The 114,233-nt window shown below is 66.2% G+C and carries 109 protein-coding genes and 3 pseudogenes (1 of these 112 only partly in view); 62 read left to right on the forward strand and 50 right to left on the reverse strand.

Annotated features, from left to right (window positions below):
- Positions 1-174 precede the first annotated feature (174 nt).
- The 6 genes from N825_RS09975 to N825_RS10000 all read left to right on the forward strand — a co-directional run bounded on the left by N825_RS09975 (position 175) and on the right by N825_RS10000 (position 9,095).
- On the forward strand, positions 175-357 hold the full coding sequence (locus N825_RS09975; RefSeq protein ID WP_037450559.1) for a hypothetical protein: 183 nt from the start codon (positions 175-177) through the stop codon (positions 355-357).
- 464 nt (positions 358-821) lie between these two features.
- Positions 822-2,408, forward strand: coding sequence for an ATP-binding protein (locus N825_RS09980; RefSeq protein ID WP_037450966.1), 1,587 nt, complete (start codon positions 822-824; stop codon positions 2,406-2,408).
- Between the two features lie 150 nt (positions 2,409-2,558).
- Entirely contained in the window at positions 2,559-3,254 is a 696-nt protein-coding gene (locus tag N825_RS09985) for a hydrolase (RefSeq protein ID WP_037450969.1), read from the forward strand.
- A 154-nt stretch (positions 3,255-3,408) separates the two neighbouring features.
- Entirely contained in the window at positions 3,409-4,836 is a 1,428-nt protein-coding gene (locus N825_RS09990; RefSeq protein ID WP_051511899.1) for an alginate export family protein, read from the forward strand.
- 170 nt (positions 4,837-5,006) lie between these two features.
- Positions 5,007-6,788, forward strand: a complete 1,782-nt coding sequence (locus tag N825_RS09995; RefSeq protein WP_037450562.1) for an L-lactate permease — start codon at positions 5,007-5,009, stop codon at positions 6,786-6,788.
- Between the two features lie 192 nt (positions 6,789-6,980).
- Entirely contained in the window at positions 6,981-9,095 is a 2,115-nt protein-coding gene (locus N825_RS10000) for a methyl-accepting chemotaxis protein (protein WP_051511901.1), read from the forward strand.
- A gap of 29 nt (positions 9,096-9,124) precedes the next feature.
- Here the strand turns inward: N825_RS10000 and N825_RS10005 are convergent, their stop codons facing one another.
- Positions 9,125-10,024: a LysR family transcriptional regulator gene (locus N825_RS10005; protein WP_037450570.1), complete on the reverse strand. Its 900-nt coding sequence runs from the start codon at positions 10,022-10,024 to the stop codon at positions 9,125-9,127.
- 150 nt (positions 10,025-10,174) lie between these two features.
- Between N825_RS10005 and N825_RS10010 the strand changes: the two genes are divergently transcribed.
- Genes N825_RS10010 through N825_RS10050 form a run of 9 tightly spaced genes read left to right on the forward strand, consistent with a single transcriptional unit; the run spans position 10,175 to position 17,260 of the window.
- Complete coding sequence (locus N825_RS10010) at positions 10,175-11,152, forward strand: ABC transporter substrate-binding protein (RefSeq protein ID WP_037450976.1); 978 nt, start codon at positions 10,175-10,177, stop codon at positions 11,150-11,152.
- Positions 11,149-12,000, forward strand: coding sequence for an ABC transporter permease (locus N825_RS10015; protein ID WP_245613068.1), 852 nt, complete (start codon positions 11,149-11,151; stop codon positions 11,998-12,000). Before N825_RS10010 ends, N825_RS10015 begins: the two co-directional genes overlap by 4 nt.
- Positions 12,001-12,008: 8 nt before the next feature.
- Positions 12,009-12,797, forward strand: a complete 789-nt coding sequence (locus N825_RS10020; RefSeq protein ID WP_037450573.1) for an ABC transporter ATP-binding protein — start codon at positions 12,009-12,011, stop codon at positions 12,795-12,797.
- Entirely contained in the window at positions 12,794-13,552 is a 759-nt protein-coding gene (locus N825_RS10025; RefSeq protein WP_037450578.1) for an SDR family NAD(P)-dependent oxidoreductase, read from the forward strand. Before N825_RS10020 ends, N825_RS10025 begins: the two co-directional genes overlap by 4 nt.
- On the forward strand, positions 13,546-14,253 hold the full coding sequence (locus N825_RS10030) for an SDR family NAD(P)-dependent oxidoreductase (protein ID WP_037450581.1): 708 nt from the start codon (positions 13,546-13,548) through the stop codon (positions 14,251-14,253). The genes N825_RS10025 and N825_RS10030 overlap by 7 nt, the downstream gene beginning before the upstream one ends.
- Before the next feature lie 29 nt (positions 14,254-14,282).
- Complete coding sequence (locus N825_RS10035; protein WP_037450584.1) at positions 14,283-15,056, forward strand: creatininase; 774 nt, start codon at positions 14,283-14,285, stop codon at positions 15,054-15,056.
- A gap of 8 nt (positions 15,057-15,064) precedes the next feature.
- Positions 15,065-16,018 carry an agmatinase gene (gene speB, locus N825_RS10040; RefSeq protein ID WP_037450979.1) on the forward strand — a complete coding sequence of 318 codons (954 nt, stop codon included), beginning with the start codon at positions 15,065-15,067 and terminating at the stop codon, positions 16,016-16,018.
- A 5-nt stretch (positions 16,019-16,023) separates the two neighbouring features.
- On the forward strand, positions 16,024-16,635 hold the full coding sequence (locus tag N825_RS10045; protein ID WP_037450587.1) for a DUF1989 domain-containing protein: 612 nt from the start codon (positions 16,024-16,026) through the stop codon (positions 16,633-16,635).
- 22 nt (positions 16,636-16,657) lie between these two features.
- Positions 16,658-17,260 (forward strand): DUF1349 domain-containing protein, encoded by a 603-nt coding sequence (locus tag N825_RS10050; protein ID WP_037450590.1) that lies wholly within the window; start codon positions 16,658-16,660, stop codon positions 17,258-17,260.
- Here the strand turns inward: N825_RS10050 and N825_RS10055 are convergent.
- Together N825_RS10055 and N825_RS10060 are read right to left on the reverse strand one after the other, a co-directional pair.
- Positions 17,238-18,656, reverse strand: a complete 1,419-nt coding sequence (locus N825_RS10055; RefSeq protein WP_051511903.1) for a methyl-accepting chemotaxis protein — start codon at positions 18,654-18,656, stop codon at positions 17,238-17,240. The two genes, N825_RS10050 and N825_RS10055, sit on opposite strands and share 23 nt — an antisense overlap.
- A 141-nt stretch (positions 18,657-18,797) precedes the next feature.
- On the reverse strand, positions 18,798-19,511 hold the full coding sequence (locus tag N825_RS10060) for a GntR family transcriptional regulator (RefSeq protein WP_037450593.1): 714 nt from the start codon (positions 19,509-19,511) through the stop codon (positions 18,798-18,800).
- Between the two features lie 179 nt (positions 19,512-19,690).
- Between N825_RS10060 and N825_RS10065 the strand changes: the two genes are divergently transcribed.
- The 7 genes from N825_RS10065 to N825_RS10090 all read left to right on the forward strand — a co-directional run bounded on the left by N825_RS10065 (position 19,691) and on the right by N825_RS10090 (position 27,788).
- Positions 19,691-20,722, forward strand: coding sequence for a TRAP transporter substrate-binding protein (locus N825_RS10065; protein ID WP_037450596.1), 1,032 nt, complete (start codon positions 19,691-19,693; stop codon positions 20,720-20,722).
- 5 nt (positions 20,723-20,727) lie between these two features.
- Entirely contained in the window at positions 20,728-22,629 is a 1,902-nt protein-coding gene (locus N825_RS10070; protein ID WP_084164612.1) for a TRAP transporter large permease, read from the forward strand.
- 64 nt (positions 22,630-22,693) lie between these two features.
- The gene (locus N825_RS10075; RefSeq protein ID WP_037450599.1) at positions 22,694-24,421 is read left to right on the forward strand and encodes a thiamine pyrophosphate-binding protein; all 1,728 of its coding nucleotides are present in this window, start codon (positions 22,694-22,696) and stop codon (positions 24,419-24,421) included.
- A 54-nt stretch (positions 24,422-24,475) separates the two neighbouring features.
- Positions 24,476-26,044: a class I adenylate-forming enzyme family protein gene (locus tag N825_RS10080; RefSeq protein ID WP_037450601.1), complete on the forward strand. Its 1,569-nt coding sequence runs from the start codon at positions 24,476-24,478 to the stop codon at positions 26,042-26,044.
- A gap of 146 nt (positions 26,045-26,190) precedes the next feature.
- The gene (locus tag N825_RS37520) at positions 26,191-26,478 is read left to right on the forward strand and encodes a helix-turn-helix domain-containing protein (protein ID WP_245613069.1); all 288 of its coding nucleotides are present in this window, start codon (positions 26,191-26,193) and stop codon (positions 26,476-26,478) included.
- Positions 26,475-26,696 (forward strand): HipA N-terminal domain-containing protein, encoded by a 222-nt coding sequence (locus N825_RS38785; protein ID WP_157619083.1) that lies wholly within the window; start codon positions 26,475-26,477, stop codon positions 26,694-26,696. The genes N825_RS37520 and N825_RS38785 overlap by 4 nt, the downstream gene beginning before the upstream one ends.
- Positions 26,697-26,834: 138 nt before the next feature.
- The gene (locus N825_RS10090; protein ID WP_157619084.1) at positions 26,835-27,788 is read left to right on the forward strand and encodes a HipA domain-containing protein; all 954 of its coding nucleotides are present in this window, start codon (positions 26,835-26,837) and stop codon (positions 27,786-27,788) included.
- 170 nt (positions 27,789-27,958) lie between these two features.
- On the opposite strand, the gene N825_RS10095 is transcribed toward N825_RS10090, so the two are convergent.
- The 3 genes from N825_RS10095 to N825_RS10105 are packed head-to-tail and all read right to left on the reverse strand — an operon-like array spanning position 27,959 to position 30,963.
- Positions 27,959-28,426 (reverse strand): hypothetical protein, encoded by a 468-nt coding sequence (locus N825_RS10095; protein WP_157619085.1) that lies wholly within the window; start codon positions 28,424-28,426, stop codon positions 27,959-27,961.
- Between the two features lie 26 nt (positions 28,427-28,452).
- Positions 28,453-30,261: a PQQ-dependent dehydrogenase, methanol/ethanol family gene (locus N825_RS10100; RefSeq protein WP_037450607.1), complete on the reverse strand. Its 1,809-nt coding sequence runs from the start codon at positions 30,259-30,261 to the stop codon at positions 28,453-28,455.
- Between the two features lie 42 nt (positions 30,262-30,303).
- Positions 30,304-30,963 (reverse strand): QcrA and Rieske domain-containing protein, encoded by a 660-nt coding sequence (locus N825_RS10105; protein ID WP_063833722.1) that lies wholly within the window; start codon positions 30,961-30,963, stop codon positions 30,304-30,306.
- A 233-nt stretch (positions 30,964-31,196) separates the two neighbouring features.
- Here N825_RS10105 and N825_RS10110 point away from each other — a divergent pair, with 233 nt between their 5' ends.
- From N825_RS10110 to N825_RS10115, 3 genes and pseudogenes are all read left to right on the forward strand, one after another.
- Complete coding sequence (locus N825_RS10110) at positions 31,197-31,910, forward strand: GntR family transcriptional regulator (RefSeq protein ID WP_037450610.1); 714 nt, start codon at positions 31,197-31,199, stop codon at positions 31,908-31,910.
- Between the two features lie 66 nt (positions 31,911-31,976).
- Positions 31,977-32,261, forward strand: a complete 285-nt coding sequence (locus tag N825_RS38790) for a hypothetical protein (protein ID WP_157619086.1) — start codon at positions 31,977-31,979, stop codon at positions 32,259-32,261.
- Between the two features lie 32 nt (positions 32,262-32,293).
- A pseudogene (locus tag N825_RS10115) lies at positions 32,294-32,896 on the forward strand (IS6 family transposase); the annotation flags it as partial.
- Between the two features lie 244 nt (positions 32,897-33,140).
- On the opposite strand, the gene N825_RS10120 reads toward N825_RS10115, so the two are convergent.
- From N825_RS10120 to N825_RS10165, 10 genes are all read right to left on the reverse strand, one after another.
- Complete coding sequence (locus N825_RS10120) at positions 33,141-34,133, reverse strand: hypothetical protein (RefSeq protein ID WP_037450616.1); 993 nt, start codon at positions 34,131-34,133, stop codon at positions 33,141-33,143.
- Positions 34,130-34,891 carry a bestrophin-like domain gene (locus N825_RS10125; protein WP_037450619.1) on the reverse strand — a complete coding sequence of 254 codons (762 nt, stop codon included), beginning with the start codon at positions 34,889-34,891 and terminating at the stop codon, positions 34,130-34,132. Before N825_RS10125 ends, N825_RS10120 begins: the two co-directional genes overlap by 4 nt.
- Positions 34,892-34,895: 4 nt before the next feature.
- Positions 34,896-35,645, reverse strand: a complete 750-nt coding sequence (locus N825_RS39720; RefSeq protein WP_037450621.1) for a bestrophin-like domain — start codon at positions 35,643-35,645, stop codon at positions 34,896-34,898.
- Positions 35,642-36,415, reverse strand: coding sequence for a hypothetical protein (locus N825_RS39725; protein ID WP_198038263.1), 774 nt, complete (start codon positions 36,413-36,415; stop codon positions 35,642-35,644). The genes N825_RS39720 and N825_RS39725 overlap by 4 nt, the downstream gene beginning before the upstream one ends.
- 7 nt (positions 36,416-36,422) lie before the next feature.
- On the reverse strand, positions 36,423-36,995 hold the full coding sequence (locus tag N825_RS10140) for a hypothetical protein (RefSeq protein WP_037450625.1): 573 nt from the start codon (positions 36,993-36,995) through the stop codon (positions 36,423-36,425).
- Entirely contained in the window at positions 36,995-37,423 is a 429-nt protein-coding gene (locus tag N825_RS10145) for a hypothetical protein (protein ID WP_037450627.1), read from the reverse strand. Before N825_RS10145 ends, N825_RS10140 begins: the two co-directional genes overlap by 1 nt.
- A gap of 73 nt (positions 37,424-37,496) precedes the next feature.
- On the reverse strand, positions 37,497-38,462 hold the full coding sequence (locus N825_RS10150; protein ID WP_037450630.1) for a hypothetical protein: 966 nt from the start codon (positions 38,460-38,462) through the stop codon (positions 37,497-37,499).
- Entirely contained in the window at positions 38,462-39,517 is a 1,056-nt protein-coding gene (locus N825_RS10155; RefSeq protein ID WP_037450633.1) for a tetratricopeptide repeat protein, read from the reverse strand. The genes N825_RS10150 and N825_RS10155 overlap by 1 nt, the downstream gene beginning before the upstream one ends.
- 256 nt (positions 39,518-39,773) lie before the next feature.
- On the reverse strand, positions 39,774-40,229 hold the full coding sequence (locus N825_RS10160) for a hypothetical protein (protein ID WP_037450638.1): 456 nt from the start codon (positions 40,227-40,229) through the stop codon (positions 39,774-39,776).
- 37 nt (positions 40,230-40,266) lie between these two features.
- Complete coding sequence (locus N825_RS10165; RefSeq protein WP_157619087.1) at positions 40,267-41,379, reverse strand: hypothetical protein; 1,113 nt, start codon at positions 41,377-41,379, stop codon at positions 40,267-40,269.
- Between the two features lie 655 nt (positions 41,380-42,034).
- Between N825_RS10165 and N825_RS10170 the strand changes: the two genes are divergently transcribed.
- From N825_RS10170 to N825_RS10180, 3 genes are read left to right on the forward strand one after another with little or no spacing between them, the layout of a single operon-like run.
- Positions 42,035-43,003, forward strand: coding sequence for a hypothetical protein (locus N825_RS10170; protein WP_037450643.1), 969 nt, complete (start codon positions 42,035-42,037; stop codon positions 43,001-43,003).
- Positions 43,003-43,662: an SH3 domain-containing protein gene (locus N825_RS10175; RefSeq protein ID WP_157619088.1), complete on the forward strand. Its 660-nt coding sequence runs from the start codon at positions 43,003-43,005 to the stop codon at positions 43,660-43,662. Before N825_RS10170 ends, N825_RS10175 begins: the two co-directional genes overlap by 1 nt.
- Before the next feature lie 6 nt (positions 43,663-43,668).
- Positions 43,669-44,265, forward strand: coding sequence for a hypothetical protein (locus N825_RS10180; RefSeq protein ID WP_037450649.1), 597 nt, complete (start codon positions 43,669-43,671; stop codon positions 44,263-44,265).
- 46 nt (positions 44,266-44,311) lie between these two features.
- Here N825_RS10180 and N825_RS10185 read toward each other — a convergent pair whose 3' ends face one another.
- Positions 44,312-44,755, reverse strand: coding sequence for a DUF6524 family protein (locus tag N825_RS10185; RefSeq protein WP_157619089.1), 444 nt, complete (start codon positions 44,753-44,755; stop codon positions 44,312-44,314).
- Between the two features lie 98 nt (positions 44,756-44,853).
- On the opposite strand from N825_RS10185, the gene N825_RS10190 reads away from it, so the two are divergent.
- Complete coding sequence (locus N825_RS10190) at positions 44,854-45,222, forward strand: hypothetical protein (RefSeq protein ID WP_198038264.1); 369 nt, start codon at positions 44,854-44,856, stop codon at positions 45,220-45,222.
- Between the two features lie 37 nt (positions 45,223-45,259).
- On the opposite strand, the gene N825_RS10195 is transcribed toward N825_RS10190, so the two are convergent.
- Both N825_RS10195 and N825_RS36370 read right to left on the reverse strand, forming a co-directional pair.
- Positions 45,260-45,670, reverse strand: coding sequence for a DUF6524 family protein (locus tag N825_RS10195; protein WP_037450658.1), 411 nt, complete (start codon positions 45,668-45,670; stop codon positions 45,260-45,262).
- A 16-nt stretch (positions 45,671-45,686) separates the two neighbouring features.
- Positions 45,687-46,544 carry an MlaA family lipoprotein gene (locus N825_RS36370; RefSeq protein ID WP_051511906.1) on the reverse strand — a complete coding sequence of 286 codons (858 nt, stop codon included), beginning with the start codon at positions 46,542-46,544 and terminating at the stop codon, positions 45,687-45,689.
- A gap of 235 nt (positions 46,545-46,779) precedes the next feature.
- On the opposite strand from N825_RS36370, the gene N825_RS10205 reads away from it, so the two are divergent.
- The 7 genes and pseudogenes from N825_RS10205 to N825_RS40990 all read left to right on the forward strand — a co-directional run bounded on the left by N825_RS10205 (position 46,780) and on the right by N825_RS40990 (position 53,388).
- Positions 46,780-47,844: a PstS family phosphate ABC transporter substrate-binding protein gene (locus N825_RS10205; protein WP_157619091.1), complete on the forward strand. Its 1,065-nt coding sequence runs from the start codon at positions 46,780-46,782 to the stop codon at positions 47,842-47,844.
- An 81-nt stretch (positions 47,845-47,925) separates the two neighbouring features.
- Positions 47,926-48,723, forward strand: a complete 798-nt coding sequence (locus N825_RS10210; RefSeq protein WP_157619092.1) for a hypothetical protein — start codon at positions 47,926-47,928, stop codon at positions 48,721-48,723.
- Entirely contained in the window at positions 48,720-50,921 is a 2,202-nt protein-coding gene (locus N825_RS10215; protein WP_037450665.1) for an MFS transporter, read from the forward strand. The genes N825_RS10210 and N825_RS10215 overlap by 4 nt, the downstream gene beginning before the upstream one ends.
- Positions 50,918-51,742, forward strand: coding sequence for a formyltransferase family protein (locus tag N825_RS10220; protein ID WP_037450668.1), 825 nt, complete (start codon positions 50,918-50,920; stop codon positions 51,740-51,742). The genes N825_RS10215 and N825_RS10220 overlap by 4 nt, the downstream gene beginning before the upstream one ends.
- A gap of 1 nt (position 51,743) precedes the next feature.
- On the forward strand, positions 51,744-52,820 hold the full coding sequence (locus N825_RS10225) for an ABC transporter substrate binding protein (RefSeq protein ID WP_037450670.1): 1,077 nt from the start codon (positions 51,744-51,746) through the stop codon (positions 52,818-52,820).
- Positions 52,821-52,988: 168 nt separating this feature from the next.
- Positions 52,989-53,138: pseudogene (locus N825_RS40985) on the forward strand (IS5/IS1182 family transposase); the annotation flags it as partial.
- 109 nt (positions 53,139-53,247) lie between these two features.
- Positions 53,248-53,388, forward strand: a complete 141-nt coding sequence (locus N825_RS40990; protein WP_157619093.1) for a hypothetical protein — start codon at positions 53,248-53,250, stop codon at positions 53,386-53,388.
- Between the two features lie 131 nt (positions 53,389-53,519).
- On the opposite strand, the gene N825_RS10235 is transcribed toward N825_RS40990, so the two are convergent.
- The 5 genes from N825_RS10235 to N825_RS10255 all read right to left on the reverse strand — a co-directional run bounded on the left by N825_RS10235 (position 53,520) and on the right by N825_RS10255 (position 59,568).
- Positions 53,520-54,872, reverse strand: coding sequence for an HlyD family type I secretion periplasmic adaptor subunit (locus N825_RS10235; RefSeq protein WP_051511908.1), 1,353 nt, complete (start codon positions 54,870-54,872; stop codon positions 53,520-53,522).
- A 4-nt stretch (positions 54,873-54,876) separates the two neighbouring features.
- Positions 54,877-56,637: a type I secretion system permease/ATPase gene (locus N825_RS10240; protein WP_037450998.1), complete on the reverse strand. Its 1,761-nt coding sequence runs from the start codon at positions 56,635-56,637 to the stop codon at positions 54,877-54,879.
- Between the two features lie 62 nt (positions 56,638-56,699).
- Complete coding sequence (locus N825_RS38800; RefSeq protein ID WP_037450675.1) at positions 56,700-58,082, reverse strand: calcium-binding protein; 1,383 nt, start codon at positions 58,080-58,082, stop codon at positions 56,700-56,702.
- Positions 58,083-58,258: 176 nt separating this feature from the next.
- Positions 58,259-58,981, reverse strand: coding sequence for an anti-sigma factor (locus N825_RS10250; protein ID WP_037450681.1), 723 nt, complete (start codon positions 58,979-58,981; stop codon positions 58,259-58,261).
- Positions 58,978-59,568: a sigma-70 family RNA polymerase sigma factor gene (locus tag N825_RS10255; RefSeq protein ID WP_051511912.1), complete on the reverse strand. Its 591-nt coding sequence runs from the start codon at positions 59,566-59,568 to the stop codon at positions 58,978-58,980. Before N825_RS10255 ends, N825_RS10250 begins: the two co-directional genes overlap by 4 nt.
- A gap of 101 nt (positions 59,569-59,669) precedes the next feature.
- On the opposite strand from N825_RS10255, the pseudogene N825_RS40305 reads away from it, so the two are divergent.
- Positions 59,670-59,780: pseudogene (locus N825_RS40305) on the forward strand (IS6 family transposase); the annotation flags it as partial.
- 329 nt (positions 59,781-60,109) lie between these two features.
- Here the strand turns inward: N825_RS40305 and N825_RS10260 are convergent.
- The 3 genes from N825_RS10260 to N825_RS10270 form a co-directional block, all read right to left on the reverse strand.
- Positions 60,110-61,696 (reverse strand): transposase, encoded by a 1,587-nt coding sequence (locus tag N825_RS10260; RefSeq protein ID WP_157619094.1) that lies wholly within the window; start codon positions 61,694-61,696, stop codon positions 60,110-60,112.
- Positions 61,678-61,845 (reverse strand): transposase, encoded by a 168-nt coding sequence (locus tag N825_RS40995; protein WP_157619111.1) that lies wholly within the window; start codon positions 61,843-61,845, stop codon positions 61,678-61,680. The genes N825_RS10260 and N825_RS40995 overlap by 19 nt, the downstream gene beginning before the upstream one ends.
- A gap of 186 nt (positions 61,846-62,031) precedes the next feature.
- Positions 62,032-63,186 carry an acyltransferase family protein gene (locus tag N825_RS10270; protein ID WP_198038265.1) on the reverse strand — a complete coding sequence of 385 codons (1,155 nt, stop codon included), beginning with the start codon at positions 63,184-63,186 and terminating at the stop codon, positions 62,032-62,034.
- 418 nt (positions 63,187-63,604) lie between these two features.
- On the opposite strand from N825_RS10270, the gene N825_RS10275 reads away from it, so the two are divergent.
- The 4 genes from N825_RS10275 to N825_RS10290 all read left to right on the forward strand — a co-directional run bounded on the left by N825_RS10275 (position 63,605) and on the right by N825_RS10290 (position 68,591).
- Complete coding sequence (locus N825_RS10275; RefSeq protein ID WP_051511914.1) at positions 63,605-65,038, forward strand: bifunctional enoyl-CoA hydratase/phosphate acetyltransferase; 1,434 nt, start codon at positions 63,605-63,607, stop codon at positions 65,036-65,038.
- A 49-nt stretch (positions 65,039-65,087) separates the two neighbouring features.
- Entirely contained in the window at positions 65,088-65,897 is an 810-nt protein-coding gene (gene fabI, locus N825_RS10280) for an enoyl-ACP reductase FabI (protein WP_037450685.1), read from the forward strand.
- An 88-nt stretch (positions 65,898-65,985) separates the two neighbouring features.
- Entirely contained in the window at positions 65,986-67,797 is a 1,812-nt protein-coding gene (locus N825_RS10285) for a PHA/PHB synthase family protein (RefSeq protein ID WP_037451006.1), read from the forward strand.
- Positions 67,798-67,934: 137 nt separating this feature from the next.
- A complete protein-coding gene (locus tag N825_RS10290) occupies positions 67,935-68,591 on the forward strand; it encodes a GntR family transcriptional regulator (protein ID WP_281174361.1) in 657 nt (218 codons plus the stop codon).
- On the opposite strand, the gene N825_RS10295 is transcribed toward N825_RS10290, so the two are convergent.
- Positions 68,588-70,069, reverse strand: coding sequence for an amidase (locus tag N825_RS10295; RefSeq protein ID WP_157619095.1), 1,482 nt, complete (start codon positions 70,067-70,069; stop codon positions 68,588-68,590). The genes N825_RS10290 and N825_RS10295 overlap by 4 nt on opposite strands.
- Before the next feature lie 205 nt (positions 70,070-70,274).
- Here N825_RS10295 and N825_RS10300 point away from each other — a divergent pair, with 205 nt between their 5' ends.
- From N825_RS10300 to N825_RS10320, 5 genes are all read left to right on the forward strand, one after another.
- A complete protein-coding gene (locus tag N825_RS10300; protein ID WP_037450689.1) occupies positions 70,275-71,336 on the forward strand; it encodes an ABC transporter substrate-binding protein in 1,062 nt (353 codons plus the stop codon).
- A gap of 25 nt (positions 71,337-71,361) precedes the next feature.
- Positions 71,362-72,273: an ABC transporter permease gene (locus N825_RS10305; RefSeq protein WP_051511918.1), complete on the forward strand. Its 912-nt coding sequence runs from the start codon at positions 71,362-71,364 to the stop codon at positions 72,271-72,273.
- Positions 72,266-73,087, forward strand: coding sequence for an ABC transporter ATP-binding protein (locus N825_RS10310; protein ID WP_051511921.1), 822 nt, complete (start codon positions 72,266-72,268; stop codon positions 73,085-73,087). The genes N825_RS10305 and N825_RS10310 overlap by 8 nt, the downstream gene beginning before the upstream one ends.
- A gap of 79 nt (positions 73,088-73,166) precedes the next feature.
- The gene (locus tag N825_RS10315) at positions 73,167-73,922 is read left to right on the forward strand and encodes an aspartate/glutamate racemase family protein (RefSeq protein ID WP_051511923.1); all 756 of its coding nucleotides are present in this window, start codon (positions 73,167-73,169) and stop codon (positions 73,920-73,922) included.
- Entirely contained in the window at positions 73,919-74,440 is a 522-nt protein-coding gene (locus N825_RS10320; protein ID WP_245613072.1) for a nucleoside deaminase, read from the forward strand. The genes N825_RS10315 and N825_RS10320 overlap by 4 nt, the downstream gene beginning before the upstream one ends.
- 66 nt (positions 74,441-74,506) lie before the next feature.
- On the opposite strand, the gene N825_RS10325 is transcribed toward N825_RS10320, so the two are convergent.
- The 9 genes from N825_RS10325 to ytfQ all read right to left on the reverse strand — a co-directional run bounded on the left by N825_RS10325 (position 74,507) and on the right by ytfQ (position 85,089).
- Positions 74,507-75,448, reverse strand: coding sequence for a Gfo/Idh/MocA family protein (locus N825_RS10325; protein WP_245613073.1), 942 nt, complete (start codon positions 75,446-75,448; stop codon positions 74,507-74,509).
- A 2-nt stretch (positions 75,449-75,450) separates the two neighbouring features.
- Positions 75,451-77,028, reverse strand: a complete 1,578-nt coding sequence (locus N825_RS10330) for an aldehyde dehydrogenase (NADP(+)) (protein ID WP_037450694.1) — start codon at positions 77,026-77,028, stop codon at positions 75,451-75,453.
- Between the two features lie 70 nt (positions 77,029-77,098).
- The gene (locus N825_RS10335; RefSeq protein ID WP_037450696.1) at positions 77,099-78,031 is read right to left on the reverse strand and encodes a dihydrodipicolinate synthase family protein; all 933 of its coding nucleotides are present in this window, start codon (positions 78,029-78,031) and stop codon (positions 77,099-77,101) included.
- A gap of 20 nt (positions 78,032-78,051) precedes the next feature.
- Positions 78,052-79,785 carry an IlvD/Edd family dehydratase gene (locus N825_RS10340; protein WP_084164617.1) on the reverse strand — a complete coding sequence of 578 codons (1,734 nt, stop codon included), beginning with the start codon at positions 79,783-79,785 and terminating at the stop codon, positions 78,052-78,054.
- A gap of 15 nt (positions 79,786-79,800) precedes the next feature.
- Positions 79,801-80,523: a FadR/GntR family transcriptional regulator gene (locus tag N825_RS10345; RefSeq protein WP_037450699.1), complete on the reverse strand. Its 723-nt coding sequence runs from the start codon at positions 80,521-80,523 to the stop codon at positions 79,801-79,803.
- The gene (gene yjfF, locus N825_RS10350; protein ID WP_037450702.1) at positions 80,520-81,503 is read right to left on the reverse strand and encodes a galactofuranose ABC transporter, permease protein YjfF; all 984 of its coding nucleotides are present in this window, start codon (positions 81,501-81,503) and stop codon (positions 80,520-80,522) included. The genes N825_RS10345 and yjfF overlap by 4 nt, the downstream gene beginning before the upstream one ends.
- Positions 81,500-82,483 (reverse strand): ABC transporter permease, encoded by a 984-nt coding sequence (locus N825_RS10355; RefSeq protein ID WP_037451025.1) that lies wholly within the window; start codon positions 82,481-82,483, stop codon positions 81,500-81,502. Before N825_RS10355 ends, yjfF begins: the two co-directional genes overlap by 4 nt.
- Positions 82,484-82,497: 14 nt before the next feature.
- On the reverse strand, positions 82,498-84,030 hold the full coding sequence (locus tag N825_RS10360) for a sugar ABC transporter ATP-binding protein (RefSeq protein WP_037450705.1): 1,533 nt from the start codon (positions 84,028-84,030) through the stop codon (positions 82,498-82,500).
- Positions 84,031-84,123: 93 nt separating this feature from the next.
- Complete coding sequence (ytfQ, locus tag N825_RS10365; RefSeq protein ID WP_037450712.1) at positions 84,124-85,089, reverse strand: galactofuranose ABC transporter, galactofuranose-binding protein YtfQ; 966 nt, start codon at positions 85,087-85,089, stop codon at positions 84,124-84,126.
- Positions 85,090-85,374: 285 nt separating this feature from the next.
- On the opposite strand from ytfQ, the gene N825_RS10370 reads away from it, so the two are divergent.
- From N825_RS10370 to N825_RS10390, 5 genes are all read left to right on the forward strand, one after another.
- Positions 85,375-86,928, forward strand: coding sequence for a sensor histidine kinase (locus N825_RS10370; RefSeq protein WP_051511926.1), 1,554 nt, complete (start codon positions 85,375-85,377; stop codon positions 86,926-86,928).
- Entirely contained in the window at positions 86,928-87,356 is a 429-nt protein-coding gene (locus tag N825_RS10375) for a response regulator (RefSeq protein ID WP_037450714.1), read from the forward strand. The genes N825_RS10370 and N825_RS10375 overlap by 1 nt, the downstream gene beginning before the upstream one ends.
- The gene (locus tag N825_RS10380) at positions 87,356-88,402 is read left to right on the forward strand and encodes a sensor histidine kinase (protein WP_245613074.1); all 1,047 of its coding nucleotides are present in this window, start codon (positions 87,356-87,358) and stop codon (positions 88,400-88,402) included. Before N825_RS10375 ends, N825_RS10380 begins: the two co-directional genes overlap by 1 nt.
- A gap of 129 nt (positions 88,403-88,531) precedes the next feature.
- On the forward strand, positions 88,532-88,780 hold the full coding sequence (locus N825_RS10385) for a CopG family ribbon-helix-helix protein (protein WP_037451035.1): 249 nt from the start codon (positions 88,532-88,534) through the stop codon (positions 88,778-88,780).
- Positions 88,777-89,061, forward strand: a complete 285-nt coding sequence (locus tag N825_RS10390) for a type II toxin-antitoxin system RelE/ParE family toxin (RefSeq protein WP_037450717.1) — start codon at positions 88,777-88,779, stop codon at positions 89,059-89,061. The genes N825_RS10385 and N825_RS10390 overlap by 4 nt, the downstream gene beginning before the upstream one ends.
- 10 nt (positions 89,062-89,071) lie before the next feature.
- On the opposite strand, the gene N825_RS10395 is transcribed toward N825_RS10390, so the two are convergent.
- A complete protein-coding gene (locus N825_RS10395) occupies positions 89,072-89,440 on the reverse strand; it encodes a hypothetical protein (protein ID WP_037450720.1) in 369 nt (122 codons plus the stop codon).
- 276 nt (positions 89,441-89,716) lie between these two features.
- On the opposite strand from N825_RS10395, the gene N825_RS10400 reads away from it, so the two are divergent.
- The 8 genes from N825_RS10400 to N825_RS36375 are packed head-to-tail and all read left to right on the forward strand — an operon-like array spanning position 89,717 to position 97,671.
- On the forward strand, positions 89,717-90,904 hold the full coding sequence (locus N825_RS10400; protein WP_037450722.1) for a carbohydrate kinase family protein: 1,188 nt from the start codon (positions 89,717-89,719) through the stop codon (positions 90,902-90,904).
- Positions 90,905-90,906: 2 nt separating this feature from the next.
- Positions 90,907-91,659 carry an ATP-binding cassette domain-containing protein gene (locus N825_RS10405; RefSeq protein WP_037450725.1) on the forward strand — a complete coding sequence of 251 codons (753 nt, stop codon included), beginning with the start codon at positions 90,907-90,909 and terminating at the stop codon, positions 91,657-91,659.
- A gap of 59 nt (positions 91,660-91,718) precedes the next feature.
- A complete protein-coding gene (locus N825_RS10410) occupies positions 91,719-92,714 on the forward strand; it encodes an autoinducer 2 ABC transporter substrate-binding protein (RefSeq protein ID WP_037451038.1) in 996 nt (331 codons plus the stop codon).
- A gap of 40 nt (positions 92,715-92,754) precedes the next feature.
- A complete protein-coding gene (locus N825_RS10415; protein WP_051511928.1) occupies positions 92,755-93,735 on the forward strand; it encodes an ABC transporter permease in 981 nt (326 codons plus the stop codon).
- A 1-nt stretch (position 93,736) separates the two neighbouring features.
- Complete coding sequence (locus N825_RS10420; RefSeq protein WP_051511931.1) at positions 93,737-94,729, forward strand: ABC transporter permease; 993 nt, start codon at positions 93,737-93,739, stop codon at positions 94,727-94,729.
- The gene (locus tag N825_RS10425; RefSeq protein WP_037450729.1) at positions 94,729-95,670 is read left to right on the forward strand and encodes a carbohydrate kinase family protein; all 942 of its coding nucleotides are present in this window, start codon (positions 94,729-94,731) and stop codon (positions 95,668-95,670) included. The genes N825_RS10420 and N825_RS10425 overlap by 1 nt, the downstream gene beginning before the upstream one ends.
- Positions 95,663-96,655: an eIF2B alpha/beta/delta subunit family protein gene (locus N825_RS10430; RefSeq protein WP_037450731.1), complete on the forward strand. Its 993-nt coding sequence runs from the start codon at positions 95,663-95,665 to the stop codon at positions 96,653-96,655. Before N825_RS10425 ends, N825_RS10430 begins: the two co-directional genes overlap by 8 nt.
- Entirely contained in the window at positions 96,652-97,671 is a 1,020-nt protein-coding gene (locus N825_RS36375) for an SIS domain-containing protein (RefSeq protein ID WP_051511933.1), read from the forward strand. Before N825_RS10430 ends, N825_RS36375 begins: the two co-directional genes overlap by 4 nt.
- A 123-nt stretch (positions 97,672-97,794) precedes the next feature.
- On the opposite strand, the gene N825_RS10440 is transcribed toward N825_RS36375, so the two are convergent.
- The 4 genes from N825_RS10440 to N825_RS10455 all read right to left on the reverse strand — a co-directional run bounded on the left by N825_RS10440 (position 97,795) and on the right by N825_RS10455 (position 102,174).
- On the reverse strand, positions 97,795-98,682 hold the full coding sequence (locus N825_RS10440; protein WP_084164619.1) for a ParB/RepB/Spo0J family partition protein: 888 nt from the start codon (positions 98,680-98,682) through the stop codon (positions 97,795-97,797).
- Complete coding sequence (locus N825_RS10445; protein WP_037450736.1) at positions 98,669-99,676, reverse strand: AAA family ATPase; 1,008 nt, start codon at positions 99,674-99,676, stop codon at positions 98,669-98,671. Before N825_RS10445 ends, N825_RS10440 begins: the two co-directional genes overlap by 14 nt.
- Positions 99,677-99,826: 150 nt before the next feature.
- Positions 99,827-101,056 carry a winged helix-turn-helix domain-containing protein gene (locus N825_RS10450; protein ID WP_084164620.1) on the reverse strand — a complete coding sequence of 410 codons (1,230 nt, stop codon included), beginning with the start codon at positions 101,054-101,056 and terminating at the stop codon, positions 99,827-99,829.
- A 20-nt stretch (positions 101,057-101,076) separates the two neighbouring features.
- Complete coding sequence (locus N825_RS10455; RefSeq protein ID WP_037450738.1) at positions 101,077-102,174, reverse strand: hypothetical protein; 1,098 nt, start codon at positions 102,172-102,174, stop codon at positions 101,077-101,079.
- A gap of 889 nt (positions 102,175-103,063) precedes the next feature.
- Here N825_RS10455 and N825_RS10460 point away from each other — a divergent pair.
- Both N825_RS10460 and N825_RS10465 read left to right on the forward strand, forming a co-directional pair.
- Positions 103,064-103,963 carry a helix-turn-helix domain-containing protein gene (locus N825_RS10460; RefSeq protein WP_084164621.1) on the forward strand — a complete coding sequence of 300 codons (900 nt, stop codon included), beginning with the start codon at positions 103,064-103,066 and terminating at the stop codon, positions 103,961-103,963.
- Complete coding sequence (locus tag N825_RS10465) at positions 103,908-104,402, forward strand: hypothetical protein (RefSeq protein WP_037450740.1); 495 nt, start codon at positions 103,908-103,910, stop codon at positions 104,400-104,402. Before N825_RS10460 ends, N825_RS10465 begins: the two co-directional genes overlap by 56 nt.
- Here N825_RS10465 and N825_RS10470 read toward each other — a convergent pair.
- The 3 genes from N825_RS10470 to N825_RS10480 all read right to left on the reverse strand — a co-directional run bounded on the left by N825_RS10470 (position 104,366) and on the right by N825_RS10480 (position 107,324).
- Entirely contained in the window at positions 104,366-106,066 is a 1,701-nt protein-coding gene (locus N825_RS10470; RefSeq protein ID WP_037450742.1) for an IlvD/Edd family dehydratase, read from the reverse strand. The genes N825_RS10465 and N825_RS10470 overlap by 37 nt on opposite strands.
- Before the next feature lie 107 nt (positions 106,067-106,173).
- Positions 106,174-106,863, reverse strand: coding sequence for a class I SAM-dependent methyltransferase (locus N825_RS10475; protein WP_037450745.1), 690 nt, complete (start codon positions 106,861-106,863; stop codon positions 106,174-106,176).
- Entirely contained in the window at positions 106,860-107,324 is a 465-nt protein-coding gene (locus N825_RS10480) for an Rrf2 family transcriptional regulator (RefSeq protein WP_037450748.1), read from the reverse strand. The genes N825_RS10475 and N825_RS10480 overlap by 4 nt, the downstream gene beginning before the upstream one ends.
- A 166-nt stretch (positions 107,325-107,490) precedes the next feature.
- On the opposite strand from N825_RS10480, the gene N825_RS38810 reads away from it, so the two are divergent.
- A complete protein-coding gene (locus N825_RS38810; RefSeq protein ID WP_157619096.1) occupies positions 107,491-107,736 on the forward strand; it encodes a CopG family transcriptional regulator in 246 nt (81 codons plus the stop codon).
- A gap of 304 nt (positions 107,737-108,040) precedes the next feature.
- Here N825_RS38810 and N825_RS10485 read toward each other — a convergent pair whose 3' ends face one another.
- The 5 genes in view from N825_RS10485 to glnT are tightly spaced (at most 22 nt apart) and all read right to left on the reverse strand, a layout consistent with a single transcriptional unit that may run on beyond the window.
- Positions 108,041-108,574 carry a sarcosine oxidase subunit gamma gene (locus N825_RS10485; RefSeq protein ID WP_037450751.1) on the reverse strand — a complete coding sequence of 178 codons (534 nt, stop codon included), beginning with the start codon at positions 108,572-108,574 and terminating at the stop codon, positions 108,041-108,043.
- A complete protein-coding gene (locus N825_RS10490) occupies positions 108,567-111,518 on the reverse strand; it encodes a sarcosine oxidase subunit alpha family protein (RefSeq protein ID WP_037450754.1) in 2,952 nt (983 codons plus the stop codon). Before N825_RS10490 ends, N825_RS10485 begins: the two co-directional genes overlap by 8 nt.
- Positions 111,515-111,760, reverse strand: coding sequence for a sarcosine oxidase subunit delta (locus N825_RS10495; RefSeq protein ID WP_037450757.1), 246 nt, complete (start codon positions 111,758-111,760; stop codon positions 111,515-111,517). The genes N825_RS10490 and N825_RS10495 overlap by 4 nt, the downstream gene beginning before the upstream one ends.
- Position 111,761: 1 nt before the next feature.
- Complete coding sequence (locus tag N825_RS10500; protein WP_037450760.1) at positions 111,762-113,024, reverse strand: sarcosine oxidase subunit beta family protein; 1,263 nt, start codon at positions 113,022-113,024, stop codon at positions 111,762-111,764.
- Between the two features lie 22 nt (positions 113,025-113,046).
- On the reverse strand, positions 113,047-114,233 hold the 3' portion of the coding sequence (gene glnT / locus N825_RS10505) for a type III glutamate--ammonia ligase (RefSeq protein ID WP_037450762.1). The gene runs 115 nt beyond the window's last position; 1,187 of the gene's 1,302 nt are visible here — the last part of the coding sequence; its start codon lies off the right edge, out of view; its stop codon occupies positions 113,047-113,049.

The raw sequence follows: 114,233 nt of genomic DNA on the forward strand, positions 1-114,233 counted from the left end.
TCCAGATCAATCGACCGAAGTGCCAATGCATTGGGTCAATCTTGTGGCGATCTCCGCCATGGCATCCATGGTGTAGCAGGCGAACCCCCAGCATGTCCCATCCCGCCGTTCCTGATGTTTCCCGGTTTCCGATCCCGCCCATGGCTTGGTTGGTCCTGTCACCGTATTTTCGGGATGATCACCTTCCAAGTCCAACCAGACTATCGCTCGACCATCGGGACGGCGGCCGCTCAGGCCGAGGACGCGAGCCGTTTCCTCGGCGAGGAGATCGCGAACCATCTCGCCTGGGCCGCATCCTCGATGGAGACGCTTGGCCTGCTCGCCGTCAAACTCCCCCCGTCGCTGAAGATCCCATGAGCCAGCGGCTCTTGGGTTCTGTCAGATCTCAGGGCAGCTTGCCGGGAGAGGCGTTGACGGATAGGTTGCCGGGCCCTTTTCGAGCGATCAAGAGAGCCGGCAGGGGCGAACAGTGCAGGGCTTTCGGCGCTGGTAGGCATCAGCCTGGCACTTGCTCCACATTCCCCGAAAATTGACAAAACCGAAAAATCGTCACCGGCCCTGAAAACGGGCTTCGCCCAGCTAGGGTCATGAAATTCGTACCTTGCCCTTGCGGTCCGGTTCTCAGGGTCCTTGGCCTCTGAAAAATGGTTCTAGAGCATGAAAAAGGGTCCTGATGGAAGTTTCACGTTAACAAGGGCTTCATTGGATTTTCGCGGCTGGGTGATTGATCGCGATCGACAGAGTCCTCGAACCGTTGAACATCGGGCCGAACGGGACGTTCGCTGGCCATCACCCGGCACATGAGGAACGTGAAGGCGATCATGGGAGCTTCGGACACCTATCCATTCCTGCTCTCGACAGCATCGCCAACCCGCAACCAGCGGAGGTTCGCGCTCTGCGTGCTGGCGGTGCTGGTCGGTGCCCTGCTGGTCACGGCGCCCTTCGCCCGGATCCAGTTCAGCGACACCGAGATCCTGGTACCGGCCTACGCGTCCGCCGTCCTGATCATCGAACTGATCACCTCGGTCATGCTGCTGGCGTTGTTCTCGGTCCAGAACTCGCGGGCGGTGCTCGTCCTCGCGATCGGCTATCTGTTCTCGGGGCTGATGGTGGTCCCTTGGGCGCTGACGTTTCCGGGAGCGTTTACGGCGTTCGGCCTGGATGCCGGGATGCAGGCCACCGCCTCCATCGCCGCGCTGAGGCGCCTGGGTTTTCCGGTCTTCGTGCTCGCCTACGCCTTGCTGGATGATCGCGACGCCCAAGCGCCAAGGTTCGACAACTCGGTGCGCCGGACCATCCTGGGGAGCGTCGCTGGCGTGATCGCCGCGGCCTGCGGCCTCACCTGGCTGATCACGACCAGCGAGGAGATCCTACCGCGCTTCATGACCAACATGATCGTGCCGACCGACTTGTGGCGGCTTGTCCCGGTGACCGCGGTGGTCTTGTACATCGCGGGCCTCGTGGCACTGTGGCGTCGGCGGCGATCGGTGCTCGACCTGTGGCTGATGGTGGTGCTCTTCACGCTGCTGGTCGAACTCATGCTGCTGTCCTTCGCGGGCGCCGGCATCCGTCTGAACCTGGGATGGTGGGCCGGCCGGTTCTATGGCTTGGTCTGCACCAGCATTGTCCTGCTCGTCCTGCTGTCGGAAACGGTGACCCTCTACGCCCGCCTCGCCCGCTCGATCCTGGCGGAACGGCGCGCGCGCGAGACGCGGCTGACGACGATGGAGGCCATGTCCGCCTCGATCGCGCACGAGATCAACCAACCCCTGGCGAGCATGGTCACGAACGCGGACGCCGCGTTGCGCTGGCTGGGACGGGAGAGCCCGGATATCGCCGAGGCGAAAGCCGCCCTGACCTATATCGTGAGCGACGGCCACCGCGCCGGGAGCCTGATCAAGAGCATCGGAGCGATGTTCAAGAAGGGCGCGCAGGAACGCGTCGCCACCGACTTGAACCTGCTGATCGACGAGGTGCTGAGGCGCGGCCAAGGCGAGGCGCGCTTCGGCCGCGTGACGATCGAGACCGACTTGGACGAGGGACTGCCGCTGGTCACCTGCAACCCGGTCCAGCTTCAGCAGGTCGTCTCGAACCTGGTCTCCAACGCGATCGACGCGATGGAGACCGTCACCAAGCGGCCGCGGATCCTGTGCGTCACATCCAGGTTGCGCGAGACGGGAGACATCCTGGTTTCGGTGGCCGATACCGGAACCGGCATCGATCCGACGCACAAGGACAGGATCTTCGATCCGTTCTTCACGACGAAGCCGGATGGCATGGGCATGGGGCTGATGTGCTGCCTGTCGATCGTCGAGTCCAACGGCGGCCGGCTTTGGGTTTCGCACAATGTCCCCCACGGCGCGATCTTCCACTTCACGCTGCCGTCCCACGACGATCCCATCGCCTGAAAATCGAGGTTCGGCAACCATAGGCCCTAGCCGCCCGACACCACAGTATGATTGCCCCCATCCGCCAACCCGGCCCATCCTGCGCCCCGCCAGACCAGGAACTTCGCGACGGGAACCCAGCCCGGCGCCGGGACGAACATGGAGGAAATCATGACCAACAAACCCGAGCTTCTGACCCCCGACAACTGTCAGATCATCTTCATCGACCATCAGCCGCAGATGGCCTTCGGCGTGCAGTCGATCGATCGCCAAGTCCTGAAGAACAACACCGTGGCGTTGGCCAAGGCGGCGAAGGTCTTCAACATCCCGGTGACGATCACCACCGTGGAGACCGAGAGCTTCTCGGGGCACACATATCCCGAACTGCTGGCGGTCTTCCCCGACCAGCCGCTTCTGGAGCGCACCTCGATGAACTCGTGGGACGACCAGAAGGTCCGGGACTCGCTGGCCCGCAACGGCCAGAAGAAGGTCGTCGTCTCCGGTCTGTGGACGGAGGTCTGCAACAACGGCTTCGCGTTCTCGGCCATGGCCGAGGGCGGCTACGAGATCTTCATGGTCGCCGACGCCTCCGGCGGAACCTCGAAGGAGGCCCATGACTATTCGATGCTGCGCATGATCCAGGCTGGCGTGGCTCCGGTGACGTGGCAGCAGGTCATGCTGGAGTGGCAGCGCGACTGGGCGCGGCGCGGCACCTATGACGCCGTGATGGCCATCGTCAAGGAGCACTCCGGCGCCTATGGCATGGGCGTCGACTACGCCTACACCATGGTCCACAAGGCTCCGGAGCGGGTGAAGCACGGGCCGGTGCAGGAACCGGTCGCCGCCAACAAGTTGGCCGCCGAGTAAGGCGCCAAGTAATCCGGCGCGGAACCGGTCCGGCCGTCGATCCCGAGGCATCGTTTCCGGGATGAGGCGCCGGACCGGCCTTCGTTGGTGGATCCGCCTCTCCTTCCCTTCCCTTGGCTCACTCCCGGGGCCCGTTGATCAGCGTGGGCTCGCCATGAAGGCCTATCTCGTCACCCTCGCCGTGGGGCTGCTCGCCGGTGCCATCTTGGGTCCGCTGAACGCGCGGTCGCCGGCCCTGGCCGAAACCGTTCACGATGCCGGGGCGGAGCGGCCCGCGATGAAATCGCACCGCTTCGACGAGGACTGGCGCGTCCTGTGCGACCCCGCCAATCGGACCCAGTTCCTGGATCCCCTGAAATGTATCCCGATGGGTGCCGATGGCTTCGCCAAGCTGACGCTGGGCGGCGAGCTGCGCGAGCGGTTCGAGATCGTCGCCAATCCGGGTTTCGGCCTGGATCAATCGTCCGATCACGTCTTCCTCCATCGGGCGCTGCTCCATGGCGACCTCCACTTGGGCGACAACGCCCGTGCCTTCGTCCAGGTGGGCGCCTTTCAGCAAAACGGGCGCGAGGGTGATCGTTCGCCCACCGATGTCGACCGGCTCGACCTGACCCAAGCCTTCATCGACCTTGGCGTGGCGACACCCGGAGATGGTCGTCTCACTCTGCGCGGCGGCCGCCAGGAAATGAGCTTCGGCGCTTCACGGCTGGTCTCCGTGCGGGAAAGTCCGAACGTGCGCCGGAGCTTCGACGGCGGGCGTGTCTTCTGGACCGGCGGCGGCTATCGGGTCGATGTCTTCAACGCCCGTCCGATCACGTTGGACCAAGGCGATTTCGATGACCGCGTCAACAACGGCGAAACGCTTTGGGGGGTTTATGGCACCGGTCCCGTGCCGGGCATATCCGGTCTCAAGGCGGATCTCTACCATCTGGGTTTCGAGCGCGAGAACGCCCGTTTCCAAAACAGCACCGCCGACGAGAAGCGCCAGTCGTCTGGACTGCGCCTGTTCGGTGAGCGGGGCGGCTTCGACTGGGATGTCGAGGCGGTATACCAGTTCGGCGATTTCGGCCAGCGTGATATCCGCGCCTGGACCGTCGCCTCGGATGTCGGGTTCACCCTCGACTGGATCGGGATGCTGCCCCGCCTGGGCCTGAAGGCCGACATCGCCAGCGGTGACCCGGACCCTGGGGATGGAAGGTTGGGCACCTTCAACGCGCTGTATCCCAAGTTCCCCTATTTCTCCGAAGCCAACCTGATAGCCCCCGCCAATGTCATCGATCTACAGCCGAGCGTGCGGTTTCAGCCGACCCCCGGGCTGGAGGTCGAGCTGGCCTGGAACGCGCTGTGGCGGCAGACGACCGACGACGCGATCTACGAGCCCCCACTCGCCGCGATAGCCGGCACGGCGGGGCGGGGATCCCGCTTCATCGGCCATCAGGCGATCCTCGGCCTGGAATGGCGGGCCACACCCAACATCAGCGTCGCCAGCCAGTATGTCCATTTCACCCCCGGCGGGACGCTCGAGGACGTCGGTGGGGACGATGTCGATTTCCTCTTCGCCTCGGTGGCCTTCAAGTTCTGACACCAGGCGTCATCACCTGGCATGGACCACCAATCCAGTCGATCACCGAAGTTTCATCGCAACCCCCGCGAACAAAATGCCGTCCCGCGGCTGTATCGACGCGCCCGAGCCACATATAGGGCGCCGATCGAAAGAAGCTTAAAAAGCAACGGGGAGCGCGGGGAAGCCTTATGGCCCAAAGTCTGCTGTTCATACTGGCGTTGATGCCGATCGTCATTGTCTTCGTATTGCTGGTGGCGCTTCGTCTATCAGCCAAGCTGACCATGGCCGTCGCCTACGCCACGACCGCCCTCATCGCCCTGGCACTGTGGGGCACCCCCATCGAAACCGTGATGGGAGCGTCGGTCAACGGTCTGGTGACGGCGGCCAACGTCCTGTTCATCGTGTTCGGCGCCATCCTGCTGCTGTACACGCTCGAGGAAAGTGGTGCCATCAGCCGCATCCGGCAGGGGTTCACGTCGATCTCGCCGGACCGGCGCGTCCAGGCGATCCTGATCGCCTGGCTGTTCGGCTCCCTGGTCGAGGGCGCCTCCGGCTTCGGCACGCCGGCCGCCATCGCCGCCCCCTTGCTGGTCGCCATCGGCTTTCCGGCCATGGCGGCCGTCCTCGCGGCCCTGATCATCCAGAGCACGCCGGTCTCGTTCGGCGCGGTCGGAACGCCGATCCTGCTCGGCGTCAATACCGGTCTGGCGAACCAGGAACTGGTCGAGAGCACCATCGCGCCGATGGCGTTTGGCGACTATCTGGTCCACATCGCCGTCAACGTCGCCATGGTCCACGCGCTGGTCGGTTTCCTGATCCCGCTGATCATGGTCGCGATGATCACCCGATTCTTCGGCCCGAACCGCAGCTTCGCCGAGGGGTTCGCCGCCTGGAAGTTCGCGCTGTTCGCCGGCATCGCCTTCACCGTGCCCTACTTTCTGGTCGCCGCCGTGTTCGGGCCGGAATTCCCGTCGCTGATCGGCGCCATGATCGGCCTCGCGATCGTCATTCCCGCCGCCCGGCGCGGGCTGTTCCTGCCGCGTGAGGTCTTCGATTTCGGACCCAGGAAGAACTGGGATGGCCGCTGGATCGGAACCCTGGAACAGTCACAGCAATCGGTCGAGCATGAACGGCCGATGTCGCTCGCCAAGGCTTGGACGCCCTATCTCCTGGTGGCCCTGCTCCTGATCGCGACGCGCGTGATCACCCCGCTCAAGGCTTTCCTGACCTCCCCCGAGATGACCCTGAGCCTGACCAACCTGTTCGGTTCCGGCATCTCCGCCTCGTCGCAGCCGCTCTACCTGCCTGGAACGGTGTTCGTCCTGGTGTCGCTGTTCGCCTACTTCTTCCAGGGCATGGGAAAGGGCGGCAGCTATCGCGCGGTCTGGAAGCTGTCGGGCGGCACGATGATCAAGGCCGCGCCGGCCCTGCTGCTGGCCGTTCCGATGGTCCAAGTCTTCATCAACTCCGCCTCGACCGACCACCTCAGCATGCCTCTCGTGCTGGCTGGTGGCGTGTCGGCCGTGTCGGGCGAGTTCTGGCCCCTGGTCTCGCCGACCGTTGGCGCGCTCGGCGCCTTCATCGCCGGTTCGAACACGGTGAGCAACATGATGTTCTCGCTGTTCCAGTTCTCGACGGCGGTGAACATCGGCTTGGCCTCCGCGGGTGCCGCCCTGGTGGTGACCTTGCAGGCGGTGGGCGGTGCCGCCGGCAACATGATCTGCGTCCACAATGTCGTGGCCGCCTCCGCGACCGTCGGACTGGTCAACCGCGAGGGCGACCTGATCCGGATGGCGTTGCTGCCGATGATCTACTACGTGGTCCAGGCTGGTCTGCTCGGGATGGCGCTGATCGCCGGTGGCCTGAACCTCTGGTGGATCGCCGCTGTGCTTTGGCCGCTGGGATGCCTGCTGGCGATGCGCAACTCCCCCAGTGGCAAGCCATTGGTGGCCGTCCCGTCCGCGCGGTGAACTTGGCTGCGTAAAGGGGGATTCCGCCAAGCTGGATTTCGAGCCAGCTTGGCGGCGGCGCAGCGGTGATCCGCCGTTAAATCAGCGAAGCGCGACAGGTTAGTTAGTCTGATTTCCAATCATTAGGAACAAATTAATCGGCATATTCCAGTATGGGCGAATTTGGCGGTTCGCATCATCAAGGATTAACCCATGTCGCCCCACCTGCCAGCCCCCTCCAGGCGCCGGTCGATCAGCATCGGCGCATCCCTCAATCTCATCGTCGCCACGCTTTGCCTGATCCTGTTCGGTATCCTCGGCACCGCCGTCGTCGACGCCTATATGCGGCAGGCCGCGGCGGAGCGGACGTCGGAGATCGCCCGCGCCGGACGCGACGTGTTCACGGCGCTCCAAAATGTTCGGGTCGAGCGCGGCGGATTCCGACTGGCCCTTGAAGGCAAGGAGCGGGCCACGGGTGACCAGATGGCAGCCCTCGCGGACGCCAGAAGCAAATCGGGTCCGGCACTCGATGCCGTCATCTCGGGTTGCGCCAGCATTGGCTGCACGGCGGGCGACGAGATCGCCGAACTGGAACGGCGGCGTGACAAGCTCGCCGCGATCCGGGTGGAGGGCGATCAGGCGGCTGTGAAACTGATCACGGAGCGTCGCGAGAGTTTCTCCAAGGAGGTCATCGCCGCGGTCACCGCGCTGATCGACCAATTGGAACTGGTCTCCGCGCTACTGACCACGGAGCTTCGTCAGGTCGACGCCTTCACCGCGGAACAGGCTTCCGTCAAGGACGCGGCCTATCTGGCGCGCGACGCCGCCGGCTTGATTAGATATCCCATCACCGCCAGCATCCGCGACAAGACGATCACTCCCGAGAACCGCGCCAAGATCGCGGAACTCCAGGGCAAGGTCCAGGTCGGTTGGAAGCTGGTCACGGACATCCTCTCCCGTCCCGGCGCGCCCGAGACCATCGTCGCGGCCATGAGGAACGCGGACGCCGTCCACTTCGGCACGACAACCAAGCAGAGCCTCGATATCCAGAAGGCCATCGTGGAAGGCAGGGAGCCACCCGTCGACGCCATTGAATTCAGCCGGTCGATCGATGCCAGCACGACCAGTCTCGTCGCCATCTGCGAACGGGCTCTGGATGCCATCGTCTCGCACGCCGATGAGAAGTCGGCGGCGGCGCACCAAAAGCTGATCTTCCAGGCGATCGTGCTGCTGATCGCGATCGGCATCGGCGCCGCGGCCCTCGCGGTGATCAGCAAGCGGGTCGTCCGGCCGATCGATGGCATGACCGACGCCATGCTGCGGGTCGCCGAGGGCGATCTTTCGGGTCAGGTGCCCTATCTCGACCGCGGCGACGAGATCGGCCGGCTGGCGGGCGCCCTTGGGACCTTCAAGCGGAACGCGGAAGCGACCTTGCTCCTGGAGGCCGAACAGCGCGAGGAGCGCGCCCGCAAGGAAGCTCGCCATCGCGACATGGAGGCTTCGGTGGCGGAATTCGGCTCGACCGTCTCCGGCGCGCTGAAGGGGTTCCACGCGTCCGCCGAGCAGATGCGCCAGTCGTCGGAAGCCTTGTCGGAGGTGGCCGACTCCTCGAAGTCCCGCGCCATGGTCGTCGCCGGCGCGTCGGAGGAGACCTCGGCCAACGTGCAGACGGTGGCCGCCGCGACCGAGCAGCTGGCGGCGTCGATCTCCGAGATCGGGCGGCAGGTGTCGCACGCCGCGTCGCGCGCCCGCAGCGCCGTGGACGAGGCGAACCAGACCACCGCGACGGTGAACGATCTGGCCGACGCCGCGCAGAAGATCGGCGCCGTCATCGGCCTGATCCAGCAGATCGCCAACCAGACCAACCTGCTGGCGCTCAACGCCACGATCGAGGCGGCGCGGGCCGGCGAAGCCGGCAAGGGCTTCACCATCGTGGCGCAGGAGGTCAAGAACCTCGCGGGCCAGACGGGCAAGGCGACCGAGGACATCGCGGCGCAGATCGCCCACATCCAGGCTTCCACCAAACTGACGGTGGCGGCCATCACCGGGATCGCCGCCACCGTCGAGGAGATCGACCAGACCTCCGCCGCCATCGCCTCGGCGGTCGAGCAGCAGGCTTCCGCCACCCGCGAGATCACCCGCAACACCAACGAGGCCGCCCGCGGCACCCAGGAGGTCTCGTCCAACGTGCAGGGCGTGACCGAGAACGCGACCCGCACCGGCGATGCCGCCGGAGAGGTCCAAGCGGCTGCCGTCGATCTGCGGCGGCAGGCCACCGTACTCGGGACGGAGATCGACGGCTTCCTGACCAAGATACGGGCGGCGTGACCGTCCACCGCGGCAAGTGGCGGGGCGGTTTACCCCGCCGCCTGCCGCTTGACCTCGCGGACGAAGGCTTGCACCACGGGCCGCCGCGCGTCGGCGGTCCGGGTGGCGACGAAATGGGTGGAGCTGAAGCTGTAGGTCTTCGGCATCAAGGCGCGCATCAGCCCGCGCCTGACCCAGTCCCCGCCGATATGGCAGGGCAGGAAGCCGATGAAACGCCCGGACAGCACCATCATGACCTGCGCCTCCATGTGCTTGACGGTGCCGCAGGGGCGCGGGTGGTTGGCGCGGTAGAGGTCGTCGAAATGCAGGTAGCCGCGCACCGCGAAGGGTGCTTCCTCGATCGCCGCGCGGTCGATGGCGTCGTCCGGCACGCCGAATAGGGGATGTGAGCCACCGCAGTAGAGCGCGTGGGGCTCTCGGTAGATCGGGATATAGGTGAGGCCCGGCACCTTCTGCGACATGGGGCCGACCACCACGTCGCGGGTGCCGTCGGCGACGGCGGTCTCCAACTCCGCCGGGATTCCCAGCAGCAGGTCGATGAAGACATCGGGCGCGTATTCGCAGTAGCGACTCAAGGCGCCGTGGATGCCCAGCTCCGGCGAGGTCGCGACGCCATCGACGATGCCGATACGCAATTGACCCATCAGTTTGACCCGGTCGCGGCCAATGCGCGACTGGAACGCGTCGATCTCTACGAACAGGCGCTTGGCGGCGTCATAGGTCGCCTCGCCGAATTCGGTCAGGCGGAAACCCCGGCGTCCCCGCTCGCACAGCGGTGCGCCCAGCTTCCGTTCCAGCGCCGACAGATGCGTGCTGAGGGTGGATTGCGACAGGTTCAGCAGGATCTGGGCATCGGCGAAGCCACCGGCGTCCGCGAGGGTCACGAAGACGCGCAGCAACCGCAGGTCTATGTTGTCGAGGCGTCTCATGGTCCCGGTTTCCCACCACGTTAATACATTGATGATTTTCGATGTAACCGTCTATTAAACGAGATTTTTCTCGATGTGAAGCTGGGTGATGATCCTTCCAGCGCAGTCTTGGCCAGCGCAGTCTTGGAAAGAGGGTCACCGATGTTCCGCATGAGCCGAATCGCCGCCGTCGTCTGCCTGCTCGGAACCGTCTCGGCGCCAGTCCTGGCCGCCGACACCATCCGGGTGCTGTCGCCCACTTGGCCCGGCTTCGCGCCGGTCTTCGTCGCCTCCGACAAAGGATATTTCAAGGAACTGGGCCTGACGGTCGACATGAAGTTCGAGGACGACCGGGCCAACGTGATGGCCGCCATGGCGCGCGGCGACATCGATGTCGACATGCGGACCGTCGGCGAACACCAGGGACGTCCCCGCGACGAGAGCACGCCCGGCATCATCATCGGCACGATCGACAAGTCGGTTGGCGGTGACGGTGTGATCGCCGATGGCTCGATCGGGTCGGTGGCCGACCTGCGCGGCAAGAAGATCGCGGTTGAGCCCAACATCCCGGCGCGCCTGCTGCTGCAACTGGCCTTGAAGAAGCAGGGGATGACGCTGGACGATCTGTCGATCCTGGAGATCGCGACGGCCGACACGGCCGCCGTCTTCGCCGACACCTCGGTAGCGGCGGTCGGCACCTATCAGCCGTTCCTGTCGCAAGCGATCACGATTTCCCCGGCGCGGAAGGGCAAGGTGCTGCTGTCGTCGGTCGATAGCGAGATCATCATCGACGTGATCACCGCCCGTCAGGACGATCTCAAGAAGAACCCGAAGAAGTACCAGAACTTTCTGACCGGTATCTATAAGGCGGTCGAGCTGTTCAAGACCAACCCGGCCGAGTTCATCAAGCTGGCGGCCCCGCACTACAACTTGAGCGAGGATGAGGTCAAGGAGATCATCGACACCAGCCTGGCCTACACCACGCTCGCCGAAGCCAAGGACCTGATCGGCACCGACGGCAAGCCGGGCCGCCTGTACGGCATCTTCGACACCGTGATGCAGCTCAACCTGGAGAACGGCGCCGCCGACACCAAGCTGACCGCCGCCAGCCAGATCGACGCCTCGGCGCTGTCCCAGGTCTCCCCGTGACCCAGGAAGTGGCCGGGCGGGTGGTGACGGGCCGAGTGGTGACGACCCGGCGGGCGGTGAACCGGAACCAGCCCTCGATCTGGGCGTTCCGGGGCGCGCTGTCGCGGCGGGCGCAGATCGGCATCGGCGTCGGGACCAGCGTAGCCCTGCTGCTGATCTGGGAGGCGGTCGCCCGGTCGGGCTTGGTCAACACGACCTTCCTGCCCTCCCCCACCACCGTGCTCGGCGCGCTCCTGACGATGATCCAGAAGCAGAGCCTGCTGTGGCACGCGGGCGTCTCGACGCTCCGGGTGTGGATCGCCTTCACGCTGGCCGCCGTCATGGCGATCCCGATCGGCATCATGATGAGCAGCTACCGCGTGGTCGGCGCGGCGCTGGAGCCGATCATCGACTTCATCCGCTACCTGCCGGTCCCGGCGCTGGTGCCGCTGTCGATCATCTGGTTCGGCGTCGGCGAGAACACCAAGCTGTACCTGCTGTGGCTCGGCACCTTCTTCCAATTGGTGCTGCTGGTCGCCGACGACATGCGCCGGGTGCCGCAGGAATACATCGAGATCGCCCATACCCTGGGCGCGAACACGCGACAGACACTGCGCGACGTGGCGTTCCGCGCGATGCTGCCGGGGCTGGTCGACAACCTGCGGATCACGCTGGGCTGGTGCTGGACCTATCTGATCATCGCCGAGATCGTCGCGGCGGACAGTGGCATCGGCTTCGTCATCTGGACCGCCCGGCGCTACATGAAGACGCCGGAGGTGATGGCCGGCGTGGTCGTGATCGGCGTGATCGGGCTGGTCACCGACCAGTTGCTCCGCGCCCTGCACCGCCGCGCCTTCCGCTATCTGTGAGCGATTAGATGACACAGGCATACCTGGAGTTCCACGGCGTCACCAAGCGATTCGGCGATCTCGACGTGGTCGCCCAGCCCTTCGACATCGCCGTGGCGCGGAACGAGTTCGTCGTCTTCCTGGGGCCGTCGGGCTGCGGAAAGACCACGCTGATGCGGATGATCGGCGGTCTGGACACGCCGTCGGGCGGCGAGATCAGCCTGGAGGGCACGCCGGTTGGCGGTCCGGACCACCGGCGCGGCATGGTCTTCCAATCCTATTCGTCGTTCCCGTGGCTGACCGTCGCCGAGAACGTCCTGTTCGGGATGCGCTATCGAAAGGACCTGACCGAGCGCGAGAAGCTGGCCCGGCGCGACCACTACCTGGACTTGGTCGGGCTGTACGAGTTCTCCAACGCCTATCCCAACAAGGTGTCCGGCGGCATGCGGCAGCGGGTCGCCATCGCCCGGACCCTGGCGGCGGGCTCGGACGTGATGCTGATGGACGAGCCATTCGGGGCGCTGGACGCGCAGCGCCGCGAAAAACTCCAGGTGGAGTTGCGCGCGATCCAGCGGCGCGACGCCAAGACCATCGTCTTCGTCACCCACGACGTCGAGGAGGCGGTGTTCCTGGCGGACCGGGTCATCGTGTTCTCCAAGCGGCCGGCGCGGATCATGGCGGACATCGACATCACGGAACGCCTGGGTGCGGAGCGTCCGCTGGACCTCCGCGACACCCCCGAGTTCTTTCAACTGCGCACCGCGGTGCTGCGCCTGCTGCGTGAAGCCGCCGGAGATGAGGCCGGAGACGAGAAATGACACCGATCGATCTTGCCGGCCGAACCGTGCTGATCACCGGCGCCAGCCGGGGCATCGGCTTCGGCGTGGCGGAGGCCTTCGCCAAGACGGGCGCCGTTCTCCACATCGCGGCGGAGAACGAGGGCATCCATCAGGCGGCGGCCGATCTCGGCGCCACCGCCCACCAAGTGGATGTGACGCGCGGCGATCAGGTGGAGGCCATGGCCGCCGCGATCGGCGCGGTCGACGTGCTGATCAACAACGCCGGGCTGGAGCTGATGACGCCGCTGGACGACACCGGCCCCGAGAACGAGGCGGCGTTCCGGCGGATCATCGAGATCAACATCCTGGGCACTTTCCTGGTGACGCGGGCGGTGACGCCGCGGATGCCGCCGGGAAGCGCCATCATCAACACGGCGTCCAGCTGGGGCCGGGTCGCGGAACCCCTGTTCTCCGCCTATGTCGCGTCCAAGCACGCCGTGATCGGGCTGACCAAGACATGGGCCAAGGAGCTTGGCCCCAGCGGCATCCGGGTCAACTCGGTCTGTCCCGGCTGGGTCCGGACGGAGGCGTCGATGCGTTCGCTGGGGCGCATGGCGGAACGGGTCGGGCGGCCCGAGCGGGAGTTGCTGGACGGGATCATCGCCGGACAGGCCTTGCCCGGCCTGATGGAGCCGTCCGACATGGCGGGGCCTTATTTGTTTCTCGCCTCGGGGTTGGCCGCCAACGTCACCGGCCAGAGCCTTGGGGCCGATCGGGGAGAAGTGCCATGGTGACGACTTTGAATGGGCTCAGGGCGCTGGTCACCGGAGCCGCAAGCGGCATCGGCTTCGCCGCATGCGAGGCTTTGCGCGATGCCGGCGCCGTGGTGATCGGGCTGGACCGCGCACCGGCGGCGGACGACTTCAACCGGGTGGTCGCCGACGTCACCGACGAGACGCAGGTGATCGCCGCGGTGGCCTTGGCGGCCGAGCGGCTGGGCGGTCTAGACCTGCTGGTCAACTGCGCCGGCATCGAGATCGAGGCGCCGATCCGGTCGATCGACATCGCCGACATGGACCGCATGTACGCGGTCAACATCCGAGGCCCCATCCTGGTGGCGCGGGAATGCCTGAAGGCCATGAAGCCGGGCGCCCGCATCATCAACATCGCGTCGGAACTGGCCTATCTCGGCCGCCAGCAAGCCTCGGGCTATTGCGCCACCAAGGGGGCGATCCTGTCGCTGACGCGGTCCTGGGCGCGGGAACTGGCGCCGGACATCCTCGTCAACGCGGTGGCTCCCGGCCCGATCGACACGCCGCTGCTGGGCTTCGACCGCATGACCGAGGCGCAAAAGGCGCTGGAGACCGCCAACCCGATGGGCCGCGTCGGCCGCCCGGAGGAGGTCGCCGCCGCGATCGTCTTCCTGGCCTCCCCCGGCGCCAGCTTCATCACCGGACAATGCCTGAGCGTCGATGGCGGCGCGGCCATGCACTGAGAATACAACTACTGGGAGGAATCCGATCCATGGTCGAAAGCGTCTTCATGGCCGAGCTGACTTGGCCGGAGTTCGCCGACAAGGTCAAGGAGGGCGTCATCGTCTTCCTGCCGCTGGGCACCACCGAGCAGCACGGCCCCCACATGGCGATGAACGTCGATGTCGTGCTGCCGACCGGCGTCTGCGAGCGGGTCGCCCGCGCGGTTGGCGGCATCGTCGCGCCGACCATCCCCTATGGCTACAAGTCGCAGCCGCGCTCCGGCGGCGGCGAGGGGTTTCCCGGCACCACCAGCCTGGACGCCAACACCTTCTCGCTGGTGGTCCGCGACATCATCCGCAGCCTGGGCACCGATGGTGTCCGCAAGGTCGTGGTGGTCAACGGGCATTTCGAGAACTGCTGGCCCTCGGTCGAGGGCGTCGATCTGGCGATGCGCGAGTTGCGGCGCGACGGCGTCACCGACATGAAGGTGATGCGCCTGGAATACTGGGATTTCGTCGGCCGCGACACGCTGGACCAGCTGTTTCCCGATGGTTTCCCCGGCACCGAGCTGGAACACGCCAGCCTGCTGGAAACCTCGCTGATGCTGTTGCTGCGGCCGGATCTGGTGGATATGGACAAGGTGCCGGACGACGGCCCGGCCAAGTTCCCGACCTATGACCTGTACCCGGTGCCCGACGGCTTCGGTCCCGCGTCCGGCGTCCTCGCCCGTGCGCAGGGCTCCAGCGCCGAGAAGGGCCGACTTCTGATGGACGACCATGTCGAGCGGATCGCAAGCGCCGTCCGAGCCGAATTCGGAGTTTGAAGGACATCATGAGCGAAAAGCATTTCAAGCCGCTGGATTCCGCCGCCGTGCCGCGGTTCGGCGGGCTGCCGACCTTCATGCGGCTGCCGGTGGCGACGCCGGACCAAGTCGATATCGCCTTGATCGGCGTCCCGTTCGACGGCGGCACGACCAACCGGCCCGGCCCCCGCCATGGTCCGCGCGAGGTTCGCAACCAGTCAAGCATGGTTCGCCCTGTCCATCACGTGACGGGAATCTCGCCCTACGACCTCGTTCGGGTGGGAGACTGCGGCGACAGTCCGGTCAACCCGCTCGACCTGATGGAGAGCCTGGAGCTGATCTCCGGTTACTTCAAAGGCGTGCGAGAGGCTGGCGCCATTCCGCTGACGGTCGGCGGCGACCATCTGATCACGCTGCCGGTGCTGCGCGGCCTGGTCAATGAAGGTCCAGTCGGGCTGATCCATTTCGATGCCCATTCCGACACTTACGACAGCTTCTTCGGCAACCGCTACAACCATGGCACCCCCTTCCGCCGCGCGGTCGAGGAAGGGTTGCTCGATCCCAAGCGGATGGTCCAGATCGGGCTGCGGGGCGCCATCTCGGACGCCGCCAATTATGATTTCGCCCGCGCCAACGGCATCCGCCTGATCTTCATCGAGGAATTCGAGGAGCGCGGCCCGAGGGAGGTCATGGCCGAGGCGCGCGCCATCGCCGGCGACCTGCCGACCTACGTGTCGTTCGACATCGACATCCTGGACCCATCGATAGCGCCCGGCACCGGCACGCCGGAGATCGGCGGCGTCACGACGCGCGAGGCCCAGACCATGCTGCGGCTGCTGCGCGGGCTGGATATCGTCGGCGCCGACGTGGTCGAGGTGTCGCCGCCGTTCGACCCCACGGGCGCCACGGCGCTGACCGCCGCCACCATCATGTTCGAACTGCTCTGCGTCATGGCCGACGGCATTCACCAGAAGGGGAGCTGACCCACATGTCCACCGAACCGCTCGTCACGATCCCCGCCCGCAAGGGCAAGGCGGCCCATGTCGCCAAGGGGCAATTGGTCAAGGTCGTCAACACCCATGGCGAACAGGTGGTCGACACCTGGGCCTTCAACCGCGACGACATGACGGAGTTCATGTCGAACGAGCATACCCGCGCCCACATGCTCAAGATCATTCCCAAACCGGGCGACGTCCTGCTGACCAACCATCGCCGCCCGATCCTGACACTGCTGGAGGACACCTCGGGCGGCATCCACGACATGCTGATCGCCGCCTGCGACCGATACCGCTACGAGTTGCTGGGCTGCGAGGGCCATCATGACAACTGCACCGATAATCTGGCGGCGGGTCTGGCCGAGCTGAACCTGACGCCGCCCGAGACGCCGAGCCCGCTGAACCTGTTCATGAACATCCCCGTCGCCGCCGACGACACCCTGTCGTTCGAGGCGCCGCCTGACCCGGTCAAGGGCGGCCATGTCGTGCTGCGCGCCGAGATGGATCTGGTGATCGCGTTCTCCGCCTGCCCGCAGGATATCCTGCCGATCAACGGCACGGCGTGCGCTCCGACCGAGGCGCATTTCATGGTATACGATGGCTGAACGACACGCGGAGGAGCGGGGTATGCCCATGCTGATCGACGAACGTTTCACCGGCCCTGGCCTGTCGCCCGACCTATCGTGGACCGATGAACCCGAGGGCTGGACGCTGACGCCCGACGGCTTGGTCGTCTCGCCCGCCATGGGCACGGATTTCTGGCAGCGTACCCATTACGGCTTCCAGGTCGATCAAGGTCCTTGCCTGCTCGCCCCGGTGAGCGGCGACTTCACCCTGGAGACGGAGGTCGCGTTCGAGCCGGTGCACCAATACGATCAGGCTGGCCTGATGGTCCGCCTGTTCCCCGACTGCTGGCTTAAGACCTCGGTGGAGTTCGAGCCGGACGGACCGTCCCGCTTGGGCGTCGTCGTCACCAATCAGGGCTGGTCGGACTGGTCGACGCAGGACTTCGACGGCGACCACATCGCGTTGCGGGTCGAGCGCGTGGGCGGGGATTACGGCGTCCACGCCAGGATCGGCGACGGCTGGACGCAGATCCGGATCTGCCATTTGATGGCGGACGACGGCGCACGCCCAGTCCACGTCGGGATCTACGCCTGCTCGCCCAAAGGCGACGGTTACCGCGCCACCTTCCGCCGCCTCGTCCTCACGGCTGATACGCGATCCTGAGCCCGCCCCAGTGGCGGCCCTTGACCACGATGGGGGCCGAGACATCCTTCATCAGTTCGTAGGTGCCGCCCATGTCACGGCGATAGGCTTGCAGCAGGAAGGGTTCCCGGTTGCGGCCGGCGGCCAGTCCGACGCGGTCGTTGAACATGCGGCGGTTCCGACTGTGCGCCGCGTTCCACTGGGTGTGGCCCGGCCGTTGCGGATGGTGGTACTTGCTGTTGTGGGTCGGGAAATAGCCGTTGCGGTCGATGACGTTGCAGAAGACCACCCGGTTCGACAAGGCGAGCGCCTTGTCCAGGGGTGCCATCAGCAGTCGGTCGGCCGCGTCGCTGAACCGGGTGACGCATTGCTGGGGCGAGGTGCCCGGCACCGGCACGTAGGTCTCGTCGAACAGGTCGCCCAGGGTCAGCGTCCCGGCGTCGATCGCCGCCTCCAGGATGCCGGTCACCATGGCCGCGTTCTCCCGCGCGGCCCGGATAAAGGGCGTGTCGACCGTTTCCACATCAAGCTTTGTGGACAGGCCGATCAGCTTCTCGCTGGCGGCCAGCAAGCCGTTCAGCCGGTCGCGGGCGTGGTTGAGATTGTCGCTGGACTGGGTGACGCCGGCCGACAGGCCGACGATGCGCTGTTCGACCGTCGATATGCTCATCCCGATGGCACCGGCCGCCTCCTCGATGCGGTCCTGCTGGTTATCCACATCGTCGATCGCGTCGGCCAGGGTCCCCATCAGCTCGCCGATGCGGTTGGCGTCGTTGCCGACCGCGGTCGCCTTCGAGGCGGCCTGGGTGCCCCGCGCCGCCAGCGCCTTGACCTGCTCCGTCAGATAGCGGAGCGTCGCGTCGATCTCCTGCGTCGCCTGGGCGGTCTTGCCGGCCAGCACCTTGACCTCGTGGGCCACGACCGCGAAGCCGCGGCCGGCCTCTCCCGCGCGCGCCGCCTCGATGGTCGCGTTGAGCGCCAGCAGGTTGGTCTGCTTGGCGATGCCGCTGATCTCGTTCGCCACCTTGCCGACGCGGCCCAGCGCCTCGGTCAGGTCGCCGGACTGTTTCTCGATCGCCGTCACGTCCCCTGTCAACACATGCAGGCCGGCCAGCGCGTTATCCACTTGGCCGCGGCTTTGCGCCACCTGGTCCTGGGCCTTGGCGGTCACCGCGCGGGCCGCCGCGGCGGCGGCGGAGACGTGCCCCGTCCCGGCCGCCATCGTGGCGGCGTCGCCGCGCAGCTCGTCCAGGATGGAGACCTGATGGGAAAACCGGCCGCTGACATCATCGACGTGCCCGGCGACATCGGCGAACGCCACGCCGAGATCGCCGATCTCGCGCGCCAATTCCGCGACCACGGTTTCGGCTCCCGCGGTCAAAGTGCCGGCAGGCACCAGACTTGATCTGTCCGCCATGGGTCTCTCTCCCGAGATCACTTCTTGCCGAGCGCGCTCCAGCCAGCACTCACATCGCTTCATTTCTATCTAAATTTATTAAGGTCCGATGAGTCGCGGCGCCCAACTTTGGCGCTATGCCGAACAGCCAGGACAAGCTCGTCAGCGTTCCGCCCGTTTCAGGGATCGGCTCCGCTGATCCGCCATGGCGGTTTCCTGGTGAGCTTGCAGACGCGACACGAAGATCTTGGCGGCCCGCGAGATGTGCAGGCGCGCCATCGGCTCCACCTTGTCGGCCTCGCCCGCGATGATGGCGTCCAGGATGGCCTCATGCTCGTCCCATATGCTGCCGGGGATCTTCTCGTCGTCGCGCAGGACCTCGCCCATCACGCGGCGCAGGTAGTGCCAATAGGGGTTCGTCGTGCCCCCGATCAGCGGGTTTCCCGAGAGCTCGTACAAGAAACAGTGGAACGCCCGATCGGCCGCGATCTGCTTGACGACATTGGCTGTCTCCACCGCCTCCCGGCCGGTGGCGATCAGGGCCGGCCCCTCCAGCCGCGCCCGCTCGGAACCAAGCTCCGCCGCCTTGCGGCACGACAGCCCCTCCAGCACGGCCCGCACCTCGTAGAGGTCTCGGATGAAATCGACGTCCAGCGGAGAGACCACCAAGCCGCGGCGCGGCGCGTCGCGGACGAGCCCGTGATTGCGCAGCAGAAGCAGCGCCTGCTGCACCGGCTGGCGCGAGACGCCATAAACCTCGGCCAACTCGTCCTGGATCAGCCGCGAGTTCGGCGGGAGCTTCCCTTCCGTGATCTCCGACAGGATCGCCTCGTAGACCTGCTCGACGAGGCTGGATTGGGGAGTGATTATGCGCATTCGATCCTCATCGGGCTGTACCAAGACGCAGTTTACCGCATCACCAAAAACAAACCTATTGCATGGCTCCAGGATTCGAATACTGTATTCGAACTCTGAATGCAAAATCCACATACGAAGCGGTCGATGGCGTCCCTGGAAGGGGAGGCACGAAAAAGGCCCAGAGGGAGGAAACGAACATGACCAAAGTCGATCGGCGCGCTTTTCTGAAAGCCTCCGCCGGCGCCATCGCGGCGGCTGGCGTCACCGCGGGCTTGGCACCCCGGATCGCCCATGCCCAGGCTGGCGGATTCAAGTTCAAGCTCGGCACCGACCTGCCGGTGGCGCACCCCGTCAATGTCCGACTGCGCGAGGCGATCGAGGCGATATCCGCCGAGACCAATGGCGCCGTCACCATCACCCTGTTCCCGAACAACCAGCTCGGCAGCGATTCGGACATGATGTCCCAGATCCGCTCCGGCGCGCTGGAACTGGCGACCTTCCCCGGGACCGTACTGTCGACCCTGATCCCCTCGACATCGGTGACGGGGCTGGGTTTCGCCTTCACCAGCTATGACAAGGTGTGGGCGGCGATGGACGGCGATGTCGGAAACTACATCCGGCGCAACATCGAGAAGGTCAACCTGCACGCCTTCGACAAGGTCTGGGACAACGGTTTCCGCCAGATCACCACCGGCACCCGCCCGATCGAAACCCCGGATGATCTGAGGAACCTGAAGATCCGGGTCCCGGTGGTGCCGCTCTGGGTCTCGATGTTCACGGCTTTCGGCGCCTCCCCCGTCAGCATCCCGCTGAGCGACGCCTATTCGTCCCTTCAGACCAGGATCGCGGACGCGCAGGAAAATCCGTTGGTGCTGATCGACTTCGCCAAGTTCTACGAGGTCCAGAAATATTGCTCTCTCACCAACCACGCCTGGGATGGCTTCTGGATGCTCGCCAGCGGCAGGATCTGGCGCGGCGTGCCGTCGGAAATCCAGCAGGTCATGGCGAAGCATTTGAACGCCGCCGCCCTGAAGGAGCGTGACGATGTGGTCAAGGCGACCGTCGATCTGCAAAAAGGGCTGGAGGCGAAAGGTCTGGTCTTCAACAAGGTCGATGTCGACGCCTTCCAGAAGGCCCTGCGCGCCACCGGCTTCTATGGACAGTGGAAGGAGAAGTTCGGCGCCGAGGCTTGGGCGCTGGTCCAGAACTACGCCGGCGACATCGGGTGAGACCCATGAACACCGTTGACAAGGTCCTTGTCCCGGCGGGGCCGTCCGAAAACACTCCCACCCGTGGCGGTTCCGCGATGACGGAAGCCGTGCGGGGGACCAGCCGGGCGCTTGGCTGGATCATCGAGCGCGTGGCGGCACTGCTCATCGTGGCCGAAATCGCGGTGCTGTTCGCGGGCGTGATCTGCCGCTATGTCCTGCACCGTCCGCTGATCTGGACCGACGAATTGGCGTCGATCCTGTTCCTGTGGCTGGCCAGCCTGGGAGCCGTCGTCGCCTTCCGGCGCGGCGAGCACATGCGGATGACGGCGCTGGTCGCGATGGCGTCGCCCCGCGTCCGCGAATTCCTGAATGTCGCCGCCATCTCGGCGGCTTTGGCCTTCCTGCTGTTCGTCGTGGAGCCGTCGTTCGAATACGCGGCGGAGGAGGCTTTCATCACGACGCCGGCGCTGGAGCTGTCCAACGCGTGGCGGGCGAGCGCCCTGCCCTGCGGGCTGTCGCTGATGGCCCTGTTCGCGGTCCTCCGTTTGATCGAGGTCGGCGACTGGCGTCTGGTCGGCGCCGCCATGGCCACCGTCGCGGGGATGATCGCCGGGTTCGTCCTGATCGAGCCGTTCCTGGCCACGCTTGGCAACCTCAACCTGCTGGTCTTCTTCGTCGGCGTGACGGCGGTGACCGTCTTCGCCGGCGTCCCGATCGCCTTCTCCTTCGGTCTGGCGACCTATGGCTTCCTGGCGCTGACGACCACCCTGCCGGTCATCGTCCTGATCGGCAGGATGGACGAGGGCATGTCGCACCTGATCCTGCTGTCGATCCCCCTGTTCGTCTTCCTGGGGCTGCTGATCGAGATGACCGGCATGGCGCGCGCCATGGTCGCCTTCCTCGCCAGCCTGCTTGGACACGTGCGCGGCGGCCTGTCCTATGTGCTGGTCGGCGCCATGTACCTGGTGTCCGGCATCTCCGGATCGAAGGCCGCCGACATGGCGGCCGTGGCGCCCGTCCTGTTCCCGGAGATGACCGAGCGCGGCGCCAAGCCCGGCGATCTCGTGGCCCTGCTATCGGCGACGGGAGCGCAGACCGAGACCATCCCGCCCAGCATCGTCCTGATCACCGTGGGTTCGGTCACCGGCGTCTCGATCTCGGCCCTCTTCACCGGCGGTCTGCTGCCGGGGCTGGTGCTCGCCGTCACCTTGTGCGCCGTGGTCTGGTACCGCTACCGCAAGGAGGATCTTTCCCACGTACGGCGGGCGACGGGTGGCGAGATCGCGCGCGGCTTGGTGGTGGCGCTGCCGGCCTTGGCCCTGCCCTTCGTGATCCGCGCCGCCGTGGTCGAGGGCGTCGCCACCGCGACCGAGGTTTCCACGCTTGGCATCGCGTATTCCATCGTTGTCGGGCTGTTGTTCTATCGGCGCTTCGATTGGGGCCGCCTGTTGCCGATGCTGGTGGAGACGGCGGCCCTGTCCGGCGCCATCCTGCTGATCATCGGGACCGCGACCGGCATGGCGTGGTCGCTGACGCAGTCCGGCTTCTCCACCACGCTGGCCGCCGCGATGACGAGCCTGCCGGGCGGCGCCGCCGGCTTCCTCGCGGTATCGATCGTCGCCTTCGTGATCCTGGGCAGCGTGCTGGAGGGCATTCCGGCGATCGTCCTGTTCGGACCGCTGCTGTTCCCGATCGCGCGGGAGATCGGCGTGCACGAGGTGCATTACGCGATGGTCGTCATCCTCGCGATGGGCATCGGCCTGTTCGCTCCGCCATTCGGTGTCGGCTACTACGCGGCCTGCGCGATCGGGCGGGTCAATCCCGACGAGGGTATGAGACCGATCCTGGGTTACATGGGCGGGCTCCTCGTCGGGCTGATCATCGTCGCCGCCATACCATGGATCTCGATCGGCTTCCTTGGATGACGCGACGCTCAAGACATGAAACCCCGCCCGCCATCGTGCGGGTTCGGACTGGGAGGAAATACAAATGACCCAAGACAGCCAAACCGCCGACCGGAGCTGCGCCGCCTGGATCGCCAAGTTCCTGCACGCGCGCGGCATCGACAGGATCTTCGGCCTGCAGGGCGGTCACATCCAACCCGTCTGGGACCACGCGGCGCGCCTGGGCATCCGCATCATCGACGTGCGGGACGAGGGCGCCGCCGTCCACATGGCCCACGCCCACGCGGAACTGACCGGCACGCTGGGCGTCGTCATGGTCACGGCGGGACCCGGCGTCACCAACACCGTCACCGCCGTGGCGAACGCGTCGCTGGCCCGCGTTCCCCTGCTGATCCTGGGCGGCTGCCCGCCGCGTCCGCAGGTCAACATGGGCCCCCTCCAGGACATCCCGCATGTCGAGATCCTGAAGCCGGTCACCCGGACAGCCCGGACCGCGCGCGTCGCCGAGCAGGTCATCCGCGAATTGGACGAGGCGGTGGCCCGCGCGATGGGTGACCTGGGCGAGCCGGGTCCAGCCTATATCGAGATTCCGACCGACGTGCTGCGCGTCGAGGTGCCTCCGGCCCTCGTGCTCGACGATTGGCTCGGCGCGAAGCCGAAGCGGGAGATTTCCCCAGATCCCGCCGCGGTCGAGGCGGCGGTCCAGGCGATCTGGTCGGCGCGCCGCCCGCTGGTGATCACGGGGCGCGGGGCGCGGGGCGCCGGCGCCGAACTGACACGCCTGCTCGACGCCAGCGGCGCCGTCTATCTGGACACGCAGGAGAGCCGTGGCCTGGTGCCGCCGGAGCACCCGTCCGTGGTGGGCGCCACCCGCGCCGCCGCCATGGCGCAAGCGGATCTGGTGGTCCTGGTCGGCCGCAAGCTCGATTATCAGCTTGGCTATGGGTCGCCCGCCGTCTTCCCGAACGCCCGCTTCGTCCGCATCGCCGACACCGCCGGCGAATTGATCGACAACCGCCGGGGCGAGCCGGAACTGCTGGCGAGCCCCAGGCTGGCGCTGGACGCGATCACACGGGCGGCGGGCAACCGCACCCCCGAAGCCGACCGCGTCTGGACCGAAGGGCTTCGCCGCAAGCATGTCGAGCGGACGGGCGCCGCCGGACGGTCTCCCGCCACGGGGGCCGACGGCAAGATCCATCCGGTCCGGATCTTCGAGGCCATCGCCGAAATCGCCGACCCGGACCACATCGCCATCGCGGATGGCGGCGACATCCTGAGCTTCGCCCGCATCGGCCTGACGGCTGGCACATACATGGACTCCGGGGTGTTCGGCTGCCTTGGCGTCGGCGTGCCCTTCGCGGTCGCGGCGGCGCTGGCGTTCCCGGACCGGCAGGTAATCTCGATCAACGGCGACGGCTCGTTCGGCTTCAACGCGATGGAGGTCGACACCGCCGTCCGCCATGGCGCCAAGGCGGTCTTCATCGTCTCCAACAACGCGGCCTGGAACATCGAGCGCCATGACCAGGAGGTCAACTATGGTGGTCGTGTCGTCGGGACCACGCTCCGCCATTCCGATTACGCGGCGATGGGAAGGGCGCTGGGCGCCTTCGGCGAACGGGTCGAGAACGCCGACGACCTGCCGTCCGCCCTGCGTCGGGCGCTGGAAAACGCGCCGGCCGTGCTCGACGTCGTCACGTCCCAGTCGGTGGCGTCGTCGGACGCCAACAAGGGCCTGGGCTTCGTTCCGGATTACCAGCCCCTGACGGCCTGGGACGACGCCGAGAGGAAGCGGCGCGGAACGGCGGGAGCGTGACGCCATGTCCCTGTTTTCAAGACCAACGTTTCATCCAATGAGGAGACGACAGCGATGAGCGCTCCGCTCACCATCGGGCGGATGCTCACCGCCCATGCCCGCCTGAAGCCCCACCGGATCGGCGCGCGCGACCTCGAGCGCGCCCTGACCTTCAAGGAATGGAACGATCGGGCCAACAAGCTGGCCAACGCCCTGCTTGGGCTTGGCCTGCGGAAAGGCGACCGGGTCGCCGTGCTCGCCTACAACTGCGTCGAATGGGCCGAGATCTACGGCGCCGCGGCCAAATCCGGCATCGTGGCGGTGCCGATCAATTTCCGGCTGGTCGGCCCCGAGATCCGCTACATCGTCGAGGACGCCGACGCGTCCGCCCTGATCGTCCAGGACGTCCTCGCCCATGAGATCGAGGCGATCCGCGATGGGTTGTCGATCCCCGCCGGCAACTTCGTCCATTTCGGACAAGCGGCCGCTCCCGCCGGCTATCGCGGCTACGAGGACCTGATCGCCGCCGCCAGCGACGCCGAGCCTTCCGATCAACCTGGACCGGACGACGCCTGGACCCTGATGTACACGTCGGGGACGACCGGCAATCCCAAGGGCGCCATCCGCGGCCACCGGGGCATGTCGATGCTGGCCCTGATGACGGAGGTGGAATTGGGCATCCACGGGCGTGACGACGCCCTGCTGGTGATGCCCATGTGCCATGCCAACTCGCTCAATTTCTTCAGCGCGTTCGTCTATGTCGGCGCCACCATCACGATCTTCTCGCGGAAGAGCTTCGACCCGGAGCTTTGCCTGAGGATCTTCGGCGAGATGGGCGCCACCTTCACGTCGCTGGTGCCGACGCATTACGGCATGATGCTGGAAGTCCCCACCTCGCAGCGGGAGCGTTTCCGCTTCGACCGGGTCGACAAATTGATGATCTCGTCGGCCCCGGCCCGGGCGGAGACCAAGCGAGCGGTCATGGAGATGTTCCCGAACTCCGGCCTGTTCGAGCTTTATGGCTCGACCGAGGCCGGCTGGGTGACGATGCTTCATCCCCACGAACAGTTCGACAAGCTGGGAACGGTCGGGCGCGAGGTGGTCGGCTCCGCGCCGATCCTGCTGCTGGACGACGACGGCAATGAGGTGCCGGACGGTCAGCCGGGCGAGCTGTTCTCCTGTGGCCCCTATAGCTTCGATGGCTATTGGAGGCAGCCGGAGAAGACCCGCGAGGCGTTCCGGGGCGATTACTGCACGGTCGGCGACGTGGCGCTGCGCGACGAGGACGGCTATATCCGGCTGATCGACCGCAAGAAGAACATCATCATCACGGGCGGCGAGAACGTCTATCCGACCGAGATCGAGGCGGTGTTGGCCGGTCATCCCAGCTTGCGGGATGTCGCGGTGATCGGCCTGCCCGACCTGAAATGGGGCGAGCGGGTCCATGCCGTCGTGGTTCCCCGGGACGGCGCCACGATCGACCCCGGCGCGCTGATCGACTGGTGCAAACCCCACCTCGCCGGCTACAAGCGCCCGCGCTCCGTCATGATCGCGGCGGCCGACGACCTGCCGCGCACGGCGACCGGCAAGGTCCAGCACCGCCTGCTCCGGCAGCGGATCATCGACAAGGGCGAGGGTGGCTGAACGGCGCACGCGCCGGGCTTCCCGAGCGGGAAGTTCCAGGCCCCCACTCTTCCGAACTGAGCTATTTCTTCCCGCTCGGTAAGACACGCACTTGATCCAAGCAGTGCGAGGCATTGTCTTCCCGAGCGGGAAGAAAGGGGCATGTCGTGGAGTTCATTGACACGCCGGGCCGCTTCGGCGGCCTCGTCCGCTCGCGCCGACAGGCTCTTGGAATGACCCAGCGAGACCTCGCGCTGGCGGTTAACGTCGGCGAGTGGTTCATCGTCGATCTGGAAAGCGGCAAGCCGACGTGCCAGCTCGGCAAGGCCCTTAGCGTCGCCAGGAGCGTCGGTATCCGGCTGACCGACGCTGCCCTCATTCCGTCCGCCGACACGCCGCCCGACGTCCCTGGGAACACCTACCCCGACCTCCCCGACCTTGGAGACGGCGGGTGAGCACGCTTCCGATACACTACGAGCATCTCGTGATCGGCGAGATCACGCTATCCAAGGAAGGGCCATCCTTCGCTTACGACCCCCGGTGGCCGCACACGCGGGGAGCATTCCCTGTGTCGCTCGGGATGCCGCTCGGCGGGGGTCCCTTCGGTTCGGAGAGCCTGACACCATGGTTGGCCAACCTGCTGCCCGAGGACGCCAACCTGCTCACCGTGTGACGGAACTTTGGCGTCTCGCCGCGGGACGTCATCGGCCTCCTGGAGCGGATCGGCCGCGATACGGCGGGGGCGCTGACCACCGGACGGCCCCGCGTTGGCGAAGCCCCCGGCTACCGCCCGATCAACGGCGAGGCCGAGTTGGAGCGGATCATCGAGGAGCTGCCAGCGAAGCCCTTCCTGGCGGGAGAGGACGGCGTGTCGATGTCGCTGGCCGGCGCCCAGGAGAAGCTGCCCGTCGCACTGCTGCCGGACGGACGGATGGGAATTCCAATCAACGGGGCGCCGTCCACCCACATCCTGAAACCCGACGTCCGCCGACGGCTATGGGGCAGCGTGCAGAACGAAGCTCTCTGCATGACGCTGGCCGACCGCTGCGGCCTGAAGACCGCAGGGGTGACAACGGGCAGGGCCGGAGAGCGGAGCTACCTGCTGGTGACCCGCTACGACCGGGTGCGGCGGGACGGGCGTTGGCTGCGCGTCCACCAAGAGGACTTCTGCCAAACCCTGGGCAAGCCGCCCGCGGCGAAGTACGAGCGAAACCGCTCGGGAGTGAGAGGGCCGAGGCTGGCGGACATGTTCCGGGTGGTGAACGACCACCTGACGGCGGCCGACCGCATGCGGCTGCTTGATGCCGTCGTCTTCAACGTGCTGATCTGCAACACCGACGCCCATGCCAAAAATTACAGCGACCTCCTGACGGGACGGAGCGCCTCCCTGGCCCCGCTTTACGACCTCATGTGCGCGGCGGCGTGGGAGAATGTCACGAAGAACCTGTCGCAAACGATCGCCGGCAAGAATCGCGGAGACCACGTCAAGGGTCGCCACTGGCGGCGCATGGCCGATGAGTGCGGTTTCAATCGCACGATGATCTTGCGGCGGATCGAGATGGTCGCGGAACGGGTCCGGCGGGAACTGTCGGAAGCGGTCGGGGCTGTCAGGGCGATGCCGGGCGGCGATCACCCGCTGCTGGGGGAGTTCGCCGCGGCGATCGAGGCCCGCTGCCGGACCGTCGTCCTGAACCTGGCCCACGTCGAGGCGGATATCGCGAACGACGAACCGGAGGGACCCGAGCCGCCCTCGTATGTCTTCTAGCATCTCGCGGAGCTCGCGGATTTGTCGGACAGCAACGGCGACCTCTTCCCAAGTAGCGAAGACCTGGGTAAGGATCGCCGGCGCCCGCTTGGTCGCCTAATCACGGATCAAGGCTGCGCTCAAGCCCTGTCGCGCTCAGACGCAGATGAAGTTAACGCCGCGACAAGCTCTCAGTCGTCGTTTCTGGGCACGGGGTTGACCAGGGCGATACGGTAGACGTCCTGCTCCTTGCCGATCAGGAACACATCGGTCGGCGGGATACCCGACTCTCCCGGCGGCTCATCGAAAATCACCCGCAGCCGGTGGGAGACCGCCATGTTCGCCTTCTGCGTGCCGCGGCTTTCAGCCTCCTTCAAGCCATCGACCGGAAAGGGTTCGAGGCCGATGGATCGGATCGGACGGCCGAAGGTGGTGCGGATCTGATAGCTGACGACGCGCTTCCGGATCTTCCGCGCGTCCTTCCAGTTGACCAGATCCTCGAACACCGCCATGTCGCGGTCGGCGATCGCCTGGGTGACGGTCGCGATCAACTCATCAGGGGTTTTCGGCAGATCCCGCGCCAGGGCTGGCGTCCCGAGGGACGCCAGGGCGAGGGTGCCGAAAATCAGCGGGCCAAACTTGGCGAGCTTTGGTCTCATGAAGTTGGGCATCCCCCGCTCTCCCATCACTGCGCCGCGGCTTGCTGCTTGGTCTGGTCCTTGCCGAGGGCGAAGACCCAGATCACGCCACCCTGCGTCATCTTGGGCGGACGGCGGTTTTCCGGCAGCAGGGTGGAGATGCCGCCCATCATGCGCTCGGCGTCGACGCCCCAGCCGGCCTGGACGGCGATGTATTGGACACCATCGACCATGTAGGTGCTCGGCACGCCGGTGACGCCGGAGTTGAGGCGGGTCTCCCAAACCACCTTGCCGCTCTTGGCGTCGAAGGCGCGGAACTTCCGGTCGCTGGTGCCACCACCGAACACCAGATCACCACCGGTGGTCAGGAGCGGGCCCCAGTTGGCGCTATCCTGGAAGGTGTGCGTCCAGGCCTTCTTGCCGGTCTTCAGGTCCCACGCCTGGACCTCGCCGATATCGACCGGCTTGGAGGCGTCGACACCATCACGGAAGCGGAGGCTGGACAGGATCTCGTCGATCGTCACGCCGACATACATCTCGCCAGGCGCGCGGCCAGTGATGGGAACGCCGCCCAACTCGGAGCACAGGTTATCGTTGGCGGGAATGTAGAGCATCCCGGTCTTCGGGTTGTAGGCCTCCGGCGGCCAGTCCTTGCCACCCCACAAGCCGGGGCAGAAGGCCAGTTTCTTGTTGGTGCCGGGGACCTTGGTCGGATCATAGCTGGGGCGCCCGGTCTTGGGATCGAGGCCGGTGAACACGTTCTGATTGACGTAGGGCTTGCCCTCGATAAAGCCGATCTTGCCATCCTCATGACGCTCCAGCGTCCAGAGATAGCCATTGCGTCCGGCGTGAACCAGGGCCGGGATAGTCTTACCACCGCGCTCGACATCCACCAGGATCGGGGCCGAAACCTCGTCCCAGTCCCAGGCGTCGTTCCAGTGGTATTGGTGATGCCCCTTGATGGCGCCGGTGTCGACGTCGAGGGCGAGAGCCGAGGTCGCGTAGAGGTTGTCGCCGGGGCGGGTGTCCGGCATCCAGGGGCCACCGTTGCCGGTGCCGAAATACGCAACGTTGTTCTTGGGATCGTAGTTGCCCTGGATCCACACGGGTGCTCCGCCGGTCTTCCAGGCGTCACCCTTCCAAGTCTCGAAACCAGGCTCACCGGGGCCTGGCACCGTGTAGGTCTTCCAGGCCTCCTGGCCGGTTTCGGCGTCGACCGCGGTGATGAAGCCGCGGATGCCGAACTCGCCGCCGGACACGCCGACCATCACCTTGCCCTTCGCGATCAGCGGCGACAGGGTCATGTAATAACCGTCGCTCCAATCCGCGATGCACTTCTCCCAGACCTGCTCGCCGGTCTTGGCGCTGAGCGCCACGACGCAAGCGTCCAAGGTGGCGAGGTAGACCTTGTCGCCGTACAGGCCGACGCCCCGATTGGTTGGGTGCAGCTGGACCAGCTCCTCGGGCAGCTCGCGCTTGTAGGTCCAGAGCTGATCTCCGGTCTTGGCGTCGAGCGCCACCACCTGATTGCCCGGCGTGCTGACGAACATCACGCCGTTGTTGACGATCGGAGGCGCTTGGTGGCCTTCCAGCTTGCCGGTGGAATAGCTCCACATCGGCGTCAGGCGGCCGATATTGGCGCTGGTGATCTGGTCGAGCGGGCTATAGCCCCAGCCCTTGTAGTTGCCGCGGTATTGCAGCCAGTTCTCCGGTTCCGGATTGGCCAGCCGCTCGTCGGTGACCGGCTTGTAGTCCTTGACCTGCGCCGATCCCGCGTGCGGCGCCACAGTGACGCCCAGGCAGGCGAGCGCCAGCACGGGAAGCCAACGGCCCCCCCGTTTCCTCAACCTCGACATCGTTTCTCTCCAAAGTATTATTGTTGCTTGTTTGGCGTAACCTCAGGTCTGGGCGGCCGGACCTACCTTGGCCGTGAAAGCGTCGGCCACCGTCAGCATGCCGTCGGCGTCCACCGCCAGCGGCAGGATCGGCAGACGCTTCCGCGCGGGTCCTCCCAGTACTTTACCGCCTTCGCCAACGCTGAACAGCGATCCGTGGCACGGACAGGCCAGCATGGCGTCCTCGGGTATCCAGCCTGTCACCGCGCAGGCCTGATGGGTGCAGACGGCGGAGAAGGCGACGACGCCCTCCACCGATTTGGCGAGGGTGGACTCGTCGAACTTGTCCGGTTCGGCCCGGACGACGAGCACCTTGTTGAAACGAGTGCCCGACCGGGTGGTCTTGGTCTCGGCGTCGACCGGCCACGCGCTGATCATGGCGCCGCCCGCCGTCAGCATGTCCAGCGTCACCACCTTGCCCTCGTGGTCCCCGGCGTCGGCCACTACCAGCCAGTCGCCCTTCTTCGGCCGCTCGGCGGCGGGGGCCGGAAGGCCGGCGAACGCCTCGGTCGAGGATCCCAGACAGCAAGCCGCGACGGCGGCCGACCCAAGCGCCAGAAGCTGGCGGCGGTCCATACCCCCGCATGCGGCGCTGACTGGCGACGTGTCGGACAAGGTCTCGGCGGCTGAGCCGCTCTCGATCCGGTTTGCGGGATCGGGCATGTTTCCTCTCTGTATTATTTTAGCTTTTTTCTCGCCTATACCCTTTTAGATTAGGCCGTGATCACCTATCTCCGAATACGGTATTCCGAATTCGGACCCGCTTCAAGATAGCTAAAGACTTTAGCAAAGAAAAATATGAGGATTTACTTGCTGCAGTGCCGCATTTAGTTTCGTTTGAGACTGTTTGGAATAGAGCCAAGTTTCGCATATCCGGTAGCCAGTTCGAGGATCCCATGCCGCCGCTCACCCCCCAGCCCCGTTTGGTGGAACAGGTCTATCAAGCGATCCTCGCCGAGATAACGGAAGGGAAGCTGCCGCCGAACTCACGGCTGATCCAGGACGAGTTGGCCGAGGCCTATGGCGTGTCGCGCCAGCCGGTGCAGCAGGCGCTCCTGCTCCTCCGCAGCCACGGTCTCGTCAACGACGCGCCGAAGCGCGGTCTGGTCGTGGCGGCGCTTGACGAGGAGCACGCGGGCAACCTGTACCAGATCCGCGCCGTGCTGGAAGGTCTGGCCTGCCGTCTGGCGGCGGAGGGAGGAGCCCGCCGCGCCCGGGCCGACGGTCCCGCCATCATCGCGGAGGGGTGGAGGGCGGTGGAGAGCGGATCGGTGGCGAGTCAGATCGAGATGGATACCCAATTCCACCGGTTCCTGTACGAGCTTTCGGACAATCACCTGATCGCCGACACGACAAAGCCGCATTGGGACTATTTGCGCCGCGTGATGGGCGAGGTGCTGCGCCAGGGCGACAGCGTTCCGGGGTCTCTGTGGGACGAGCACGCCGGCATCCTCGACGCCATCGGACAGGGCGACGCGGACGAGGCTGAGACGCGGGCCCGCTGTCACATCACGCGCGCCGCCGATATCTTCGTGGCCAGATTGCGGGAGCAGCGGGAGGCCGCCCGGATCCTGGACGAACCAAAGTCCCATCGGCGACTTGCGCGCTGAGGACCAGTTCGCGAACAGGGCCCGCCCGCGGGTGACGGAGGGGGTTCCATCCCGAGGTCAATGCCCATGAAGGCGGAACATCAAGCTACCCGAGGTCCGCCACGTAAAGCGGTGGTTGCGGTGACAGCGCGGCGGAAGGAATGGCAAGGCGGCAATTCACCATTCGATCACGATGCCGACCGATTTTCGCAGGAACATCAGTACCTCCTGGGCTTCCGAATCTCCCACCCATTAAAGCCTATCGTCGAAGATCAAGTGGATTCATCTCCCATCAATCTCGCCCTTACAACCTTGGCATCCGTGCACCAAACCGGCATCAAGCGCCTCGTCACTGAGGAAGTCTGTGCCTGACATCCACAAACAGCTTCTCAGAGCGGTAACATTTTCCCTTGAGCCTGCGGATGGTCGAAGAGATGCTGGCGCCGCGCGGCATCGTTGTCAGCCATGAAACGGTGCGGCGGTGGGGCCTCAGGTTCGGTAGGGAGATCGCCAACCGCATTCGCGACCGGTGCTTGGCGCGGGGCGACAAGTGGCACATGGATGACGTCGTCCTCACCATCGCCGGCCGGAAGCATTACCTGTGGCGCGCCGCCGACCAGGAGGGCTTCGCGCTCGACGTGCTGGTCCAGAGCCGGCGCGACAGGAAGGCGGCCAAGCGCCTGCTCCGCAAGCTCCTGAAAAGGCGGGGCCACGCCACACGTGTCATGGTCACCGACAAGCTGAAATCCAACACGGCGGCGAAGAAGGACCTGAAGCTCGGCGGCGAGCACCGCCAGCACAAGGGCCTGAACAACCGGGCGGAGAACTCGCATCAACCGACCAGACGACGGGAGCGCCAGATGAAGCGCTTCAAGTCACCCCGGCATGCCCAGCGCTTCCTGTTCATTCACGATCCGACCCCTAACCTCTTCCACTTTCCCCGCAACCAACTCACCGCCGCCGACTACCGCGCCGCCCGCACACAGGCTTTCGGGAACTGGGCCGAGACCGCTGGCGCTCGGCTGGCCGCGTGATCACAGACCAGATCCGCGCCCACGTCCGCAAGCCGCCCCACTGCGGTCAGACGCCGATCAAGTTGACGGCGCCTTTCAAATTGGTCAGGGCCATTCCGGCGGCACAAGCCTACATCGGACCCGAAGGACAGAGGCTGCCCGCTGGTAAAATGATCTTTGGAAGTGTGAAAACGTGGGGGTCCACCATCTTGTCGCGGAGGTTCGGCGAACGGGTCCGCTACCCGCCCAATGACAGGCGGTTCCGGCGGATCTTTGCGCCGACCTCGTCGATCCAGGCGACCAGGGCCAAGTTCAGCGTCTCGCTGACGTGTTCCCGTGAGTCCTGGAGGACGGTGCGGACTTCCCGCTCGAAGCCTTGGCGGTTGACGACGACATCCAACTGGGCGAGCACCAGGTCCACGATGGTGAAGATGGACTTGGCGGCGATGACGACGAAAACCGGCCCGCCGATCAGGGCGACCGGGATTCCGTAGCTTCCCAGGAAGGCGACCACCGCCGAGGCGGAGACGCTCAACGACGCGGTGGTCGTCATGATCGGCCGCGTCACGCGCGCGGCGACCGCGTCGAACTTGCGGCCCGCCTCGTAGGCCAGGGGTGGGATGATCGTCCGGGCGATAGGCGCTGGCGGGAGGCCGGCGCAAAGGTCGGGTTTGGCGTTCGGGTCGTTCTGCTGATTCAGCCCGGCGAGCGCTTCGCGGTTCAGTTCGAAGCACAGCTTGTCGATCCTGCGGTCGGTGACGCGCAGCACCGCCGCCGTCGCGGCCTCGAGATCGAGACGGGCGAGGTCGGGTTGCAGACGCGCGTCGTAAGCGTCGATCACGGCCGTCAGCAAACGGTTCTCCACCAGGGTCTGGACCTGAAGGAAATCTCCCGTCACCACCGACGAGATCCCGACCGCGATCGCCTTGGAGATCAGGATGTAGCTGGTCCACCAGTCGAACACCCAATCGACGTAGTGGTCCGCCCGGCCTTCCAATTCGGCGTGGACTGGCGCCGTCTCCAATTCCAAGTCACGGAGCGCCGCCGCTCGGATCGCGCCCAACGAGCGCGACAGCAGCAAGTCGATGTCTCCCAGCGAAGCCGTCCCTGGCGCGCCCCCGGTGCTGGCGGTCTCGGTGTTGGCGACCCCGGCGTTGGCTGGGTCGACGGCGCCAAGCAGGGCGGCCACGATCATCAAGCGCCGCGCCGCGCCCCCGAGGCGGTTCCTCATCCCCATCTCAGGACATCCTCGATGGTGCGTGGAAAGATGCCCATTTCGCCCGACCAGGGATGGTTCATCAGGATCGCGAGATAGGCGATGGTGATGGCCGACAGGGACATCATCGTCGATAGCAACGCCTGCACGATCAGCGACGGGCCGATCACCAGCGACGCGAACACGATGGTCGTGACGGTCGCGAAGGCGACGCCCAGCCACGCGTAGCCCATCAGGGGATCGGGGATGCCGCGGACCAGCCGCTTCGAACGAACCTCGACCAGTTCCCCGAGGCTTTGCCCGGTTCCGGGCGATATGGTCGGAGGGGCCGCCGCGAACGCCAGCAACAGGTCGTCGAAGGCGCCCTGGGTCGCCAGATCCGCCTTGCCCCTGGCGAGGGCCGGCGTCTCGCGTTCGACCACCATCCTGGCGTATCGTTCGACGGTCGCCGCAAGACCATCGGGGTCCGTCCGCAGGGCTGTCAGGTGCAGGCCGGTGAGCAGACGGCCTTCCTGGTCCAGCAGCGTGCGGAGGTCGTATTGCAGGATCGCGCCATGGACCAGCACGAAGACCAGCAGCCCGGAGAATATCTGACCCAGCACTTCCAGCTTCAGGCCGGTGAGTGTCGTGTCACGCTCATCCGGGCCGATCAGGAAGGTCGAGATCATCGTGCCGACCAAACCGCAGAGGGCGCTTCCCACGACCACCCAGGTTCCCCCGGCCGACAGGGGCTGTTCGGCGATCCATCGCGCCAGATCGGCGAAGATGTCCATGATGTCAGAGCCCCGGCAAGGCGAGGAAGTGGACCGGGTCGAGCGCCGCCGTCCCGGTGAAAGGGTTTCCCATCAGCCAGCCCAGGTGAAGCATCTGCGCCGTCGTCATGGAAAGCATCACGGTGGTCACCGCGTGGATGAACACCGATGTCGGTCCCAAGGCCCAGTTGAAGGCGATCGCGACCAAGGCCAGGGCGACGACCGCCGTCCACAGCATCTTGTCGAACGCGTTGCCGGCCGCGACATCGATCCGTTGATTGCGCGCCGCCACGGCGGATACCGCCAATTGGCTTCCCATTTCCGTCGCCACCCGCGACGAGGAGGCCACCGGCGCGCCGTGGAACGCGCGGAGCACCCTATCGAAGTGTTGGGCGGCGCTGGGACTCCGCGCGCCATGCGCCATCTCGCGCCACTCGTCGGCGGCGACCGCCTCGCCATAGGCCTTCACGGCGGCCGAGATCGAGCCATCGCCGTCCATTCCGCTGGCGGTGGCGACCAGGACCAGCGCGCGGAGCGCCGAGGTCTCCTGCGCGATGGACGCGGCCGCGCTATCCCGGGTGTCGTTGGCCTGAACCAGGACGAAAGCGGCGAAGCCCGCGAACACTTGGGCGAAGTACATGTACTTGAAGCCGCCGCCGGGATTGTTGCCGGCGAGTTCGGCGTCGGTCAGATAATAGCGGATGACGATCAGCCCCGACATCGCCCATACGACCGCGCCAGCCATCCACAGGATGAATTCGGTGCCCAGGGTCATCGGATTCCCGCGTCGGCACCGGGTGGGAATACCGCCAAGCCGGTCAGGGAAGCCGGGATCGCGACCGTCGTGGTCGGGAGGACCATCACCAGGGCCACCGTCGCGGCGATGGCTATCCCGGAGGCGTGCAGTCCATTGAACACGGCGTCGCTGATATGGGTGCTGGTGCGAATGGTGGCCCCCAGCAGCAGGGCCAATCCCAGCGGGGCGATCACGAGGCCCGGCGGCAGCGGCAGGGCGTATCTGTCGATCGCGGACAAACGCGCTTGGCGGGAGGCGTGCAGCAGCCGGGACAGCGTGTCCAGCGTGGATCGCGTCTGAGGACTGCCGACACCACGCTCCACGATATCCCGGCAGATCGCCACAACCAGATCGAGCGAGGCGGCCGCGGCACCGGAGGTCTTTCCATCGGTCTCGAACGTGACCACATCGGCGGCGTAGGCGCCGATCGCGCGGTCCAGCATGCCCGCCTCGTCGGCAGGCAGGCCCGATAGCGCGGACCGGACACCGCCGAGATAGGCGCTCTCCTCGCGGTAGGCGTGCTCCAGCGCGTTGCCGGCGATCCAGCCGAAGCTGAGCGTCGCGGCGATCATGCCGATGAACACCTGTTCCAACCAGCCGAAAGCGGCACCGCTCTGAGCCTCGGAGAAGAGAGGAGCCGGGTTGCCAAGGACTTGCCGCGCCATCAGCACGATGCCACCCCAGACAACGAAGGCCGTCGCGCCGATCAGGGGAACCCCGGCGGCGAGCAGCCATGGCGTGAATTTCAAGCCGGCCTCACCGACCATAGGCCAGCCTCGGACCCGGTGGAGCCGAGGCCGGTGGATCCTTTTTCTCCAGCCGCTCGGGACGCGGCGCCAGACGGAAGGTGGCGCTGGGTATGGGCGACAACGCGATATCCACTCCGACGGCCTCGAACCGGGGGTCTTCCGACGCTTCCAGCAGCGCGGTCACGACGCGTCTCGACAGGGTCGCCGTCAAGCTGTCGTCGGCGGCCGCCCACTCGTCCAGCCGTTGGCCGATCCAGGTTTGATCCTCCTCGGACAATTCGAGGACGCGTTCCAGGTGGACCTTCACCCGCGGTGGGATGCCGGCTTCGGTCTCCACCTCGGCGATCCGGTAGCCGCAATCGGCGATGAGGCTCCAGAAGGTTCCAGCCTCGGGGGACACCGAGTCCAGCGCCTCGGTCGGCGATGGCGGCAGCACCAGCTCGATGAACCGGTCGATCAGCTTGCCGAAGGGCGGCAACCCGGCACCATCGTCGGCGTGGGCGGGGCCGCTGGCGAAGGCGCAGCTCGCGGCGCAGGCGAACGCGGCGACCAGGGCACGGCGGCGGATCGGCGAGGACATCACGTGTCGGCCTTGATGCGGTTGTACCAGCGCTTGCTGCCCAGAGCCGATCTCTTGGCGGTCAACGCCATCTTGTCCATCAGCGACTTGACCCGCTTCTCGGCGCGTGCCTTATCCTTCGGGCGTCCGGTCAACGCGGCGTAGGTCGTCACCGCCTCGTCGAAGCGCTTGCGGGGGACCTTGCCCTTCGGGGTGCTGTTCAAGAACGCCTGGACCAGTTCGACGGCCTTGCTTTCAAGCACGATACCCTGTTCCCGGGCGGCTTGACGGATCGCGCCGTGCGCCTCGTCGGGATCGAGATCGAGATCCACCACGGCGGTGCGCAACGCCTCACGCTCGCGCTCGGCGGTCAGCAAGGCTCCGTCATCGGCGAAGAACGGCACCATGGACTTGAATTTTCGGCGTTGTTCGCTGGGTGAATCGGCCATCGACGGGTCCTGTGATTTCCTGGGGCTGGTCAAGCCGGATGGTGGCGTGCCGGAACGGGGCGTGATGAAGGGTTCAAGGATCGTCGAACCAGCCGGGAACGAGCCCCTGGGCGGCTTGCCCGGCCTTGACGCGGACGTTGCCGATCAGGTCGGTGACATCTTCGACCGAGTGCCGCCAGATGCCGGACATCCGGTCCAGCAGCGACCGCGGTTCGCCCGACAGGCGCTTCGCGGAGGCGGCGGTGGCGATCGCCTCGGATATACCGGGCGCCGCCGCGTCGGAGACCGCGATGCCGAGATCCGTGCACAGGGCGGCGTCCGACAGTTCCGGATCACCGCCCTTGGCGTCCTCGACGGTCAGCCGCCGGCGCTGATAGCCAAGATCCACCGCGGCGGCGGACCGCCACAGCGAGTCGTCGTTGACCGGGATGATCCGCGCCAGCCCATCGATCACGGCATTGGTGACGATGTCGCCGGGAACGATCTCCAGGCTCGACAGCAGCACCGCCGAGACCTGCTGGTTGAGCAACCGCGCCACCGCCCGCATGCCACCCCGCGTTTCGGTCCTGACCTGGGACAGGGCCGGGTGCGCGGCCGAAAGGACGGCCCAACTGCCGGCGGTGAGCGAGCCGGCGGCGCCGATGTCGATCGCCCCGCCCTCCGCCGTCGCCGAGGAAGCCAGCACCGCCGTGGCTCCATCCCGCCGACCCAGGGGAACCAGCATCACGAAGCAGGCGCGCCTGAGCGGAAAGAACTCCAGGTCGGCGATCGCGGGTGAACGCCGCGCCGCCATCCGGAAGGTGTCGCCGTGCAACAGGGCCGCGGCCACCTCCCCGCGTTCCAGTGCCGCGAGCGGATCGGATCCCGCCACCGGCTTCTCCACGATCATCGACGTGCCGGGGGGCAGGACGCCGGGTACCGCGGCGGCGATCGCCTCCACGATGGAACCCGGCGGTCCCCCACCCAGCAGCGTGATGGACGCCGCGGCTGGAGTCGACCAAGTGGCCAGCACGGCGGCCGTCAACAAGCGGACAGACATCAGGTCTGCCTCGGTTTCATCGCTTTCTCCAGATCGCCGCTGATCGACCGGTCCGTGGGAGCCAGCCTCAGGGCGTGGCGGAGAGCGGAGGAGGCTTCGTCGGTCCGGCCGGCCGCCATCAGCAGGCGACCCAGACGGGCGTGGAGGTTCGCGCTGTCTGGCGACATCTCGGTCGCGATCGACAGCTCCGTGATGGCGTCGTCGCGCCTGCCCAGAGCCTCGTAGGACGTCGCCCGCTCTTCCCGGATCAGGACCGCGTTGGGCTCGATCCGAGCGGCCACGGCCAACATGTCGAGCGCCTCGATGGGCCGCTCCAACCGATTGAGCGACTGGCCGATGTTGAGGTAGGGAAGCGAAAGGGTTGGATCGATCTCGATCGCCCGACCGAAGATGTTGATCGCCTCCTCGTACTTCTTCTGCAGGAACAGGGTGCGGCCCCAGAGATTATAGATCAGCGGCTGCTCCGTGGCGGGCATCGCCGCGAAGCAATACTCGATCATCTCCAAGGTCTTGGCGAAGTCCGTGGATCCACCCTTCTGTTCGGTCGAGCGTACATACAAGGCGGCGATGTACGGATCGACGGCCTTGACGGTTTCGAAGCCGGCCTGCCTCAGCAATGCCGGAACCTCGGCGCGCGTCCCCGTGAACTGGTTGGCGCGCACCTTGCCGGCCCGATCGGTGATCCGGATGCGCAGCATGACGTGGTCGTCATCGATATCGTACAGCTCGCCGGAAATCGTCATCTTGACGACGCCGACATACTTCCGGGCGGCGTTGACCAGCACCTGGATCTCGAAATACTCGCCGATCTCGGCGAGCGATTCATCCTTGTCCTCGTTACCGAGGTCGATGCTGCGAAGTCGGGAACCGGCACCCATGCGGACCGCGCGGATCTCGTCGGTCAACTGTCGGGTCAGGACGCGCGGGCTATACCCCTGCTCCTGCGCCCATTTCGGCGCGGAGATCGGGTCGAACACGACACTGTCGTACCCGGTGTAAAGTCCAAGCCCGAAGATGGACATGATCGCGATTAGAGGAAACGTAATGAAGTCCATGCTGCCACCTGATCAGATCTGGTCTTGATCGACTTGGGAAAAGCGGATCACGTTCAGTGCGCGGTCGATTCGAGGTTAACCGCGAAGAAGTAAATATTTTGGTATATGCCGCGCCGATGATGGTCGTATGCCAGCGATCGGATACGGCATATCCCTCGAAGTGATCCACCGTCCAGGAACAGGGAGCCGCCGATAACGCGGTCCGTCACCCTCAAGGGTACTGGCGCGTCACTGACGGCGAAGCTGGTTCAGGCCATCACGGCATCACGCGGTACGCCACGGCGGTCGACAGCTTGCCGGACTTGACCGGCGCAACCGTTTCTGGCGAGGTCAGCCAATCGGCGACCAGCGCGCCGACGAGTGAGCTGGATACCGCGTAGACCCGGCTGATGGCGACGGCCCCCTCGCTCGCCGACAGGGCGCCGGTCGCGGCGCCGGCGCTGCCGATCAGGGGAAGAGCCGATAGTCCGCCCGTCGCCAGATTGAAGGCGACGACGCCACCCAGCGCGCCCAAGCCGATCGCGAGGAGGCGGCCATCCGGCTTGGCCGCCTCGTGCGACGGCGTGTTGAGCCGGGGCAACGGAGAGGGAATGGGGCTCTCCAGCGATGGGCCCGCCGACGGTGGATTGACTGGGTCGATCGCTTGCGCCAGCGCCGGCTGGGCGAGGCTGACCGCGAGGATAAGGGCTGCGGTGAACGCGCGTGTTTTCATGTCATCGTTCCTTGGGCCGGTTGTGGAGGGGAGTTCATCACTCGACCACGGGATCGAGCGTGAGGGAGAGGAGGGCCGCGGTGGCGTCATCGACCGCGAGACGGGCGTTCGCCTCGATGAGCCAGCGCCGGGCGACGATGCTGGCGGGAGCTCCCATGCGGGAGATCAACTCGACGGCGCCCTTGAGGTCGCTTTCGGCGAGGCGTCGGGCGGCGGCTTCCAACGTTTGCTGTTCCGGCGAGGCCGTTTGAGGCGCTTCGGCCCCGGCGGCGGCCGCCACCGATTCCAGCCAGGACCCGAGACGATCGCCGATGCCTCGCTGGGTGGTGGCGGCGACGGCGGTGAGGATGCGCGGAGCCACCAAAGAACTGTAGCTCTCGCGCAATTCGCCGAAGGTGGCGACGCCCGTGCCCGCGCTTTGGCCGAGTACCGCCACCGTTTCCGCGAACGCGGGATTGCCGGCGCTGAGGCGCCGGATCACATCCATCTCCCGCTCGAACGGGCGGGAGGTCTGGAGCTTGGCGCCAAGCTGCTGGACGGCCAGCGCCATCCGCGTCGTCCTGGCGCGCGCCGCGTCGGTGCGCCGCAGTTCCTCGAACGCCGTGGCGGTTTCGGACTGGACGGCCAGCGCGGCGGCGTCGAGCTTGCCCGTCAAAGCCGACAGATCGGCTTGGGCGGCCGCGAGTTGCGATCGGCTGGCCGCGAGATCGGCTTCCAGCGCCGAGACGCGCCTTTCATGATCGGCCGCCGCCGTGGCCAGGCTGGCCTGTAGGGCGGCGCCCCGTTCGTTGATCTGATCGAGCGAGGCGGTCGCGTTGAGACGGGCTTCGCCCGCGTCGAGTCGTGTCGCGAAGGCGTCGATCCGGGCGGTGATATCCCCAAGCCGGGTGCCGATCGCCGGTTCCGCGCGCTCAAGCCGCTCGATGCGCAGCGCCGCGACATTGACGTTGCCGCCGACCGCCTCGATGGCGTCGATCCTTCCCGCGACACCGTCGAGGCGACGGTCCAACGCATCGGCGCGCGCCGCCAACTCCGCCACGCCACCGTCGCCGAGCAGGAAGGCGTAACGGGGAGGCACATCGACGTGGCGCTCTATCCACGGCTTGATGGTGGGGCCACCCAAGGCGATCAGGGAGACGCAAAACGCCAAGCTGGAGATCGCCAGAGGAGCCTTGCCCGCGCGCCTCGGCGGAGGCGACCTACGTGGTCCGGCATCGTCCGCACCGGGGTGCCTTATGGGGAAATCCCACTCCGGAGTTGTGCCGCGTCCCGCCTCGCCGGTCTCCCGCGACGCGCCAATCGAACTTCGTCCAAGCGACTCGGGAGCCGACCCGGTATCCGGTACGGCGGAATTGGCCACCATTGGTGACTCGGCGTGTCCGGCGGCTGCCCCGATCACATCATCAGGTGGCGCGCCGACACGCGGCCGCTCAATGGTATCACCTGATATGTTTTGGCTCGAATTCGTCATCAAATCCTCGGCTGGCGGCCAAAACGGCTCTGCGAAACCATCTGGAAGATACTATCTATAATTATTTTGAATTACACCATACGAATAAATCCTTTACCTTGGCGGGAAGATGGTCTCTGACGACGATAAAAATCGGCTCGACACACAGTGCGAAACTATCTGTCGGAGAAGGACATTGGAAAGTTCGCGAAGGGTTTCGCCACCTTTCAGGAACGGGGCATGTTCTGGAATGAAGCTTTCGGCTCAAGGCCGCCTTACTCCGATAGGGGCCTGATCCGCACCGGTTTGACGATCGCCATGACTGCGAATCGACTTGAAACCCATGGAGAGAGCGATGACGACTGAAGCCAATGACACCGCGGCCAATGACTCCGCGACCAATGACACGGTGGCCCATGACACCGTTTCGCCAAACGACAAGGGCCGATCGGAGATGATGGTCGCCCCGCCGGCGCGGTCGGGCGGCGGCGGGGCGACCGTCGCGGTTTTCCTTTCGCTGCTGGCACTCACGGCGTCGGTCGGCTCGACCGGCTGGATCCTGTTGCGCCACCAGCCGGCGGTTCGAACCGCCGCCGAATCGGTCGTGGCGCTCGCTGGGGAGGTGAAGGCCACGACATCGGCGTCGCGGGACACGACGGATGTGGTCGGAAAGCTCGGCGCCGCGGTCACGCAGCTGCGGTCCGACCTAGCCGCCAGCATCCAGCCTTCCAGCCAAGTCGGCGCGCTGGAGAAGCGGATAACCTTGATCGAGGCTGGCCTGGGCGCGCTGGCCCGAGTCGCGGCCGCCGACATGGCGAGCAGGTCCTTGGCGGTCGCGGCGGCGGGTTCGACCGTCCCGCCGAACGAGATCGGCCGCTTGGTCACGCTGGCGTCGAGCATACCGGAAACCGCCGCCGCCGCTGGCGAGCTTGGCAAGGCCACGGCGGGCGCCGCCATCTCCCGCCAAGGCTTGAAAACAGACCTGAGTCGTATCGCGGGCCAGATCGAGGAGGCCTCGGCGCCGGAAGCGCGGGACGCCGTCCGTACGGTCAGGACGTTCCTCAACCGCACCGTCAACGATGTCGGCGAAACCCTCGGCTTGCCGCTCAACCAGCAGAGCCCCGCCGCGATGCTCCGCGACGCCTATCGCTCGATCGATTCCGATCTGGCGACCGCCATCCGGATCGCGATGACAAGCGACCAGCACGCGCAACCGGCGGTGGCCGACTGGATAGTTCGCGCCAAGTCACGGCTGGCTTTCGAACAGAACGTGCGGAGGCTGACAGACTTGCTGGCGGCCGAGCGCCAGGTGGACAAGACCTGATGCGCGGGGGTCGTATCCGCGGCTTGGCACTCGTGGCCTTGACCTTGGCGCCGGGCATGGCGTTGGCGGCTCCGACCTCGACCGATGCCGGCGCGGCGTCTCCACCGGTCGCGGAGGCGTCGCGGATACGGCTGTCGGCGGGGGCGCCCAGCGTTCGCGCCGAACGCCGGATCAATGTTCGAGCCGAGCCATCCACATCGGCGCCGGTGGTCGTCACAGTGCCACCTGGGACCGTGCTCGACTCGCCGGGGATCGTGGTTGGCCGCCCCTGGATCGCCGTGGCCCGGGATGGCCGCTTGTTCGGCTATGTCGCCGCCGGGCTGGTCGCTCCCGTGCCATCTCCCGTGCCGCCCAGCCAGGAGGGACCCGCCACGCCGCCAGAACCAGGCGGAGCGGTGGGCGGCGGATCCGTCGAGTCAATCGAGGATCGCTTCCGCGCGGTGGATCGCGCCCTGAGCAGTCTGCGCGGCGATCTGGATCGTCAGGTGGCTCTCGCGCGCGAGGGCTTCGAGCGGACCGACCGACTGTTGTCCAGCATTCAGGCTCGGTTGCCGGACCCCGACGAGGCTCCGGTCGTCATGCTGCGGCCACCCCCAACACGCCTGGACATCGCGATCGGAAGCGTTCGCGGCATGATCAGTCGTCTGATTGGCGATTGACCGGCGATGATCGAGCGTTTTCCCATCGTCTTGCCGGCCCTTTTCGCGCTGGCCGCCCTGCTTCTGCCAATCGCCGTGCTGAGCATCTCGGCCGGGGTGACGCATCTCGTGGCACCCCAGGTCTTCTTCCGCATCCCGGCGCTCGCCGCCTTGCCGAAGCTGGGCGGCTTCGTGCTGGGCATCGGTGCGCTCTACCATCGGGACGAGGCGTGGGTCTACGATCCGACCCTGCTGTTCGAGGATGGCAGCTTCTGGAACATGTCGGCGCTTCAGTTCCTGGCAGCGCGCGCCGATCCGGTGGGCTATCGGCTGGGCGAACTGTCGATCGGAGCCTTCATCGGCTTGCCCGATCCCCTGCTGGACACTATGACGCTCGGCTCGGCCACCCTGGTGGTGATCGCCGGTGCCGTTGCGCTGACAACGATCCGCGGGATGGAACTGGCCAGAGTGTTGCTGGCGATCCCCGTCGTGGTCTTCTCGACGGCGTTCCTGACGGTCTATCTGGTCTCGCTCTTCCTTTGGTCGGCCAACGCTCTTAACTTTTGGGTATTCTTGCTCGCGGCCGCTATCTACCAAAAGCGGCGCTACGCTTCGCACCACTGAGGCGACACGGTCGCGGCTCGCGAAATTTGGCAAGAAGGAGGATGTGTCACCGGCTCTTATAACCGGAGATGTAGCGTTTCTGGCTTTGGCCGGTCAGGCGGGTCACGAACGACGCCCAGGCGATGCCGCCGGTCGCCAGTAGTCCGACCGAAAATGGCAACCACCAGGACAGGACCATCATCCGGTCGTCCGCCGGTGCCGCTTCACCAACCATCCAGGTCAGCACCGCCACGATCGCCAAAGCCACGGCGACGCCGCCTCGGCCCAGGGCCGCCAAGGTGGTCAGGACGCCCCAACCGGCCACCACGACCGCCAAGACCAGGACCGCGATCTTGACGGCCAGGCTCCAGCCATCGTCGACCATGAGCCAGCCGATCAGCGAATAACCCGAGGGGTTCCAGGTCGCCAGCGTCCCCGCCTCGACCACGAGCAGGCGAACGAGCAGACCTCTCCAATCGATGCTGGCGTGCCGATGGGCGCCCCCACTCACGATGCGCCTACCCAATCGTTCGAATGGGGTTGATGCCATTCGCGCCGCATGGGGTTATGATCGGCGACGGCACGGTGGCACGAAGCGCGGGTGTGGCGTTGCATAGACATGAAGAGACCATCATGGTCGCGCGCGGCTTCGGCGGGCACCTCGAACTCGAAGGCAATCGCCTGCGCATCCTGCGCGGCGGATGGTTCGGCTATCTGGTCACCCTGTTCGGTCTCGAGGGCGGTTTCGTCGAGAGGACGGTCCGGATCGACCAGATCTCCAGCATCGAGCTGGACGTTCCGATGCTGTTCTTCCGGTACATCCGATTCTCGTATCCAGGCAGCCCGGCGATGACCGGCAACAACATCGCCGACATGCTGGCCGAGAACGCCGTCATCATGAGCCTGGTCGACAACCGGCCATTCTTCCGGATCGTCGAGCGGATCGAGGAACTGATGGATCATGACCTGCCGCCCTGACCCGTACCAGCCTGGACCATCACCAGCCGACCGGTGATCACCTGAGCGTGACATCGTTCGAATCGACTTGGCCGGTGACGCGCAAGGTCAGGTTGGACCATGAGACACCCAGTGCCAGAATGCTGGCGAAGGCGAACAGGACGATCGTAAGGTAGGCACCCTGCGAAAGATCACGGAGCAATCCGAGGTCGATCAGGGTCCAAGTCGCGGCGATGAGCAGGCCCGCCATCGCGACGATGCCGCGCACGCCCAGTGACCGGACGGTCGCGAGCAGGAATGTCGCGACCACGCAGCCGAGCAGGATACCGGCCAAGATCTTCAGCGACCACGGCTGGTCGTCCCGCCGCAGCAGCCAATGCACATACGAGTAGCCCGAGGGATTGAAGGTGCCGAACACGATGAACATGGATATCAGCCAGCGGACGATTACGCCTGGATAACTGAACATCGTGCCTTCCTTTCCTTTACTGCGCGAACAGCCGCGACTCGACCGTCAGGCGCTCGCCGCAGGATAGGGATTGAAGCTGCGCGAAGACGCTGCGCTCCGCCGCGTAGGAATCGAGGGCCTGCTGGTCGAGGGATCGCAGGTCGTTCCGCACCGCGATGTATTGCATGGTGACGTCGGCGATCCGGTAGGGAATCAAGTAAGCGCCGAGCACCGCGTATTGCGCCATGATCGTCAGGACCCTGCCGGTCAGATCCCGCGCGGACGATGGCCCCAGGATGGGCAGCACCACATAGGGACCAGGGCCGACGCCATAGTGGCAGAAGACCTCGTCGATCGTCGCCTTGCGGGCCTCCATCCCGTGGCGGGCGGCCTCGTCATAGACGCCGCCCAAACCCACCGTCGTGTTGATGGCGAACCGCGCTGCCGTCGTTTCCGCCGCTCCCCAATCGCCCTTGAGCACATGCCCGGCGAGCCAAACCGGCTCCCTGAGGTTCGAGAAGACGTTCGACACCCCTTGGCGCACCGGAGCGGAGGTGGCTTCCACATAGGCTTCCGACACCGGCTCCAGCACCAACCGGCGGACCTGCTGGTTGAACAGGTGGGCGAAACGGTTGACCTCCTCCGCCGGATCCCCGATCGTTTCGTCGGCGGCGGACTGATCGTCCATCACCGTCAAGGTAGCCGGCGTCGGTGTCCCGCTGGATGATGGGCTGGTCCAGTCGCGGTCCCCGGCGCTCATCCGGCCCAACGCCATGGCCTCTTCGAAGTCACGGTCATCCAGGAAGCGTCCGGCTTGGCTTTCCGCCATGCCGGCCACCAGCAGAAAAGCCGCCGCGACGATGGCACGCGCGCCCTGCTTGCATAACTGCCGCACGCTTCCTCCAAAGTAATGTGTAAAGACTTTAAAACCATAACCTTTAAAAATTTACCCACCAAGCACCTCGGACATTCCGGCGGCCCGATATTCCGAAGCGTTTCCAATCACGCGAACGAGCTTCCGTCGGTCGTATGGCGAACTTTCCGCCAAATCTTCGGCATAGAGTCGGAATAAACCTTAATTTTAACTATTTTGACCTCATAAGGCCAGGCGGCTTCAAGAGGAGCGAGCCATGACCTTCGAAACAAGATCGACCCACGCGAAATCGGCCCGAAGACTGGCGATGCTGGCGGTCGCGACCTGGCTGCTTGGTGTGGCGCCCTTCACCGCCCCAGCGCGGGCATCGAGCGAAAAGCCCCGTGAAGTGATCACCATCGCCACCTCCGGCCAAACCGCCGTCGTCTCGGACGCCATCGCAGCGGCTTTCGCGGCCCGATTCGAGGCGCCGATCCCCCGTGTGACGGAAACACCGACCCGATCGGCCTTCGACGAATTCTGCAGCGCGGTGAACGCCGGTCCGGATGTCGTGGTCGCCGGCCGTCGCATGTCGCATGCCGAACTCGGGCGATGCCGCCGGGCCGAGGCCGGGGATATCGTTGAAATTCCGATCGGCTATGAAGTCGCCGTTTTCGTCACGCGGCGGGATGGCCCGGCGCTCGACCTCACCCCTGATCAACTCTTCGATCTGGTGGCGGCGAACGGCTCCCGGCCAGCCCGCTGGGCTGACGCGGGCGTCGCGGAGTTCGGTGAGGACGTCCGTGTCCTGATGCCGCCGCCCGACGATCCCGCGTTCGACATCATCCGCGAGCGCATCCTGATCATGGCCTGCCGCGATCGGCCCGGGATCCGCGACATGCGGGACGCGGCCAGCCGGACCACCGCCTGTGGCTCGATCCGCGACGATGCCGGCATCGTCTCCGAACTCGATCAACGCCAGATCACGCGGACCCTGGGGCGCGGAGCGGTCGGACTGGTCGGCAACTCCGTCTTCCAACATGACAACGCCAATCTCCAACCAGTCCTGATCGACGGCGAGCGGCCAACGATCCTGGGCGTGGTGTCCGGCAGCTATCCCGCGGCCCGCCCGCTCTTCGTCTATGCCAAGGCCGATCGGATGCGGAACGGCCGCGGCCGGGGCAAGGTCAGGGGCTTGCGCGACTTGGCCGAATTCATCGCCGGCGATGAGATCATTGGTCCCCAAGGGGTCCTGGGACGCCTTGGACTGATCATGGCGCCGGCCGAGCGGAGGGTCGTGACGCGGATGCGGACGATGGCCCTGGTGCCTTTCAATCGATAAAGATCGAAAGGTTTAACCTCTTCGGTGCAATTATCGAAATATTCGACTCAACCTGAGTTCAAGACAGCGGTGGAGGTATCGTTGCGTCTGGCATTACGGGTCACTGGCAGCATCGGGCTCATTCTCGCCCTGTCGATCGCGACCTCCGTCATCGTCAGCCGCCATGCGTTCGTGCGCATCCTGCTGGACCTGACGGAGTCGCGGCTCTTCGCCTTGGCCGACGATCTGGGCGACGTGTTCGAATCGACGGTGCGGCTGGGCCTGCCCTTGGGGCAGATCGGCAATAGCGCCGAGATTCTGGGTTCGACCCTGCCGCTCGACCCGCAGATCGTGGCGCTCGCGGTGGTTGGCCCCGAGGGCGAGGTGCTTCACCAAGCCGGTGGAGGGCTGGATTGGGCCGCTGCCGCCGAGACGCGGGGGGCCGCCACGACGAAGAAGGGAAATCCGCACCATGTCGTCGATACCGGGGAGATGCTGATCGTCTGGACCGGCATCCATGATCCGCTGGGGAAGATAACCGGATATGTCGGAATCGCGGCATCCAGCGCCTACCGGAACACGCTGGTCCATGACAGCTTCGGCGAGGTGCTGATCCTGTCGGCGAGCGTGCTGGCGTTCGCGATCCTGGCGACGGGAGCCGGAGCCGTCGTCGCCTGCCATGGGCTATCACTCGTCCTGCGCCGGATTGGCCAGATGATCGAATTCCCGGATGAGACGGTCCCGAACGATGCCTTGGGCGGAATCGGCGCCGCGGCGCTGGGCAAGCTGGAACGGGTGAACGCCGACCTCAACGCGATCGAGGTGGATATCGCCGCCGCCGGCGCCGCGGCAGGCCACCTTGCCGGCGCTCCGACCACCGTCATGGCCGGTGCTCGATGACCGCCTCGGAAACCATGATCGGCTCGAAGGCGTTGGCGGCCCCCGGTTCGCTCGACGCGGTCGACGCCGCGGCGGGAGGCGAGGTCACCAGCTTGCTGCGGGCATCCCGCGGCCGGGTGGTGATCCTCTGCGTCGCCGTGCTGCTGATCGCGACCGTTGTGGCGGGCGTCGCCGCCTTGCGCGTCTATGAGCGGGTGCTGGGACCGGAACTGCTGCAAAACGCCCGGATCGCGGCCGCCACGATCGACGCGACGGCCACTCAGGCGATGGATCTCGGCTTGGAGCCACGCGATTTCGTCGGCATGGAGGAATTCATGGCCGACTCCCTGGCACTCCATCGAGGCCTGCTCTACGCGGCGGTGCTGGACGACGGCTGGAATGTCATCTCGGCGACGCCGGGAACCCGGCCCGACGTGATGCCCGCCCGGCCAGACGGACTCGACTGCGCCGCCGATCCGATCGTGGTCGCGACGCCGGTCCAGGGGATCGTCGTGCCGCTGTGCCCCAAGACCGGCGATGGAGGAACGGCGAGCTCGCGCGGCACGGTGGCCGCGGCGATCCTGGTCGCCAACGATCCAGCCTTCGTCCACGCGCAGTTCGAGGCTTTGGTGCTCGATGTCGCGACCGCCTTGCTGATCGGTCTGCTCTTGGCGTTCGAGATCCTGCTGGTCCTGATCATGCGCAGGATCGCCGAACCCCTGAACCTGCTGATCGACCAACTGTCACGGGTGGCGCATGGCGATATCAGCGCCTCGGTGAGGCTGCCCGGCGCCGATGAGGTGTCCAAGGCGCTGGCGTCGATGGACCGGGCTGTCGCGTCGATCCACGACCGCGTCGCCGACCTGACGCGCAGGGTGGCCGAAATCGGTGACGCGGACGCTCGCCAGCGTCTCGCGAAACGGCTTGCGGACCTCCTCGGACGGTTCGCGATCCATCCCGACGGTGTTCGGATGCTCAAGTCCATCTCACCGTGGGATGTCCGGCTGCCGCTCGTGCTATTCGTCCTGGCGGATGAGATGCAGAAGGCCTTCCTGCCGGTGTTCAGCCGCAGCCTCGCGGAACCGGCGTTCGGGCTTTCCGCGGAAACCATCTCCGCCATGCCCCTGACCGTCTACATGGCGGTGATAGCGCTCGCCACCCCGTCCTGCGGCCGTCTGGCCGACCGGTACGGCGCGCGTCGGATGATGATCCTGGGGCTGGCGCCGGCCATCGCCGGCTATGTCCTGTGCGCCCTGGCCCGGGATTCGGCATGGCTGATCGGCGGACGGGGTCTCACCGCCTTGGGCTACGCCATCATCACCATCGCGTGCCAGAGCCACATCATCGCGGCGGCGGGCGAGGCCAAGCGGTCGCTCGCCGTGACGATCTTCATCGGCGCGCTGATGACGGCCAGCATCTGCGGCACGGCGGTCGGCGGCATCGTCGCCGATCGTGTCGGGCCCAACGTGGCCTTCGCGGCGTCGGCGGCCATCGCGGCTCTTTCCGGACTGATCGCATGGCGCATGGTGCCGCCGTCCGATGTCCATCCGGTCACCCGGAAATCGAGTCTCCTCGCCGCGATGCGCGACATGCTGGTCAATCCGGCTTTCCTGGTTTTCCTCCTGCTGGCGGCGATCCCATCCAAGGTCGCGCTGACGGGCATCCTGTTTTACCTGGTTCCCCTGCGGCTTTCCGAGATCGGGGCGGGACAGGCGGATATCGCGCGTGTCCTGATCATCTACTCCTTCATCAACATAGCGGCGGGGCCGATGGCCGCCCGCTTCGCGGATCGTCGGAACGCCCACTTCGCGCTGATGGTGCTGGGCGGCGTCCTGTCCGGCGCGGGCGCCTGGGCTTTGGGCAAGACGGACGAGACCCACCTGATCCTGCTGATCGTGGCGAGCCTGGGACTGGGCCACGCGCTCTGCGTGGCGTCGGGCGTGGCCTTCGCCACCAAGGTTTGCCAGCGGGAAGCGGAGCGCCATGGCAAGACCACCATGCTCGGCGTGCTGCGCATGATGGAACGCATCGGCAGCGTGGTCGGGCCGGCGGCGGCGGCCGCCATCGCGGTGTCGATCGGATTTGGCCCCGCGATCGGTGCGATCGGCGCCTTCGTGGTCATCGCGTCCCTGGGCCATGGGGCCATCGCCCTGGTGTTTCCGGTGCTGCGGGGCGAACACCGGGAGCCGCGTGAAATCCAGCCTGGGAGGGCGCGATGAAGATCCTCGTCTGCACGAAGCGCGATTTGACGTCGATGGTGGCGATGAACGTCCTGCTACCCGCCTTGCGCGGGCACGAGGTTCACGTGATGCTGGCGGAGCGGACCCGGCCGATCGAGGAGTCTACCCCCGAGCTGGCGCAGGTCAAGTTCGTCGAACGGGATTTCCCGATCGGCGTGGTCGAGCCGCTGGTCGACCTGCTGGTCGCGTCGCACCAGATCGACCACGCCGATCTGCTGACATTCCCGCGGCTGGCGGCGCGTGGGGTGGGGATGGATGTCATCAGGTCATCCGACGATCCGATCTTCGCCGCCACCGTCGAGCGGATGAGGCCGGATATCCTGCTGTCGATCCGCTACAGCTTCCAGATCCCGCCGGGACTGCCGGGAATGCCGAACCTCGCCTTCAACATGCATCCCGGCGCGCTGCCGCGGCTCGCAGGTCTATTCCCGCATTTCCACGCCATGCTCCAGGGTGATCGGTCCTTCGTGGTGACGATCCATCGCATGGTGCCGGAACTGGACGCGGGCTCGATCGTGATGGCGCGCGAGGTGCCGGTCGACACCGCCGTCTCGGCTCACATGGCCAACATCGACCTGCACCGGGTCGGCGCCGCCAGGATGGCCGACTTGGTGGACCGGATCCACACCGGGAGGTTGGTCGAGGAATGGGAGCCGGGCGTGTTGCCGAACAAGCTCTGTTATTACCCGAACCGCCAGGAACTCGACGCTTTCGCGGCGCGGGGATTGAAGCTGGTGGACATGGCGGCGTTTAGGGACCTGATCACCACGTTCATCCCCAAGCCCATGTTGGTGATGTGAGATGATCAAGAGTTCTTCAACCACCCTGACCACAGCGGTGGCGGCGACTTCGGTCGCGAAGATCCTGATGGCGGCGTTCCTGACGATAGCCAGTCCAACATCGGCCTGCGCGGATGAGCCAACCCAGGCAGCCACCGCCAACTCGCCCAAGCGAGTCGCGATGTTGCTATGGCGCGGCTGCGAGGAGTTGTGCGAGGGCTTCAAAAGTTGGTTCGAGCGGCACCACCGTGCGGTCGAGTTCGAGACGATGGACGCGGGGCAGGATCGCCATCGCCTGGCGGTCTTGGTCGATGAGGTCAGGGGCGGGCATTGGGATCTGGTGTTGACTTGGGGAACGACGGTGTCGGTGGCGGCGCTCGGCACGCTCGCGGCCCCTGGCGCACCCCTTGGCGCTCCGGCGGTCTTCGCGAACGTGACCGATCCGATCGGATCGGGGCTTGCCACAGGTCCCTTGGGGTCTGGCCGTCCGGGTATCGCGGGATCCTTGAGCGTGGTGCCCGACGATGTGCAGATCAACGCCATCCGCCGGTATCGTCCGATGCGGCGCCTCGGTGTCGCCTTCAACGCGGACGAGGCCAACGCCGTCGATACCGTCAAGCGCCTGCGGGCGCTCGCGGGGCCGATGGCGTTCGACTTGGTGGAGGTGCGGTTTCCCACCGACGAGGCGGGCCGTCCCGACCCCGCCGCGATCCCGGACGTGATCGGTCAGTTGGCGGCGGCTCGGGTTGACTTCGTCTACATCGGATCGAGTTCGTTCCTGCTGTCCCACGTGGTGGCGTTCACCGAGGCGGCGGTCGCGGCCGGATTGCCGGTCGCCGCTGCCGGTGAGGTTCCGATCCGCCAGGGCACCGGGCTGCTCGGCGTCGTCAGCCCCAACTTCGTCGTCGGTCTGCTGGCGGGCAGTCAAGCCGAGAAGATCCTGTTCAACGGCATTCGCGCCGAGGATCTGCCAGTCGCCAGCCTGAAAGACTACGCCTACCTGATCAACATCGACACGGCAAAGCGCCTGCGGTTGCCGCCCCCCATGACCCTGCTGCGCAACGCCGTGATCGTGACCAAGGATGGGCGTACCCGTTGAACCCCCTCGCATCCCGCTGCGGACGGAGCGGCCCTGGGGGATCCGAACATCGGTGACCGAGTTTGCGGTTGTATATCGACCAAGGACCTTGGCGCGAAAATAACCATGGAGCCGTCGCGTTGGCAGGCGGGTCGGTATGGAGGTCGTCCGCTGAACCCAAGGGCGCTGATGCCGTACAAGGCGAATGAACCGCGTCGTCACAGGATCCCGAAGGCGCGCTAGAAGATCGACAATGGGGCGGAGTACGACGCGGCGTTGCGCCAGCGGGGCAGCCTGACTGTCTGGATGACGCCTGAGGCGAACGGTCGGCGGGGCCGGAAACGCCCCGACCCAGCGCGACTGACACATCGAGATGATCGGGGAGCGTGGTCGGCTGGGGTGGCGGCAAGCGGTCAACTATGGAAAACGCTCTTTGGCGGAGGTGGCGATGTTCCGGTACGGGAAGGTGATCGGTCGCGGCCTCCATGCCCGCACTCCGCCCACACGGAGGACCGAGGCCAATGTCGCCTGCAAAGTCATCAACATCATGACTGGCTCCGGCATGCCGGTGTCCCGCCAGGTCGCCTGACCGTGGCGGGAAAGCGCGAAATCCGCCCACCACCTCATTTCCGCACCAAAGTCCAACAACGTCGCTCCATTGCGAAGCCATGAGAGCAGTGACCTTTGAGGTCGACGATTCTCTTGAAGATGCCAACATGATCACTGTTCCCGGAAAGCCCGTCTGAAGCTGTCGGTCAAGGGCTGGACGAGGTAGGTCCAGAAGGTGTGGTCTCCAGTGTGGATGATGGTTTCGACCGGCATGCCGGGCGTCAACCCGATCCCCTCCAGGCCGGCCAATTGCCGAGCGTCGGCCTCGACACGCGCCATGTAATAGGGTTCGCCGGTACGCTCGTCGTGCCGGACATCCGCTGAGACCTGGACGACCCGGCCATCGATGTGCGGCGTCGTCCGGCTCTTGAACGCGGAAAGCACCAGCTTGGCGGTCAGGCCGTCGTGCACGACATCGATATCGGTCGGGCTGAGGCGTGCCTCCACCATCAGCCTTTCGTCGCTCGGCACGATATCCAGGATCTCGTTGCCCGGGGGAACCACCCCGCCAAGGGTATGGTAGCGCAGATCGAGGACGGTGCCGGCTTGGGGCGCCAGGACTTCACGCCGTCCCAGCTTGACACCGGCCTCGGCAAGCCGCTCCTCGACCTGGGCCAGCTGGGTTTCGACCTCGCGCAGTTCCAGCGCGGCCCTCTCGACACGGGTGCGGCGGGCATTGAGGATTTCCATCCGGGCGCCAGCGATCGTCTCCCTCGACTGCGCGATGCGGCCGGCATAGTCCCCCTGCTGACCGGTGAGATAGGCGGCGTTTCTTTCCAGTGCCAGCAGGCGCGGCTTGCGCTCCAGCCCCTTCTCCACCAGGACCCTGACGGAAGCGACCTCCTCCTCGATCAGCGCAAGCTGGTCGACGCCCGCTTTCACCTGGGCGTTGAAGGCCTCGATTTGGGCGTTCAACTGAGCGATTCGCTGGAGCAGGACATCGGTTTCACCTTGGAGCGCTTCACGTCCGCTGGCGAAGATACGTTGCTGGCCACGAACGATCTCACCGACCTTGCCGCTGGACATTCCTTCGCGCAGGAACTCCGGAAACGGTATGTCGTCATGGCCGTCGCGTTCGGCGATCAGCCTCGCCTGCTGTGCCGCCAGGGCGTTCCGCTGGGCCTTGAGCAGGTCGTTCAGGGCTTTCGCCTCGAGATCGTCCAGCCTGAGCAGGACCTGACCCGCCGTGACGCGGTCGCCTTCGCGGACCAGCAGCTCGGCGATGATGCCGCCTTCCAGGTGCTGCACCGTCTTGCGCTCTGTCTCGACCCGGACGATGCCGGGAGCCATGGCGGCGCTCGACAGCGGGGCTAGAGCGGCCCAGGCGCCGAACCCGCCGAGGCACAGCACGATCGCCGTGGCCCCGGTCCGGAACAGGGACCCGACGGCGGGCCGGTCCGGGATGCCGAAGGGGTCGGACGGCTGGCCCGGCCGAGGATCGACACGTCTCGTGATGGCGTTCATGTTCTTACTCCGCCGGCGTTGGCGTTGCGGCTTGGGCAATGGCGGAACGCGAACCGGCCGCCACTTGCGCCCGCGTCGGCGATCCGGCCACCACCGGCTGGACATTGCGCCGGGTCAGCCGGTCCATGACTTCGGCGCGCGGGCCGAACATCTCGACCTGTCCCGCCACCAGCACGAGGACCTTGGTGACCTCTTGCAGCAGGCTGGGCCGGTGCCCGATCACGACGACGGTCGAGCCACCGGCCTTCAGGGCCGCGATGGCCCGGTTCAGGGCTTCCTCGCCTTCGGCGTCGAGGCTTGCATTGGGTTCGTCCAGGATGACCAGCCGGGGACGGCCGAACACCGCCCGGGCGAGTGCGATGCGCTGGCGCTGGCCGCCCGACAGCCGGACCCCGGCCTCGCCGATCTCCGTGTCGTAGCCCTTATCCAGCTTCAGGATCATGTCGTGGCAATTGGCCATGCGCGCCGCCGCGACGACATCCGCCGGGTCCGCTTCCTCCAAACGGGCGATGTTCTCCCGGATCGTGCCGGAGAACAGTTCGACGTCCTGGGGCAGATATCCGACATGCCGTCCGAGGTCGGATTTCGGCCAGGAGAAGATGTCGGCGCCGTCAAGCCTGACGATGCCGGTCCGCGGGCTCCTGACGCCGACCAGCAGCCGGGCCAGGGAGGATTTGCCGGCGGCGGAAGGACCGATGATGCAGAGCGCCTCGCCCGGATCGGCCTTGAAGGAGACCCCCTTCAGGATCGGCGGCTTCCCCGGAAGCCCGAAACAGACGCCCTCCACCGAAAGCCGCCCTTCCGGCGCCGGCAGGGGCATGGCTTCCGCCCTCAGCGGCGGCAGCGCCAGGAATGCGGCCAGACGCTCATAGGCCTCGCGGGCCTGGATCATTTGCTTCCAGGTTCCGATCGCCTGCTCGACCGGAGCCAGGGCGCGCCCCATGATGATCGAGCCGGCAATCATGGCGCCGCCGCTGACTTCCTGCCGGATCACCAGCCAGGCGCCGACGCCTAGGATCGCCGTCTGCACGAAGAGCCGGACGAACTTGGCGGCGCCTTGGATGGCGGCGGCCCGGTCGTTCGCGAGGGATTGCAGGGAAAGCGCCCCATGGCTCAATCCGGCCCAGCGCCGCAGGACGCCGTCCGTCAGGCCCATGGCGTCGACCACCTCGGCATTGCGCAGGGCGCCGTCCACCGTGCGCATGCTCTGGGTCGCGGACCGGTTCGCTTCCTGGAGCGGTCGTCTGGCCGCGAGGTCGCTGACCAGAGCGAGCAGGAACAGGATCACGGCACCGGCCAGCGCCACGTGCCCCATCAGCGGGTGCAGCAGATAGACGACGGCGAGATAGACCGGGACCCAGGGAACATCGAACAGCGTGGCGATGCCGGAGCCGAGGAACGTGCGGACGGCACCGAGATCCCGAAGGCTTTCGCCCTGATAGTCGCGCTGGCTGAGACTGGCGTCGAGCGCCCGGCGGAAGGCGAACGGGCCGACACGCCTTTCCAGCCAGGTGGAGACCCGATCAAGCATGCGGCTGCGCAGCGTGTCGAGCAGACTGAGAAGCAGCAGCGCCAGGGCGGCGATGATCGTCAGGTACAAAAGGGTTTCGACGCTTCCCGAGGACAGGACGCGGTCGTAGACCTGAAGCATGTAGACGGACGAGGTCAGCATCAGGACGTTCAGCACGGCGCTGAACAGCATCACTCCCGTCAAGGCGCGCCGGCACCGACTGAGGGCATCGGACAGAACATTATCTTGCGACACGGCGTTCCTCTTCCCAAAAAAGGAAGGTCCGTCCGCCGGCATACGGCGGACGGACCAAGACCTTAACCGAAGAAGTAGTCGGTCTGGACCGGTGCTCCGGCGTTCACCAGGGTGACTTGGAAGTCGTAGGCGCTGTCGCCGTTGGAATCGACGCCGATCACGGTGTCGGCGCCCATCGAGGTGCTTTGGACATCGTCGAAACCGATCCCGTAGGCGCTGAGGTCGATCGTGTCGGTGCCCGAAACGAAATCGAGAATGGTGTCGTCGCCAGCGTCGCCGCTGAACACGAACACATCCTCGCCGGCGCCGCCGATGAACGAGTCGTCGCCCTCGCGGCCGTTCAGCCGGTCGTTGCCGGCGCCGCCGACCAGGAAGTCGTCACCGAGGCCGCCGGTCAGGTGGTCGTCACCCATGCCGGCGTTGATGTAGTAGGACTGCTCCTTACCGCTGTTGTCGAATTTGTCGTTCCCCTTGGTGCCGAGCGTGACGACGTCGAACTGGTCTCCGCGCTGTACGCCACTGACCAGATCGCGGACGTCGAAGGTCGCACCCAGCGTCATGCCGACGAAGCTGATGCCTTCGTCGTCGAAACGGCTGACCCCGCCGGTGAGGTTGCCCGCGGCATCCTCGGCCTGCAACCGCACCGCGAGCCCGCCGTCCTGATTGGCCATCGTGTCGCTGTCACGCGCGCCGCCGTTGCCGACTTCACTGCTCGTGAAGGTCAGCCGGACCTGGGGAGCGGCAGGGGACATGACGTTGACGGTATCGGAACCCCTGCCGAGGTCGACCGTGTCGACGCCATCGGTGGCGACGTTGAAGATGGCCAGGTCATCGCCCTTGCCGCCGATGATGGTGTCGTCGCCGGCGCCGCCGATGAAGGAGTCGTCGCCCTCACGCCCGTCCAGGCGGTCGTTGCCGGCCCCCCCGACCAGGAAGTCGTCGGCGCGGCCGCCGGTCACGTGATCGTGCCCCATGCCGGCATTGATGTAATAGGCCTTGTGGGAACCGCTCTCGTTGAACTTGTCGTTGCCCTTGGTCCCGAGCCTGACCACGTCGAAATCGTTGCCGCGCTCCACGCCGCTGACCAAGTCGCGGACGTCGAAGGTGAACTTGCCCTTGCCGACGAAGCTGATGCCTTCGTCGTCGAAACGGCTGACCGGTCCGACAAGGTCTCCCGACTTGTTTTCAGCCTGTGCCCGGACCGCCAGGCCGCCGTCCTGATTGGGCATCGTATCGCTGTCGCGCGAACTGCCGTTGCCGACTTCGCTGCTCGTGAAGGTCAGCCGGACTTCAGGGACGCCGCGTCCCGCACCGATCGAAACCGTGTCGTTACCGTCGCCCAGATCGCGCTGGACCGCTTTGTCGCGGGAGATGTCGAAGCGAAAATGGTCGTCCTTATCGTGACCCCACCCTGGGCGGCCGCCCTGATGACCGTAATTCGTCATGTTGAAATCTCCTGTTCGATGCGAGCGGCCGATAGGGCCGCCGCGGATGATCGAAGGTGCGATCCCAAAGGACCCACATCTTGACTACCCGGCGGACGCACGAACGGATGCAGAGGCGGACCAACTTTTTTTAACCAATCTTTTCGTCGTCGGAGCCGTCGCCGTGAAGGGACGGATCAGAATGTTTCCGCCGCGTTTCCCTTATACAGGATCGGCCCCGTGGGAAGTCCCGTGGGCGATCCGCCCGCCGGCTCCAGCGTGATCTCGAAGAACTGGTCGCTGGCGGGCGACGGCAGGTCGGACAGGTTCAAGCGCATCGACCGGGCTTGAGAGAGCAGGCCAATGGAGACGGGGGCGCTTTGCGGGGTCGGCAGGGTCCAGACCTGGAAGACCCGTTCCGCCGGTATCGCGAACTCCTGCAATGGGACCAGCTTGACTTCCTGATTCTCATAAATCTGGATAAGAGCACCGGGACGCCTGTCGTCGGCCAGCAGTACGGCCACGTAAAGGGGCTCCGCCGGCCACGTCGCGACGGCGGTGACCAGCCCGACGACGAGCAGCAGTGACGCCGCCAGCCCTCCCATCGCGCAGCGCTTCCAGAAGTTCTGGTTCGCCGCCGCTTTGGGGGCATGACCGGGTACGGCCGCCTCGGTGCGGATATCGTCCGCCCCATCCAGCGATTGCTCGATGCGCTTCCAGAGCGCGTCGTCCGCCTTCTCCGGTGCCGCCGTCCGGTCCAGGGCGCCCAGCCGCTGGCGCCATGCCTCGACATCGCGCGCGAAAGTCGGATCCTCCGCCACAAGGCGCTCCGCACGCTCGAGCGCGTCGCCTTCCAGGGTCCCCATGGCGAACTCGGCCGCCAGCAGATCCCGCTCTTCGGACTCGATCCGCCCGCTCATCCCAGACACTCTCTCAAGGCAAGCAGGCTGCGCCGGATCCAGGCTTTGGCGGTACCAATCGGAACCCCCAGGCGGCCCGCCAGTTCGGCATGCGTGAAGCCATGGACATAGGAGAGCACCACGGACTGCCGCCGCGTTGGGCTGAGCGTCTCCAGGCAGCGGCGCAGGGACGTGCTATGGGAAAGTTGCGAGATCACGGAATCCGGATCGACCACGGCGGCATCGGCCAATAGTGTCTCCATATCGCTCACGGTGTCGGAACGCGCTTCGAGACGCGCCGCCGTGATCGCCCGATTGCGTACGATCATGTACATCCAGGCGCGGCCCGATCCGGCTGCCGGGTTGAACGATCCGGCATGCCGCCAGATCCTGACGAAGGCGTCGTGCACGACATCTTCGGGAAGAGCCGTATTGCGAAGGATGCGGCGCGCGACTCCCAGCATCGCGGGAGCTTCCGCTTCGTACAGGTCACGCAAACCCGACCGGTCCCCGCGGGCGCAGCGCACCAAAGCGGCCTCCACGTCGATGCCGCCGCTGGCGGAAGCCTTGCTACCCTCCGCGTCCAACTGAGCGCCTTCCTGAATCATTCCACCCGACAAGTCACAACCTAGATAGCATTCGACACTTCGCCATACCGAGATATTTTTCGTCCTGAGCGCGGCATCGTCACCGCCTCCCAGTCGAAGTCATCAGTCACGCCGTTTGGCTGTACCTCACGTTCCGTCTCAGCTTCCGGGATGTCGAGCTGATGCTGGCGGAGCGGGGCGTGGTAGTCTCCTACGAAACGATCCGGCGCTGGTGTCGGAAGTGCGTCCGGATAACGGCATGAAGTCCGACTTACGGACCGCTGACGTCTTCGCATGGCCAATCCAAGTTAACGTGACGATACCCTCAAGCCTTTCCGCGCGCCGGCAGGATGAGGGACCGCGTATCGAAGATCGCCTTGGCGACGGCCACCACCACCAAGGCGCAAAGCGCGTGCTCGACCTCGGACGGCCCAACTCCGTCGGCGCCGCCTGAGGATCAACGAACCAGGGAGAAATCCATACTCGACGGCCTCCATGCACCAGAGCCTCGCCGCGAGCCTTCCGCTTAACCTCAGTGTCTCACCTTAAGCCGTCATGCCCCTTAATCGACCTCCGGCTGTAGCTGGCGCACCAGGGTGCCGCCCGTCTCGATGATCGTTTTCATGCGCTCCTCCAGTCGGGTCATCTCGGCCATGGCACCTTTCAGGTTTTCAGTGTCGTCCCCAACGGCGGCAAGGCTTTCGAAGACCTTCTCCGACGTCGCCAGTTGCGTCTCGGCATGTCCGATCACCGCGCGCAGCGCCTCAAGCAATTCGCCTGCCTGCGGAAGTTCGCCCGCCTGCGCGAGCTTGTCGTCCAGCGCCTGAACCGACGTGCGAATCGCTTTGAACCAATCGTTCGAGAGGCGAGGCTCGCGCTTGGCGGCCATCATCGCGTCCCGCTCCAGCCGCCGCACGCCTGTCACCACACGGTCGATCTGGCCGCGCAGATCGCCTTGGACGGTGACGATATCATCATTCACCGCCACGACGCGCAGCAGGACTTGATTGAGTTCGGCGATCAGACGATTGATGCGATCAAGAAAAATGTTCAGATCACGCGCCAACGCGCCAAATTTATCCGCCGTCCGGATCTCCGCCCGCTGATCCAGCGCACTGTAAGCCTTCGAAAGATTGCTGACCACGGAGCGCAATCGCAAAAGCGGCTCCATCCGAACACGCAAGATCAAAAACAGAAGCACTGAATGCAACAATATCTTGGCGAGAGCAAAGCCCGCCGCGAGGCGAACTTCTTCAAACCAGATCGCGAAATCGCGTTCCAGATAATTGCGGACGATGACAGTGCCCAGGACATCGCCGACCTGCGCCTCGGTATGGCACGACAAGCAGAAGGTTTCGGCCGTGATCCGCACCGCCGCCTTCTTGAATTCGCCTTCAGGCCAGGATTCCGGAATGCCGGCCGGAACAAAGTCAAACCCGTTCTTGATGGAGCGGATGGTAACATCAGAGGGAACGATTGCGACGGCGTAGCCCAGTTCCATCCAATTCTTTTGCAAGATCGGATACATGGTGCGAGCGGCGACTGGCCCGCCTTCGTTCCGCATGATCGAACGGACGTTTTCGGCTAGATCATCGGCGACAACCTGCGCCTCTGACGCCCCGTTCACGCTGTAGTTGTAGAAGACGCCCACAGCTTTGAACGTGAACTCGAGCATCGTGACAGCCAGCAGAACAAGGAAGAAATCCTTGATCATGTGGACAAGGAAGGATCTGTCGAATCTTCCTATCGACGAGCTGTCGGTATCGAGCATCAATTGGTTCTCCCGCGCTTTCGATGCACACGGATTGCGGGTAGAGAATGAGTGAGTATACTCAGTAGACGACTTCACTGCCAACGTGATCTTTATCCTTGTACAGTACCGAATTCGGTTCTGTCGCAAAGTTTGCGGCGGCTCGTTGACCTGGTCGAGCAACGCGCCGAGTTCGGCGGCGGCATCGACCTCCTTGCTGGTCAAGGTCGAGGCGACGATCTTGCCGGTATTGGTATCGATGCCCAAGCGCGGCTTGCGCCAAGCCCGGCGTGGCTGGGTTCCATGCTTCTCGATCAGCCATTCGCCCGGCCCGCTTAGCTTCACCCCGGTGCTGTCGACCAGCAGGCGAACCGGTTCGCTCACCGCCTGGGGAGCCACCGCCAGGGTCCTGGCCCACCGGCTCTGGCCCACCGGCTCTGGGTCGGATGGTCCGGCGTCGGAAGATCCAGCTCCATCCGCTCGAACAGCGAGCCGACCAATCCCTCAGTCCGCCGCGGCGGCTGGTGAAATACTGTCCTGAGGATCAGTGATGTCTCAGTGGCTCTGGTTCAGGCTGTCCCACAGGGTGGGGCTGACCCGCTGGTACCGAGCGGGATTCCACCTACCGGCGAACGACATTCAAGATGCGATGACGTGGCGTCGTATGTCTCCGACTGGTCCTTCACCGGCTCGTAGGCGATTGGGCTTTGGTGATCTTGGAGTGGGCCTGTTCCTCAGAGAGCCGGCTGCGGAGCCTCGATCCGGGGCCGGGCGATGCGAAGGTTGTTGAACAGCCTCTGCCCTGGCAGCTCGATCAGGCGATAGGTGAACCAGGAGACGATGACGACGGCGGCGAGGTAGGGAAGGATGAAGGTGTCCGTCGCCCATAGCCCCCCGGCCGACACCACGACCGATTCGTCCGGCAGCGTGACTTTGACCGGCCAGCCCGTCGTCTTCTCCAGGGCGCCCGCCAGCTTCAGCAGCATCTCGATCAGGAAGCCATGCATCATGTAGATCGAGAACGACAGCTCGCCCAACAGCCGGAAAGGCCGGGTCGAGAGCAATCCCGTGAAGATCCCGTCGCCCGAGGCGAAGACGTGGACCACGACACCGAACAGCAGGGGTGCCGTGACGGAGAGAGGGGTCTGGCCAACTTTGGCGATGAACAGGCCGACCAGCGTCAGGCAGGCGGCTTCGATCCACGACCCGTACTTCGGAACGCCACCGGATTGGCGGGCTTGGCGCTGGTGCAGCAGATAGACCAGATGCCCGACCGTGAAGCCGAACACACAGCGCGCGAGGCCGAAATCCATGGCTGCGTTCATGTATTTGGGCGAGAGGGTCAGCAGCACGGCGGCACAGACAGCCGACAGGACCACGAGCACCACCGCGCGCCGCGACCCGAAGGCGATGGTCACCAGGGCGAACAGGCCATAGACGATGAACTCCGCGCTGATCGACCAGCTCGGCCCGTTCCATGAGGCGGGGACATCGTGGATGCCCGTGGCGTGGATCAGGAAGATGTTGGTGAACAGGGTTTCGATCGAGGTCGCGCCGGTGAAAGGCGCGTGCTGGGCGCCGCCGAGATGACCCGCCAGCAGGTATTTCGCCAGTTCGAGCGCCACGAACAATGACAGCGCGAAGATGTGCAGCGGCCAGACCCGGCCGATCCGCCGCACCATGAACCGTCCGGCCGACCGCCAGTCCCCCAGCTTGCCGCCGTAGGCGTGCGTGATGACGAAACCGCTGAGCACGAAGAAAAAATCAACAAACAGATAGCTGTCACGAACAAACGGCAGCATGTATTGATGACCAAGAAATGGAAAATGCATCAATGCGACCAGTATGGCGCAAACACCGCGCCAACTGTCCAAAGTATGAAAACGCACTACCGCCTCCAGTGACCAAGCTCTAGGATTTTTGGGTCAAACCGACAGCCTGATGTTTATATCATGAAGCATGTATGTAAATTTCAATTCGGAGTTCACTTGGCGTTATGCCGAAATCGCCATCAGGCAACTTGGTTGCAGCCTCCTTCGCGCCCGGCTGGCTCGACGCGTGTCCCGACCGGTAAAGCAACGGTTCACCGTGGAATGGCGGAATATTGATCTGGATCAATAATGCGGCTGAGTCTCGATTGACACCCGAAAGCTTAACCTGGAATTTACGCTGCACTGCAATATGGTGTGCGGCGCGAAAAGCGCTGGATCTGAAGTCAAGAGAGCGTCGGTTTTTTGGACCGTGACGATGCCTGGGCTTCGTCGCGACCTGGAGACATGCTCGAAGTCAGGAAATGGGATTGCCATCATGGATACCTTCCAGTCGAAAATCTCCGTCCCAGCCGCCGCAGGGGAAGTTTCGGACATCGTCGAGAACGTGACCTACGACGAGATCGCGATCGGAAGGTCGGCCGCACTCTCCCGCATGCTCAGCCTCTCGGACATCGAGTTGTTCGCCCGGGTATCGGGCGACACCAACCCCGCCCACCTCGACACCGAATACGCCGCCGGAACGATGTTCAAGGGCGTAATCGGCCATGGCATCTGGTCGGCGTCGATCGTCAGCGCCGTGCTCGGCACCAGCCTGCCCGGTCCGGGCACCATCTATCTCAGCCAGGACCTCAAGTTCCGCCGGCCGGTGCGGCCCGGCGACATGATCACGGCGACCGTCACCGCCAAGGAGAAGCGCGACGACAAGAAGATCGTCGTGTTCGGCTGCGAGGTCACCAACCAAGCCGGCGAGGTCGTGCTGAGCGGCGACGCCACCGTCATCGCCCCCTCGCACAGGATCTCGCGGCCCCGCGTCCACCTGCACGAGTTCCGGCTGTTCGACCACGCTGGACATGAGGCCCTACTGGCGAAGTGCCAGGGGTTGGAGCCGATCAGCGCCGCGGTCGTGTTCCCGACCGACGAGGTCTCGCTGCGCGGTGCCGTCGAGGCGGCGGCCGCCGGCCTGATCAAGCCCCTGCTGGTGGGACCCGAGACGGTGATCCGGGCGCTCGCCGAGCGGCATGGGCTGGACCTGGGCGCCGCCACCATCGTTCCCGCCGAGAACGACATCGCGGCCGCCATCCGCGCGGTGGCATTGGTCCGCGATGGCCAGGCCGAAGCCCTGATGAAGGGCAACCTGCACACCGACATCCTGCTGGCCGAGGTGGTGCGGCGCGAATCCGGGCTCCGCACGGGCCGCCGCGTCAGCCACGTCTTCGTCATGCAGGTTCCCGGCCGTCTCAGCCCCCTGCTGGTCACCGATGCCGCCGTGCTGATGTACCCGACCCTGGACGAGAAGGTCGACATCGCCCAGAACGCCATCGACCTCGCCCATGTCCTGGGCATCGACGTGCCACGCGTCGCGGTGCTGTCCGCCGTGGAGACGGTGAGTTCCAAGATCCCCAGCACGATCGACGCCGCGGCGTTGACGGTGATGGCGGCGCGCGGCCAGATCCGGGGCGCCATCGTCGACGGTCCGCTGGCCTTCGACAACGCGGTCGATCCCGAGGCGGCGCGGGTCAAGGGCATCAAGAGCGAGGTCGCGGGCCGCGCCGACATCCTGCTGGTGCCCAACTTCGAGGCCGGCAACATGGTCGCCAAGGAGTTGTCCAAGATCGCCCAGGCGGATGGCGCCGGCATCGTCATGGGCGCGCGCTGCCCGATCATCCTGACCAGCAGGTCCGACGACGAGCGCACCCGTGTCGCTTCCTGCGCCGTCGCCGTCCTGGTGGCGCACGCCCGCAAGGCGTGACCGGAACATTCCCCACCCCACGAAGCATTTCGCCAGAAGGAATTTACCAGTGACCGACGCGACCAACACGGCCCTCCGGCCCTCCCTCTCCTTCGACCTCGCCGGTAAGCGCGGCCTCGTGGTCGGCATCGCCAACGCCAGCAGCATCGCCTATGGCTGCGCCAAGGCCTATCGCGACCTGGGCGCAGAACTGGCGGTGACCTACCTGAACCCCAAGTCCGAGCGCTTCGTCCGCCCGCTGGCCGAGGAACTGGGCGCTCCGATCATCATGCCCTGCGATGTCACGACCGAGAACGAACTGGAAGCGGTCTACGCCGAGATCGACCGCGTCTGGGGCAAGCTCGACTTCATCCTGCACGCCATCGCCTTCGCCCCGATGCGGGACCTGCACGGCCGGGTGATCGACTGCTCGCGCGAGGGCTTCATGACCGCGATGGACGTGTCCTGCCACTCCTTCGTCCGCATGGCGAAGCTGGCCGAACCGTTGATGGAGAAGGCCGGCGGCGGCAGCATGCAGACCGTCTCCTACTTCGGCGCCGAGAAGGTGGTCGAGCACTACAACATCATGGGTCCGGTCAAGGCGGCGCTGGAAAGCCTGACGCGCTATCTCGCCGCCGAGCTGGGCCCCAAGGGCATCCGCGTCAACACGCTGAGCCCCGGCCCCCTGGCGACGCGCGCCGCGTCGGGCATCGATCATTTCGACGACCTGATGGCGAAGGCGACCGAACGAGCACCAACCCATCACCTGACCACGATCGACGAGGTCGGCGCCTATTCCGCCTTCCTGGCGACCGACGCAGCCAAGTCGGTCACGGGCCAGCTCGTCTACATCGACGGCGGCTACAACATCATCGGCTGATCGGCGCCACGACAGGCCGAACGGAGCACGGTTCGCGGCCAGTCACGACGTGGCTGGCCGCGAACCTCAACACATTTGAGTACGGATGATGACACAGCAAGGCGATTTTCCCGAAGTCCACTTTCCCGACGCCGCCGCCATGTCGGAGGCTTTCGGCCATATCGCCGAGCATGGCGGGCACATCCTGGCGGAGGCGGTCAACAACGCCGCGTCCCACGCGTCGGCGGCGCCGGCCGACCCCCTGCACATCGCCGATGTCGCCATGGCGGCGGCGCGCACCGTGATGGCCAATCCGTTCCGGCTGGCCTCCGCCCAAACCGACCTGTGGTTCGATTGCGCGAAGCTGTGGCGGAACGCGGCGCGCCGGGCGATGGGGGCGACGCCGCTGCCGGTCATCCTGCCGGACCAAGGCGACCGCCGCTTCTCCAACCCGGATTGGACGGAAGTCCTGGCGCTCGACAGCGTCAAGCAGATGTATCTCCTGTGGTCCCGCTTCCTGACCCAGGTCATCGGCGACGCCGATAACCTGGAGCCGCACATGGCCCACAAGGTCCAGTTCCACACCCGGCAGATGATCGACGCGGCGGCCCCGACCAACAATCCCCTGACCAATCCCGAGGTGCTGCGCGCCACGCTGGAAAGCGGCGGGCTCAATCTGGTCAAGGGCCTGCGGCACCTGATGGAGGACATGGACCGGGGGCACGGCAAGATCTCCCCCAGGATGACCGACTTCGACGCCTTCAAGGTCGGCCAGAACATCGCGACGACCCCGGGCAAGGTCGTCTACCAGAACGAGCTGATGCAACTGGTCCAATACACCCCGACCACCGCGACGGTCTCCAAGCGGCCGCTGCTGATCGTGCCGCCGTGGATCAACAAGTTCTACATCCTGGACCTCCGCGAGAAGAACAGCTTCATCAAGTGGGCGGTCGACCAGGGCCACACCGTCTTCGTGATCTCGTGGATCAATCCGGACGAGCGCCATGCCGCCAAGACGTTCGAGAACTACATGCTCGAAGGTCCGCTCGACGCGCTCGCGCGGATCGAGAAGGCGACCGGCGAGACCTCCGTCAACGCCATCGGCTATTGCCTGGGCGGCACACTGCTCGCCTCCACACTGGCGTATCTGAGCGTCAAGGACGGCGGCAAGGACAAGGACCGGATCGCGTCGGCCACGTTCTTCACGACCATGACCGACTTCTCCGATGTCGGCGAGATGTCGGTGTTCATCGACGAGGAACAGATCGCCGGCATCGAGGCCTCGATGGCCGAGAAGGGCTATCTCGACGGCTCCGCCATGGCGGCCTCGTTCAACATGCTGCGTGCCAACGACCTGATTTGGTCGTTCGTGGTCAACAACTACCTGCTCGGCAAGGACCCGCACGCCTTCGACCTGTTGTACTGGAACAGCGACAACACGCGGATGCCGGCCGCGATGCACAGCTTCTACCTGCGCAACATGTACCTGAACAACCTGCTGGCGAAGCCGGACGCCCTGACCCTGGCGGGGGAAAAGATCGACCTGCGCCGGATCGAGACGCCCAGCTTCTTCCTGTCCGCCCGCGAGGACCACATCGCCCCGTGGAAATCGACCTACGCGGCGACCCAGACCTTCGCCGGCCCGGTCAAGTTCGTGCTGTCCGCCTCGGGCCACATCGCCGGCGTCATCAACCCGCCCAGCGCCAACAAATACTGCTACTGGACCGGCGCCGACCTGCCCGCCGAGCCGGATGGCTGGCTGGCGGCCGCCCAGCGCGCGGAAGGCTCCTGGTGGCCAGAATGGAACCGCTGGGTGGGCGAGCGCTCCGACGGCGAGGTTCCGGCGCGCCAGCCCGGTGCCGGCGGCCTGCCGGCGCTCGAGGAGGCTCCCGGCTCTTATGTGGCGCGCCGGGCCGGCTGATTTGTGTTCGCCTGGATATGTTGTAAAAGACTTATCCAGGCTCAAACAGCACACGTCGAGGCGCAAGGGTGAATGTTCAAGCGGTTCGGGGACGCCCCAAGCTGAAATCAGGGCACGAAAGGGGCTCCCGCGTCATTCTGCGGGGAACACTATACGGCGCGCTCGTCTCGCAAATTCGGTCGATGATCCAAGAAGGGGAACTCGCTCCGGGGGAGCAGATCGTCGAAACCGGCCTATGCGAGACGTTCGGCGTCTCGCGCACCCCCATGCGGGAAGCCTTGAAGGTGCTGGCGTCCGAGGGACTGGTCGAACTGCGTCCGCGCCGAACTCCGATCGTGGCGCCGGTGGATCCGGACGAGATCGCGGCGATCTTCGAAGTCATGGAAGGACTTGAGGCCTTGGCGGGGCGCAGGGCCGCGGAGAACGCCTCTCCGGCGGACATCGCCGAACTGGAGGGGATGCATGCCGCCATGGTCGCGCAGCACGACCGCGGCGACCGGGCCGATTACGCCATCCGCAACCGCGAGATCCATGCCCGCGTCGTCGAACTCGCGGGCAACCCCGTTCTCAAGACGACCTATGCCAATCTGAGCGCCAAGATCCACCGGGCCCGCGCCACGACGAATTACGATGCCGTCAGATGGGTCGAGTCGGTTCAGGAGCATGAACGGATCATGGGGGCGTTCCGCTCCGGCACCCCGCGGGATGTCGCCGACGCCTTGGTCGATCATACCCGCCGAACCGGAGTGTCGGTCATCGCGACATTGCTGCGCGTGCGCGACCGGCCGGCCTAGCCACCGCTTCGCGCGGCGGACCGGACCAGTTCGGCGGCTCGCTCCGTGATGTCGGCCAACGCCTCGAGCGCCCGCTCGTCGGAAACCTCGATGGCCGGATCCGGCGGCGGTGGCGGTGCCGCGGCCGCTTCGAGGTCGGGCCATCGGCACCGGTCATCGAGGCCGCTCTCCAGGGCATGTCCGGCGCGCAGCACGAGGGCGTCCGTGAAGGGATGCCCCGCGATCTGCAATCCCACGGGCAGGCCGGCGCCATCGAAGCCGAGGCGGATCGACAAGGCGGGATAGCCGGTGACGTTCCAAGGTCTGGTCAGCGACGGATGGCCCCCATGGGAATCGAAACCGCCCAGCACGGGTGCCGTGACCCGGGTGGTCGGCATGACGACGAGGTCGAGGGATGCCATGGCCTCCGCGACCCGCAGGATCAGGATCTCCCGCACGCGTTCGGCGGCCCTGTGGTCGTTCGCGGAGACGCGTCCGCCAACGAGAAGACGTCTCAACGTCAGCGGGTCGTAGAGGCTGGAGGAGGCGGTCAGATGGGTGCGGTGCAGCGCGAAACCTTCGACCGACGCCAGCACCGTGCAGACCGCGCTGAACAAGCCGAGCTTTGGCAGGCGGACCCGGGTGACGACGGCGCCCCGCTGGGTCAGCAGGGCCGCGGCCCGGTCGACCCCGCCCGCGATGGCTTCGTCGAGGTGGAGTTGATCCTCATGGTCGAGATCAACGACCGCGATCCGCAGGCCCGCCACACCCTGGTCGATCGTTTTCGAAAAACAGGCATCGCGCTCCTTCCCGGCCATGACGTCCAGCATGACGGCACAGTCCCGGCTGTCCCGCGCCATCGGACCGACATGGTCGAGACTGTGGGAAGCCGCCATGACGCCCGAGACGTCGACCAGTCCGTAAGTCGGCTTCAAACCGGCGATACCGCACCAGGACGCGGGTTCCCGGATCGAACCACCGGTGTCGGAACCGGTGGCACCCAGGCAGAACCCGGCCGCGACGGCCGCGGCGGAACCGCTCGACGACCCCCCCGGATCCCGCCCAAGGTCCCAAGGGTTGCGGGTCGGCGGCCATGGCGACGTGAATGACGTTCCACCCATGCCGCATTCCCAAGCGGCCAGCTTGCCCAGAATGACGGCACCCGAGGACCGCAGGCGCGCAACCGACAGGGCGTCCCGCTCCGGCCTGCGGTCTTCGAACAGCAGGGAGCATCCGGTCGTCGGCATGTCGGCCGTATCGAACAAGTCCTTGAGACCCAGGGGGATGCCGGACAATGCCCCACCGGTCGCGGCCGCCGCCTCGATCCGCCGCGCGGCCGCCAACGCTCCGGCTGGATCCAAGTGAACGAAGCTCCGTACCCGACCGTCGAAACGCGAGATACGGTCCAGCATTTCCTGGACCAACGCCGTCGGGGAGAGCGCGCCGGAGCGGATCGCCTGGAGGGCGCGCGAGATGCCGAGGGACGCCGGTTCGGTCATGATCACTCCTGCTGCACCGCATGAACTGCCCTGATTCCTATCAGGACGCCGCCTAAATTTCGAGCTACCCGGCTACAATTTACGCTCATTAACTTCTTGTAAAAAAAGGATTTTTTTTTTTATAATGCAATATGCAGGATGTCGCAACGACATGCCTGTGGCGCGCACGGCCAATCGTGCTGCATCTTTACGATCGGAGAGGCACATGTGTGATTTGCTCAACCGTGGTCTCGGCGCCACCGCGTTCAAAGGGATGGCGGACCGTCGCACGTTTCTTCGCGCCGCCGGCGCCGCGACGCTGACCCTCGCCGTTCCTCCGGGCCTGATCGGCGGAACCGCCCTCGCGGCGGGAACCGAGATCACGGCCACCCATGGAGCGGGTTTCTGCAATCTCAATTTGTTCCTCTCCCATGTGCTGAATACCGTCAAGGAAGAGGGCGTCGACCTCAAGCTGATCACGACCCCGACCTTCGCCGACGAGATCACGATGATCGGAGCGGGACAGATCGACGTCGGGATCATGCCTTACACGACCTTCCTCGCCCTCTACGATTCCGGGGTTCCCGTCAAGATCGTGGGCGGCGGCGGCGTCGGGGGTGTCGGTATCGTGGCGCAGCCCGGCATCACGAAGCCGGAGGATTTCAAGGGCAAGACGATCGGTACCTTCCAGCTCGATACGCTGGAGATCATGGCCTATGACTGGTTCAAGAAGCAGGGGGTCAACTACAAGGACCTGACGATCCGCTATTTCGACACGACTCCTGAATCGGCCCAGGCCTTCATGTCGGGCGCGGTCGATATCCTGACGACGATCGAACCCTATGGCACGATCATCCTCAAGGACAAGCCCGGCGCCACGATGCTGTCGAACGGCAGCGACATCTATGGAACGCCCTTCTACTCCGACTGCATCCTCGGCATCCGGGCCGGCCTGATCGACGAGAACCCGAAGGCGATCAAGGCCCTGATCAAGGGCATGATGGAAGCGCAGCTGGTCGCCGAGCAGGATCCGGAGGGAACGCTGAACAAGCTGCTGGGCTCCTACTACAAGACCGACATGGAGCGCGGAAAACTCGCGATGTCGAAGCAGCCGTCCGTGATCGACGCGCGAAGCCAGACCCAGTTCATCCTGGATCGCGGCCAATCCCTGATGGAGATGGGCTACATCAAGCGGAAGCCCGACGCCTCGGTGCTCGACTGGAGCTTCCTCGAGGCGGTGATCGCGGAGAATCCCGAGACCTTCTCGAAGCTGAAGTACAAGTCCTGATCCGATCCACGAAAGGATCGCCGCAATGTCGATCTCGACCTTGGAAACGGTCGGAAGGCGGGGTGCGACCACGAGGCCGCGCGCGCTCGGCGCGCGGATCCGCCCCATCATCGCCCGGATAGGGTGGACCCTGTTCTCCCTGGGCTTCTTCGCCGGAATATGGGAACTCGCCTGGGCGCTGGGGTGGACCAACCCCCGGCTGGTTCCGCCGCCGCACATCTTTCTGGGCAACATCCTGGAACAGGCCCAGTTCTTCAGCCCCACCCTGCGCTGGCAGGTCGGCGTCGGTGTGGCGGAACAGCCCGACCCCTTCATGGCCGTCCTGACGACGGTTCTCGCGACCGTCGGACGGGTCGCGTCCGGACTGGCGCTGGCCACCGCCCTGTCGATCACCCTGGGCTTGGCCATCCGGCGCTTCCTGTTCGTCGAGCGCCTGTTCCTTCCGACCATCTCCTTCCTGGCACCCGTCTCCCCGATCGCCTGGCTGCCGATCGCCATCTTCCTGTTTGGCATCGGCAATCCGCCGGCGATCTTCATGGTGTTCATCGCCCTGTTCTTCACCATGACCCTCGCGACCATCGCCGAGATCGACGCGGTGGACCGGAACCTCGTCAACGCCGCGCGCACCATGGGAGCGACGCGGGCCCAGATCTACTGGCGCGTCATCCTGCCGGCCGTGGCGCCCGGCCTGCTCGTGGTGCTGCGCATGAACATGTTCGCCGCCTGGATGGTCGTCCTACTCGCCGAGGCGACCGGCGTCGGATCGGGTCTTGGCCAGATCATCATGCTGGCGCGCAACACCTTCAACCCCTCGCTCGTCTTCTTCACCATCACGCTGATCGGCATCCTTGGATTCACCTCCGATTGGCTTCTCCGCTGGTTGCAGAGGCGGTTCCTGTTCTGGGCACCCCGCGAAACGGGAGGCCGGGATGTCTGACTTGGCGAACAGCACGGCCACGATATCACGGGAGTCCGCGATCACCTGTCGTGGTGTCGGCAAGGTCTGGCTCCCCGATACCCCACGCGCCTATGAAGCGCTGCGCGGCATCGACCTCGATGTCAAGCCGGGAGAGTTCGTCGTCCTGCTTGGCCCCTCGGGGTGCGGCAAGAGCACCTTGCTGTTCCTGATCGCGGGGCTGGAATCGCCCACCGAGGGCGAGATCCGGTCGTTCGAAAAACCCGTGACGGAGCCGGCGCCGGAAAGGGCGTTGATCTTCCAGCAGGCCGCCCTCTTTCCGTGGCTCACCGTCGGCCAGAACGTCGCCTTCGGCCTATCGCTCGGCGGCGTGCCGGCGGCGGAGCGTAAACAGGCCGCCCGCGACGCCCTGCAACGGGTGGGTCTCGCCGAGGCGGCCACCAAGCGGCCGACCGAACTCTCCGGCGGCATGCGGCAGCGCGTCGCCGTCGCCCGCGCGCTGGCCATGCGTCCCAAGGTCCTGCTGATGGATGAACCCTTCGCGGCGCTCGATGTCCAGACGCGGGCGAAGATGCAGGACTTCCTGCTCGACGTCTGGCGCGACAGCACGGCATCCGTGCTGTTCGTGACCCACCACATCGACGAGGCGGTGGCCCTGGCGGATCGGGTCGTCGTGTTCACCGCCCGTCCCGGCCGGATCAAGACCATCGTGCCGATCACGCTGCCGCGCCCGCGCGATCCCTTCTCGCCCGAATGCGCGGCCTTGCGGATCGCGCTGACGGACTTGCTGAAGGCCGAGGTCGATGCCGCCTTCGCCGAACAGGAAGGGCTGTGAGGCGGGATGTCCCGCCACGACCGCGGCACCCATCGCCCGCCAGGACTTGGCAGCCAATGAAACGGAAAAACGGGCAATCATGCGCCTTCTGATCGTCAACTCGAACACGTCAGCCGCGGTCACGGAAATCGTGGCGCTCTCGGCCAAGCGCTTCGCTTCGGCCGACACGGACCTGGATTTCGCGACCGGGTTGTTCGGGGCCCGCGTCATCGCGAGCCGGACCGAGAACACCATCGCCGGCCACGCGACGCTCGATCTCGTCGCGCGTCACGCTGATGGCTGCGATGGCGTCATGATCGCGGTTTCCTACGATTCCGGCCTGCGGGCGGCGCGCGAGCTCCTGGATGTTCCTGTGCTGGCCCTGACCGAGGCGTCGTTGCTCGCCGCCCTGACGCTCGGCACCCGGATCGGCCTGGTGATCTGGGGTCAGGGTGCCACCGCCGTCTACATGGAACTCATCGACACCTATGGGCTTGGCGGCCGTATCTGCGGAACGCGCCGGGTCGATTGCCCGGTACCCGAAACCCCCACGCTGCGGATGGCGATGGACGATGCCGTGATCGCCGCCGGCCAAGATCTGATCGACCACGCCGATGCCGAGGTGATCGTCCTGATGGGGGCCGTCTTGTCGGGACGGTCCCTGGACCTCCAGGACCGGCTTCCCGTTCCTGTCCTGGATGGCATGCGGTGCGGGATACCACTTCTGGAGGCCATGGTCAGGATCGGGGCCAAGCCGGCGGTCAGCGGCAGCTATGCCATACCCGGAGGCCGCGCCAGCGAGGGCCTGTCGCCCGAACTCGGTGAACGGCTGAAACGAACACGACGAGGGGAATGACGCTCATGTACCAGGACCACTTCATGCGGCACGCGATCACCTTGGCGCGCCGGGCGCTCACCGAACCCGGAACCGAACCTTTCGGCGCCGTCATCGTCAAGGATGACGTGATCGTAGGCGAAGGACTGAACCGCTCGCTCGCCCATTTCGATCCGACCTCGCATGGCGAGGTCGAGGCGATCCGCGACGCGTGCCAAAAGCTGCGAAGCGTCGATCTGACAGGCTGCGATCTCTATACCTCCTGCGAACCCTGCGCCCTCTGCGTGGCCGCCATGAAGATCGCCGGCATTAGGACGCTCTATTACGCCACGTCGCTCGATCAGGCCGGTAAGGTCCTCGACGGCTTGGATCCCCGACGGCGGCATCCCATCGACGTCGATGCCGTGCGCCGCGCCGCCGGCGCCACGTTGGCGGCAGGCGAGATGCCATCGAGCCAAGCGATGCCGGAGGAAGCGACCGAAGTCCTCATCGAGTGGGTATCGCGACCTTGGACCTCGCCGGATCCAGCGGTTCGGTGATCGCCGACCCGACCGAGCGCCCGACCGAGCGGTTGGGGCCGGGAAAGGGCCGCTGGATCGCGACCATCAATCGTCGAACGGCTCGACGACGTCGCGCCGGCCGATCATGAAGGCGTCCGCGACATGGACGAGCGGCGTCAGGTCGACATCCGAGGCGCCCTGCCCGACCAGTTCGACGAACCGCTGGTAGAGAGCGGGATACTCCGCCTCGACCTCGTCGACCATCGGTTGGCCGTCGTGGAACAACTTGGCGCCGCCCGACGACAGCGTCAGCGTTCCCTTGCTGGTCTCGACCCGAATGTCCCAGGTCTGATCACCGGTCTGGCGGAAGTCGAACTCGGCCCGGATGAGCACGCCGGTCTCATCGGTGAAATCGAGGTTGGCCGCGATCGGGGCGGCGCGGTTGGATGGGAAAGCCAAGTCCGCGCGGGTGAGGAACACGGGACGCGGCATGATCCGGGTCAGGATCGACAGCGCGTTGATGCCGGGATCGAACACGCCGAGCCCACCCGGTTCCCAGATCCAGCCCTGGCCCGGATGCCAGACCCGGACATCCTCCTTCCAGTCGATTCTGACCGAGCGGATGTCGCACCCGGCGAGGAAGGCCCTCGCCGGCTCGACCGCCGGGGCGTGGCGCGAGTGCCACGTCGCGTACAAGGTCTTGCCGGTCAGCCTGCTGGCGGCGATCAGCGGGGCGATCTCGCTGACCGTGGCGCCCGGCGGCTTTTCCAGCAGGACGTGCTTGCCAGCCCGGAGAGCCGCCAAGGCCTGCGCCTGACGCACCTGCGGCGGGGTGCAGAGCGCCACCGCCTCGATCTCCGGCGCTTGGCTCAGAAGTTCCTCCAGCGTCGTGAAATGCGCGACGCCTTCCAGTTCGGCGTTCCGGCTGGCGATGGCCGCGAGTTCGATGCCCGGCGTCGCGGCGATGGCCGCGACGTGCTGGTCCCGGGCGATCTTGCCGAACCCGACGATCGCCAAACGTATTGGAGCCAAGCGGGGCGCAGCCATGGTCAGGCTCCCGTCATGGGCCGGCCGTCGACCAGACGGGGCAGCCCCAGCGGATTGGCCTGCTTGACCGGGTCGGGCAGCAGGTCGTCCGGCAGGTCCTGATAGCAGATCGGCCGCAGGAAGCGCTGGATCGCGAGCGTGCCGACCGAGGTGCCGCGCGGATCGGAGGTCGCCGGGAACGGACCGCCATGGACCATGGCGTGGCTGACCTCCACTCCGGTAGGCCAGCCATTGGCGAGGATGCGTCCGGCACGTTCCTCGAGAAGGGGCATCAAGTCGCGGGCGAGGGAATGATCACCGGCGTCCAGGTGCAGCGTCGCGGTCAGCTGACCCTCCAGCCCCCGCGCGACCTCGAGCATTTGAGCCGCGTCGGCGCAGCGCACGATCAGCGAGGACGCGCCGAACACCTCCTTGGACAGCGCGGGATCCGCCAGGAACGCGGAGGCGTCCGTCACGAACAGCGCCGCCCCGCAGGCGTTGGCGCCCTCCCCCACGATGCCGCGCGCCAGTGACGTCACCCCGGCATTGCCCTCCAACTCGGCGACGCCCTTGCCATAGGCGGCGTGGATGCCGGGTGTCAGCATGGTGGTGGCGGGGGCCTTCTCCACCGCGGCGCTCGCGGCGGCGATGAAGCGGTCCAGCGCTGGGCCGGCGATGCCGATGACGAGGCCGGGATTGGTGCAGAACTGGCCGGCGCCCAGGGTGAGCGAGCCGACGAAGGCGGCACCCAGCGCGTCGCCCCGCGCCTCTAGTGCCGCGGGGAGCAGGAACACCGGGTTGATGCTGCTCATCTCGGCGTGGACCGGGATCGGGACCGGCCGGGCGGCGGCGATCCGCATCAGGGCGAGCCCGCCGGCGCGTGAGCCGGTGAACCCCACCGACATGATGCGCGGATCGGCGACCAACGCGCCGCCAAGCTCGTTGGTCGTGCCGGTCAGCAGGGAAAACACGCCCTCGGGCAATCCCGCTTCCACGACCGCCGCGCGGATGGCGCGGCCGACCATCTCCGAGGTGCCGGGATGGGCGGGGTGGCCCTTGACCACGACGGGACAGCCGGCGGCGAGCGCCGACGCCGTGTCGCCGCCAGCGACGGAGAAGGCCAAGGGGAAATTGCTGGCGCCGAACACCGCGACCGGCCCGACACCGATATGGCGCAGCCGCAGGTCGGCTCGCGGCATCGGCTTCCGATCCGGCAGGGCCGGATCGAGCCGCGGCTCGTCGGCGCCACCGGCGCGCACCCAGTTGGCGAACAGCCGCAACTGGCCCGTGGTCCGGGCGCGCTCCCCGACGAGGCGGGGCAGCGGCAAGCCGGATTCGCGGGAGGCCCGCTCGACCAACTCATCGCCCAACGCCTCGATCTTGGCGGCGATGCCGTCGAGGAAGGCCGCGCGGACTTCCGGCGAGGTCTCGCGGTAGATCGGAAACGCCTCGGCGGCGAGCTTCGCCGCCCGCTCGACATGGGCGGGCGACGCCTCCGCGAAAGCCGGTTCCAGCGTCTTCCCAACCGAGGGGTCGACGGCTTGGAAGACTGGGCTGGCGGTGACGTCTTGGCTCCCGATGAGCACTTCACCCGTAATCATATCACTCTCCAAGTCAATGCGTTCATACCCGTCAACACCATCACCCGTACCCTTGTCACTCGCCCCAGGGTCATTTGCCCCAGCGAAGCACCAGGGGATCGAGCCGGCGCGCGATCTCGATCAGGCCGGCGCGGGTGGCCGGATGCAGGGCCGGCAAGGGATGGCGCAAGGTCTCATGGGCGATCACGCCGCCCTCCTTCATGAGCGCCTTGCACGCGGCGAGGCCGCATTGGCGGTTCTCGTAGTTGATCAGCGGCAGCCAGCGCTGGTAGGCGTCGGCCGCCTCCTCGCGCCGGCCCGCGAAGTAAGGGTCGATGATCTGGCGAATCCCGTCCGGGTAGCCGCCGCCGGTCATGGCGCCGGTCGCCCCGGCGTCGAGATCGGCCATCAGCGTGATCGCCTCCTCGCCGTCCCACGGACCCACGATCGCGTCGCCGCCGGCCTCGATCAAGCCACGCAGCTTGGCGGCGGCTTGCGGAACCTCGATCTTGAAATAGGCGAGGTTGCCGATCTCACGCGCCATGCGGGCGAGGAAGGGGACGGACAGCGGCGTGCCGGCGACCGGGGCGTCCTGCACCATGATCGGGATCGTGATGGCGTCCGAGACGACGCGGTAGAACTCATAAATCGACGCCTCGGGCACGCGGAACGTGGCACCATGGTAGGGCGGCATGATCATGACCATCGCCGCGCCGCGCTCCTGCGCCCGGCGAGACCGCTCGGCGCATACCGCCGAGGAGAAGTGCGTGGTGGTGACGATGATCGGCACGCGGCCCGCGACGTGGTCGAGCACGGCGTCGATCACAGTGTCGCGCTCCTCGTCGGTCAGCACGAACTGCTCGGAGAAATTGGCCAGGATGCAGATGCCGTCGGATCCGGCGTCGATCATGAAATCGATCGCCCGCTTTTGGCCTTCGAGGTCGAGGGCGCCGGACGCGTCGAACACGGTCGGCGCGACGGGGAAGACACCCTTGTGAACCGGGTGGTCGAACTGTTTGGTCATTTTTATTCAGCCTCGACGCATCAGTGGTTATCGCGGGGCACGGGCGAACCGGAGCGCCCCACCAGGAAGTCGAAATCCGCGCCGCGGTCGGCTTGCAGCACGTGGTCGATATAGAGCCGGGCGTAGCCGCGGGTCGCGTGCGGTTCCGGCGGGGTCCAGGCGGCACGCCGCGCCGCCAGCTCGGCGTCGTCGACATGCAGGTGCAGCGACCGCGCCGGAACGTCGAGCGTGATCATGTCGCCATTCCGCACCAATGCCAGCGGCCCGCCGGCCGTGGCCTCGGGTGCTACGTGCAGCACCACCGTGCCATAGGCGGTGCCGGACATGCGGGCATCGGAGATGCGGATCATGTCGCGGACACCCTGGCGCAGCAGCTTGGCCGGCAGCGGCATGTTGCCGACCTCCGCCATGCCCGGATAGCCCTTGGGACCGCAGTTCTTCAGCACCATGACGCACGAGGCGTCGATGTCGAGATCCTCGTCGTCGACGGCGTGGTGCATCTCCTCGACCGATTCGAACACGACCGCCCGCCCCGTGTGCCGCATCAGCTCGGGCGAGGCGGCGGACGGCTTGATCACGGCGCCGTCGGGCGCCAGGTTGCCGGTCAGGATGGCCATTCCGGACTCGGGCTTGAAGGGTGCTTCGAACGGGGTGATGACCTCGCGGTTCCAGCACGGCGCCTCGCCGACATTCTCCCAGAGGGTCTGGCCGTTGACCGTCATCGCGTCCTTGTGGAGCAGACCGCGCTCGCCCAGCGCCCGCAGCACCGCGGGCAAGCCACCGGCGTAGTAGAAGTCCTCCATCAGGAACCGCCCGGATGGCATCAAGTCGACCAGACAGTGGATGTCGCGCCCGAGCCGGTCGAAGTCGTCCAGGGTCAGGTCGATCCCGACACGGCCGGCGAGCGCCAGCAGGTGGACCACGGCGTTGGTCGACCCCCCGATCGCGGCCAGCGTCCGGATGGCGTTCTCGAAGGCTTGGCGGGTCAGGATGTCGGACGGCTTGACGTCCTGGCGCGCCAGTTCGACGATGCGCCGGCCGGACATGCGGGCGAGCAGGTTGCGCCGGGCGTCGGCGGCGGGGATGGCCGCGTTGCCGGGAAGCCCGAGGCCAAGCGCCTCGACCATCGACGCCATGGTCGAGGCGGTGCCCATGGTCATGCAGCTGCCGGCCGAGCGGTTCATGCCGGCCTCGGCCTCGTGGAACTCCTCCAGGGTGATCTCGCCGGCGCGCAGCTGTTCGCTCATCGAGATGATGTTGGTTCCGGACCCGATGATCTCGCCGCGATACACGCCGCGCAGCTGCGGTCCGCCGGACACGCCGATCGCCGGCAGGTCGGCCGACGCCGCCCCCATCAGAAGGGCCGGGGTGGTCTTGTCGCAGCCCATCAGCAGCACGACGCCATCGAGCGGATGGGCGCGGATCGCCTCCTCGACATCCATCGAGGCCAGGTTGCGGAACAGCATCGCGGTCGGGCGCATCGTCACCTCGCCCAGCGATGAGACCGGGAATTCGAGGGGAAAGCCGCCGGCGTCGAGGACGCCGTAGCGGACATGCTCCGCGATGGTGCGGAAATGCGCGTTGCAAGGCGTCAGTTCCGACCAGGTGTTGCAGATGCCGATGACCGGCCGGCCATCGAACTGGTCGTGGGGGATGCCGCTGTTCTTCAGGAACGAGCGGTAATAGAAGCCCATCTTGTCCTGGCGGCCGAACCAGGCTTGGCTGCGCATCGTCTTCTTGGGATCTTGGTCCACTTTGTTCTCCGTTCCTCAGCCGATAGCGCCATGACGGCGCAGACCGTTGAAGATCACATGGGTCATGGCGGCCGAGGCGGCTTCGCCGTCGCGGTCCTCGATGGCGTCGACGATCTGCTCGTGGGACAGGATCACGATGTCCCGCTCGCGCTCCGCGATCGGGGCGCTCAACAGGAAGGATGCCCGAAGCGCCGCTTCGATGACACCGCCGATGGAGCGCATGAAGGGGTTGCCGGACGCGTTGGCGACGCCGATGTGCAGGCTCAGGTCGCCATCGGCGAAGGCCCCGCTGTCCGACTCCTCCCGTCGCATCATCGCGATGCTCGCCCGCAGGTGTTCGATGTCCGCGGCTGTCCGCCGCTCCGCCGCCAGCGCGGCCGCCCGCGGCTCGACGGCGAGACGTATCTCGGCGAGGTCGCGGAGGAACAGCTTGTCGATGCCGGCGTCCAGGTGCCAGGCCAGCACATCGACATCGAACATGTTCCAGGCGCCGCGCTCGCGCACCACGGTGCCGACCCGCGCCTTGGTGCTCAGCAGGCCCTTGGCCACCAAGGTCTTGACGCTCTCGCGCAGGACCGGCCGCGACACGCCGAAGATCCGAGTCAACTCGGCGTCGCCGGGAAGCTTGGTCCCTTCCGGATAGCGGCCGGCGATGATGTCGACGCCGATGCTGCGCGCGACCTCGGCGTGGTTGGAATGCGAGCGTCCGGTGGGGATGACGACCAGCTGCGCGCTCACGACGGCACCACTCCCGCGACGCGGCGCGGCGGTCGCCTGGCGAGGACGACCAGAAGCTGCTGGAAGGCGATGAAGGCGAACAGCAGCACCCCCGTCGCGATCTTGGTCCACCAGCTCGACAGCGAACCGTCGAACGTGATGTAGGTCTGGATCAATCCCTGGATCAGCACGCCGACGAAGGTGCCGAAGACGAAGCCGTAGCCGCCTGTCAGCATGGTGCCGCCGATGACGACGGCCGCTATCGTATCCAACTCGACGCCGACCGCCGAGAGCGAGTACCCGGCCGAGGTGTAGAAGGTGAAGACGATGCCCGACAGGCCGGCCAGCACGCTGGACAGCATGTAGATGCGGATCGTGGTGGCGCCGACCCGGACACCCATCAGCGCGGTCGAGGCGCGGCTGCCGCCCAGCGCGTAGACGTTGGTGCCGAACCGCGTGAAGTGCAGCAGCACGCCGCCCGCGACGAAGACGGCGAGCATCATCAGCGCGATGATGGTGAGCCGGCCGCCGCCCGGCAGGCGGATCGCGTAGCCGGCGATGTCGGAATAGAGCGGCGCGTTGATCGCGATCGATTCCGTCGACATCAGGAAGCTGGCGCCGCGGGCGAGGAACAGGCCCGCCAGGGTCACGATGAAGGGCGGCAGGTCGAAATACTGGATCGCCGCCCCCATGGCGGCGCCGAACGCCGCGCAGATGACCAGGACCAGGGCGAAGGCGACCAGCGGCGGAACGTCATGCCGCTCGATCGCCAGGGCGAGGAAGACGGTGGTGAAGCCGATCACCGAGCCGACCGAGAGATCGATGCCGCCGGAGATGATGACGAAGGTCATGCCGACCGCGACGATGCCGAGGAACGCGTTGTCGGTCAGCAGGTTGGCGACCACCCGCGTCGAGGCGAAGTTCGGATACTGCAGGGAGCAGATGATGAACCCGACGAGGAACACCGCCGTGGTGACGAGGACGGGAAGCAGGCGGTTCATTTGCGGGCTCCGGACAGGAGGATGGCGAGGCCGGAGAAGCGCGGCGACTGCATCAGCAGGACCACCAGCACCACCACCGCCTTGACGACCAGATTGAACTCCGGCGGGTAACCTGACAATAGGATGCCGGTATTCATGGCCTGGATGATCAGCGCGCCAAGCACGGCGAGGACGACGCTGAAGCGCCCGCCGAACAGCGAGGTGCCGCCGATCACCACCGCCAGGATGGCGTCGAGCTCCAACCACAGGCCGGAATTGTTGGCGTCGGCGCCGAGGATGTCCGCCGCCGCGACGATGCCGGCGAGCGCCGAGCAGAAGCCGCACCAGACATAGACCGCCATCGTCATCACTCGGGTGCCGACACCGGCCAAGGCACTCGCCCGGGCGTTGCCGCCGGTCGCCTCGATCATGAGGCCAAGCGCGGTCCGGCGCACCAGCAGGATCGTCAGGACCAGCACGGTGAAGGTGATGGCGACCGGGGCGGGCACGCCCAGCACCGAGCCGCCGCCGAACCAGGCCAGATCGGGCGACGTGAAGGTGACGATGCGCCCTTCGGTGATGAGCTGGGCGATGCCGCGTCCCGCCACCATCAGGATCAGCGTCGCGATGATCGGCTGGATGCCCAGGACGGCGACCAGCAGGCCGTTCCACAGCCCGCACAGCAGACCGGCGCCGAGCGCCGCCGCGATGACCACCGGCAGCGGCTGGGTATCGGCCAGGGTGGCGGCGATCGCGCCGCATATCGCCATGACCGCGCCGACCGAGAGATCGATGCCGCGCGTGGCGATGACCAGGACCATGCCGATGGCGAGCAGGGCCACCGGCGCGCCGCGGTTGAAGACGTCGATCAGGCTGCCGAACAAGCGGCCATCCTGGAACCGGATGTCGAAGAATTGCGCCGAGACCATCCAGTTGACGGCGAGGATGGCCAGGAACGCGAGGACTTGCGGAACGCCGGAGCGTGGCAGGCGAAGCGCCATGATGGACATGTCCCTCACGCGGCTTGCGGCGTGTCGGCCGCGATGGCGGCGAGGATCGTCGGTTCGTTGACCGCGTCGCCCTCCAGGCACGCCACATGCGCCCGGTCGCGCAGCACGATGACCCGGTCGGCGTAGGCCACGATCTCCTCCAATTCGGAGGACACCACCAGCAGCGCCATCCCGTCGGCGCAGAGCTGGCGGATCAGGCGGATGATCTCGGCATGGGCGCCGACATCGATGCCGCGGGTCGGCTCGTCCAGGATGAGCAGGCGCGGCTCGGTGGCGAGCCAGCGGGCGAGCAGCGCCTTCTGCTGGTTGCCGCCGGAGAGCAGCCCGATCGGGCGTTCGGGGTCGGGCGGGCGGATGTCGAGCAGGCGGATGAACTTGTTGGCGATCTCGTCCTGTTCGCGGCGCGACAGTGGCCGCATCACGCCGCGCCGGGCTTGGAGCGCCAGGACGATGTTCTCGCGCACGGTCAGATCGGCGACGATGCCCTCCGTCTTGCGCTCCTCCGGGCAGTAGCCCAAGCCGTGGCCGACCGCCTCGCTCGGGGACGATATGCTGGCGGGCTTGCCCGCGATGGTCACCGTTCCCTGATCCGCCTTCTCCACCCCGAACACCAGGCGAGTCGTCTCGGTGCGGCCGGACCCCAGCAGCCCGGCCAAGCCGACGACCTCGCCGCCGCGCACCGTCAGGTCGAACGGGGCGACATAGCCGGACTTGCCGAAGTTCTCGAACACCGCGTAGGGCTCGGACATCGCCGTCGGCGACACGGCTTCCCGATGCGTCGCGGTCGCCTCGACCAGTTCACGGCCCAGCATCATGCGGACCAGGTCCATGCGCGGCAGCTCTGCCGTCAGCCGCTCGTCGACCAGCCGGCCATTCCGCAGCACTGTGATCCGGTCGGTGACGGCATAGACCTGATCGAGGAAATGGGTGACGAACACGATGCCGATACCGCGCGCGGCGAGCTTGCGCATCACCGTGAATAGGATCTCGACCTCGTTGGCGTCCAGGCTCGCCGTGGGTTCGTCGAGGATCAGCACGCGGGCCGACATGTCGACCGCGCGGGCGATGGCGGTGAGGTGGCGCACCGCGACGGAATAACTGTCGAGCGGGGCCGTGACGTCGATATCCAGGCCGAAATCCCGCAGCAGCAGGCGCGCCCGGCGGCGCGTCTCGCCTTCGCGCACGAAACCGAACCGGGTCGGTTGGCGTCCCAGGAACAGGTTCTGCGCCACGGACAGGTTGGGCAGCAGGCTGACCTCCTGGTAGACCGTGGCGATGCCCGCCGTCGCCGCCTCCTCGGCCGAGTGCGGCGCGATCGGGGAGCCATCGAGCGACACGGTGCCGGCATCGCGCCGCAGGACGCCGGTGATCGTCTTGATCAGCGTCGACTTGCCGGCGCCGTTCTCGCCCAGCAGGGCGTGGATCTCGCCGGCGCGCAGCGTCAGGTCGACGCCGTCGAGGGCGCGGATGCCGGCGAAACTCTTCGTCAGCCCACGAACCTCGAGCAGCGGCGTGTTTGAGGATACGCCTTCGGACATGGATCGAGCACTCCCGCCGGTGGCGCGCCGGCGTTCCGCGAAAACAAGGTCACGGAGGGGCCGCGCCCGGCCCCCCGGCTTCGACGGGAAACCTCAGTACCCGAGGCCCTTCTTGCTTTCGTAGATCTTCTGCGGATCGTCGGCCGACGTGTAGAGCTTGGATTCGGTCTGGATCCACTTCGGCGGAACAGTGCCCTTGTCCTTGTAGGCGACGACGGCGTCGAAGGCCGGGCCCGCCATGTTCGGGGTCAGTTCGACCGTGGCGTTGGCCTCGCCGGCGGCGATCGCCTTGAAGATGTCCGGCACCGCGTCGATCGAAACCGTGAGGACGTCGGTGCCCGGCTTCAGGCCGGCTTCCTTCATCGCCTGGATGGCGCCGACCATCATGTCGTCGTTGTGGGCGTAGACGGCGCAAATGTTCTTGCCGCCACCTTCGGCCTTGATGAAGCTCTCCATCACCTCCTTGCCCTTGGCGCGGGTGAAGTCGCCGGTCTGGCTGCGCACCAGCTTGATGTTGGAGTGGCTGGCGATGGCGGTGTCGAAGCCCTTCTTGCGGTTGGTGGCGACGCTGGCGCCGACCGTGCCCTGAAGCTCGACGACGGCGCAGGGCTTGTCGCCGACGGTCTTGGCCAGCCATTCGCCAGCGACGGCACCCTCGTGCACGCTGTCCGAGGTGACGGCGGTCAGATACAGATCCTTGCCCGAGGCGTCGATGTCGCGGTCGAGCAGCACGACCGGGATCTTGGACTCCTTGGCCTCCTTCAACACCTGATCCCAGCCGGTGGCGACCACGGGGGCGAGGAAGATCGCGTCCACGCCCTGGGCGATGAAGGACCGGATCGCCTTGATCTGGTTCTCCTGCTTCTGCTGGGCATCGGCGATCTTGAACGTGATGTCGCGCTTCTTGGCTTCGGCCTTGGAGACCGAGGTTTCGGCCGCGCGCCAGCCCGACTCCGAGCCGATTTGCGAAAAGCCGATGGTGAGGTCGGCCGCCTGGGCTCCGAGGGTCGAGGCGAGTGTCGATACGACCGTGGCGGCGAGAAGGGCTTTGAACTTCATGTGGCGTTTCCCCCAGAGGATCCAAACCGCGGCGCTTCTCCGAGCGCGGGGCGGCGACACGCCATCTATGGCACATCGCGAGACGGATGAATAGTCAAACAGTATGACTATTAGATTTTTGTGGAGGTATGTCGGGAGAGCCGCGGTCCCGATCGCCGACATGGGTGCCGTCCCGCTCGTCCGGACAATTCCCTTTCGCCTTCGAAGCTTTCCGCCTAGTTTCCCGACGCGATCGGCGCCGCGCCGGCGTTTGTGGCCTTTCGCGCCAATTTTTTGGAATGGTCGATGGATAGGGAAGCGAACGAGACCGGACCCCGCGCGCCGCGGGAATTCCGGCGTTTCTGGAGATCCTTCTCGAACGGTCGCCTGTTCAAGCTCGGCGGCAGGCGGGGTGAACTCACCTGGGGATTCGTCCTGCTCCTGCTGATCGGCACCGCCTCGGTCCTGCTGGTGTTCGCGAATCGGGAGTATGGCTCGCTGGTCACCCACACGCTGGAGGTCAGGTCGCGGGCCTTCCAACTCCTGACCCTGGTACAAGACGTGGAGACGGGCCAGCGGAGCTATCTGCTGACGGGCAACCCCTCCTACCTCGAACGCTATCGCGAGGGTGCGCGGGCTTCGCTGGAAAATCTCGCCCGACTACAGGAAACGACGACGGACAACCAGCAACAGCAGAACGAGATCGCGGTCCTGCGGCGGACCCTGGAGTCCCGGCTGGACATCGCCGCCCGCACCATCGATCTCTATCAGACCGGTAACGCCGACGGCGCCATGGAACTCGTCAGGACGGAGCGGGGCCGAGTTCTGATGGACGGCATCCGCGCGTCGATCGACCGGATCCAGGCCGAGGAACAGCGCTTGCTGAAGCGTCGCGAGGCGACCGCCGAGACCTATGGCCTCCTGCTGCTGATCGCCACGCTGAGCGGCATCGCCCTGGTGATCGGCATCGCCGCCATGTCGGTGATCCGGGTCCGCCGCCACACGGCGGCGTTGGAATCGCTTCAAGGTGAACTGCGCGCCGCCAACGAGAACCTGGAGGGTATCGTCGCCGCCCGCGTCGCCGAACTGAACGCGGCCAACGAGGAGATCCAGCGCTTCGCGTACATCGTCAGCCACGACCTTCGGGCGCCCCTGGTCAACGTCATGGGATTCACCAGCGAGCTGGACGTGCTGCGCGGTCAGATCGTCGGCTTCTACGAGACCGTCGCGGCGAAGGCTCCGGAACTGGCCGACGCCGAGGTCCGGATCGCGCTGGAGGAGGACCTGCCCGAGGCGCTCCGCTTCATCCGCACCTCCACTGTCAAGATGGACCGCCTGATCAGCGCCATCCTGCGGCTGTCGCGCGAGGGCCGGCGGGTGTTGACTCCCGAACCGGTCGAGATGCGCGAGATCATCGAGGGCATCGCCGGCAGCCTCAAGCACCAGACCGAGGAGCAAGGTGTCACCGTGGAGATCGGTGGCACGCCTCGGCTCGTCACCGACCGGCTGGCGATCGAGCAGATCTTCAGCAACCTGATCGAGAACGCGATCAAATACCTGGATCCCGCCCGACCGGGCCATGTCATCATCAGCGGCCGCAACATCGGACCCGAGGTCCGCTACGAGATCGTGGATAACGGCCGCGGGATCGAGTCGAAGGATTTCGAACGCATCTTCGACCTGTTCCGCCGCGCCGGCGCCCAGGACCGTCCCGGCGAGGGCATCGGTCTGGCCCATGTCCGCGCCATGGTCCGCCGCCTGGGCGGATCGATCACGGTCGACTCCCAACCCGGCATGGGATCAACCTTCACCGTCACCCTGCCCAGCATCCTGTCGATCAAAACCCTGGAGCCCAGCTGATGCCGAACCACCATCCCGTCACCATCGTCATGGTCGAGGACGACGAGGGCCACGCCCGTCTGATCGAGAAGAACATCCGGCGCGCCAGCGTCAACAACGAGATCAAGCATTTCAGCAGCGGCACCGCCGCCATGGAGTACCTGTTCAAACCCGAGGTGCGGGCCAATGGTCCATTGCTCCTGCTGCTCGACCTCAACTTGCCCGACATGTCGGGAACCGAGATCCTGGCCAAACTGAAGCAGGACGATTTGTTGAAGCGGTCGCCGGTGATCGTGCTGACGACGACCGATGATCAGCGCGAGATTCAGCGTTGCTACGACTTGGGCTGCAACGTCTATATAACCAAGCCAGTGGATTACGAGAATTTCGCTCTCGCGATCCGGCAGTTGGGTCTATTCTTCTCCGTGATGCAAGTGCCGGAGGTATAGTGAAACCCAAAGTGGACACCGTCCGCGTCCTCTACATCGACGATGATCCCGGCCTCAGCCGGCTGGTCGAGCGGGCGTTGAGGCCTCACGGCTTCGCGGTGACCCACGAGCCCTCCGGCGACGCCGGCTTGGCCCGCCTGAGGGGCGGCGAACGGTTCGACGCCGTGGCGCTGGACCACTACATGCCTGGCAAGGACGGTCTGGAGGTGCTGCCCGAGATCCGCGCGTTGCCCGACGCGCCGCCGGTCATCTATGTCACGGGCGCCGACGAGGGGCGCATCGCGGTCGCGGCGCTCAAGGCCGGGGCCGTGGATTACGTGATCAAGGATGTCGGCGGCGTCTTCCTGGACCTGCTGCGCAGCGCCATCTCCGGCGCGCTGGATCAGGTGCGGCTGCGCCTGGAGAAGGAGGCGGCCGAGCGCGAGACCCGCGAGGCCCGCGACCGCGCCGAAACGCTGCTGCGCGAGGTCAACCACCGTGTCGCGAACAGTCTGGCCCTGGTCTCCTCGCTGGTCTCCCTCCAGGAGCGGGCGCTTGGCGAGGACGACGCGGCGCGCGGCGCGCTGTTCGAGACACAGAGCAGGATCATGGCGATAGCCCAGATTCACCGCCGGCTCTACACGTCGCATGATGTGCGCTTCGTCGAGATGGACGCCTACCTAAAGGGACTGGTCGAGGAACTGGAAGCCTCCATGCGCACGGCCCGCCGCGAGCACATCATCCAGTTGACGGCGGATAACGTCATGATGCCGCCGGACAAGGCCGTATCGGTCGGCGTGATCGTGACCGAACTGGTGACCAACGTCTACAAATACGCCTATCCCGACGGCGTCGCCGGCCGCATCCGGGTCCGCCTGGAGCGCCAGCCGGAACAGCTCTCGCTGGTGGTCGAGGACGACGGCGTCGGCTGGCATGGTTCCGGCGAGGCGCAAGGCAGCGGTCTTGGCACCCGCATCATCCGCGCGATGGCGTCGAGCCTCGGCTCCGCCCTGATCTATGATCCCCATTGCGCTGGAACGCGGGCGACGCTGGTTTTTCCGCCGTGATCGCTGGCAAGCGCACCAGGAGAGACATCAAAGGCGCGGGGCAAGCTGAAAACAGGGGTATCGGGTTGAAGTTTGACCGCGCGGCTGGGCTCCCCTATCTTGTGTGGGATCGCGAATGAGGTTTCGTTCATGGCAACCGCTTCGGTAAATCTTCGCCCAGAACTCGCCGCCAGCCTTGATGAATTGGCTGCGGCAACCGGACGATCGCGTGCGGAATTGGCCGACGAGGCGGTGAGCGGCTATCTGGATCACGAGCGTTGGAAGGCGGAACACATCAGAGAAGCCTTGAGGGAGGCTGACGCTGGCGATTTCGCATCCGACGACGAGGTAGAGGCGACCTTCAACCGGTATGGGAACGCCGCTAATCCACATCCATGAGAATACGTTATCCGCGGCGCGCCCTTCTCGACCTGAACAACCAAGAAGATCACATCGCCGAGACCAACCCGGCGGCAGCCTTGGAGCAGGTTGCGATCATCAGACGGCATGTTGATGGACTGATCGATCAACCTTGCATGGGGCGGCCTGGAAGGATTTCCGGCACTCGCGAATTGATCATCTCCAGCAGCCCCTTTTTGGTGGCATACCGGGTGACGGATCGGACGGTGGACGTGCTTGCCGTGATCCACGCCAAGCGCAACTGCCCACGCGTCCTTTGAGTCAAGGCGCTCAGCCAGCCGGCTGGGCCGTGCGCGCCGGATTGTGGCGACCGATGATGTCCAGCACTTCCTGGGCCCTCGCATCCTCGACCTGACCGATCAGCATGACGCCGCCGGTTCCGACGCCATCCAGGAAAGCGCGCGCCTCCTCCTCCGCGACACCCAGCCTGGTGAGAACCTCGGTTTCCGATTTGGCGCCACCATATTGGTTCTTCGAACTGGAGAACGGGTTCGTGCCGGCCGACTCGTTGCCCCATCCCTCCGTGGTGTCGCCGTCGATCCAGAACTCGTTCCGGAAGCCGACGTCGTACAGCTCTTTCAGGACCTGACGCGACGACTCCTTGTCATTGAATAGGCTGATGATGGTCCGGATGCTCACGGTCGTCTCCGCGTGGAATTTCTAACAGGATAGGAACCTCCAACAGGGCGCCAAGGATCATGGTTCCCGCCACTCGAAAACCCGCGCGTTGACCGAATGAAAAATTTTCAATCAGGTGGGTGGTCAGAACGAAGGCAATCGGCGCAGGCATTCCGCCCAACATGTTGGCGCTATATTTTCTCTATCTCAGCAATGATTGGTCTTGATCAAGCCGCATACGAAGGTATTATTGAAACGCTTCAATTTTACCGACCCAGGTTCGCAGGCTGGAGACCCATGGCCCACAAGCGCCCGACCATATCGGATGTCGCCAAAGCGGCCGGTGTTTCGATCGGAACCGTGTCCAACGCGATCAACACGCCGGACAAGGTGCGGCCGGAAACGCGGGCCAAGATAGAGGCGGCCATCGCGCGGCTGAACTACCGCCCCAGCGCGGTGGCGCGCTTCCTGCCCGCCGGAGCCAACACGGGACGGCCGAGCGGCCACCTGATGCTGCCGCGCCTGATCTCGGTCGGCTACATCAGCGTGGATTATGTCTGCCGGGTCGGGGTCCTGCCGCATCGGGACGACCGGATCACCGCCCAGCACATCGAGAAGGCGCTGGGTGGTCCCGCCGCCAACGTCGCGGTCGCCGCCGCCGGCCTGGGCGGCGCCCTGGCGCTCGACGTCGAGTTGGCGACCGCCGTCGGTGAGGACCCCGACAGCGACTGGGCGCTGATCGAGCTGGCCCGCCGGGGTGTCCACGCGCTCACCATCCGGCAGCCGTTCAACAATCGGCTGTCGCGCTGCGTCGTCATCGTCGAGGCCAACGGCAGCCGCACCATCATCAACGAACCGTTCGAGCTGAGCGAGGTCGACCTGACGGCCTATCTCGATGTCGAACCCGAGGACAGGCCCTGCTGCCTGCATATCGAGGGCTACCATTACGAACGCATGGCGGGATCGGTCGCCCGATTCCAGGACGCCGGCTGGAAGGTCAGCCTGCACACGACGGGGCTGCCGGCCAGTTCCAGGACGCCCGAGGCCTTCACGAGGCTGGTACAGGCGATCGACCTCGTCTTCGTCAATGACGTGACGCTGCGCGAGATCCTCGGCATGCGCTCGACCGTCGCGGCCCTGATCGACCAGACCGAGGCCCATCTGCGCGCCATCGGGCCACGCGCCGATGTCGTGCTGACCCTGGGCGAATTGGGTGCCGTGGTGTTTCCCAGCGACGATGGCCCGCCCGTGTTCGTGCCGGCGCTGGCGGTCGAGGTGGTCGACGCCACGGGCGCCGGCGACACCTTCGCGGGTGTCTTCCTGTGCTTCTGGATGCATGGCGCGTCTCTCGGCGAGGCGGCGCGGCACGCCGCCATCGCGGCCAGCCTGACGACCACGGCGGAAGGCGCCCAGGGCCGGATTTCCACAGTTGACGACCTCCGCGCCGAGATCGGGCGGATGGAGCCGGAGGAGGCGAGCGCGTGACCATGCTGTTCGAGATGACCGGGATCACCAAGCGCTTCGGCGGCCTCGTGGCGCTTGACCGGGTCGATTTCTCCGTGCGCGAGGCCGAGGTCATGGCGATCGTCGGCGACAACGGCGCCGGCAAGTCGACGCTGATCAAGACCATGTCGGGCGCCCACGCCCCCGATGACGGGGTGATCCGGATGGCTGGCGAGGCGGTGCGCTTCCGCTCGCCGCAGGACGCCTGGAAGAGCGGCATCGCCACGATCTACCAGGAACTGGCTTTGGCCGGCAAGATGACGGTTGCCGACAACATCTTCCTGGGACGCGAGATCAAGCGGCCGATCCTGGGCATCCCCTTCCTGGACCGCGCGGCCATGCGGAAGCGCACGGCGGAACTGCTGAACCAGCTCGACGTCCACGTTCCCAGCCTGGATAGTTGGGTCGAGACGATGTCGGGCGGCCAGCGCCAGGGTGTCGCCATCGCCCGAGCGCTCAACATGGACGCCCGCCTGATCATCATGGACGAGCCGACAGCCGCCCTCGCCGTGGCCGAGGTCCGCAAGGTGCTGGACTTCGTGACGCGGCTGCGCGGCCAGGGGAAGTCCGTCGTCCTGATCTCCCACAACATCCAGGACGTGTTCGCCGTGTCGGACCGCATCTCGGTCATGCGGCACGGCCGCCGCATCGCGGTGCGCGAGACCCGGACCACGACCCCAGAGGAGATCATCGGACTGATCACCGGAGCCAGCGAAGTCCGCGCCGCCGCCTCGTGAGTTCCAACACCGAAAGCCACCCCGCCCTGCCCCGCCACCCCATTCTGGGAGACAACTCGATGAAATCGGTTCTGAAAGCAGCGGTTCTTGGATTGCTGGCCGCCACGTCCCTGATCGGCGTCCTGACGGGCGCCGCCAGCGCGGCGGATACCCGCGTCGCCTTCGTCCCCCAGATCCAGGGCATCCCCTACTATGTCGCGATGGAGGAAGGGGCCAAGGCCGCCGCCGCGAAGTTCGGCGTCACCTATGTCCAGCAGGGTCCGACCTCGACCAACTCGGCCGACCAGCTTCGCATCTTCGACAGTTTCGTCAACCAGGGCTTCAACGTGGTCGCCGTGTCGCCCGTCGATGTCGAGACGCTGAAACCCGCCATCGCCCGGGCCAAGGCGCAGGGCGTCCACGTCATCACCTCCGACGCCGACGCCGCCGGCAGCGCCCGTGATTTCTACGTGGCGCAGGCGCGCGACCAGGATCTGGGCTTCACCATCCTGGACGAGATGGTCAAGCGCGTCGGCCAGGACGGCAAGATCGCCATCATCTCCGACGCCCCGACGATCCAGAGCCTGAACAACTGGATCAGCGCCATCCAGGAGCGCGCCAAGTCCAAGTATCCCAAGCTCAAGATCGTCTCGGTCGATCACACCGACGGCACCGCCGCCCGCGCCTTCCAGTTCGCCACCGACGCGATGACCCGCAACCCCGACCTCAAGGGCATCATCGGCATCGCCTCGACCACCTGCCCCGGCATCGGCCAGGCGGTCGAGGCGTCGGGCAAGGGCGGTTCGATCGTGTCGGCCGGCTTCTGCTCGCCCAACACGGTGCGGGATTACGTCAAGAGCGGCGCCATGACCTATTCGGTCCTGTGGAACCCGTCCGATCTCGGTTACCTGACGGTCTGGGCCGCCAAGGAACTAGCCGAGGGCCGCGGATTCGAGGCAAAGGTCCCGGTTGATGGTCTCAAGGCCGAGGCCAGCTGGCTGCCCGCCGACAAGATCCTGCTGCTCGGCCCGCCCATGGTGTTCACCGCCGAGAACATCGACCAGTTCAAGTTCTGAGAGCCCATGAGCCCGACATGGGCGGGAGACCGTGATTCGCATGGCTGAAGCGACCGATCCGCGCCCCGCCTTCCGCGTGGCGTCGCCAACCGCGACGCGGGAACTGGTGCTGTTCATCGCCATCGTCGTGGTCGGCGCCGGCTTCTCGCTGGCGTCGCCGTATTTCCTGACGGTCGGCAATCTGGTCCAGACGCTGCGCGCGGCGCTGGAGCTGGCGATCGTCAGCGCCGGCATGACGCTGGTCATCATCATGGGCGGCATCGACGTCAGCGTCGGCGGCATCATGGCGGTTTCCGCCATCCTGATCGGCAAATCCTACCAGGCTGGCCTCTCGTCCTGGGTGGTGGCGCCGATCGGGTTGCTGTCCGGTGCCGCCTTGGGAGCCTGGAACGGCTTCCTCACCACCAAGCTGCGGGTGCCGCCGATCATCGCGACGCTCGGGTCGATGTACATCTTCTCCGCGATCATGTTCCTGGTGATCGGCGGCGCCTGGATCTCTGGTCTTCCCGGAACACTGTCGCCGCTGGTCAACGGCTGGGTGGTGGGCATCCCGGCATCGCTGCTGGTGATCCTGGCGGTCTACGGCATCGGCTGGGTACTGCTCCGCCAGCTTCCCTACGGTCGCCACCTGCACGCGGTCGGCTGCGACGAGCGGTCGGCCGGGCTGGTCGGCATCAATGTCGATCGGACCAAGATCGCCGCCTACTCCATCCTCGGCCTGCTCGCCGGGTTCGCGGCGCTGCTCTACGTCGCTCGGCTGCGCAACGTCGAGATCAACATCGGCACGACCGTGGCGCTGGAGGCGATCGCCGCCACCATCCTGGGTGGCACCAGCATCCGAGGCGGCTTCGGCAGCCTGCTGGGCACGCTGCTGGGCGTCGTCTTCATCCGGATCATCCAGAACGGACTGGTGCTGATCGGAGTTTCATCCCTGTGGGAGACGGTCATCATCGGTGGACTGTTGATCACGGTGCTGACGGCGGACGCCTGGCGCAACCGAAACAACCCGAGGATCGCCTGAAATGGACGCTTTGATGGGACGCCTGCGAGGCGATCCGCTGCGGACCCGGCTGATGGTCCTTCTGGGCCTGTGGCTGGTCGCGCTGGTGGCGATGAGCCTGGTGTCGCCATACTTCCTCCAGGCGCGCACCGTGCCCTACCTGCTGCAATACGTCCCGATCCTGGGGCTGCTGGGCCTGGGGCAGACCCTGGTCATCCTGGCTGGCGGTCCCGGTATCGACCTGTCGGTCGGATCGATCGTCTCCCTGGTCGGCGTCTTCGTCGGCGCGCTGGTCACGGCCGGCATCGGCGTCTGGCCGGCCAGCGCCGCCGGGATCGCGCTGGGCGCCGGTCTGGGCTTCATCAATGGCTTCCTGGTCAATGTGCTGCGGATACCGTCGCTGATGGCGACGCTGGCGACCATGTTCGCCTTCGGCGGCTTGGCGCTGGCGACCACGCAGGGGCGCCCGATCGGTGGTTTCCCACCGGAGTTCGGCTGGCTTGGCCAGGGCACCACGCTGGGAATGCCCAACGCCTTCCTCTTCGTGCTGCTGCCGGTCGCGGTGGTGCTGCACGTGATGCTGACCCGCACCGTGATCGGCCGCCACATCGTCGCCTGTGGCAACGACGACCGGGCGGCCCATCTGGCCGGGCTGAACGTCACGCGGGTGCGCGTCGGCCTCTACGTGCTGAGCGGCGTGCTATCCGGCATCGGCAGCGTCATCTCCATGTCGTGGTTCCTGGCCGCCCGGCCGGACGCCGGCAAGGGGATGGAACTGCTGGCCGTGACCATCGCTGTGCTGGGGGGAACCCATATCTTCGGCGGCACCGGCGGCATTCCGGGAACGATCGTCGCGATCCTGATCGTGACGACGCTCCAGATCGGGCTCCAACTCGCCAACATCTCGGCGGCGTGGCAACTCGGCCTGATCGGCGTGCTGCTGATCGCGTCGGTCTCGTCGTCGGGAGGGTTCAAGTTGGGCTTGTTCAGGCGGTCGTTGGGGGCTGGAGCCTGATGGCCGTCGTGGAGGTGCTCTGCGTTGGCGATCTGGACGTCGACCTGTTCGTCGCGGTGCCAACCATCCCGGGCTTCGACCAGAAGGTCGCGGGCCGGCATTTGGGCCAGATGCCGGGAGGCATGTCGGCCAACTCCGCCGTGGCGTTCAGCCGCCTGGGACACCCGGCGCGGCTGGTGGCCACCATCGGTGACGACGCGGCCGGCCATGAAGCGGTGTCGAAGGTGTCGGCCGAAGGCGTCGATGTTGGTTATGTGGTCAAGCGGCCGGGCGTCAACAGCTTCATGTGCGTCGTGCTGCTGTCGCCCTCGGGCGAGAAGTCGCTGATCCGGCTGGAGACCGACGCCTATCTTCCCCATGTGGCCGACATTCACGAGACGGCGTTCGATGGCATCCGCCATGTCCACATGACCTATGGCGACGCCGACCTGACCGAGTTCGTGCTGACGCGGGCACGGGCACTGGGCCTGTCGACCTCGCTCGACCTGGAGCCCCCCGACATCCGCCGGTCGCCGGACCGTCTGGCCGCCATCCTCCGACTAGCCGACACGCTGTTCGTCAACCGAGAGGCTTGGGACAGCGCCGCCGATGCGTTGGGCCACCCCCTCGACACCACGGAAACGGGGGAGATCATCGTGACCTTGGGGGCGGACGGCTGCCGTCACCTGGGCCCCGCCCATGGTGGCGAGACCCTGTCGCGCGGATTTCCCGTCCAATCGATCGACACCACGGGAGCCGGCGACTGCTTCGCCGCGGCCTACGTCTCGGCCAAGCTGGAGGGAGCGGCCCTGTCGGATCGCCTGCGCTTCGCCAACGCGGCGGCGGCCCTGGCGACGCTCGCCCATGGCGCGCAGGCCGCGATGCCGAGCCGTGCGGCGGTGGATCGCTATCTCGCAAATTTGGAGACCGCGCCTATCGCGGAAGGAGGCGGCCATGCCTGAGAAACGCTTCGATCATGTCGGGGAGCTGCGGAACGCCGGCCTTTCCGGGCCGGATGACAAGACGCTCCACTATCTCTGGCAGATCGTCGACGAGGGCGTCCTGGGCGCCAGCCGACACGTGGCACTGGGCAATGAATTGCTGCTCCACCTGCTGGACAGCGTCCCAAATCCAGAGGAGGCCCTGTCGCGGGCACGCTTGGCGGGCGCGTTCATCGCCCGCACCCGCGGCCACGACACCCCGGTGATCGGCAACAGCCTGGCGTTGCTGCTGGCCGGCCTCGACAACATCCCTGAGGGCGAGCGCGCCGCGACCTTACGGCGACGGATCGAGACCTGGAACGAAGCCGCGGCGGAGCGGAAGAGGCGGCTGATCGGGTTGGCGGTGACCCATCTGTCGGCGGCCCGGGGTGTGATGGCGTTCGATTACTCCAGTACGGTCGCGGCGATCGTGCTGGCCCTGGCGGAGGTGCGGGGAGGCTTGACCGTCGTGGTGCCGGAAAGCAGGACCATCGCGGGCGGTGCCCGCTACCTGGAGGAGTTCCTGCCGGCCGGGTTGACGGTGCGCTTCATCCCCGACGCGGCGATCGAGCATGGGCTGGGTTTCTGCGACGCCGTCCTGTTCGGCGTCGAGACGCTGCGTTGCGACGGCTCCTTCCTGAACACGATCGGCAGCGCGATGATCGCGCGGCTGGCCCGTCCCCGCGGCATCGAGGTCCATGGCTGCACCGACATGCTGAAACTCGACCTCAGGAGTTATAAGGGCTTTCGGCCCGAACCGGCGCTTCGCTCGTATGACGCGCCGCTGCTGGATGGGCTGTCCCTCAAGGACGCCGGCTCGGTGGTGACGACCGCCCCCGAACTGGAGGTCATCCCTGCCGAGTTGACCACCGCCATCCTGACCGAACACGGTCCCGTCCCACCAAGCGCGATCTGGGCGCTGGGCCGCGGGATCTTCACACCCAGCGATGCAGGAGCCCCGCCATGAACCACGTGATGGCGACGGAGATCGCCGCCCAAGCCCAGGTCCTGTCCGACTGCCTGGAGCCGCTGGCCGAACGCGTCGGCCGCTTGGCCCGACCCGGAAGCTGGATCACGGCGGGTGGCTGCGGCGATTCCGCCTTCGCGCCCGCCGCCTGCCAGACCTTCTTCGACGCGCTGGGGCTCCAGGTGGAGGCGGCGACCGCCATGGGGCTGTCGGGCTTCACCAGGATCATCGCCGGCGACACCGTGATCCTCAGCTCCATCTCGGGCAACACGCGCCGAACGGTGGAAGCGGCCCATGTCGTCAAGGCGGCCGGTGGCCGGGTCCTCGCGCTGACCTGTGGCGAGACCAGCGCCCTCGCCGCGGTCGCGGACGAGGTGATCGTCCTACCCTTCACGCCGATCTCCCGCAAAACTCCCCACACGCTGGATTACCTCGTGACGCTCGAGGCGCTGGCCGCCCTGGGGCTGCGGTGGAGCGGGCAGGACCCGACCCAACTGGCCGAGGTGATCGACAACATTCCCGAATGGCTCGACGCGGCCCGTGACTTCGCCGGCGACGCCGTCGCCACCATGCGGTCCGAGGGCAAGATCTTCATGCTGGGCGCCGGTCCGGACTTGGCGACGGCGTCCTATGGCGCCGCCAAGTTCCACGAAGCCGGCGGCATCCCGGCGTTCGCCGCGGAGACCGAGAACTTCATCCACGGCATGAACTTCATGGCCGAACCGGCCGACAGCCTGTTCGCGGTGGCGACCACGCCCCTGTCGATCCGGCGTGGCGCGGAGGTGGTCGCGAACTTCCGCCCCTTCCTGGCGACGGCGTCGCTGGTCGAGCCGGAACCGTTCGAGGGCGACGGTTGGCGGGCGGCGTTCGCGGCGCTGCTCTCGACCACGCTCAAGCTCCAGCACCTGTGCCTGGCCTATGCCGACCGCTTCGGCCTGGAGGTGGAACTGCCGCGCGCGGGCCGCCCCTTCGGCGCGGAGCACACCGGCATCCAGAGCCAACTGATGGCGACGTGACCGAGCGTCCCGCCGCCCGCCTCGATACTCGATCCAATGGAGAAACAGCGCCAGCGGCACCGCCGTTTCTCTGAAACTGGCCGGTGACAGCCGTTCCACCGCGGCTGAGAACCTCGTTCCGCTTCAGTCGCCGATCAGCGTGTTCAACAGGTCGCGCAGCTTGCGGAACTCCGCTCGCTGCTGGTCGTCCAGCTTGGAGCCATGCTTCTTCAACGCGGCGATGTCGATGCTGGTCCGCTTGACGCTGCGCCGGGCGCTGGCGATCAGCTTCGAGACCTCCTCCACGACCCGCGAGCCATCCGCCGCGGCGGCGCCGGGACGGTCCCTCGTCCCTTTCCTGGTTTCGCGCAGTCCTCGGATGGTCAGCTTGCCGGCCTTGGCTTCGGCCCAAAGCGCCAGCCGCAGGTCGTCGTCGTCGATGAACGCCAGTTCCTGGAGCATCGACTTGGTGATCGCCTTCCGAACCGCCGGATACTCGTCCAGGATCGCGGCCGGCAATTTGAGGGTGGCGAGTGTCCGGGCGATCTCTCCCTGGCTGCGGGAAACGATGCGGCCAAGCTCCTCGTGGGTGTAGTTGTGCCGCTCCAGCAGATGGGCGAACGCCTTCGCCTCCTCCATCGCGTCAAGGTCGGCGCGTTGCAGGTTTTCGATCAGCGCGATCTCATCCAGATCACCATCCGTGATGATGGCGAAGATGGTCTGGCGGCCGAGAAGCTGATGGGCGCGGAAACGGCGCTCGCCGGCCGCGATGATGTATTTTCCACCGGGAGCCTGCTGGACGAGGATCGGCTGCTTCAGCCCCATCCGCTCGATGGAGTCCGCCAGCCCCCTCAATTCATCCTCATCGAAGTGCTGTCGCGGCTGGTTGGGATTGGCGATGACCGAGGTCAGGTCGATCTCCACGACGCGCGGAAAATCGACGCTGGTCCCGAACAGCACGTCGGTCCGGACCTGGGCCGCCGCCTTGCTCATCATCGACGGGCTTTTCTGGGCTTTTTTAAGAAGCGACATCGGCGTCCTCCGCGGTGACGTGGTTGATCACGGTTCGGGCGATCTCATGATAGACCCCGGCTCCCGGCGCGTTGGGCGCCGCCTTCAGCAGGGGCATTTGGGCGCGGGCCGACTGGGTGAATTTGGTGGTCCTCGGGATCGGATCGAAGATCCTGACGACGCCGCCGAACAACGCGTGCAGCTCATCCAGGGTCATCTTCTCGGCCGCGTTGCGCGACGTGTACAGGGTCGGCAGCAGACCCAGGATGCGCAGGTTGGGATTGCTCCGCCGCCGCAGCTTGTTGGCGGTGTCGAGCAGCATGGAGACGCCGAGCCCCGCCAGCGTCTCGGTCTGGACCGGCACCAGCAGTTGGTCGGCCGCGTTCAACGCGTTGACGGTCAGCATGGAGAGCGTCGGGCCACAATCGATCAGGATCGCGTCGTAGGTCTCCCGCAGCGGTGCCAAGCATTCCCGCAGCGCCAGTGGGCCGCCGTTGATCGGATCGGAGGCCAGCTCGATATCGACATTGGCGAGCGCGATGGTGGAGGGCACCAAGTCGAACTGGCCGTCGCAGACCGGCACCACCACCTCGGTGATCGACTTCTCCTGCCGAAGCGCCGGATAGAGCGTCGTGCCCGCCGCGTGCGCCTCCGCCTGATCGATGCCGAGATGGGCCGTGGCGCTGGCCTGCGGATCGCTGTCGACCAGGATGACCTTCAGCCCCGCGATGGCGAGTAGATAGGCGAGGTTGACGGCGGAACTGGTCTTGCCGACGCCGCCTTTCTGGTTGGCGATGGCGAGGATGATGCTGCGCTTGGGATGCGGAACCTTCGGCTCCAACTCGGCCGTCACGAATTTGGCGACCTGTGATGGAATCCTCTCGGCCCCCGACTCCCAGCGGGAGATTCGCGCCTTGTCGTAGCTGCGGCCAAGCCTGCCGTTCAGGTGGTCGGCGAAAGCACGCTGGTCCATGCCACGGCCTTCGCGCAGTGTCTTGAGTTCGGAACCGATCATCGAAACTCTCCAGTATTCGACGTCGAATAATGGGTTCGCCGTCAGGGATCGGGATGCCCAGGCACGTTACAAGGTTGACGCAACACGTCCAACCCTGGTTGACACTTGCTCGGCACTGGCCGGCTTGGTGTCACAATCCGGCATCACCACTTACCCGGCGGTACCAGCGAGCGCGACCGCTCCGATCAGCGCTGGAGCCATGTCGCCGCGATCGGCCACTGTCAGCCGATCCAGCGAAAGCCATTCCGCCATATGGCGCAACTCGGCGGCCAAGGCCTCGGCGGCATGGGCTGGCGCGTGCGGTTCGGAATGGACCGCCAGCACCCGCAACGTGCCGGTCGCCCGCTCCGCCTTCAGATCGACCCTCGCCACCAGTCGGTCACCCAGCAGGAACGGCAGCACGTAATAGCCGTGCAGGCGTTTCTCGACCGGCGTGTAGATCTCCAACCTGTAGCGGAAATCGAACAGCCGTTCCGTCCGCGAACGCTCCCAAACAACGGGATCGAACGGCGAGAGCAGGGCCGTGGCGTCGATCCGCCGCGGCAGCTTGGCGTCACGGTGCAGATAGGCCGGCTGCGCCCAGCCTTCGACCGTGACCGGGACCAGCGTACCGTCCTCCACCAGTTCCGGAAGCCGCGTCTTGACGTCGGCCACGTCGAGCCGGAAGTAGTCGCGCAGATCGCCGGCGGTGGCGACACCGAGCGATGCCGCCGATCGTTCCAAGAGTGCCCGGTGGGCATCGGCCTCCGCTGGCGTTGGAATGGCGAGGATCGCCTGGGGATACGCCCGTTCCGGCAGATCGTAGAGCCTTTCGAAACGTCGCCTGGTCCGGGTGGTGACCATGCCGGCCCAGAACAGGTACTCCAGAGCGCATTTGACGTCGCTCCAGCCCCACCAGGAACCTCCGCTCCGCTTGCCCTCCAACTCGGCCCCCAGTTCGGACGCGGCGACCGGGCCGCGATCCCGGACCAGCGCCAATACGGCGGTGACGAAGTCCGGCCGCTCCCGCGCGATGGTCGCCAGCCTGCCATAGATCCCCTGCCCCCGCGCCGCCCGCTCCATCCGCCAGCGGAGCAGCGGCTGCGTTTCCAAGGGCAGGAGCGACGCCTCGTGCGCCCAGTACTCGAACAGCCCGCGCTTGGCTCCCCACGCCGCCTCGTCGAGCAGGGTGGTCGGATAGGAGCCGAGCCGCGAGAACAGCGGCATGTAGTGGGCCCGCACCAGCACGCTGACGCTGTCGATCTGAAGCAGACCCGTCCGCTTGATCACCCGGCCCAAGTGGCCGCGATCAGCCACGGTGTCCGGGCGGGATTTGCCGAAGCCCTGCGCCGCCAAGGCGATCCGCCGCGCCTCGGCCTGAGAAAACATCGCCTTCGCCATGGGCCCCGGAACGCTCCGACTCACTCGCTCTCGGTGGTCGCCAAAACGTGCTTGGCGGCGTCATCGACCAGACCGAAGCGCCGCCGGCGCCGACCGTTCCGCAACTCGGTCAACTCCTCGCGCTCGACCGGCCGAAACTCGTCGGTGCCGAAGCCACCGGACAGTCGGGCGTATTCCGACGCGTCCTCATCGACCTGCCGGTTCGCCCTCTGAACCTCCCGCATCATCTCGGCCGACGGCCGCATGACGAATAGGATGTCATCCTTCCTGCGGGCGACCATCTGGTCCTCGCACTCGACCTCCGCCAGAAGACCACGCTCCTGCAGAACCTCGACCGCGCGGCGGACGCGCGCCAGCATGCTGCGCGTCTTCTTCCACACCGCCATGCCGGAATCGCGGCGGATTTCGGTGGCGAGCATCTGCTGGACATCGCGGCCGTTGCTGGCGATCTCCTGGTGCAGGCGCTTGTAGAGCCAGCGCGCGATGGGATCTCGGATCTCCATCAGAAGCTCATAGCTGACCTGACGGAAGGCCAGGCGCCGGATGGCGTCCGCAACCATGGGATTGAACTCGACGAAGGTCTCGGCGTCGTCGCTGTTGGTGCGGGAGCGCATGCCGATCACCGGGAAAGCCGACGCGGAGAGCAGGCGCTTGTTATCCTCCAAGGCGTGGATGCCGACCGGGCATTCGTTGAGGATCATGATCGCCTGCTTGATCTCCGACGTGTTGTAGCTGTGCTTGACCCGCGCCAGTTCCTCCCGCACCTCGTAGAGCGAGAATGGAAAGCGCACCTTGCTGTCCTGGAGGCTAAGGCGGCCCTTCTCGGCGGCGAGCCGGCGGATCACCTCCTCGACGATTTGCTCCCGCTCGCCCGGATAGCGGCTGCGGAGAGTGCCATCCTCGTCCTTGGTCACCGTCGGCTTGATGGTGATGCGATAGCGTTTGCCGGCGAAGGAGAACTCGCGCTCGATCAGCTTCCGCTGTCCATCCTCGTCACCATTGGTATCGAACACGAAGCGGGGCGCCAGGTCGTAGAGGGCGACCATCTTGGTATGCCGAGGGTCCTCCTCCTCGAAGATCACGAATTGGAGAACGTGCTGCCTGCCGTCCGCTGTCACCCACCGCCCCCTGCCAAAACTTGCCCGCCGATCGATCCACCGTCCGGTCTCAATGACCATCATTGATGACGGAAATGGCGGTGTGCGGATAGCCCAAAACGGCCCACCGCCCCGCAAACCCACAGGGCAATCCGGTGGGTTTGCGGGGCGGTGCCAGGAAGGCCGCGTTTCACGCGTCCGCCCCAGTAACCTACCGGATAGGGCGTCCCACGAGAGCGCTCGCACGGACGATGCCTACTCTTCGGGGTCATTCGCCACGCGTGGAGCGTGTTTCGGTGGGTTCGCGGGGCGGACACAGGGCGATCGGACACCGATCCGCCCGTCCCCAACCGCGTTCGGGGTGCTTTTCAGCTTCCGATCCAAGCGAGCCGGTGACCGTCGGCGCGATTGGGCCGATTCGGAGACTCAGTGAGGCCCCAAAACCGCATCCTGGAGTCGACAATGGCGGTACACGCCCCGCAAACCCACCGTTCCGCCCCGCAAACCCACCGGAAGTGGCCCTGAAACCCCCAGGATCGACTCTCAAACCTTCCGGACCGCCCTTCAAACCCACACAAGCGCCCTCCGAACCCACCGGTCAACCGTTTGACTCCCAACGCTGAATCGCGATGGAGTGACGGCGGGACATGCCCGGATACGTGATCCGGGTCAACCGAGTGGGAGAAGCGGTGCGATCAAAATTTGGGGCTGAGCCCTGACATGAAAAAGCCGGCCTGCCAGGGCCGGCTTTTCCCGAGCCACAACGACGGGAGGGACCCGGCGATACGGCCACGGTTGACACTTCGACCGTACCGCCAGTCCGTGTTCCGACACAAGCGGGAAATGCCAGTTTTCCGTTGGGGCGGAGCTTTGCCCGTCGTGGTTTGAGCAACCAACGACGGAGAGAGTCATGGAGTCACCGGAAACAATTCCGGGACGATGGGGAGTCGTGCGTGCGGAATGGCTGTTCCACCCGGATGTCGGGGTGGACGAGTTCGCGCTGCTCGCCTGCCTCGCCACATACCAGGACAAGCGGGGCTTCTGCTGGCCGAGCCAGACGACCCTGGCGACCCGGCTCAAGCGGTCGCGGCCCTGGATCATCAAGGTGCTGAACAGGCTGGTGGAGTTGGGCCTGATCGAACGGACCCGCCGCGTCAGGGATGACGGCGGCCTGCGGTCCTGCCTGTACCGCATCGTGCCGGAGGCCGAAAAAGCCCTCGAACAGGCGGGTCCTGAGGGTGACAGGGGATGTCCCACCGGTGACACGAATCAGGACCATCCGATTCAAGAAACCCTCTCTCTTCCGCGCGGCTCCGCCGCCGATGAGCCGGAGCACTCGATCGACGCGCCTAGGCGGATCGCGAAACAAGTCCCCATCGACTGGCGGCCCAGCGAGGAGGATCTGGCCTGGGCCGCCGAAACCCACCCCGCTATCGACGCGGCCGCGCTGACCGAGGCGTTCGTCACGGGCTGCGGCGCCAAGGGCTATCGCTACATCGACGTCGGCTGCGCGTGGCGCGGCTGGTTCGCCAATCAGCAACGGTGGAAACAGGAGCGGGAAAATGGGAGCCATGATCGCCAAGCGCGACGTCCGAACGAGCGCGCGGGTACTGGATCGGTCCGGAGCGACCGTGACGCGGTTTCCGGCCAGCGTACCGGTAACGCCCGCGCAGGGCACCAACGCGCCGGAGGCGAGCGACGTCAAGGCGATCCGGGTCTCGCCGAACGCAACGCCTCTGCGGCGGACGCTTGCCTTGAGCGACTCATGGCACGACGAGCCCGGCATTCACCTGCCGGAGCGGGTCCGTGACGAACTTGAGCGCCACCTGCCCGCCGCCATCGAAACCGCCCGGCTGGAGCTGGAGCCCGGTGACCCGCGCGAGGTGCTGGCGTCGCTGACGGCGCTGGCCAGCCGGCGTGGCTTCGAGATGCCTGCGGGGATCGGCCTGGACCTCGACATCGAGATCATGTCGGAATGGCCGCGTGATCTGTTCGTCAAGGCGTTCCGGGCCATCTGGGAGAGCTTCCGCTATCGCCGGATGCCGGAGGTCGCCGACTTCAGGGCCCATATCGAGACGGACCTCACCGAGCGCCACGCGCGGCTTGCGCGGTTGGAGGGCGTCCGCCTCCGGATGGAGACGATCCGATTGCGGGAACGCTGGGACACCGACAGCCGCGAGCGGCGGCGCCAGACGGCTGCGGCCGGCTCGCCTCAGCAGAAGTCGAAATCCGCTCCCTCGTCGGCCTGAAGGACATGATCGTTGTACAGCCTGTCATAGCCGCGCCGCCGCTTGACGTCGGGCGCCATCAAGTCGGCCCTCCGCCTGTCCAACTCCTCGGGGGACACCAGCAGGTCGAGCCGGTGTTCCGAGACGCTGATGCGGACCCGGTCACCTGTGCGGGCCAGCCCGAGCGGGCCTCCGACGGCCGCTTCCGGGGCCACGTGCAGGACGATCGCGCCATAGGCCGTTCCCGACATCCGGGCATCGGAGATCCGAAGCATGTCCTTGACCCCGGCCTTCGCCAGCTTGCGCGGGATGGGCAGGTAACCAGCCTCCGGCATACCCGAATCGCTCTTGGGGCCGGCGTTCTGGAGGATCAGGATGTCGTCCGCCGACACGTCAAGGTCGGGATCGTCGATCCGCTCCGCCAAGTCCTGGAGCGAACCGAAGACGACGGCGCGGCCCTCGTGTTCCATCAGCCTGGGATCGGCCGCCGCCCGCTTGACCACCGCTCCGCGCGGCGCCAGCGAGCCGAACACCGCGACCAGTCCGCCTTGGGGATCGACCGGCTCGGCCCGCGACTTGATGACTGTCCTGTCCACCGGGTCGATCATCGGCGCGTCGATCAACTCGCCCAAGGTCTGGCCCGTGACGGTCAGCGCGTCCCGCTCCATCAGCCCGCCCAACTCCTTCAGGATCGCCGGGACACCACCGGCGGCGAACAGGTCCTCCATGTAATGGGGTCCGACCGGCTTGAGGTTGACCAGCACGGGCGTCTCGTCGGACAGCCGGTTGAACTCGTGGAGATCCACCTGGATGCCGGCGCGCCGCGCGATCGCGGTCAGGTGCAGCAGGGCGTTGGTCGATCCGCTCAGCGCCAGCAGCATGCGCAGGGCGTTGCGGATCGCGGCCGGGGTGATGATCCGGCTGGGCGTCAGGTCGGAGCCGATCAGCTCGACCGCCCGCTTGCCGGTCGCCTCGGCCATGCGCAGGCGGTCGGAGTGGACGGCGGGGATCGCAGCGCAGCCGGGCAGGCTCATGCCGAGCGTCTCGGTCAGGCATGCCATGGTCGACGCCGTGCCCATCACGGCGCAGGTGCCCGCCGTGGTGGCCAGCCTGCCCTCGACCGTCTCGATCTCCTCCGCGTCCACCTCGCCAGCGCGGAACTTCGCCCAGAAGCGGCGGCAATCGGTGCAGGCGCCCAGACGTTCGCCGCGATGCCGCCCCGTCGACATGGGGCCCGCCACCAACTGGATCGCGGGGATGTCCGCCGAGATCGCGCCCATCAGCTGGGCCGGCACGGTCTTGTCGCAGCCGCCCATCAGGACCACGCTGTCCATCGGCTGGGCGCGGATCATCTCCTCCGTGTCCATCGCCATCAGATTGCGAAACTTCAGGCTGGTCGGGCTGGTGAACACCTCGCCCAGCGAGATCGTGGGAAACTCCAGCGGCAAGGCCCCAGCCATCAGCACGCCGCGCTTGACCGCCTCCAGCAGCTCCGGAAAGTGCCGGTGGCAGTTGTTGAAGCCCGACGGCGTGTAGGCGATGCCGACCACCGGCCGGCCCAACGCCTCGGTCGAGTAGCCTTGCGACTTGGCGAAGGAGCGTCGTAGATACGCCGCGAAGTCGGGATCGCCGTAATTGGTCGGGCTGCCGGCGATGCCTCGGCCGGTGTCACTCTTCTTGGTCACGTGTTCGCCTTTCCGCTCTCAGGGAGGTGAGCCGCCTTCGGCCTCCATGATAGCGATGAAATCACGCCAGCGCATGCGTTGGCGTGATGTGGCCTGGGGCGAGGCGATCACGATGGGCTTGTGTTGGCGATCCATCCGCGAAACGAAAAAGCGGCGTAGAACAGCGCGACATCGATGAAGCCGGCTTCGCGCAGCAGTTCCTCCTCGTCGGCGGGCAGGAGCAGCGGCAGGCGGTCGACCATCATCCTGCCAGTGGCCTTGGCCTTCGCCCAATCGAGGGCGGAGCGATCGCCGAAGGCGGCCGAGCGCGCCATCCAACGTTCGGTGTCGCCGTCTGGCGGCGAGTGGTGGGCGACCACCAATGTTGCGCCCGGTTTCAAGCGGCGACGGATTTCCCGCAGCGTCTGCAGGCGCGCGGATCGATCGAGGAAATGCAGCACGAGAAGGCACGTCGCCCCGTCGAATGGACCAGCCGATGCCTGATCGACCGTGCCCATCACGAAATCGATGCGATCCGCGAAGGGCGAGACGGCTTGGCGCGCGAGGTCCAGCATCGCGGGCGATGGATCGACGCCGGTGAAGCGCCAGTCCGGCTGTGCCTCGGCCATGGCCTTGATTTCCAGCCCGCCCCCGGCGCCGACGACGAGCATATGCGCCTCACCCATTGCTTTCTCAGCAAGGAGCAGCGTCACCATGCGATGGAGATCGGCCAATCCCGGTACCTTGCGTGGGGTTTCCACCGCGTAGGACGCGACGGCGTCCGGGTTGGCGAATGGCGAGGGATCATGTCGGGTCATGCCGCGTGACCTGACTCTAGATCGATGAATTTGCCGCTCGTCACCATGCGGGCGTGGAAATCGGCGCTCAGCGCCGCGAGGGTAACAGCGCCGAAGCGGTTGAGCAGCAGCGCGGTGGCATCTTGAAAGGCGCTGTTCAGCGCGGCGTTGACCGCCTGTTCGACCAGGCAGCCTGGTGTTTCCGTACGGTTGGCCATGGCGAACAGCTCAGGCGAGCCAAGCGCCGCATACACATCGCGCAACGTGATGTCGGCAAGATCACGGGCGATGGTCCAGCCACCGCCATGCCCCTTTTCCGAGTGAACGAATCCAGCATCACGCAAGCCCGCCATGATCCGGCGGATGACCACCGGGTTGGTCCGCATCGCCTTGGCCATCGCTTCCGATGTGACCGGCGCATCCGCTTCGGCCATGTGGAGCAGGACGTGAAGCACGCCCGACAGTCTGCTATCCCGTTTCATGAAACTTCATATGTTGCGAGATGAGGGTAAAGTCAATCCGTCGCCAAGCTCGTGTCGCGATGACGACAACCTTCAAGCCGCCCGTATCTCCGCTCCGTCGACCGCCTACGTCACATTGACAGAGACAGACAATGTAACACAGTGAGGTCATACACTGGAGGTCGCCATGAGTGTTGTGTCTGTTCGTTTGGATGCCGAGGTTCAAGCCGTTTTGGAAGAAGTCGCCGCGGCGTCTGGAATGGGGCTTTCCACATATTTGCGCCGCATGGCCGAGAGTGAGGCTCGACGGATCAAGCGTGAGCGGATCCGAGCCCAAAGCCGAGCCGTGGCGGAATACATCGCGACCTCCGAGGATGCCCAAGCCTTCTGCGATGACTGGGGCACTCCAACAGCCGAGGGCGGTTCACAATGAAGCTGACCGCTGGTCAGATCGTTTTGGTGTATTGGCGCGACGCTTTGCCGAAGGAGGCCAAGAAACGTGGGCAACCGGCAATAGTGGTGGAGGATAGCGAACTCTTTGACGAAGCCTATGCCAATGTGGTTCTTGTCCCACTTGCCGAAGATCCACGCACTCGCTCACCATGTCACGGCCACATCGAAAACGCGCATCATGCGTGTCACCGGATCCCGAATTCTGCCAGAACAGTTGCGGCAAATCAGGCTACTGATCGCGCTCACCGTAGGCGTCGAATGAGGGACTGGCCGAAATCGCGGGATCATCTGATGGGCTGAACGTCGAGACCGAATTCGGCGGCGCTGGATTTCAGCCAGTGGACGAAGCTGGCGGCGTAGCTGCGCGGTACCGCCAGCCGGAAGGTCGGGGCGGCGTCGGCAAGCCATAGGGTGACGCCGATGTGGCTGATCACCGTCACCGCCGAAGTCCCCACGGGGAACACGCTTGCGTGCAGGTCGAGCGCCACGCCCTTGGCCAGCGTCCGGCGCGCGTCGGGTCCCGACAGGTCGATCACCACATAGGCGTCGCTCTGGTCGGTGACGGCGCCCGAACGCCTCAACGCGGCTTCCAGGTCCACTCCGTCGCGGCCCTCGGCGATGGCGAGCCAGCGGCCCGGTCCCGTGCCGATCAGCGTGATCCCGTCATCAATGGCGGGGGCGTCTCCGCCCTCCCCTTTTAGCCTCGCGAGGGTGGCGAGCGCCACGCCGGTGACGACGCGGACCGTCACACCGGCGCGGCCGTCGGGCATGCCGTGGCGGCCCGGTTCGAGGCCCGGTTCGAGGAGGATGTCAGACACGGAGCTTGTCCCCCTGGGGATCGACGAAAACGGGATGGCACACTTCGACCTCGATATCGGCGTTCCGGACCGGATCGACCGCGCGGACCCGCTCGCCGATCCGGTCCGGCCCATCGGACAGCAGTCCCAGGCCGATCCAGTGCCCCACTGTCGGCGAATAGGCGACCGAGGTCATGTGGCCCTGGTCGTTGGCTGCCACCGCGTCCGCGCCCATGGGTATGAAATGGGCGCCGCCACGCAGCCGCTGGGCCGGGTCGACTGGACGGAATCCCACCAGCGCCGGCCGCTTCGGATCGGTCAGGCCGGGGCGCTGGCTCAAGGCCCGGCCGATGAAGTCCTTTTTCTTGGACATCATGCGGCCAAGCCCGAGGTCCGCGGCGGTGGTCTGGCCGTTCAGCTCGTTGCCGGCGGCGTGGCCCTTCTCGATCCGCATGACGCCCAGCGCCTCGGTGCCATAGGGCGTGGCGCCCGCCGCCAGCAGCGCCTCGGCCAGTCCGACGCCGTGGCGGGCGGGCACGGCGATCTCGTAGGCCAGTTCGCCCGAGAAGGAGATGCGGAACAGCCGGGCCCGCGTGCCGCCCAGCACCGTCGCCTCGCCGGCGGCCATGAACGGAAAGGCCTCGTTCGACAGGTCGAACGGCGCGTCGACGATCCCGGCCAAGACCTCGCGCGCCTTGGGTCCGGCGATCGAGAGCTGGGCCCACTGCTCCGAGACCGAGGCGAGCTGGACATCGAGTTCCGGCCACAGCACCTGCAGGCAGAACTCCAGGTGCTGGTACACCTTGGCGGCGTTCGCGGTTGTGGTGGTCATGATGAAGTGGTCCGGCCCCAGCCGCGAAGTCGTGCCATCGTCCATCACCATGCCGTCCTCCCGCAGCATGACGCCATAGCGTGCCTTGCCGACGCCCAGGGTGGACCACGCGTTGATGTAGACGCGGTCAAGCAGCGTTCCGGCGTCGGGCCCCTGGATATCGATCTTGCCCAGGGTCGAGACGTCGCAGAACCCAACGCCGGACCGCACGGCCAGGACCTCACGGTTGACCGTCTCCAGCCAGTCGGCCTCCCCCGGCTTGGGATAGTATTGGGCGCGCAGCCACGCCCCCGCCTCGACGAACACGGCACCCTGGCGCTCGGCCCAAGCGTGGGTGGGCGTCAGCCGGGTCGGCCGGAACTCCCGGCCCCGGTGATGGCCGGCCAGCGCGCCGATCGCGACCGGGGTGTAGGGCGGACGGAAGACGGTGGTGCCGGTCTGGGGGATGCCCTTGCCGGTCAGCGCCGCCATGATGGCGAGCCCCGTCAGGTTGGAGGTCTTGCCCTGGTCGGTCGCCATGCCCAGCGTGGTGTAGCGCTTGAGATGCTCGACCGCGCGGAACCCCTCGCGGTGGGCGATGGCGATGTCCTTGGCGGTGACGTCGTTCTGAAGGTCGACGAAGGCGGCGCCCTTCGACTCCGCGACATGCCAGAAGGCGGTGACGCGGCGCGGCTCGTCTTCAGTCCGGGGAGTCGCGGGGAGCGTGGCGCGGATGCTGAGGTCGCCCAGCGCCGCGATGGCGGCCCCAGCGCCGCCCGACAGGCACTCCGACAGGCCGAACTTTCCGGCGGCCGCGCCCGCGACCGATAGGCCGGGAGGCGTCCGGTCGGGCACGAAGGCTGATATCTCCTCGTTCCAGACCGGGCGGTCGCCCAGGTGGCAGGTCATGTGGACGGTGGGGGACCAGCCGCCGGAAATCGCCAGAGTGTCGGCGGCGATCCGGGCGCGGTGACCGTCGGCCAGCACCTCGATCTCCCCGAGCAGTTTGCCGGAGGTTCCGATCACGCGCGAGTTCGTCAGGACGCGGGCGCCGCCCTCCCTCAGGGGAGCCGTCAACGCCGGATCCACGGTGTCGCGGATGTCGATCACGGTCCGCACGGCGACCCCGGCCCGGAGCAGGTCGCGCGCCGCCAGCCAAGCGCCGTCGTTGTTGGCGAACACGGCCACGTCGTCACCGGCGGCGACCGCGTGCCGGTTGGCGTAGGTCCGGACCGCTCCCGCCAGCATGACGCCGGGGCGGTCGTTGCCGCCGAACACGATCGGGCGCTCGGTGGCGCCAGCCGCCAGCACGGCGCGCTTGGCGACGATCCGCCATAGGCGCTGACGGGGCTGGTGGGCCGGTGGTGTCGTCAGGTGGTCGGACACCCGCTCGACCGCGCCGTAGGTGCCGCCGTCGTAGACACCGAACACGGTGGTGCGCGCCATCACCGTCACGTCGGGGAAACTGGCGAGTTCGGCGACAGCGCGGGCCGCCCAGTCGGCGCCGGGCCGGTCATCGATTAGGGGGTTGTCGGACAGCAGCCGACCACCGAGGCGGAAGTCCTCGTCCGCCAGGATGACGCGGGCACCGGCGCGGGCCGCCGTCAGTGCCGCCATCAGTCCGGCGGGGCCGGCGCCGATCACCAGCAGGTCGCAAAAGGCGTTGGCCTTCTCGTAGGTGTCCGGATCGGGCAGTCCCGACGCCGTGCCCAACCCGGCGGCCCGTCGTATCAGCGGCTCGTAGAGCTTTTCCCAGAACGCCGACGGCCACATGAAGGTCTTATAATAGAAACCGGCGCCGAGCAGCGGGGCTACCAGGCGGTTGACCGCCATCAGGTCCAGGCCCAGCGAGGGCCAGCGGTTCTGGCTGGACGCCACCAGCCTGTCGTACAGCTCCACCGTGGTGGCGCGGGTGTTAGGCTCGCGCCGGGCGCCGGAACGTAGCTCGACCAGCGCGTTGGGCTCGTCCGGGCCCGCCGTCAGGATGCCGCGCGGGCGGTGGTACTTGAACGACCGGCCGACCAGCCGGACATCATTGGCCAGCAGGGCGGACGCCAGGGTGTCGCCCGCGTATCCTTTCAGCCGGCGGTCGTCGAACTCGAAGTCCAGCGGCTGGGAGCGGTCGATCAGCCCACCCTTGGCGAGGCGGCTCATGCCGGCTCCTTGGCGAAGCGCGCGCCGGTGATCGCGTGGGTCCTGGTGTCGCGGGACACCACCAGCCAGCGGCGGCAGCCGGCGCCGTGGTACCACAACTCCTCGTGCGGCCCCGCCGGATTGTCGCGGATGTGGACCTGATCGAACGGGTCGCCGCCGTCGGGGCGGCGGGTCGTGGCGTCACCGAGATAGCCGAACTCGTGGGCGTCTCGGGTGCCGCAATAGGGACAGGGAATGCGCATGTCAGTGCAGGTTCGGCTGGGCGCCGACCCCTTTCTCATCAATCAAGTGTCCGGTGGCGAAACGGTCCAGCCGGTAGGCGGCGGCGACGGGGTGCGGCTCGTCGCGGGCGATCAGGTGGGCGAAGCACCAGCCGGCGGCCGGCGTCGCCTTGAACCCGCCATAGCACCAGCCGGTGTTGAGGTAGAGACCGGGGATGGGGGCCCGGTCGATGATCGGGCTGCCGTCCATCGACATGTCCACCACGCCGCCCCAGCTCCGCAGGACGCGGAGGCGTCCAATCGAGGGCATCAAGGCCATGCCGCCCTCGCAGACGTCCTCGACCGTCGGCAGGTTGCCGCGCTGGGCGTAGGAGTTGTAGCCGTCGATGTCGCCGCCGAACACCAGTCCTCCCTTGTCCGACTGGCTGATGTAGAAGTGCCCGGCGCCAAAGGTTACGACGCCGGGTACCAGCGGCTTGATCCCCTCGGAGACGAAGGCTTGCAGCACGTGTGATTCGATCGGCAGTCGCAAGCTCGCCAGCGCCGCGACGCGGGACGAGCTACCGGCGACGGAGAGCCCGACCTTGCCCGCCCGGATGGCGCCGCGCGTGGTCTCGACGCCGGTGATCTTGCCACCCTCCTGGCCACCCTCCCGGAGGAAGCCGGTGACCTCGGCGTTTTGGATGATGTCGACGCCCTGCTGGTCCGCCGCCCTGGCGTAGCCCCAGACCACGCCGTCGTGGCGGGCGGTGCCGCCGCGCCGTTGCAGCAGGCCGCCCTGGATCGGGAAGCGGGCGTTGTCGAAATCGGCCAGCGGTAGCAGGGCCCTGACTTGGTCGAGGTCGAGCAGTTCGGCGTCGACGCCGTGCAGGCGCATGGCGTTGCCGCGTCGGGCATAGGCGTCGCGCTGGGCATCGGAGTGGTACAGGTTCAGCACGCCGCGTTGGCTGACCATGGTGTTGTAGTTCAGCTCCCGCTCCATCCCCTCCCACAGCTTCATGGACCATTCGTAGAAGGGGATGTTGCCCGGCAGCCCATAGTTGGAGCGGATGATGGTGGTGTTGCGCCCGGCGTTGCCCGATCCGATCCAGCCCCGCTCGACCACCGCCACGTTCCGGATGCCGTGTTCCTTGGCGAGGTAGTGGGCGGTCGCCAGCCCGTGCCCTCCCCCGCCGACGATGACCACGTCATAGGCTGGCTTGGGTTCGGCGTCGCGCCACGCCGGCCGCCATAGCGTCTGGCCCGCGATGGCGTTGGCGATCACGGAGAGGATCGAATACCGCATGGTCCCGTTCGGAGTTGGAGGCTCAGCAGTCGAGCGTGTTGTCGATTTCCCATTGCGTCAGGTGGCGGGAATAGGAGTTCCATTCCGTCTCCTTAAGCCTCAGGAAGCTTGAGATCAACCTGTCGCCCAGCGCGCCGCGCAGCACCTCGGAGCGCTCCAGTCCGCGCAGCGCGTCCAGCAGGTTGAGCGGCAGCTTGCGCGCGTCGGTGACGGTGTGGCCGTCGGTGTACATGTTGATGTCGAGCCGTTTGCCCGGATCGAGCCGGTTGGCGATGCCATCCAGGCCGGCGGCGAGCACGGCCGCCGGCAGCAGGTAGGGGTTGGCGGCGCCATCGGGCAGCCGGAACTCGAACCGGTCGCCACCGGGGATGCGGATCATGTGGGTCCGGTTGTTGCCGGAATAGGTCACCGTGTTGGGCGACCAGGTTGCGCCGGAGACAGTGACCGGCGCGTTGATCCGCTTATACGAATTGACCGTCGGATTGGTGATCGCGCACAACGCCGTCGCCTCGTTCAGCACGCCGGCGATGAACTGGTAGCCCAGCCGTGACAGGCCCAGCTCGCCCTCTGCGTCGCTGAACAGGTTCTGGCCGTCCCGCCACAGCGACAGGTGGACATGGCAGCCGCTGCCGGTCAGCTGGGGAAACGGCTTGGGCATGAAGGTGGCGCGGAAGCCATGCTTCTCGGCGATGGCGCGGGTCATGTATTTGAAGAAGGCGTGGCGGTCGGCGGTGACGAGGGCATCGTCATACTCCCAGTTCATCTCGAACTGGCCGGTCGCGTCCTCATGATCGCTCTGATACGGGTTCCAGCCCAGTGACGACATGGCCTCGGAGATTTCCGCGATGACGTCGAACCGCCGCATCAGCGCCTGCTGGTCGTAGCACGGCTTGGTCGCGGTGTCGGCGCTGTCGGACACGGTCTTGCCGTCCAGCGTGGTCAGGAAGAACTCGCACTCGACCCCGGTCCGCAGCTGGTACCCCTGCCCCGCCGCCGCGGCCATCACGCGCTTCAGGGTGTTGCGCGGCCCCTGCTCGACCGGCTCCCCGTCCATCCACAGGTCGGCGGCGAGCCAGCCGACCTCCGGCTTCCAAGGCAGCTGGATCAGGCTGTCGGGATCGGGCATCGCCAGCAGGTCGCTGTCGGCCGGTGACATGTCGAGCCAGGTGGCGAAGCCGGCGAACCCCGCCCCGCCCTTGACCATGCCGC

It is taken from the genome of Skermanella stibiiresistens SB22 (genome assembly GCF_000576635.1).
Taxonomy (GTDB): domain Bacteria; phylum Pseudomonadota; class Alphaproteobacteria; order Azospirillales; family Azospirillaceae; genus Skermanella; species Skermanella stibiiresistens.

What these genes read in the sequence shown, in the direction of transcription:
- N825_RS10030 (WP_037450581.1), top strand. Translation starts at nt 13,546, where the DNA reads ATGGTGACGACTTTGAATGGGCTCAGGGCGCTGGTCACCGGAGCCGCA.
- N825_RS10180 (WP_037450649.1), top strand. Translation starts at nt 43,669, where the DNA reads ATGATCGAGCGTTTTCCCATCGTCTTGCCGGCCCTTTTCGCGCTGGCC.
- N825_RS10250 (WP_037450681.1), bottom strand. Translation starts at nt 58,981, where the DNA reads ATGAGCGGGCGGATCGAGTCCGAAGAGCGGGATCTGCTGGCGGCCGAG.
- N825_RS10195 (WP_037450658.1), bottom strand. Translation starts at nt 45,670, where the DNA reads ATGTTCAGTTATCCAGGCGTAATCGTCCGCTGGCTGATATCCATGTTC.
- N825_RS10405 (WP_037450725.1), top strand. Translation starts at nt 90,907, where the DNA reads ATGCTGTTCGAGATGACCGGGATCACCAAGCGCTTCGGCGGCCTCGTG.
- N825_RS10425 (WP_037450729.1), top strand. Translation starts at nt 94,729, where the DNA reads ATGGCCGTCGTGGAGGTGCTCTGCGTTGGCGATCTGGACGTCGACCTG.
- N825_RS10150 (WP_037450630.1), bottom strand. Translation starts at nt 38,462, where the DNA reads ATGTCTGTCCGCTTGTTGACGGCCGCCGTGCTGGCCACTTGGTCGACT.
- N825_RS10160 (WP_037450638.1), bottom strand. Translation starts at nt 40,229, where the DNA reads ATGAAAACACGCGCGTTCACCGCAGCCCTTATCCTCGCGGTCAGCCTC.
- N825_RS10410 (WP_037451038.1), top strand. Translation starts at nt 91,719, where the DNA reads ATGAAATCGGTTCTGAAAGCAGCGGTTCTTGGATTGCTGGCCGCCACG.
- N825_RS10125 (WP_037450619.1), bottom strand. Translation starts at nt 34,891, where the DNA reads ATGGACATCTTCGCCGATCTGGCGCGATGGATCGCCGAACAGCCCCTG.
- N825_RS10275 (WP_051511914.1), top strand. Translation starts at nt 63,605, where the DNA reads ATGGATACCTTCCAGTCGAAAATCTCCGTCCCAGCCGCCGCAGGGGAA.
- N825_RS09985 (WP_037450969.1), top strand. Translation starts at nt 2,559, where the DNA reads ATGACCAACAAACCCGAGCTTCTGACCCCCGACAACTGTCAGATCATC.
- N825_RS09990 (WP_051511899.1), top strand. Translation starts at nt 3,409, where the DNA reads ATGAAGGCCTATCTCGTCACCCTCGCCGTGGGGCTGCTCGCCGGTGCC.
- N825_RS10035 (WP_037450584.1), top strand. Translation starts at nt 14,283, where the DNA reads ATGGTCGAAAGCGTCTTCATGGCCGAGCTGACTTGGCCGGAGTTCGCC.
- N825_RS10355 (WP_037451025.1), bottom strand. Translation starts at nt 82,483, where the DNA reads ATGGCGCTTCGCCTGCCACGCTCCGGCGTTCCGCAAGTCCTCGCGTTC.
- N825_RS10295 (WP_157619095.1), bottom strand. Translation starts at nt 70,069, where the DNA reads ATGACCGAACCGGCGTCCCTCGGCATCTCGCGCGCCCTCCAGGCGATC.
- N825_RS10025 (WP_037450578.1), top strand. Translation starts at nt 12,794, where the DNA reads ATGACACCGATCGATCTTGCCGGCCGAACCGTGCTGATCACCGGCGCC.
- N825_RS10390 (WP_037450717.1), top strand. Translation starts at nt 88,777, where the DNA reads ATGAGAATACGTTATCCGCGGCGCGCCCTTCTCGACCTGAACAACCAA.
- N825_RS10000 (WP_051511901.1), top strand. Translation starts at nt 6,981, where the DNA reads ATGTCGCCCCACCTGCCAGCCCCCTCCAGGCGCCGGTCGATCAGCATC.
- N825_RS10400 (WP_037450722.1), top strand. Translation starts at nt 89,717, where the DNA reads ATGGCCCACAAGCGCCCGACCATATCGGATGTCGCCAAAGCGGCCGGT.
- N825_RS10360 (WP_037450705.1), bottom strand. Translation starts at nt 84,030, where the DNA reads ATGTCCGAAGGCGTATCCTCAAACACGCCGCTGCTCGAGGTTCGTGGG.
- N825_RS10095 (WP_157619085.1), bottom strand. Translation starts at nt 28,426, where the DNA reads ATGAGACCAAAGCTCGCCAAGTTTGGCCCGCTGATTTTCGGCACCCTC.
- N825_RS10335 (WP_037450696.1), bottom strand. Translation starts at nt 78,031, where the DNA reads ATGACCAAACAGTTCGACCACCCGGTTCACAAGGGTGTCTTCCCCGTC.
- N825_RS10415 (WP_051511928.1), top strand. Translation starts at nt 92,755, where the DNA reads ATGGCTGAAGCGACCGATCCGCGCCCCGCCTTCCGCGTGGCGTCGCCA.
- N825_RS10500 (WP_037450760.1), bottom strand. Translation starts at nt 113,024, where the DNA reads ATGCGGTATTCGATCCTCTCCGTGATCGCCAACGCCATCGCGGGCCAG.
- N825_RS10480 (WP_037450748.1), bottom strand. Translation starts at nt 107,324, where the DNA reads ATGAAACGGGATAGCAGACTGTCGGGCGTGCTTCACGTCCTGCTCCAC.
- N825_RS10080 (WP_037450601.1), top strand. Translation starts at nt 24,476, where the DNA reads ATGAGCGCTCCGCTCACCATCGGGCGGATGCTCACCGCCCATGCCCGC.
- N825_RS10050 (WP_037450590.1), top strand. Translation starts at nt 16,658, where the DNA reads ATGCCCATGCTGATCGACGAACGTTTCACCGGCCCTGGCCTGTCGCCC.
- ytfQ (WP_037450712.1), bottom strand. Translation starts at nt 85,089, where the DNA reads ATGAAGTTCAAAGCCCTTCTCGCCGCCACGGTCGTATCGACACTCGCC.
- N825_RS10440 (WP_084164619.1), bottom strand. Translation starts at nt 98,682, where the DNA reads ATGTCGCTTCTTAAAAAAGCCCAGAAAAGCCCGTCGATGATGAGCAAG.
- N825_RS10420 (WP_051511931.1), top strand. Translation starts at nt 93,737, where the DNA reads ATGGACGCTTTGATGGGACGCCTGCGAGGCGATCCGCTGCGGACCCGG.
- N825_RS10305 (WP_051511918.1), top strand. Translation starts at nt 71,362, where the DNA reads ATGTCGATCTCGACCTTGGAAACGGTCGGAAGGCGGGGTGCGACCACG.
- N825_RS10205 (WP_157619091.1), top strand. Translation starts at nt 46,780, where the DNA reads ATGACCTTCGAAACAAGATCGACCCACGCGAAATCGGCCCGAAGACTG.
- N825_RS10220 (WP_037450668.1), top strand. Translation starts at nt 50,918, where the DNA reads ATGAAGATCCTCGTCTGCACGAAGCGCGATTTGACGTCGATGGTGGCG.
- N825_RS10045 (WP_037450587.1), top strand. Translation starts at nt 16,024, where the DNA reads ATGTCCACCGAACCGCTCGTCACGATCCCCGCCCGCAAGGGCAAGGCG.
- N825_RS10075 (WP_037450599.1), top strand. Translation starts at nt 22,694, where the DNA reads ATGACCCAAGACAGCCAAACCGCCGACCGGAGCTGCGCCGCCTGGATC.
- N825_RS10170 (WP_037450643.1), top strand. Translation starts at nt 42,035, where the DNA reads ATGACGACTGAAGCCAATGACACCGCGGCCAATGACTCCGCGACCAAT.
- N825_RS10225 (WP_037450670.1), top strand. Translation starts at nt 51,744, where the DNA reads ATGATCAAGAGTTCTTCAACCACCCTGACCACAGCGGTGGCGGCGACT.
- N825_RS10315 (WP_051511923.1), top strand. Translation starts at nt 73,167, where the DNA reads ATGCGCCTTCTGATCGTCAACTCGAACACGTCAGCCGCGGTCACGGAA.
- N825_RS10430 (WP_037450731.1), top strand. Translation starts at nt 95,663, where the DNA reads ATGCCTGAGAAACGCTTCGATCATGTCGGGGAGCTGCGGAACGCCGGC.
- N825_RS39720 (WP_037450621.1), bottom strand. Translation starts at nt 35,645, where the DNA reads ATGACCCTGGGCACCGAATTCATCCTGTGGATGGCTGGCGCGGTCGTA.
- N825_RS10475 (WP_037450745.1), bottom strand. Translation starts at nt 106,863, where the DNA reads ATGACCCGACATGATCCCTCGCCATTCGCCAACCCGGACGCCGTCGCG.
- N825_RS10020 (WP_037450573.1), top strand. Translation starts at nt 12,009, where the DNA reads ATGACACAGGCATACCTGGAGTTCCACGGCGTCACCAAGCGATTCGGC.
- N825_RS10120 (WP_037450616.1), bottom strand. Translation starts at nt 34,133, where the DNA reads ATGAGGAACCGCCTCGGGGGCGCGGCGCGGCGCTTGATGATCGTGGCC.
- N825_RS10055 (WP_051511903.1), bottom strand. Translation starts at nt 18,656, where the DNA reads ATGGCGGACAGATCAAGTCTGGTGCCTGCCGGCACTTTGACCGCGGGA.
- N825_RS10255 (WP_051511912.1), bottom strand. Translation starts at nt 59,568, where the DNA reads ATGATTCAGGAAGGCGCTCAGTTGGACGCGGAGGGTAGCAAGGCTTCC.
- N825_RS38790 (WP_157619086.1), top strand. Translation starts at nt 31,977, where the DNA reads ATGAAGGCGGAACATCAAGCTACCCGAGGTCCGCCACGTAAAGCGGTG.
- N825_RS10325 (WP_245613073.1), bottom strand. Translation starts at nt 75,448, where the DNA reads ATGGCTGCGCCCCGCTTGGCTCCAATACGTTTGGCGATCGTCGGGTTC.
- N825_RS10145 (WP_037450627.1), bottom strand. Translation starts at nt 37,423, where the DNA reads ATGGCCGATTCACCCAGCGAACAACGCCGAAAATTCAAGTCCATGGTG.
- N825_RS10495 (WP_037450757.1), bottom strand. Translation starts at nt 111,760, where the DNA reads ATGCGCATTCCCTGTCCCTATTGCGGCACCCGAGACGCCCACGAGTTC.
- N825_RS10300 (WP_037450689.1), top strand. Translation starts at nt 70,275, where the DNA reads ATGTGTGATTTGCTCAACCGTGGTCTCGGCGCCACCGCGTTCAAAGGG.
- N825_RS10070 (WP_084164612.1), top strand. Translation starts at nt 20,728, where the DNA reads ATGAACACCGTTGACAAGGTCCTTGTCCCGGCGGGGCCGTCCGAAAAC.
- N825_RS10215 (WP_037450665.1), top strand. Translation starts at nt 48,720, where the DNA reads ATGACCGCCTCGGAAACCATGATCGGCTCGAAGGCGTTGGCGGCCCCC.
- N825_RS36375 (WP_051511933.1), top strand. Translation starts at nt 96,652, where the DNA reads ATGAACCACGTGATGGCGACGGAGATCGCCGCCCAAGCCCAGGTCCTG.
- N825_RS09980 (WP_037450966.1), top strand. Translation starts at nt 822, where the DNA reads ATGGGAGCTTCGGACACCTATCCATTCCTGCTCTCGACAGCATCGCCA.
- yjfF (WP_037450702.1), bottom strand. Translation starts at nt 81,503, where the DNA reads ATGAACCGCCTGCTTCCCGTCCTCGTCACCACGGCGGTGTTCCTCGTC.
- N825_RS10310 (WP_051511921.1), top strand. Translation starts at nt 72,266, where the DNA reads ATGTCTGACTTGGCGAACAGCACGGCCACGATATCACGGGAGTCCGCG.
- N825_RS10385 (WP_037451035.1), top strand. Translation starts at nt 88,532, where the DNA reads ATGGCAACCGCTTCGGTAAATCTTCGCCCAGAACTCGCCGCCAGCCTT.
- N825_RS10140 (WP_037450625.1), bottom strand. Translation starts at nt 36,995, where the DNA reads ATGTCCTCGCCGATCCGCCGCCGTGCCCTGGTCGCCGCGTTCGCCTGC.
- N825_RS10375 (WP_037450714.1), top strand. Translation starts at nt 86,928, where the DNA reads ATGCCGAACCACCATCCCGTCACCATCGTCATGGTCGAGGACGACGAG.
- N825_RS10105 (WP_063833722.1), bottom strand. Translation starts at nt 30,963, where the DNA reads ATGCCCGATCCCGCAAACCGGATCGAGAGCGGCTCAGCCGCCGAGACC.
- N825_RS10100 (WP_037450607.1), bottom strand. Translation starts at nt 30,261, where the DNA reads ATGTCGAGGTTGAGGAAACGGGGGGGCCGTTGGCTTCCCGTGCTGGCG.
- N825_RS10110 (WP_037450610.1), top strand. Translation starts at nt 31,197, where the DNA reads ATGCCGCCGCTCACCCCCCAGCCCCGTTTGGTGGAACAGGTCTATCAA.
- N825_RS09995 (WP_037450562.1), top strand. Translation starts at nt 5,007, where the DNA reads ATGGCCCAAAGTCTGCTGTTCATACTGGCGTTGATGCCGATCGTCATT.
- N825_RS40990 (WP_157619093.1), top strand. Translation starts at nt 53,248, where the DNA reads ATGTTCCGGTACGGGAAGGTGATCGGTCGCGGCCTCCATGCCCGCACT.
- N825_RS38810 (WP_157619096.1), top strand. Translation starts at nt 107,491, where the DNA reads ATGAGTGTTGTGTCTGTTCGTTTGGATGCCGAGGTTCAAGCCGTTTTG.
- N825_RS10235 (WP_051511908.1), bottom strand. Translation starts at nt 54,872, where the DNA reads ATGAACGCCATCACGAGACGTGTCGATCCTCGGCCGGGCCAGCCGTCC.
- speB (WP_037450979.1), top strand. Translation starts at nt 15,065, where the DNA reads ATGAGCGAAAAGCATTTCAAGCCGCTGGATTCCGCCGCCGTGCCGCGG.
- N825_RS10060 (WP_037450593.1), bottom strand. Translation starts at nt 19,511, where the DNA reads ATGCGCATAATCACTCCCCAATCCAGCCTCGTCGAGCAGGTCTACGAG.
- N825_RS10005 (WP_037450570.1), bottom strand. Translation starts at nt 10,024, where the DNA reads ATGAGACGCCTCGACAACATAGACCTGCGGTTGCTGCGCGTCTTCGTG.
- N825_RS10460 (WP_084164621.1), top strand. Translation starts at nt 103,064, where the DNA reads ATGGAGTCACCGGAAACAATTCCGGGACGATGGGGAGTCGTGCGTGCG.
- N825_RS09975 (WP_037450559.1), top strand. Translation starts at nt 175, where the DNA reads ATGATCACCTTCCAAGTCCAACCAGACTATCGCTCGACCATCGGGACG.
- N825_RS10330 (WP_037450694.1), bottom strand. Translation starts at nt 77,028, where the DNA reads ATGATTACGGGTGAAGTGCTCATCGGGAGCCAAGACGTCACCGCCAGC.
- N825_RS10065 (WP_037450596.1), top strand. Translation starts at nt 19,691, where the DNA reads ATGACCAAAGTCGATCGGCGCGCTTTTCTGAAAGCCTCCGCCGGCGCC.
- N825_RS10155 (WP_037450633.1), bottom strand. Translation starts at nt 39,517, where the DNA reads ATGGACTTCATTACGTTTCCTCTAATCGCGATCATGTCCATCTTCGGG.
- N825_RS10010 (WP_037450976.1), top strand. Translation starts at nt 10,175, where the DNA reads ATGAGCCGAATCGCCGCCGTCGTCTGCCTGCTCGGAACCGTCTCGGCG.
- N825_RS38800 (WP_037450675.1), bottom strand. Translation starts at nt 58,082, where the DNA reads ATGACGAATTACGGTCATCAGGGCGGCCGCCCAGGGTGGGGTCACGAT.
- N825_RS10445 (WP_037450736.1), bottom strand. Translation starts at nt 99,676, where the DNA reads ATGATCGGTTCCGAACTCAAGACACTGCGCGAAGGCCGTGGCATGGAC.
- N825_RS10320 (WP_245613072.1), top strand. Translation starts at nt 73,919, where the DNA reads ATGACGCTCATGTACCAGGACCACTTCATGCGGCACGCGATCACCTTG.
- N825_RS10175 (WP_157619088.1), top strand. Translation starts at nt 43,003, where the DNA reads ATGCGCGGGGGTCGTATCCGCGGCTTGGCACTCGTGGCCTTGACCTTG.
- N825_RS10285 (WP_037451006.1), top strand. Translation starts at nt 65,986, where the DNA reads ATGACACAGCAAGGCGATTTTCCCGAAGTCCACTTTCCCGACGCCGCC.
- N825_RS10370 (WP_051511926.1), top strand. Translation starts at nt 85,375, where the DNA reads ATGGATAGGGAAGCGAACGAGACCGGACCCCGCGCGCCGCGGGAATTC.
- N825_RS10450 (WP_084164620.1), bottom strand. Translation starts at nt 101,056, where the DNA reads ATGGCGAAGGCGATGTTTTCTCAGGCCGAGGCGCGGCGGATCGCCTTG.
- N825_RS10490 (WP_037450754.1), bottom strand. Translation starts at nt 111,518, where the DNA reads ATGAGCCGCCTCGCCAAGGGTGGGCTGATCGACCGCTCCCAGCCGCTG.